We start from the raw sequence: 115343 nt of genomic DNA on the forward strand, positions 1-115343 counted from the left end.
AAAGCTCGCTGAACAGTATGGAGTAGATGGCGTGATGATTGGGCGTGGGATTTTCCATAACCCATTTGCTTTTGAAAAAGAGCCGAAGGAGCATACAAGTGATGAACTGCTTGGTCTTTTAAGGTTACATCTTGATCTCCATGATCAATACTCATCACTAGGTTTGCGTCCATTCAAGGCACTGCACCGTTTCTTTAAGATTTATGTAAAAGGATTCAGAGGAGCGAGTTTCTTGAGAAATCAATTAATGAATACATCATCAACAGATGAAGTGCGTGCCATGCTGGATGAATTTGAAGCGAGAAATCAAGAACAATCATGACCAACAAGAGGAGGGGGCGAACCCTTCTCTTTTTTATTAAATAGGACTATTAAACTAGTTCTCTTAAATGGTAAAATGAGATAGAAATAACAATTGGAGGTATTTCATTTGAAACCATTTTGGGATAAAGACAGTGAAAGCGATGAAACATTTAAGAAAATAAATGAGGAAGGCATTGCAAAAGCGGAAAAGAAGCTAGGCGTCATCTTGCCGGATACATATAAAAAACTGATACTCGAACAAAATGGCGGGTATACCCTGCATAACGCTTTTCCCACGGACCAGCCGAATGGATGGGCAGAGGATCATGTGTCATTTGATCATTTAAGAGGAATTGCCAAGAATGAAGGCATTATGGATAGTGATTATTTAATAGAAGAATGGGAATTGCCTGAGGGACTTGTGCTCATTTGTGGGGATGGTCATACGTGGATTGCATTGGATTACAGAGAAACAAAGGAACATCCGCCGGTTCATTACTTTGATCTAGAATATGAGACGGATTTCAAATTAGCAGATTCGTTTGATGAACTGCTTGCTGGGCATTATACTGCTGAATAGGAAAAGACAGCCGCAAGTAGATATATTTCATTAAATCCGCTGTTATACAGTGTTTTTTGAGAGAGACAAAAGAGTCTCTCTTTTTTTGTGAAGCAATATGGATTCTTTCCACCATTTCACTCCAAAACTGTTATGTTTAAGTCCTATTATTCAATTGGTTCACTTTCCACTCACTATATTTTCTGACGATAATATCTGCCACAATGTAAAATGGCAGAAAGCTGGAGTTGTCCACTTTGTTATATAAGTGAAACGGGGTGCTGCTTACATAGATGTTAAACATGGCATTTTGTGCAAGGAGGTTATTCCTCAATGTGGTCATGCTGATAAATTTGATATGTCTCGTTTTCACCAATTGAATGATTTCATCTAAATTCTTCGATTCACCCGATAAAGAAATGATAAATAAAAGGTCATCCTCACCAAATTCAATGATTCCATCTGTTAAGTCCCGCTTGCTTCGTAATACTTGAGATTTTTTATGCAGTGACCATAGCTGCCGCTGTACATCATTGGCCAAATCGAGCTGTGCAGTTCCTGTACCATAAATATAAATATACGGTGCGCGATCTATCAGTTGATTTAATTGATGAAAGTCCAGCTGCTCCATATATTTTCTTGTCTGCCGGATATCTTGATCAAGCAGCTGCATTAAATCTTGTGTTGTCTCTTCAGTGAAAGCATTTAATTTCACATAAGACTTTAAGTCACTGTAGCCGTCGAACCCTATTTTCTTGGCAAGCCGATGGATGGATGAAATGGAAGTATGAGCATAACGGGCAAGGTCCTGAATTTTCATTGTCTTCATTTCTTCAAGATGATCATGGATCGTTTTAATAATGTGCAGGTCATTCTTATTTAAATCTTCGAAGTATTCATTAACCAGCTTGTCCAGTATCATGCGATGTGCCCTCCAACATGAAAATATTTTCTTCCTATGAAAATATAATCTAATGTTACAACTTGATTTCTAAATACGTCAAACCTATTGGTTTTTGTAAGCGCTACCTTTACAGTGGTGTTATGGATCAAGCAAAGGGGTAATGCTTATGAATGCAATCAAGCGGTTTGGCAGTGCTATGGTAGTTCCTGTACTTTTATTCGCGTTTTTTGGTATTGTTGTCGGCCTCGCGACTTTATGTAAGAATCCAGCGATTATGGGGGAAATGGCTGCAGAAGGTACGATGTGGTATAAGGTTTGGACACTGATTGAAAGCGGAGGATGGACGATTTTCAATCATATGGAATTAGCCTTTGTGATTGGATTGCCCATCTCACTTGCAAAAAAAGCGCAAGCCCGTGCGACGCTCGCAGCTTTGATGATTTATCTCGTATTTAACAATTATATTCATGCTATTTTGACACTTTGGCCGTCTACTTTTGGTGTTGATTTATCGCAAGGTGTTGAGAATGTAGCGGGAGTAAAAGAAATTGCGGGTATACCTACGCTGGATACAAGTATCATTGGTGCGGTGATGATATCTGGAATTGTCATTTGGATCCATAATCGTTTTTATGATCAAAAGCTGCCTGAAATGCTTGGGATTTTCCAGGGGCTTGTATTTGTTGTCATCATCGGATTCTTTGTGATGATTCCTATTGCTTTTATCGTTGCTTTTGTATGGCCCTATGTTCAGCAGGGGATTCAATCTCTCCAAGGGTTCATGGCACAGTCTGGTTATATTGGTGTCTGGCTGTTTCATTTCTTGGAAAGGGTGTTAATTCCAACAGGACTTCACCATTTTATTTATACACCTTTTGAGTTTGGTCCAGCGGCTGTAAATGGAGGGTTAAAACCATATTGGATTGCTCACTTAAATGAATTTGCGTCCTCAACTTCCGATTTGAAGGATCTTTATCCATACGGATTTTTATTACATGGGAACATTAAGATGTTCGGCTGTTTAGGGATAGCTCTAGCCATGTATTTTTCTACACCGAAGGAAAATAGAAAAAAGGTTTTGGCTTTGGTATTACCCGCCACATTGACAGCCATATTTGCGGGAATTACAGAACCGCTTGAATTTACGTTTCTATTTCTCGCGCCTTATTTATTTGTCATACATGCACTTCTTGGAGCGACCATGGTGACAATCATGAATATGTTTGGTGTTGTCGGAATGATGGGTTCCGGGCTGATTGAAATAGCTGCATTGAACTGGATTCCGCTCTCCTCAAATCATGGAGGGATTTATCTGATCCAAGCGATGATTGGACTTCTCTTTACTGCATTGTATTTTGTCATATTTAGATGGATGATTGTGAAATTTGATATTCCATTACCAGGACGAAAAGATGAGGAGGAGACGAGACTATATACAAAACAAGATTATGAGAGTCATAAAAAAGCTCATGACAAAAAGGAATCACCCGTTTATGCATCAGAGTATGAAGAAAAAGCCGTTTATTTCTTAGAAGGCCTTGGCGGTAAAGAAAACATTAAAGATGTGACAAACTGTGCCACACGACTGCGTATTACAGTGATTGACCCTAGCTTGGTGAAAGATAGGGACTACTTTACAGAAAATAAACTGGCACACGGCATGGCTAAGAGTGGTCAAAGCATTCAAATCATTGTTGGCTTAAGTGTACCGCAAGTAAGAGAGTCCTTTGAGACTAAACTTTCATTAGATTGAAAAAGGAGCTGGATATCATGAAAAGATTTAATATTACCATCGCTGGAGGCGGAAGTACATTTACACCGGGAATCATTTTGATGCTGTTAGACTATTTAGAGGAGTTCCCAATTCATACAATTAAACTCTATGATAATGATGAAAATAGACAAAAGACGATTGCAGATGCATGTGAGATTATGTTAAAAGAACGAGCACCAGAAGTGCAATTACTGGCAAGCACGGACCCAGAAGAAGCGTTTACTCAAGTCGATTTTGTGATGGCACATATTCGTGTCGGAAAATATGCAATGCGTGAATTAGATGAGAAAATTCCATTGAAGCATGGAGTCGTCGGACAGGAAACATGCGGTCCAGGCGGGATAGCTTACGGAATGCGTTCTATTCCAGGTGTATTAGAACTTGTCGATTATATGGAAAAATACTCACCTGAAGCTTGGATGTTAAACTATTCGAACCCTGCAGCGATAGTAGCTGAGGCAACACGTAAGCTAAGACCGAATTCTAAGATTTTAAACATATGTGATATGCCAATTGGCATCGAAGAATTAATTGCAAAGAATTTAGGCTTATCTTCACGGAAAGAACTAGAAGTAGATTACTATGGTTTGAATCACTTTGGCTGGTGGACAGATATTCGAGATAAATCAGGAAATAGCTTAATGCCTGAGGTGATTAAGCATGTAAGCCAGCATGGTTATGCAACAGATGGAACATCTGAACTAGAACAGCAGAAGAGCTGGAACAGCACATTAAAAAAGGCCAAAGATATTCAAGCGCTTGATCCAAAAACGGTCCCTAATACGTATTTGAAATACTATCTATTTCCAGATGAAGAAGTAGCACATTCCAATATAGAATTCACACGTGCCAATGAAGTCATGGAGGGACGGGAAGCTTTTGTTTTTAGTGAGTGTCAGGCCATCATTGATAAAGGAACTGCAAAGGAAACAAAGCTGACCATTGATGAGCACGCTTCCTATATCGTTGATTTGGCAAGAGCCATTGCTTTTAATAAAAAAGAACGGATGCTGATGATTGTAGAGAACAATGGCGCCATTAGAAACTTTGACCCAACAGCAATGGTCGAAATTCCTTGTATCGTTGGCAGCAATGGTCCAGAAAAATTAGTAGTTGGAGAAATTCCTAGATTTCAAAAAAGTCTCATGGAGCAGCAAGTTGGCGTAGAAAAATTAGTAGTAGAAGCATTTGAAGAAGGGTCCTATCAAAAATTATGGCAGGCCATCACATTATCGAAAACGGTGCCGAGTGCAAAAGTAGCAAAAGATATTTTAGACGACTTAATTGTGGCAAATCAAGCATTTTGGCCAGAGCTAACATAACAGGAGAATAAGCAATATGGGCGTGACAGCGCTCATATTGCTTATTTATTGTGATGGAGACAAAAAGCCCCCTTACCAAAAGGGGGCCACCATTCCTTACTCCGCACTTTCCTCAACCTCACGGCTATCCTCAGTTTCACCAATATAAATAGGGCCGTTTGCGTGGTCGATTCGGATTGGCCATTCGTATGGAATTTGAAGACGTCTAGCGATGGCTCTCCAGAATTTTGTGGAATCCAATTCGAATTCTTGGAAGTCTTTTAATAAGTCTTTGTAAGACGAGCCGTCAAATTGAATGTACATATCTTGAAGGCGCATGAACGCGACATGTCTCACTTCAAGTGCTGCTGCGGCTTCCATTTCTTCTTCTGTTGCTTCTCCGATGATTGTACCTGCGGGCGGAAGCATGTCGTATACGTTAAATTCCTCTTCTTCTTCGTGTGCTGCATTGTGCTGTTGATCTGACATTATTCTTCACTCCTTCTCGTTTTCAATCAAAACTTTATTCCGTGCTTACTTCTATTATCGGAAGGAAATGTGAAATGTGGAATGAAAAGAGGAGCAGATCCACAGTACTTGCTTTTTTCTCTTGAATCATCTATGATCAATTACAGATATAAAAGGTCTATAATAGATAGAAAGGAGCTTCCTTATGAAATATTCTAAAGCGACCAACTATGCGCTGCATACGATGGTGTTTTTAACTCTTGCGCCAAAGGGTAAAGCGATTGGCGTTGAGCCACTTGCTAAGATGCAAGATCTTTCACCAACCTATTTATCCAAAATTTTAACAAAGCTTGTGAAGGCGGGATTGATTGAATCAACACCTGGTGCAAAGGGAGGATACACCCTTATCAAACGAAAGGAAGACATTTCGTTTTTAGATGTCATTCAGGCTGTAGAAGGACAAACGAATTTATTTCGCTGCTCTTTAGAGCATGACTCCTTCATGCCTCATGATGGCTGTTTGATTGAACAAGTCATGCAGGATGTGGAAACGAAAATGCAGGAGACATTAAGTCAAAAACGGTTAATTGATATTGCGAACCAAATTGAGCAGACAGAAAAAAATCCATTTTTCAAGATGTGATTTTTTTGAACTAATTATAGATATTAAGAGTCTTTAAAGTCTTGAATATAAAGGAGAGATTGATATGTTATTAGATTGCGCCATTATCGGAGGCGGGCCAGCCGGATTAAATGCAGCACTTGTTGTGGGTAGGGGCAGAAAGCAGGTCATTGTATTTGATGACGAGCTGCCAAGAAATCGAGTGACTCAGGAATCACATGGATTTATTACAAACGATGGAATGACACCGTTTGAAATCAGACAAGCCGGAGAGGCAGATCTTCAAAAATACCCTAATATCCAAATCAAACGAAGTAGAATTAATGATATACAAAAGCGAGAGGAATTCTTTACGTTACTGACACACAAAGGGGATACATTCGAAGCGAAAAAAATCATCTTGGCAACTGGACTTCAGGATATATTGCCAGAGATTGAAGGAATTCATGATGTGTATGGAAAAACGTTGTTTAGCTGCCCTTTCTGTGATGGATGGGAATTAAAGGACAAAGCACTTGCCCTCATTGCAGAGAATCAGCGAGCCTTGCATATGGCTAAGCTTCTATCCAATTGGACAAAGGATTTGATCGTGTTTACGAATGGGCACGTGTTGGCTGAAGAGGACAAGTCACTTCTGACGGCGCATTCTATTCAAGTCATTGATGTGCCTATTGTATCGATTGATCATGACAATGGTGAGCTGCGCTCTCTCCAGCTTGCAAATGGGGAGACAGTGAAAAGGGAAGGCGGTTTTGTCGCAAGTGAATTCAAGCAGTCAGCGCCATTTGCCGAAAAGCTGGGCTGTCAAATGACGAAGAATGCGGGGATTGAAACAGATATTCTTGGACGTACAACCGTCAGTGGTGTCTTTGCATGTGGTGATAATCTAGGCGGTCCTGCTCAGTTAGTTCTCGCAGCAGCAGCTGGAAGCCAGGCAGGAATGGGTGTCATTCATGAACTTGTGCAAGAAGAGTTTCAAGAAAAAACATCTCTATGAAAAGAGATGTTCAGCGATGAGCGGTTTTCTGTTTTGCTAAGACGTGAGCTGTCCATTCAAAAAGTGCGTAGATGACAAAGAAGATCAGGATCCAGCTGCTGGCATCGACCCATACATTGGTGATATGAATGATGTTCGCCTGATCAAGTCCAGTCTGTATCCACATCGTGATCAATGCGGTGAGGAACACCTGTAAAAACCATTTTTTCAATTGGTCACACCTCCATCTCTTTCTATCATATAAGAAATGACAGTTAATTTCCAATTGTTTTCCTGTATGTTTCAACGGTAAAATAAGAAATAAAATCAATGGAAGGAATTGAGATGAGCGATCAAACGAATAGATTTTTAAAAAGTCATTTTCCTGACCTTCTCCTCACGCCGCCTCTTTTTTATGAGTGGCCTATTGGGCTTCGGTTTGAATTGGCAGATTGGTCATTAGGAAAAGAATCGATTGTATTAGAAAAAGCGGGAGATCGTGCTTTAGAGATTGTGAAATATGCTTTTGATCCAGAAGACGAGATGCTGCTTGTGACGGATGTGTATAAAGATCATGAACATGAATTAACGAAGCGAAAGCTCCTTGTCTATCAAAAATATGTGCATCGGCAAGTAAGGAACAGATTGCGCCACGAGCTTTTGACTTATGTACGTCCAGAAATAGAAGATTCACTGACATTAGAGAGATTTACACTCAAATGCCAGCTGCAAGACATTCGATTGCGTCCGCTTCTCCATGCGATCTGCCAGGAGGACTTTTATGCGCCGAATCAAATCTTGAAGGGGAAGCTTAGATATGAAATTTACCTAATGAATGTCTCGAAAAAAATGATTTTTCACTTATACGATGATCGAGGCTGTGATCTCATTGCAGCAGATGCTGAGCGTCTACGCCCAGTCTATGAAGGCTTACAGCACTGGCTATTAGATTATGATCGCCCACAGATGGATCGGCTGTTTGCAGCGAAATAAGAAAAACCGCACTTTCGACAAGTGCGGTCAGCGTGTAGACAAACCCTCGCATTCGGTGTCAGTTCTGCGTGCCGGTGCTCACGAATGTCAAATTCGCTCCGCTCCGGTACTCGTCCTTCCTAGACTGCAAAGGTTTTCTATCACGCTGAAAAGAAGACAAAGGGCTAAAATCAAGATCTTTTTATGCTTCTACTTTATTAAAAAACTGTGGCAAATATTCTTTGTGTGCTTCTAGCATTTCATCTAGGATGCTTTTTGCAACAGCATCTGATGGGACAAGCGGGTTGATGGTCATTGCGACAAGGGCAGTGTTGTAATCGCCTGTCACAGCTGCTTCAGCAGCTACACGTTCAAAGGATTTAATTTGAGAAATAAGTCCTTTGACAGCGACCGGCATTTCACCAACAGCGATTGGTTTAGGACCGTCTTTTGTGATAACGCAGTTGAGTTCAACGGCAGAATCATTTGGAATGTCACTGATGGCGCCATTGTTAATCGTGTTGACAGGCTGAATGTCATGCTTATCGTTATAAATGGATGCAATTAAGTTACAAGCTGCATCACTGTAGTAGGCACCGCCTCGTTTTTCAAGCTGTGGCGGCTTGATGTCTAGATCAGGGTCTTTGTAAAGCTCGAACAGATCATTTTCTAATGCGCGAACGACTTCTGCACGAGTTCCTTCGTTTGCTGCTGCTTTCTTTTCCTCAGCCAGCATATCACTTGTTTTGTAGTAGTAACGGTGATACGGACAAGGAATGACGCCAAGCCCTTTTAAGAAATCAGCATCCCACGGAATCGCTTGAATGTTGTTCATCGACATGCTGGAGTTTGGATCCGCCATGTCTTCGATCACTTGATCCATGATGCTTTTGCCGTCTAAGAATACATTGAGTCCAAAGACCATATGGTTTAATCCAGCAAAGCTGACTTCGACTCTGCTTGCGTCGACATCAAGCCCTTTGGCGATTCCCATGCGAATGCCGATTGGCACGTTGCATAAGCCAACGACTTTTCGATGGTTTGAATAACGAAGTACGGCTTCAGTGACCATACCAGCTGGATTTGTGAAATTCACAAGCCATGCATTCGGGCAAAGCTCTTCAATATCTTTGACAATATCAAGAATGACAGGAATGGTGCGAAGTCCTTTGAATAGACCCCCTGGACCATTTGTTTCTTGACCAATGACATCATATTTTAAAGGAATGCGTTCATCCTTCATACGTGCTTCAAGAAGTCCGACACGGAATTGTGTTGTAACAAAATCAGCATCTACAAGCGCTTTTCTGCGATCTAATGTTAAATGAACCTCGATTGGAAGTCCTGCTTTTTTGACCATGCGTTTTGCAAGATTTCCGACGATCTCAAGCTTTTCTTTTCCCGCTTCAATATCAACGAGCCAAAGCTCGCTAATCGGAAATTCATCGTATCGTTTAATGAATCCTTCGACAAGCTCTGGTGTATAGCTTGATCCTCCGCCAATTGTGACAACCTTTAATCCTTTTGCCATGCTCTGCACCTCCGAATAATGTAACGCGCAATGTTATAATAGAGAAAAGTCTTTTTTATTTTGTACATCTATAGCTTATCGTGAGAGCATCTCATGCGTAAATGACTTCAGTGTCTTTAGGCAAGGGTGCCCTATTTAGAGATTTGTTACATAAAAGAAACACGATGTGACATGTTGTTGGAGAAAGGGGAAGTCAGATGTTTTCAAGTGAGGTCATTTCCAGCTTTAATGAACTAGAAAGCGCTTTATACCGATATATCATGGAAAACAGTGAAAAGGTCGTGTACATGAGAATTCGAGACCTTGCAGATGCTGCACATATTTCCACCTCGTCTGTCCTTCGTTTTTGCCGAAAAGTAAATTGTGAAGGCTTTTCAGAGTTTAAAGTGAAGCTCAAAATGTATTTAGAATCAGAGCAGACACCTTCTTTAAAAAGCACACAGCACTTTCTATATGAATTTATTGAACGAACATTAAAGGGAGACTTTGAGGGGAAAATTAAGGAGGCAGCGAAACTCATTGCTGAGGCAAAAAATGTGCTGTTTATCGGGACTGGCAGTTCTGGCATTTTGGCGCAGTATGGGGCGAGGTACTTTTCAAGTCTTGAGAAATTTTCCTTTTACATCAATGATCCATTTTTCCCTATGAATATGCAGTATTTAGACAATAGTGTCACAATTGTGCTGTCTGTATCAGGGGAGAACAGTATTACGATCGATCATATTTCAAAGTTAAAAAGGGAAGGCAGCACAATCATTAGTATTACGAATAACCAGCACTGCACGATTTCGCGCATTTCAGATTTAAATATTGCCTACTACGTCACAGATGAGCGGGTACACAGAGCCAATATCACCACACAGACGCCAGTTGTGTATATTTTAGAAGCAATGGCCCGTGACATGTTCGCGATGTTAAAAGAAAAGTAAAAGAGCCGCTGCATGAATCAGCTGCTCTCTTTTTTCTGCTTCATAAAAGAAAGGATGGCAATACCAGAACAGACGAGCACAAACAGACCGCCTAGCAAATACACAGACCTCGCCCCATATGCATCCGCAATCAATCCAACAAAGAAAATAGATAAACCGACAGATACAGAAGAAAGGACGTAATGAGCCGAGTACACCTTTGATAAATCTTGGACAGGTGTTTCCGTTTGAAGAATGGTTTGCTGCGAAACATCACGAATTTGATAAGCAGGCCCCATCAAAATACAAAGCAGTAATGCAAGCCATGGCAGGCTGTTCAGTGAATAGACAATAGTCAGCACTGCATAAATGAATGACCCAGCTGCCATAAAGAGAAGAAGCTGTTTTTGAATAAATTGACTCATCCATGCAGCTAAGAGCCCGCCTAGAATGGTGCCGATATAATAAGCGGCATTGATAAAGCCCCACCATTCCTCACCTTGCTTTAAATCTTGTGTGACAAAGGCAAGCGTAATTGCCCCGATCCATACAGCACCCGCAATATTTTCACAAACATCCATAAAGGTCAGGGTGCGCACCGTTTTATTTCTCCAAATGATCGTCCAGCCATCTTTGAAGCTGTTCGTCTTATTTGCTTTTCGAACCGTCTCTTCTTGCTTGAGAAGAGGAAAGACAGGGATGAAAAATAGATAAGACAACACAATCATGACACAAGTGATCCACATTAAATAAAATGGCCCGATCCATAGGACGAGCATTCCAGTGAACGAATAGCCGGCGATTTGAACCATTTGATGAAATATGGACGCTGTACTGTTTGCTTTCACAAGCTGATTTGCTGGCACAAGCATCGGCATGATCGCCTGCATTAAAGGACTGATGAACCCGCCTGTGAGGGAAATCAAAATGAGTGCACTAAACAGCCAGACCATATGCTGCTGAAAGAAATGAAATTGGGCTGTAAACACGACGAGCATCCCAAGACGTAAAAGCGGGACCCATTTCAATAGGCGGCCAGCTTGAAAGTAATCAGTTAAAACAGGAGAGAAAAGCCCAGCCAATAGCTGGCATATCGTTCTGATCAGTGGAAAGACAGCCGCATAGGCAACAGATTGTGTATCTTGATAAATGACAAACGTGATCGTCATGACAAATAAAATATCACTTAGCATGAGAAGGCTTTTACTGCTTGTATAACACCAAAACTTGTTTCCCATATTAAACCGGCTCCTTTTCAAAAACATGTTTAGTATAGCATGGTGATGAAGGGTTCAGAGGCTTTCCATTGAAAAATACATCTTAAGGATGAGAAGATTGTGATAAGCTAAATGAAGGACATTGTAAGGAAAGGGGTTCAATCACTTGAGAAAATTACCAGCACATGACTTTTTGGACAAACATGGCATCCCATATGAGATCAAAACATTTTCTGCCGAAACAGAAAAAGGAGCAGCAAATGTAGCGGCAGCCCTTGGTTTTCGTGAAAGACAAATGATCAAAACATTGATCTTTGAAACAGGAGAAGGGGAGCAGCTGCTTGTGATGGTTGGCGCTGACCAGCATATTAAGTCAGGGAAACTAAAGAAAGCGGCCGGCTCCCGTAATATTAAAATGGCTTCACCGGAGAAGGTTCTTGAAGTGACGGGCTATCGAATTGGTTCGATTCCGCCGTTTTGCTGGCAGCCAGAAGGATTCCGCACGATCATTGAAGCTTCATTATTAGAGGAAGAGATATTAGGGGTTGGAGCAGGAGAATGGGGAAATGAAATCCTCATCACACCAGAACAATTAGTGAAAGCCTCAAAGGCTGTACCGTTTGACATCGTGCAGCCAGCCGAATAAAAAAAGTGCCTGTTTTTGGAGCAGGCACTTTTTTAATTGGCAGCAGGCGTAGTGAATGGACCGATACCTTTCATTTGCAGGAAGGCATCCACGGTTCTATTTTCTTCAAGATCATTCGCCCGCTTGCACACAACAACTGGTCTGACGATCTCAATGCCTTCAATGTACACCCGCCCAATTTCTTTCCGCTTGAGACTGCCTTGAACCGCATCACGGGGAACAAGTGTGATACCATATCCAGCTTTGATCATTTGTATCGCTTCATGAACACCGCTGAACTGTAAGTCCACGGTCGGTTTTTTGATCCCTTTCGAGGTAAAAAGAGAAAAAAGTTTATCTCTTGTGGAACTGCCTTCTTCTCGCATCAAAAAAGGCTCCTGGCTCAGCCGCTCTAGCGGGACAGTTTTTCCGTTCAACGGATGGTCTGCCGGGACAATAAAATCATAGCTTAAATTCGTTAAATGAGAGGTGAGAATCTCCTCATGGTGCAAATCCTCGATCACAGCGATGGCCACATCTGATTCATATTGAAGCAGGCTTTCTAAAACCTGAGCGGAGTTTCCACTTTTTAATTCAATTTCCGTTTCGGATGAAGATGTTTTAAAAGCAGCGAGCCAATCTGGCAGTAAAAAGTTGAGTGGTACATAGGTAGAAGCGATGCGGAGCCGCCCCTTTTTTCCGTTTTGTAAAAGTGCAATCTGATATTCTACTTCCTTTTCAGCCTCGAATACTTGCCTGGCATAAGGGTATAGAATTTTCCCCATTTCCGTAAGTGTAATCCCTCTGCCATTTCGTTTAAAAAGACGGAACCCGATCTCACTTTCAATGCTTCTAAGCTGAGCCGTCACAGCTGGCTGTGTCAAAGATAGCACGTCTGCTGTTTGTGTAACACTTTTTGTTTCTGCGACTTTTGCAAAAATTCGAAGAGCATGTAAATTCAACTTTGCACCACCTATCAATTATTTTGATGGTTCAATCAAAAACATTCATTAGATTTATTATAAGGCATCCCTTATTGTAAAGATAGCGAAGGGGGAAGGGAAAATGGATCATCGTCAAAAGCAAGTGGTGTCAATATCGCTTATCACAGCATTTGCACTGATTGGGGATTCAATGCTTTATATTGTTCTTCCGATCTATTGGAAAGAGATTGGTTTATCATCTATTTGGGAGGTTGGGCTGCTGCTGTCCATCAACCGATTCATCCGCATCCCGCTAACGCCTGTCGTTTGGTGGCTCTATCGGTTTGTCCCAATGAAAACAGGTGTATTGATCGCTATATTGATTGCATCAGTAACCACGATGCTATATGGTGTGAGCGGTTTTTGGCTGCTGCTGATTTGCCGCTGCGCTTGGGGGCTGGCATGGACGTTATTGCGTATGAGTGGAATGAGGTTAATTGCTGAGATGGACGAAGGCTCACAGGGGCATTATACGGGCATTTACAATGGGCTTTACCGGCTGGGCAGTTTATTTGGCATGTTATTTGGCGGAATATTTGCCAGCCTGATCGGCTTCCAGTCCATGACACTTGTTTTTGGTTTACTCACATTACTAGGGGTTATTTTTTATGTTTCTTTGGATGAGATTGAAAAGGGAGAAGAGGGGCAGGTGTATCAAGTCATCAAACAGAGGTGGCTTGCACGAGATGTTGTAAAAGTATTAATGACAGGTATGCTGATCGCACTTGTGATACAAGGGTTATTCGCATCAACACTCAGTCATGTCATTGAAGCAAGGATCGGTGATGGTGAATTTGCTCTGTTCGGCTTTGTCATCGGAGCTTCGGCTTTAAGTGGAATCATTCAAGCGCTCAGATGGGGGTGGGAACCATTTGTAGCACCGAAAACGGGCAGATGGTTTGATGGCCTTGTGATGAAGGAACGAACGCTTTGCTGGATGTTTCTTTCATTTGGAGGTCTCAGTCTTCTGGCGGTCATGCTGAAGGTAAGCGGCTGGTTTCTTGTGATGCTGCTTTTGATCCAGCTGCTGTCAACAGTCTTAACGACATTAACAGATACGCTTGCCTTTCAAAAAGCCTCTACTCAAACCGATAAAAACCGCTTCCTCGCAAGCTATTCCTTTGTTCAAGATATGGGAGCGGCTTTAGGACCCTTGTTCGGATATACGATGATTCAGTTTTTTGGATCAAGCAGCGTCTTTTGGCTGATGCTCATCATAAGCTTATTGCTTGTCAGCATGTGGGCAAGAGGCAGGGAGCTGCATGTTTCTTCTGATCCAGCGTAATAAATTCAGGCGTTATACAAAAAAACTGCCTCTTGCGCTGAATGCAAGAGGCAGTCATGGTTTCTTATTCTACATCTGAATCATAGGCTTTTTGCGTCAGCTGGCTGACCACCTCTTTTAACCCATTTGGTTTATGAAACTCAACAGGTGTGCTTCCTTTTTCGAAGACGATTTGATCTGCTTCAACGAGCACGACATATCGATTGTTGAGCTTTGCAATATGGATCGAGTGGCCAAAGTCTGCAAGAAGACCTTTGATTTCCGTCTCGCCTAGACGCATTTTCATTGTGATATCAGGAGTTTGTTCAACAATATGAGAGGCTGCTTGTGTGACCTGCTCTGTATCGAGTGTTTCTCTAATTTCTCGTTTTTCACTCGCTTCCCATATTTCAAGATCCTCTTCAAACTGCTTTAATTCTTCACTTTCATCCTGTAATGTTTCAAAAACCTGTTCCTGTACCATATTCATGACCTGTGATTTCATGATTTCAGGCATGGATTCACCGTATTCGACGAACTTCAAAAAGTCCTCAAAATAACGAGCGTGTGACGATTGGTGAATTTTCACTTCCGCTTCTTCAGTCATGCCCTCTTCTGGCATAAACGGGTATTGAATTGATTTCATGTTTTTTGTCGTAATGGCCATTTCGACTTTTCTGATCAAGGTAGATGTATCAGCGATAGAAGCCACTTTCTGCTCGAAATCGCATTTCATAATAAAGACAAAGGAATCGTCGAAATACTTTTTAGGAACGGCAGAAGCCACTAAAAAAACGCCGCCTCTGACAGCACTTGTATCTAAATATGTGCGAACAAACTGTTCACTGCATTCATTAAACAATTCTTTTGTATCTGCAAATCTCGTTTGATGAAATAGGTTGTAGTTTGGGTTTGAATCGAGCTCATGACCGGGTTCTACAATAAATCGGCCAATTTTGGTCGGTACTTGTTCAGATTTAGGGTGTCTGTCCACTTTTCGTTTGACGATTTTTTTCAGTTCGCCGTCTAAAAAGTCCTTCAGCTCACTTTGTTCAAATTCCTCTTGATCTAGTGTTTGATAATGTTTAAATCGTTTATTTGCTTGTTCATCTTTGCCTTCAATTTCTACGACAAAGAATGATAGAAAACGTATCGTAAAATCCATTGATTGGTCACCACTTTTTCTTCTTCGGATATGTTGAGTATAGAAAAAGGAGTGAAAATCGTCAACGAATGGAGAAATATCGTGTCATTATTTCCCGAGAAATGTTTATTGAAAAACACTTGATAATAATTATCATTCTTGATAGAATGATAAAAGAAAAGAAGGAACCTGCCAGTTCCTTCATCTCAGAGAAAAATAGATTATTTTGTTTCAAATGTTTCGCAATCAGTTTCAGTATTGCGAGTCACTTCAGTCATCGTGTTTTTACCAATTTTAATGGTAGAAGCGGTACAGCTGTTTTCAGCCCAGAAACGGCAAGAGTTCACTTCACAAAGAACATTTTGTGCCATGGGAATTCACCTCCGTGATTCATATTGAGAATGAAGCAAGCTGCCACTTGTATTCATTCAATCTAGTAGTCTCTTTATATAAAGAGACTGTTTGTGCTGGTTATGCACATGTTTATCATACCATCTACCCTGAAAATATACAATTTAAACTTTGAAAGAGCGAGAATATGAATCTCGCTCTTTTTTTATTTGTAAAAATAGTTAAATGCTAGGTGGCACACTCTCTCATTTCGACATATGAATAGAGTAGATTCAAAACCTGATGTCGGACAAAGTATGAGGGTACATGTACTGATTTTCCGCATAAAGATAGGGTTTTAATCAAAAATCTTCATAGAGAGATGAGGGGAGAAGATGAAAGCAGTCATTCTCTGCGGAGGAAAGGGAACGAGAATGAGTGAGGTCACACAAGCGCTTCCTAAACCACTTGCTATGATCGGAGATCGGCCTATTCTATGGCATATTATGAAAATCTATCAGTATTACGGTGTAGACGAATTTATCCTATTGCTTGGTTATAAAGGAGAGAAGATCAAAGAGTACTTTCTAAACTACGACTGGCAGCACCACAGCATGCAGCTCGATATGGCGACAGGAGAAATGAAGCTATTAGGGAAATCGGAGAACTGGAAAATCACCTTTTTAGATACAGGTGAAGATACGATGACAGGCGGACGTTTAAAGCAGGCACAGGATTACATCGGTGATGAGACCTTTATGATGACGTATGGTGATGGACTGGCCAATATCAATATGTTTCATTTGCTGAAACGTCATCAGGATCTTGGTGCAGCTGCTACTGTCACAGGCATTGAAAAGAAGTCCCAGTACGGGACACTGAAGGTGTATAACGGGATGGCACAATCCTTCTCTGAGAAGACAGACAGTATCGGGATGATCAATGGAGGATTTTTTGTGTTGTCTCCAAAGGTATTTGATTATTTGACAGACGATGACCAATGCGTGTTTGAAGCGGAGCCTCTTCAAAACCTAGCGGATGATGGAGAGCTTGCCGTTTATGAGCATCACGGATTTTGGACAGCAATTGATACGTATAAAAACCTGAAGGAAATCAACGACATGTGGACAGATGGAAAACAACCATGGAAGGTTTGGTGACAGCATGAGCGGATTTTGGAATGGAAAGAACGTATTTGTAACTGGATGTACAGGGCTGTTAGGGAGCTATCTCGTCAAGGAATTGATTGATCAAGGGGCAAACGTGACTGGACTTGTGCGTGATCAGGTGCCTCGATCGAATTTATATCAAGGCAGTCAATTTGAAAAAATGAATGTGGTGCAAGGCGCATTAGAGGATATGCAAACGATTGAACGTGCGTTAGGAGAATATGAAATTGACACCGTCTTCCATTTGGCTGCCCAAGCCATTGTGGGGGTCGCAAATAGACATCCTGTTTCTACATTTGAAGCGAATATTTTAGGGACATGGAATGTACTGGAGGCTTGCAGAAGACAGCCGCTGATCAAACGAGTGATCGTGGCATCAAGTGACAAAGCATACGGTGATCAAGAGCAGCTTCCATATGATGAAGACATGCCATTAAACGGGAAACATCCGTATGATGTCTCGAAGAGCTGTGCAGATCTTATTTCTCATACGTACTACAACACATATGGTCTTCCGGTTTGTATTACACGCTGCGGTAATTTATACGGAGGCGGAGATTTGAATTTCAACAGAATCATTCCGCAAACCATTCAGCTTGTGTTAGAAGGAAAGGCGCCGGAAATTAGAAGTGACGGGACATTTATTCGTGATTACTTCTACATTGAAGATGCAGTGAAGGCATATTTGCTGCTAGCTGAGAAGATGGAGGAAAAAGGGCTGGCGGGAGAAGCCTTTAACTTTAGTAACGAAATTCAGCTGACAGTGCTTGACCTTGTGGATAAGATTTTAAAGGCAATGGGAAGTGAGCTGAAGCCTCGTATTTTGAACCAAGGAACACATGAGATTAAGCATCAATATTTGTCGGCAGAGAAAGCGAGAAAGCTGCTTGATTGGAAGCCTGACTACTCCATTGATGAAGGTTTAGAGAAGACGATTGAATGGTACCGCGAATTCTTTCAAAAATAGAGGTGTAAAAAGATGAACAGCATATATTGTACGGTTCTTTCAAGTGGAAGACTTTATCAAGCCATTGCGTTTTTCTTATCGTTGAAGCAAGTAGAAGATGATGCTGTCATCAAGACGTTATGTATGGATGATGCTGCATTTGATTTGCTTCATCAAATGAATTTCCCGCATGTGGATCTTGTTCATGTACGGGAGCTCGAGACACCAGAACTGCTAGAGAAAAAAGAGGAACGGGATGCATCGGAATATTGCTGGACCTTAAAGCCGATTTGGATTGAGTGGTTATTTGAAGAGGAGCAGGCAGAGAGCGTGACTTATCTTGATGCGGATTTATTCTTTTATGAGAGCCCTCAGGTTATTTTTCAACATCAGCCGAATGCCTCTGTTTTAATTTCAAGAGGGGATATTGTCATTCCAAGCTTTGATGCTGAGGAAGTGAAGATGCTACAGAAGCTTTTAGGCCGCTATAATTCAGGCTTTCTGCATTTTAAAGGAGATGAAGCCGGACGAAAATGCCTCAGCTGGTGGAAAGAAGAATGCTTAAAAGAATGTAAAAATGCACCGGGAGAAGGCAAGTTTGGCGATCAAGGATATCTGGATCATATGCCGAGGCTGTTTGACAATGTAGAAGATATTGAGACAAAAGGCGTGAATATTGGTCATTGGAACTATGGGCAGCATTCTTATCGGGAGGAGAATGGACGTATTCTCTTGGAGGATGGGCACCCGCTCATTTGCTATCATTTCAGCGGCTTTCGGATTGTGAGCAAGGATGAGATGCAGCAAATTCATGAAAAAGGACGAAATGACCTGCCGTTTTTCCAAGAAGCCTATCGGCAAGTGCTTCGTCATGTGATTGAATCTGTGGAGCAGGTCGATCCGCTGTTTAACGGCTATGCCAAACGGGAGGAGGATGACGCATGAACGAAAAGCCAATGGTAAGCGTCATTATTCCAAGCTATAATGCCAAAGAGCGTTTAGAAGGAAGCCTTTTTTCCTTAACGCTTCAGGAAACAGATATTCCATTTGAGGTCATTGTTGCCGATAATGGCTCAACAGATGGCACGATGGAAATGCTCGAGAACATTGAGGTGAACTTCCCGTTTAAAAAGGTGCGTATTCCTGTCAATCAAGGGATTGCAAAAGGGCGTAATCATGCCATTCGCGAGGCGGAGGGAGATCTGCTCATTTTTCATGACAGTGATATGCTGGCAGAACCGAGATTTATTGAAAAGCATGCAGAGGCTCATGCTGGCAGAGAGGATCTCGTTATTTGCGGTGTGTGCTGGAAGCGGATTTATCGCTATTTTTACACAGCTTTTGATAAGGATCATATGAAGCGGTTGAAAAAGCAAGGGCTGTATAAACGGAAAATGGAGGACAAAACGCCTCTTTTATCATTGGAAGAAGTCGAAAATGGTGCATTTCTTGAGAAAAGTTTCGATTTGCAGTCTGAGTTTATAGATATCCTGAAAGACATTTTAAATACGTACCACTATGATTTAGGTTCTTATGAGCTGCCATGGCGATTTTTTATTACAAATAACTCCTCTGTCAAACGGAAGCATGTCATGGCACTAGGGATGTTTGATGAAAATATCGTTCGTTACGGATTTGAGGATTATGATTTAGGGATTCGTCTGCATCAGCTTGGTCTCTCCTTTGAATTGCGAGAGGATATCATGAGCGTGCATCAAGAGCATCCAAGTAATTTAACGTCGTTTGATGACATCAAATACAACATTTTGTATATGTGTGAGAAGTACAACAATATTGACTCTATTGATGTCCATTTGGCTTTCTCCGGTCCGTTTTCTCATACTGTGACAAATGATATTGTGAAAGAAGTTCGGCAGCTGCGTGAGAATTCAGCATTTGATGACCTGTTATCTTATTTTTTAGAACTGATTCACTTGATCACAGAGCGGAATGTAGGCATCAAACGCGATAAAAAAGATATGCTGACAGCCAAGCATGTTCCTTTGAAAAAGCTGGCAGAAGCCGCGCAGCTTGCACGGCAGGAATATGGCTGCACGGTACTTGTAGAAGCCATTCAAGGGCTGACGAAAGAGCTGTTGCGCGTTGATTTGTTCCAAGTGGATGTGTTGTAAATGGCGTCTTATCACTTTACAACCATTGTGTCGAATACCCATGTCTTTAAGCTTTTGGCGCTGATTCATTCGCTTGAACAAAACGCTCATGCCTTCAAGCTGTCCGTTTTATGTGCAGACCCTTTGGCTTATAAGGTGTTAAGGGAGTTCCCTCACCCGCATGTTCAATATGAACAGCTTGAGTACATTGAAGATGACACGCTGCGAAAGGCAAAAGAAGATCGAACGTTCCATGAGTATTGCTGGACGTTAAAGCCTGCTTTTCTGCTCAAAATTCTTGAGTCCTCAGATGCGGATTATCTTGCCCATCTGGATACAGATTTGTATTTTTATCATGATCCAGAGGCGATTTTTGCAGAGAATCCAAGCGCTCATTTATTTTTAACGGATCATATGAATTCCGAGCGGTTCTATCGTTATTACGAGTTGTCTGGCCGTTTTAATACTGGGTTTGTAGGCTGTCGTAACACAGATGTTGCCAAACAGGCAGTCACGCAATGGAAAGAAAACTGTCTTGCACATTGTACAGTAGAAATGGATACAGAAAAAAAGACGTATGGAGATCAGCGATATGTGGAAAGATGGGTTGATGATTTTGAAGGGGTTCATATCGTTACATCTAAAGGAGCCAATGCGGCGATTTGGAACATTGAAAACTACAAGCTTTCAGTTGTAAAAGGGGATATGTATCTCGACGAATGTCCACTTTTGTTCTATCATTTTTCTGCCTTTACGATCATTGATGAGAAGACCTTTAATCTGAATTGGTATTACTATATGACAGAACAAAAGCTTGTGGATCACCTGTATATTCCTTATGCTGACTTGATTCATCGAAAAATCAAACAGGTGCAAAAGGTATTTCCAGAATTTAAGCAAGGGTTTATTGCAAAGAAGCATGTTCCTGACACGCATTTTTATGAGAGATGAAAAACCGCTCATTATTGAGCGGTTTTCTTTTTATGATTCATTCCATTTGGAGATGGTTTGGTCGCTGGGAAGTAAGAAGGCTAGGATGCCTAATATCGGTAAAAAGGCAACACCGAGCATGGTAGGCGTTAAGCCAAAGGCATCAATGAATGAGCCGAGGGCAACCGATCCGATTGCACCCATACCAAACGCAAGTCCAACAGTTAAACCAGACATTGTGCCAATTTTCCCGGGAAATAGTTCTTGGGCATAAACAACGGTGACAGAGAAGCTTGATGTCAAAATGAGCCCAATCAGTCCGAGTAAAACATAAGCAAAAACGGGTCCGGCAAATGGCAGCAGCAGGGCAAGCGGGAAGGATGCCAATAAGGAAACTAAAATCACGTTTTTTTTGCCAAAGCGGTCTGCAAGTGGCCCACCTAAAAATGTCCCAATTGCACCTAGAATGAGAAATAAGAAAATATAAGTCTGTGATTCTTTAATCGTCAAACCGTATTGTTCAATCGCATAAAACGCATAGAAATTCGAAATGGCATTTCCATACCAAGAGCGGGCAAAGATGAGAAAGACGATAATGCCAAGTGCAATGAGTGCTGATTTACGATGAATATCAGATCTAGCAGCTTTTGCAGGTGTTTTTTTCGCTTGGGCCCGAATGGTTTGAAGTCTTCCGGCATACCATCTTGAAATATAAAGAAGGAAACCGACCGCTATCATTCCAACAATCGTAAACCAAGCCACGCCTGTCTGTCCGAGCGGTACGAGCATTAATGCAGCGATAAGCGGAGCAAAGGCTTGACCTGTATTACCGCCTACTTGATAGATGGACTGTGCAAGTCCTCGTCTTGGACCAGCTGCCATGTTGGCAACACGGGAGCCCTCTGGATGGAAGATAGCAGAGCCAAGTCCGATAAAGACAACGCAAAGCAAAATGGTAGCAAAAGATGGAGCAAACGCGAGTCCGAATATACCGACAGCACTTGAAAATAAAGCAATCGGAAGTGCATAAGGCATCGGCCGTTTATCTGTGTACCAACCAATAGCAGGCTGCATCACGGAGGAGACCATATTTAATGTAAAGGCAATCAGCCCTAATTGTGTAAAGGTCAGCCCCATTGAGCGTTCCAAAATAGGGAACATCGCAGGAATAACGGCTTGAAGTGTGTCGTTCAGCATATGACAAATACCAATAATCAATAGGATGGGATAAACCGTTGAGCCGGTAACAGAATGTTGAGGTTTATCTTTTGTACGAGCAGCAATGGCCAATGAGACTTCCTCCCTTCATTTATCTGTTTTCTGATTTTTGCATTCTTCTCATTTTATTCATAAGGTGAACTATAAAACAATAGCAAATTGTCATGATTTAGAAAAAAAGAGACACAAGCGCTTGATTGAGCTTGTGTCTCTAAAGAGTTATTTGTAAAAAGAAGCAATCACAGGCTTCATTTTTTGAACGACGAGTCCACTGCCGCCGCGGTTTTTCACACCTTCGATCATGCCGACGAGGACGTAATCTTCTTTTTTAGGATTAAACGCAAGTAAAAATCCATTTTCAGTGCCGTCTGTTGCACCTTGTTTGCTCTTTAATTCTGCCGTTCCTGTTTTAGCGGCAATATCTGCACCTTCGATTTGTAAGGAGTGGGCTGTTCCGTTTGGACTGGTCACGACCTTAGTCAATGCGTCTTTCACTGTGTTTGCCGAGCCTTCTTTGATGATTTGTTTTGGTGATGCTGTTTTTTCATCTTGAATCACTCGAGGGTAGACAAGCTTGCCTCCTGTGGCAAATGGAGAATAGGCATGTACTTGTTCAATTGGTGACATGAGTAATTCGCCTTGTCCATACGCCGAGTCAGCGAGTAAGATATCCGATTGAATGCCATCGTTTGATACTTGTGCAGGCTTCATTGTAAATGGCATGTGTAAGTCTTCGCCAAATCCAAATGTTTTCACTTTTTTCTCGTAGGTGTCTTTGCCGATTTCGAGTGCTTCCTGTCCAAAATAAATATTGTCTGAGTACACAAGGGCATCGACCATATTTACTTTTTCTTTATCGTGAACCCGTGTGATGCGATAATTTCCCCAAGATTGATCCTTTTGCCATTTCAGTCCGTGAATGGTACGCACTTTGTCAGGCTTTGTGACACCTGTTTCCAGCCCAATGGCGGCTGTAATGGTTTTGAATGTGGACCCTGGCGCATACCGGCTCGCATATCGAGCTTGGAATGGAAGGTCTGGATTTTCACTGTATGCCTGATATTGCTTAGGTGTAATCCCGTTTGTCATGAGATTGACATCGTAGGAAGGGGTGCTGACAAGCGCTAATAGATCGCCTGATGATGGATTCATGATCGTGACGGCCCCTTTTTCGCCTTTCAACTGATCATAGGCTTTTTTCTGTAAAGAAGCATCAATCGTCAGCTTCACTGTTTTTCCATCTTTTCGATCTGATTTTTGCAATGTTTCTTCAATGCCTGTTTCATCATGGACGATGAGAATGCTTCCGCCATCTTGTCCGCGTAAGTTTTTGTCAAATGTAAATTCAAGGCCGGTTTTGCCGATGATTTGATCTGCCTTTAATGCTGGATTTCTTTTGATATCATCCGCATTTGCTTTTCCGACATACCCGGTGAGATGAGCGGCGGCTTTGTTATATGGATAGTAGCGCATTTCCTTCGTTTGATAGGTAACGCCATTTACGTCCTTTGGAATCGGCTTTTGTTTTAACATCGATTTGAGCGGGACAAACGTGTCGTCTGTGACCCATGCTTGTTTCAATTGATTGTTGATTAGTTCTTCCTCTATATCAAAAGCTTTGCTGATCTTTTTGATATTGCGTTCTTTTTCTTCTCCTGTTCCGAGCTTTCCTGGGATGACGCCAAGTGCGTTTCCACCAGTTGTTTCTGCCAGTGTACGTCCTTTTCGGTCGACAATGTTTCCGCGGACAGCAGGGTCAGCTTTGACCTTGATGGTATCTCCTTTCTCCATTTGCGGGAAGATGAGATTTGGCTTCCAGTCCACTTTCCACTTGTCGTCCTCTTCGGAAAGAACGCCCTTGTAAGACAGCTTATGCAGCTTGCCAAGAGACGTTTTCATCGTGACATCATAGGAAAATTGATACCCATTTCCTTTGTCCTGTTTTTCAACGTTGAGCTTTGAAATGTTCAGGTCATAAGCACCAATACCGTTGAAAATATTGTCGTATTTTTCGGCTAGTTGTTTTTTTGAAAAGTCATTGGCTTTCAAAGATGCACTTGTCACCTCATCTGCCAGCTTCGTAAAGTCTTTCTTCTTCATATGTTCCGTAAAGTTTTGAGCGGCTTTTAAAGCTTCTTTTTCCTTAGAGAAAAGAGTATCTTTTAAGAAAAAGAAAGCAGCAGCGACTACGATGATGCTAAGAAGAGGGATGATGACTTTTTTCTGTTTCCAAAATGATTTTTTTTGATCCGTATACAATGAAAACACCTCAATTTTTGATTAGATCCTCTATATTTTACAGTGATTGGTCGTGATTTGTATAGTTTCTCCTATGAAAATAGACCAAGGGGTCATGTCAAGCTTTAGGTAATGGTGTTAAAAAACAGCTATTTCTAATGAATTATATCTTCATTTTTTCTTATGATTTAAAGGATTTCTTAAAAGATCATCGAATGTGGAAAATTAGAAAAAATATGACAAGCGCTTTCATTAGGGGGAATTGTTATCGTTTATAAAAAGGTGAATTTGATTGGACTTGTTCTTGGACCGACACTCTTTTTGCTCATTTTTTTTCTCATACCTGAAGATGAATTGACCTATGCTGCGAGGGTAGTCTTGGGCATTACGGCTTGGACGGCCACATGGTGGGTGACTGAAGCACTTCCCATTCCTGCTACATCTTTATTGCCCATCATCCTGCTGCCGACACTTGGCGGGCTTTCTATGGAACAGGCATCAAGGTCTTATGGAGATCCGATCGTCTTTATGTACATGGGAGGATTTATGATCGCAATTGCCATTGAAAAATGGAAATTACATAGAAGAATGGCCTTACACATTTTAATGGTGATTGGCACAAAAAGTGACCGCATTGTACTAGGTGTCATGATCGCGACTGCTTTTTTATCTATGTGGATTTCGAATGCAGCGACTGCCCTCATGATGCTGCCAGTGGCACTTGCAGTGATTAAAGAGGTTAAGACAAATGAAATCTTATCTGGTCCATCTCTTGATCGATTCAGTAAAAGCATCTTATTGTCGGTTGCGTATTCAGCGTCAATAGGAGGATTGGCGACACTTGTCGGTTCTGTGCCAAATGCGGTGTTTGCTGCGATGTCAAAAAAACTGCTAGATCGGGAGATTATGTTTTTTGAATGGTTTATGTTTGGTTTTCCTGTTGCGCTGATTCTGCTCATTCTCTTATTTTTGTATTTGACGAGGGTACAGTTCAAGGTAGAACACACAGGTGAAATGAGTGCATCGTTCATACAAAAGGGATTAGAGGATTTAGGAAAAATGAAACAAGAGGAAAAATGGGTATTTGTTGTTTTTCTCATGACGGCGTTCTTATGGATTTTTAAGCTCTTTTTGTTTGGAGGGATGACCGTATCTGATACGTCTATCGCCATTTTCGGTGCCATGCTGTTATTTCTCATTCCAGCAACAAATGGAGAGAGAATATTAGAATGGCAGGATATGAAACAACTGCCTTGGGGACTTTTGCTTTTGTTTGGAGGAGGGCTTTCGCTCGCTACGGGCTTTGCAGAAACCAATCTAACAGGATGGATCGGAGAAAATCTACAGCATTTAAACGGGCTTTCGTATATCATGCTGTTGATTATTTTAACGGGAGCGATTCTGTTTATGACTGAAATTATGTCAAATACGGCTGTTGCCAATATGATTATTCCGATAACGGTAGGGCTTGGGCTTGCGATTGGAATCGAGCCGTATGGGTTAATGGCCGCTGCTGCTTTGGCTTCCTCTTGCGCGTTTATGCTGCCGATATCCACACCGCCAAACGCCGCTGTCTTTAGTGCGGATGTGCTGAAAATATCAGATATGGTCAGGGCAGGCTTTTGGTTAAATATCATCAGTATTGTGGTGATTGTTCTTGCGGTCTATTTCTGGCTGCCGATTGTGCTGAAAAGCTGAGTGCATTAAGAAGAAGAAGGCTTTGATCGAATTGAGACGACCGGTGTTTTTGTTTCTTTTGGCTTCGGTGTTTGTGTGGATTTTTTGATGCGCGTTTCCTTTGGCGTGTAATAGGTTGCCCCAATATTGAGCCTGCCTTGAAGCTGGTCAATAGAAAGCTCCCCAAATTCTAAGTGGTAATCAATTTTGTCCACGTGCAGGGATTCGATATGGATGTGTGTATCCTCTGAGACAGGAGCAGCTGGTGCAGACATTTTTTGCTCAAGAGCGGCGAGTCTTTTTTCTAGCTCAACGACAGATGGGGATGGACTGGATTCAGTTTTTTTAAAGAGTGATTGAATGAAATGTTTCAAGTAGACCACAACCTTTTCTTCCGCCTTGCTCTAGTCTATGGAAAAGCTATCGCATATATACTTATAGAGATGACAAGAAAGGGGAGAAGTATATGCTGCCTACTCAGATTCACATTGCCCATATGAAAACGAATTCGATTGGCACAGGATCATCCATGACGTTTGGCTCGACGTTTGTTGGCAAACATTGCAGTACGATCAAACGAAACAATGGATTTGGGGAACAGAATGCTGATGGCGTGATCACGATCCTGCCAATTGAAACAATTGATGATCGTGATCAAATAGACGCAGTGAGTATCAATATTCGTCATCTATGATGATAGCAGTCGCTTTTCCTTCATCCTTTTGCAGGCGGATATAAAGTACACCGTCTTTAAAGGCAGCATTCATTTGACCAAGAATCATTTCTGGAAGGCGGATTTTCTTTTCAAACGGACCATACTTCCCTTGCTTTTGGCGAAAGTCCTGCTCGTTAAAAAAGGAAAAACGCTGTCCTTTCACAACCAAATATTCACCATATGATAACACCTGAACATCTTCCTTTCGGTAGCCAGGCAAGTAAATTAAGTATTGAATTTCTGCATGGGTTTCCACCATGTCGATTGGTGGAAACGACGCATCTGATCCCCGCTGATCCTGCTGTGTGAATGTAAATGGAGATGGACCGTTTGCCATAAAGGGGGATCTTTGCTCATCGTCGAAGATCATTTTCCAAAAATCATCTCCATGCATTTGCTGGGCAATATCCATCCACTGTTTCATTTTTTCGAAGTCCATGTGAAGACCTCCCGTTAACATACTTGATGGGTGCTTGCATATACCTATAAAAAGGAGGTTTATCTGTGGTTCAACCAACTCCGTATATCAATATTAATATTTTCATGTTAAAAATTAATTCCTTTGAAAATGCGTCGGCGGTGAATGTCGGACAAAATTTGTTAGCAGAGTGGCAAAACTCAGATAAAAAAAATCAGGGTTACGGACAGAATTTTGGAGATGCCAGCGGTTTTGTCGGTACAAAAAGCCATGTAGATGATCGAGATCAAGTGGACTCACCTGCCTCTTTTTCACCAGCAGCTAAACCCATTCAAAGGAAGTGACGTGTGATGTTATTCTCACCTTCAGTCGTCAATGTCGGTGCTTTTAAAATCAATGCAATGGATCGGGGTGCATCACTGACGCTAGGACCTTATCAGCAGATTGATTATTTTCTCTCGATGAAATTGAATCAAGGTTTTGGTGAGGACAATGGAGATTGTTCACCGCTTGTCATTCCGATTTCAAGCGTGTTAGATCCAGATATGGTGGACTCAAATTCAGTCAAAAACAGCGTGGTTTAAGAAAAAAAGAGACCGGGAATCCCCGAGTCTCTTTTCTAATTTGTTTCATTCAGATGGCTTTTTCGTCTTGCATAGGTGAAATAGACAACAACACCGATGGCGATCCAGATGAGGAAGGCTCTCCATGTCTCCCATTTCAGTGTGGCAGCCAATGTCATACAAATGATCGCACTGATAATCGGAAGCACAGGCACGAACGGTACTTTAAATGCTGCTTTAAGATTCGGATGTTTTTTCCGTAAAATGATGACCGCAATGGAAATCACCGTGAAGGCTGCCAGTGTACCGATGCTGACTAAATTCGCAAGCGTCGATAAATTCACAAAACCTACGATACATGCTGCGACTGCACCTGTCAGCCAAGTGTTGGCAACGGGCGTTTGCGATTTTGGATGAACCTTTGAGAAAATATTTGGCATAAGCCCATCGCGGCTCATCGCAAAAGTTAAGCGAACCTGTGCATAAACCAAGGCAATGAGAACCGTGGTAATCCCAATAATAGCACCGGCTGATATGATACCCGCCACACTATTCAGGCCAACTACTTGAAGAGCAAATGCGACAGGATCACTGACATTCAGCTTCGTATAGTGAACCATGCCTGTTAAGACAAAGGAAACCCCGATGTATAAAATGGTACAAACACCGAGCGCTCCGATAATCCCAACCGGCATCGCCTTTTGCGGATTTTTGACCTCTTCAGATGCATTGGCGATCGCATCAAATCCGAGGTAAGCAAAAAAGACGGTTGCCGCGCCTGCGATTACGCCGTTAAAGCCCATTGGCATAAACGGTGTCCAGTTTTCAGGTTTGACGTAAGCAAAGCCTGAAATGATAAAGAGTAGGACGATGGCAATTTTGATCAGCACAATGATGTTATTCAGCTTTGTACTTTCTTTGACGCCTCTTGAGACGATAAAGGTGATAAGCAAAATAATGAGTGCGCCTGGAAGGTTAAAGACGGCCCCGTCAGCGGCTCCAGGTGCAGCTGATAAAGCCTTCGGTATGTGAAGACCGAATCCGCTGAGCAGTGATTGGAAATAGGACGACCATCCACTTGCCACAGCAGAGAGCGCAATGACATATTCAAGCATGAGATCCCAGCCCATTAAGAAGGCGAGAAATTCTCCAAGTGTTGCGTAGGAATACGTATAGACGCTTCCTGACACAGGAATGGATGAGGAGAATTCAGCGTAGCAAAAAGCAGCAAGGGCGCATGCGATCGCAGCCAAAATAAAAGATATAATAATCGCAGGTCCTGCATCATTTGCAGCAGCAACCCCCGTAATGACAAAGATCCCAGTCCCGACCACACAGCCAATGCCAAGCAAGATTAAATCAAACGTATTCAAAGAACGGCTGAGCCGCTTCGTTTGACTTTCAAGCATGAGCTGGTCGAGAGATTTTTTTCGAAATAAAGAACTCATGTTGACCTCCTAATGGATAAATCTTTTCGTAAGACGAATGTTAGTATATGCGCAAATGACAATTTAGTCAATTGGTTGAAAAACGCTTTAAATCACTAAAGTGTTAAACGTCACAACCGAAGAAGTGTATAAAAAGAGACATCCGCCGGGAGATCGAAGGCGGATGTGGTGTCAGACAATCTAAGTCTGTTCAGCAAATATTTTTTCATTGTACAGCACACTTGGATGAGTTGGATGATGGGCCGAGGAGGCGCGGTGATGTATTTTGGCTTGTTCCAGGTTGCCGAGCTGATAATAACAGTAGCAAAGCTGAAGGTGAGGATACCACGTTTTATATTGTGTAAGTGTGAAGGCTGTTTCATTTTCAGGAGCCTTCAGCGCCTGCTCATACCAAAAGATGGCTGCCTGATGTTTATTTTGTATTTTTAAATGATCCCCGATCCGGCAGCAAAATTCTGGCCGGGGCTGATCATATAAGAAGGAACGTAATAATGAGGATAAGGCTGCTTCCTCATAGCCTACCGCATAATAGCAGTCCGCTAAATATTGGCATGTGCGAATTTCATCCTCAATCCAGCACTGTTTTGTGTTTAAAAATTCATGATAAAAACGAATCGCTTTGACATGCTGCCCGTTATCTCTTAATTCATTGGCAAAATAAAAGAGATCACGGGGCGTCATATCCTCTCCTTTTGCCAGCATGTCTTCATAAATTCGCAAGTTGCGCCCAGGCTCACCAGCAGTTGTTTTCTTGCGTTTTTGATGTGTGACGGCGATATCTGCAGGAAAGATGTTTCCATACACTTGAAGAAACTCATGAACGGCCCCGTACCACTGAAAGTTCAAGGAACGCTTCACAAGGCGATTTCTTCTATATTTGAAATTGACTCGACCGTTTTCATCGAATCCCACATGATAAAACATCGAAACGGCATCCACCGAGGGATCAAGTGTCTGTTTGAGCTGAAGCAGTTTTTGGCGATCTTCTTCAAGGAGAACATCGTCAGCATCGAGCCATAAAATATACTCTTTCGCTGCATGTGAGAAAGCAAAGTTGCGTGCTTTTGCAAAATGCTGGACCCATTCAAAATCCAGCACTTTTGCTGAAAAGGAATGAGCGATTTCCTTCGTTTGATCTGTTGATCCTGTATCAACGATGATCATCTCATCGACAATGTCTTGAACAGACGAAAGGCAGTCCGCCAGCACCTCCTCTTCATTTTTCACAATCATACATAAGCTAATGGTTATCATCTTTAGATCACCTCTTCATAGTGTATCGAGCATCAAAAGGAAACATTCTTTTCTGCAGCGGTTTTTTTAAAACTAGTTTTCTGCTACTGGCTGATTTAAAATAAAGAAAGAATCTATGTAAGGGCTGATAAAATGAGTTTATTGAATGTTGAAGGATTATATAAAACCTATGGCGAGAAAACGCTGTTTGATCATATTTCTTTTCATATAGAACCAAAGGAACGCATCGGATTGATTGGACCAAATGGAACAGGGAAGTCAACGCTGCTAAAGGTCATTGCAGGACTTGAATCGTTTGAGGAAGGTGACATCACGAAGGCAGGGACACTTGACATCGAATTTCTCGAACAAGATCCTGAAATGAGCGGGAATGAAACGATTCTTGACTATATTTTTTCGGGAACGGCACCAATGATTCAAACGATGAAGGCGTATGAAAAGGCACTCGCCGATTTAGAGCATGATCCGCAAAATGAGGCAAAACAAGAGGCACTGATGCGCATGCAAAATCGAATGGATCAAGAAGATGCTTGGGATGCGAACCTTTCAGCCAAAACGATTTTGACAAAGCTTGGCGTGAAAGATGTAAGCCGCTCTGTACATGCATTATCAGGCGGACAGAAAAAACGTGTCGCCATTGCTAAAAATTTAATTCAGCCTGCTGGTTTGTTGATTTTAGATGAGCCAACCAACCATCTTGATAATGCAACGATTGAATGGCTTGAAGGATACTTAAGCCAATATAGCGGTGCTGTCATCCTCGTGACGCACGATCGTTATTTCTTAAATCGGGTAGCCAATCGGATTTATGAGTTAAATCAAGGACAGCTTTATACGTATAAAGGAAATTATGAAGTCTTTTTAGAAAAAAGAGCGGAGCGGGAAGCAGAAGCTCAGGTGAAAGAAACGAAGCGTCAAAACTTGCTTAGACGAGAGCTTGCATGGCTAAGACGAGGAGCGAAAGCAAGAACGACAAAGCAGAAAGCACGTATTGGCAGAGTCGAAGAGCTGAAGGATCAAAAAGGACCTGATGCGAAGGGAGAGCTTGATTTTGCCATCGGCTCGCACCGCTTGGGGAAACAAGTGATAGAGGCAGAAGACTTATCAATTTCATTTGCTGGCCAGACTCTTGTGGAGCGGTTTACAGATTTAGTCGTGCCGGGCGATCGTATCGGATTTATCGGACCGAATGGAGTCGGCAAAACCACTTTACTGAACTGTCTAGCAGGTAAGATTGAACCGACTTCAGGACAATTGACCATTGGACAAACCGTTCGTATTGGTTACTACACGCAGGATCACAAGGAAATGAATGATGAGCTGACCATCATTGAGTACATCAAGGAAACAGCTGAGATCGTCAAGACGTCTGATGGCGCCATTGTAACAGCAGAGCAGATGCTGGAGCGCTTCCTTTTCCCAAGATCGATGCAGCGGACGTATATTCGTAAACTGTCAGGGGGAGAACGCCGCAGATTGTATTTATTGAAGGTCTTAATGGAAGAGCCGAATGTTCTCTTTTTAGATGAGCCGACGAACGACCTTGATACAGAAACCCTCAGTATTTTAGAGGATTATTTAGAGCAGTTCCCTGGCGTCGTCATCACCGTGTCCCATGATCGTTATTTCTTAGACCGAGTGGTTCACCGCCTGCTTGTCTTTGAAGGAAATGGGCGAATCTCACACTTCCAAGGTGCATACAGCGATTATATGGAACAGGAAAAAGAGCAGAAACGGACAGAGACAAAGCCTGCTGAAAAACAAGTAGAAGCTGCGCCTAAAAAGAGAAAAAAACTTTCTTATAAAGACCAGCTTGAATGGGATGGGATTGAAGACCGGATACAAGCATTAGAGGAAAAACATCAGCAGCTTGAAGCCAGCATTGCAGAGGCAGGCAGTGATTTTGGGAAAATTCAAGAGCTGATGGACGAACAAAAAGCCGTTGCGGAAGAATTAGAACAAGCAATGGACCGCTGGACAGAACTATCTCTTATGATTGAGGAAATGAATGAATAAAGATGTGGAAATAAAAAACCTGTAGAGCGATCTACAGGTTTTTTTGATAGGAGCATTTGGCATACGCATCATGCTGGTGGATGGATTCCTCATTACGACACTCGACTTGAAAGCCTCTGATCCATGGCTGCTCATATAATTCAATGGCAATTAACCTTGTGATATCTTCTACAAAGCGCGGATTTTCATAAGCCTCTTCTGTCACTTTCTTTTCATCAGGTCTTTTGAGCACGGGATAAAGCGGTGCGCTCGCATTGGACTCAATGATATGTAAAAGAGCGGTCTTGATGTCGTCAGGGAGCGCTACTTGTTCAAACAACTCTACTTGAATGGAAACAGACCCACGCTGATTATGGGCACCATATTCACTGATTTCTTTGGAACAGGGACATAATGTCGTGACCTGTGCATCGCACCCAACGTGACAGGTCCATCCGTCCTTTTCATGAAAATGGACGTCATATTTGACAGTTGCATGCATCAAGCCTGACCGCCCGGTGACTGGACTCTGTTTTTCCATGTACCATGGAAATGAAACTTGAATGGAAGCAGAGGATTGATTCATTTTCCGGGCGAGCGCTGCCGTCAATTCTTTTAGGGTATTCACATCAAGCGGCTTGCTGCTCTCATAAAACGAGTGCAGCTGTTCAGTGAGACGGCTCATATGAATGCCTTTTTGATGGGCTGGCAGGGATGTACTCAGTGAGAATTCAGCAGTGGTTGTTTGGCGCTGTGGTGCTGTTTTAGATACGATATGTATGGGATAGGACATGCGGCAGACCCCGACTTGTTCAAGATGAAAATAAAAGTCCTGCTCTGTTTTTTGAATGTCTGTCATGTCCTCTTTTTGCCAAGGCTTTGTGCCAAGACTTGGCGGTACAGATCCGAATAGCTGGTGCCGTTCTACTTTAGGTGGAAATGAGCGCATATGGTACCTCCTATAAATCGTAATTATTACTATTTATTTTGCGATAACATATGGAATAAATCAAGTGTTAAAACTTTGACGTTTACGTTAAGGTTATAAAGGTGTATAATAAAACATGAATTGATGAGCAGGAGGCACTGGCGATGGAATGGATGAAAATTGATCAAGTGGCGAAAAGAAGCGGACTGACAAAACGGACGATTCGTTTCTATGAAGAGATTGGTTTATTATCAGCACCAAAGCGGACTGAGGGCGGTGTCAGACTTTACTCAGAGGACGATATGGAAGAGCTAGAGAAAGTGATGCAGGCAAAAGAGGTACTCGGCTTTTCTTTACAGGAGCTTCAATCGTTTATGGAAATCGGAAAGCAGCTAGAGCTGAATAAAGAAGGCTACTTGCTGTCGCTTGATCCGAAGGAGCGATTAGAGAAGCTTTTAGATATTGATGCGCAGCTCAACATACAGCATCAATTGATAACAAAAAAGCTTGAAACGATTCAATCCTTTAAAAAGGATCTTGAAGCGATGAAAGAAAGAGCGGCTCATGCAATTGAGCAATTACAAAAATAAACACCTCTGCGTGTTTATTTTATTTTGTCAACATTTGAAGGAAAGGTTCTGATGGAATGAAGGAAGAAGAAGTGTTGAAACAGCGTACAAGTTTGCTTAGGCAGCCAAAAGCCGTTTGGGCTGTTGCCTTTGCGTGTGTGATTTCGTTTATGGGAATAGGACTCGTCGACCCGATCCTGCCAGCCATTGCATCGCAATTACACGCATCTCCAAGCCAGGTCTCTCTTTTATTTACAAGCTACTTACTTGTGACCGGCTTTGTGATGTTCTTTACCGGCTTTATTTCTAGTCGGATTGGTGCGAAATGGACGTTATTAGTTGGACTCATTTTTATTATTGTTTTTTCTGCTTTAGGTGGTACTTCTTCAACGATTAATGAATTAATTGGCTTTAGAGGCGGATGGGGCATTGGGAATGCTTTATTTATTTCAACTGCACTCTCTGTCATTGTTGGTGTATCTGTTGGAGGAAGTGCGAAGGCTATTATTTTATACGAGGCAGCACTAGGTCTTGGGATATCGGTTGGACCGCTGCTTGGCGGTGAGCTTGGCACAATTTCTTGGCGCGGGCCTTTCTTTGGTGTTGCCGTGTTAATGCTTATTGCTCTTTTAGCGATTACCTTTATGCTTCCACCTATGCAAAAGCCGCAGAAAAAAGTGAAATTATTTGAGGCTGTCGGGGCGTTAAAATATAAAGGGCTTTTAACGATGGCATCTGCCGCTTTCTTATACAATTTCGGTTTCTTTGTGCTTTTAGCGTATTCGCCATTTGTGCTCCATCTTGATGAGCATGGACTTGGATATGTCTTTTTTGGATGGGGGCTATTCTTGGCTGTGACCTCTGTCTTTTCAGCGCCAGTCATTCATCGCAAACTTGGGACATTGACCTCGCTTGTCGTTCTGTTTGCTTCGTTTGCTGTGATTTTATTCGGTATTGGGGTATGGACGTCTCATGCTGTGGTCGTGATCTGCGGAATTGTCATTGCTGGGGGAATTCTCGGTATGATCAATACAGTGCTCACGACAGCTGTGATGGGATCAGCACCGGTTGAACGTTCAATTGCTTCATCCTCTTACAGTGCTGTACGGTTTATTGGGGGTGCGATTGCTCCTTGGATTGCCGGAGTTCTCGCTGAATCCTATACAGCAAGTACACCTTATTATGTCGGGGCTGCTGTGGTTCTCTTAGGCATGATCATCCTGCTCCTTGGACGTAAGCATTTGGTGAATATCCAAGCAGGTCATTAATGAGAAAAAGCCTTATATCTTTAGAAGATATAAGGCTTTTTTGTCGTTATAATACTTTTGTCGTCCAAGATTCGCAATTCCAAGTTTCGGTTGCCACATCTTGATAAAATTCAGGTTCGTGAGAAATCAATAAGACGCTGCCTTTATATTCTTTTAACGCGCGTTTTAGTTCTTCTTTTGCATCGACATCCAAGTGGTTTGTCGGCTCATCGAGAACAAGTAAGTTGGTTTCTTCGTTGATCAGCTTGCAAAGACGCACTTTTGCTTTCTCTCCACCGCTTAAAACAGACACGCGGCTTTCAATATGTTTTGTCGTTAATCCGCATTTAGCAAGAGCGGCTCTGACTTCATATTGTGTGTAAGAAGGGAAGGTGCTCCATACTTCTTCAATACAAGTATTGCTGTTCTGCTCTTTTACTTCTTGCTCAAAGTAGCCAATATGCAAGAATTCTCCACGTTCCACCTCACCAGAAATAGGTGTGATTTCCCCAAGAAGACTTCGGAGCAGCGTCGTTTTACCGATACCGTTAGCACCGTACAACGCAATTTTTTGCCCGCGTTCCATTTTCAAATTCAATGGGCGGGAGAGCGGTTCATCATAACCGATGACCAAATCTTTCGTTTCAAAAATCAGTTTCCCAGAAGTACGTGCCGGTTTAAAATGGAATTCAGGTTTTGGCTTTTCTGCTGCGAGTTCAATCATATCCATCTTATCCAGTTTCTTTTGGCGGGACATCGCCATATTTCTTGTGCTGACACGTGCTTTGTTTCTTGCGACAAAATCCTTTAGTTCAGCCACTTCCTGCTGCTGTCTTTTATAGGCTGCTTCGAGCTGCTGCTTTTTGACTTCGTACACTTGTTTAAATTGGTCGTAGTCGCCAACATAGCGCGTGAGCTCCTGATTTTCAACATGATAAATCAAGTTGATGACACTGTTTAAAAACGGAATATCATGTGAAATGAGGATGAACGCATTTTCATATTCCTGTAAATAACGCTTCAGCCACTCAATATGCTGCTCATCCAAATAGTTGGTCGGCTCATCGAGAAGGAGAATTTCTGGCTTCTCTAACAGCAATTTCGCTAGCAGCACCTTCGTACGCTGACCGCCGCTGAGCTCCGTCACATCACGGTCCAGCCCGAGATCCGTTAAGCCAAGACCTCTTGCAATCTCCTCGACCTTAGAATCAATGATATAGAAATCATTGTTTGTCAGTGCATCCTGAATGACGCCCACTTCCTCTAACAGCTTTTCCAGCTCATCAGGATCGGCTTCACCCATTTTGCCATAAATGTCATTCATCGCGGCTTCCATTGAAAATAAATAATGGAATGCATCCTGAAGGACTTCACGGATCGTTCTTCCCTTTTCTAGCACGGTATGCTGATCAAGGTAGCCGACACGGACATTTTTTGCCCATTCGACTTTTCCTGCATCTGGCTCCAGCTTGCCAGTAATAATATTCATAAACGTTGACTTTCCTTCACCGTTGGCGCCGATTAAGCCGACATGCTCGCCTTTTAATAAACGGAAGGACACTTCGTGGAAAATGGCTCTGTCGCCAAAGCCATGACTTAAATCTTTAACAGATAATATCATTTTTTACACCTCAAATAGATTCAAAACGGCTAGTGCCTCTCATGATTATATCGAACTGTTCGGCTCGATAAAAGCATCAAAAGAAAAATTGCGTTTCAAAGCTGATTTTGAGATACTAAAGGATAGATTGAATGAGGATAAAGGAGATCGACATGACGGAAAATTGGGCATTTTTGAAAGAAGCAAAGCCATTTATTCAAGAGAACTTTCAAGCGGCTGGCTTCGAAAAACCAACAGCTATACAAGAAAAAACAGCAGAGTGGATTACGGAGAAGCGTGATGTGATCGCAGAATCGCCAACTGGAACGGGGAAGACACTTGCGTATGTTCTGCCGCTTTTAAATAAAATTGATGTCAATATCAAGCATCCGCAAGTCTTAATCTTGGCACCTTCAAGAGAGCTTGTGATGCAAATCTTTGATGTCGTGCAAGAGTTCAAACAAGGATCAGACATCAAAGCTGTTTCCTTGATTGGTGGAGCGAACATCAAGAAGCAGCAAGAAAAGCTAAAGAAACACCCGAACGTCGTTGTGGCGACACCTGGCCGAGTACAAGAATTAATCAAAATCAAGAAACTAAAAATGCATGAAGTCAAAACGATCGTATTAGACGAAGCAGATCAGCTTCTTGTGCCAGAGCATATGAAAACGATCCAAGCGATCATTAAGTCCACATTAAAAGAAAGACAAATCCTTTGTTTTTCTGCCACGTTGAAAGAAGAAACCGTTCAGCTGATCAAAGAAATGACATCTGAACCAGAAGTATTGAAAATTGCTAGAAGTGAGGAAGAAGCGCAGAAAGTGGGTCACTATTATCTGTTATGTGATCAGCGTGACAAAGTGAAACTACTGCAAAAGCTATCACGGCTTGAGGACATGCAGGCACTCGTTTTTGTGCGTGACATTACGAACTTAAGCATTTATGCAGAGAAATTAGCGTATCACCATGTCGACCTTGGTGTCCTTCATAGTGAAGCAAAAAAAGCTGAGCGTGCTGTGATTTTAAAATCATTTGAACAGCGTGAATTCCCGCTCCTCCTTGCAACAGATATTGCAGCAAGAGGAATCGATATTGATGATCTGCCATATGTCATTCATGCAGATATGCCAAATGAAGAGGGCTACATCCACCGTTCAGGCAGAACCGGACGTGCTGGAAAAGAAGGCGCAGTCATCAGTCTTGTCACACCTCAAGAGCAATCAATGCTGAAAAAAATGGCGAAAAAGCTGAATCTTTCGCTTGAAGAAATTGTGTATAAGCAAGGCCAGCTGCAGCTTGCGACCAAGCAGGCATAAGAAAAGGACCCTTCAACATGGAGGGTCCTTTTCTGTTATGAAATTTTGACAAGCTGTTTTCCGACATTTTCTCCTTTGAATAGTCCAAGGAATGCATCAGGAATGTTATCAAAGCCTTCAATGATTGTTTCTTTATATGTGAGTTTGTCTTCTTTTACCCATTGTGCGAGATCCTTCGCGGCTTCTCCAAAACGATCTGAATAGTTGGCAACGATGAAGCCTTGCATCAATGCGCTTGTTTTGATGAGTTTTGTTTGCACACGAGGACCGATATCTTCGCTTGCACTAATATTATAAGAAGAAATGGCACCGCATACTGGAATGCGTGCAAAACGGTTCAAATGATTCATCACCGCATCTGAAATTTCGCCGCCTACGTTGTCAAAGTACACATCAACGCCGTTAGGACAGGCTTTTGCAATCGCATCATCTAAATCATTCGTTGTTTTATAATTAATCGTTTCATCAAAGCCTAATTCTTTTAAATAAGCGAGTTTATCATCAGATCCGGCAATTCCCACGACGTGTGCGCCTTTGATCTTAGCGATTTGTCCCACAACGGAACCAACGGCACCTGCGGCTCCAGAAATGACAACCGTCTCGCCTTCTTTTGGCTGACCAATGGCAAGCAGGCCAAAGTAAGCGGTTTGCCCTGGCATCCCCAAGATGCCTAAATAATAGGACAATGGCGCAATGGACGGATCAATTTTAGTCAGAGATTCAGCTTTGGCAGTGGAATATTCTTGCCAGCCAAGGAATCCAAGGACAAAATCACCCTTTTCAAATTGAGGCGATTTCGACTCAACGACTTCTCCGACGACACCGCCCTGAATCACTTCATTTAGCTTGAACGGAGGTGTATAGGATTTTGTATCCTGCATTCGTCCTCTCATATAAGGATCTACAGAAACATATTTCGTTTGAACCAAGACCTCTCCATCTTGCGGTACAGGTATATCTACTGTTTCAAAATGAAAAACATCTTTTGTAGGTAATCCTTTTGGACGTTTAGCTAATTGAATTTGCTTTTGTTGACTCATGTCAAATCCTCCCTTTCACTTACAGCCTAGATTTACATTAACATGATGCTTCTTTTCGTTCAAAACATACGGTCTTTTCAAAACACACACAAAAAAGCAGCCGCCATCTCATCGAAGGGGACTACTTTTTCTGAAAAGATACAGAGAGGAGCGGCGGGAGACAGCCAAACAGCTGATACACATCCGCATCACGTTCTTTTAACAAATATTCGTTTGCATTTTGCATGGAGGCTTTCATCATATCGCGCGTCACAAAAGGAAAAAGGATATTCAAATATGAGGACAACAGGTCTTGTGGATCTTGATCAATTGACTCGATATCTCCAATGTTAATAATGATGGAAAAGAGATAATCAATGGAGATGCGAAAGTGCTGTTCGGCAAACAATGTAAGCGGCTTTGTATTTGCTTCTTCAGGATTCCACTTTTGAAAAAGCTGTTTCACCAAATCACTGACAACCCAAGCATTAAACTGCTGCTCCGCTGAAAAGTAATACATCAGCTCTCCCTCATTTCTAGCCTCCAGTATAAGAATTGTACAACAAATCAACAGGAATGAACACGATATTTCAGAAAATTTAGTCATTTTAACAGGCTTTTTGTCAAAAATAAGTCGATAGGCATGGTATGTTCATTAAGCAAATTGGATGTGCTCTTGTAAGGTTTAATGTCAAAAGTGACGGGTAAAAGATTCGTAAGACGTTAAAGGAGGAATATAAAATGAAACCTGTTGTAAGAGAGTATTCAAATGATGAAACACTTCAAAGAGATGTAGAGCAATTAAAATCGATCGGAGTTGCAAGAGAGGACATTTATGTTCTATCCCATGACGATGATCGAACAGAGCGTATTGCAAATAATGCAGATGCCAATACGATAGGCTCAAGAGAAGTTGGACTTAAACATGCGGTCGGGAACATCTTTAGTAAAAAGGGAGATGAGCTCCGCAATAAAATTCATGAAATTGGTTTCACCAAAGAAGAAGCTGAGACATTTGAAGAACATTTAGATGAAGGGAAAGTGCTTCTCTTTGTCACAGATCATGAAAAAGTGAAAAACTGGGCGTAAACGCCAACTGAAAAAGCCTCTTACTTTTGTAAGGGGCTTTTTTTCATGCCTCCATGTCTGAAGGAGAGACACATATCTTTTTTACGATAAAAAACAAATACGGAAGTATGGAATAAATAGTAAACTCTCTAATTGAAAATGCCGCTATACCAAAGAAAAACAAGGGGAATCAGAAAAAATAGTCGAAATATCACAAAAAACCATTCGGGAAATAATTATTGTATCTTTCTATTTTGATTTAAAATTAAATAAAAAACTTGTGTAATTTAGTAGATAAATTTCTTAGTTCTATTGGTTTAAATTGTATTTTTGTGTAGAAATAATTGTTTTAAGGTCAAAAAACCACGAAAAATACCTGTATTTTCAATTAGAAAATTCATTTTAATGTTTAGGAAATAATTTGTTGACAAAATAAACTAAAAACAATATATTTGGCTTATTCCAGTCATTATGGAATTAGTTGTTAAATTTCTGGCGGGTTTATTCGGAGCATAACTTAGTGAAAGGGGGTGGCAGAAACCAAGGCCTAAGCGCCTTTAAGTTACAAAAGTGTCTACTAAAACAAAGAATCATGTAATTGAAAAAAATGATAGTCATTCTAAACAGTAGATTGGTTTTTCTACTATGAACACTTTGCAAGAGATAGTCAAAAGGCGTTAAGTCCTTATACAAAAGAGAAAGCGGTTTCAATGGAGAATGTGAGTTGATCGAACGGTGAAGGAGGTGAACTCATATGAAAAAAAGAGAGAACAAGCTGAGGCGAGGCGGCCTTCAAACGGCTGCATATGAGGAGGATGAATGCTGAAAAAGAAGAGTGAACATGTGGGATGCTTCTCTCCTTTTTCAGACAAACAGATTTTCCTAAAAAATCCATCTTTCATTTTAACATAAGGTTTTTGGCTTGAAAACCACCTTTGCCCGAAAAGGCGATTGTGAATTGAAGGAGGTTTCATGATGAAAAAGGCTTTGTACCATGAAGACAGTGGTTTGTATTTAGAAAAGATGCGCATCGCATTCCAAGAGCATTATGAGCAAAGAACAGATATGTGGTCCACTGATCCATCCTTAACAGACGCAGCAGTGATGTCATTAAAGGCATGGCGTTCAAGGGAAAAGAATGCACTTGCTTCTGTACTGGATATCGGGTGCGGCAACGGCCGTGCACTTGAACATTTAAGCGGGCTTTCCGCATATGTCGGTATCGACCTGTATGAGCATGAGGAGTGGGAAGGGTTACAGAAAAGAGAAACAGTTCCTGTCCACTTTGTTCATCAAGATTTTATGTCATGGTCCATGGATCAGGGACGCGGGATGCAGTTTGATTTGATTTTAGATCATGGCTGCTTTCATCATCAACATCCTGATGATCATGAACGTTATTTAAAACAGGTCTCTTCTTTACTTCATGAAGGCGGTGTCTTTTCACTTGTTGTCTGGGGAGAAGAGTGGAAAACAGGATTAATCGGAGAAGATGGCCGTTTTCATTTTTCGTTTTCAGATTCTCAGCTTGGCGAAAAAATTTGTACATCAGGTCTTGAGCTTGTATCCATATCACCATTACAAGCGAAGGCCGGAATAAGCCAGCATCATGTCATTGCCGTCAAAATCTAGTACAAAGGTGAGTGATTCAAAGCTAGCAGAGGTGTTCATGTTAAGAAAGAGCGCCTGCCAATCAAGGGTGTTTGCTGCTCTGACAAAAAAAGCATATGAACCAAGATTTCTGCTCCTTTGTACTGGAAATGGACAAGGTCTAAAGCGATGAGAGACACTGCACATTCATTTCCTTCTGCGGGAGCACACAGGCAGAGGGAGTGCGTACACATATTCATCACTCCATCACTGCGCTATGGGTGCAGTGATGAATAGGGGGGAGACAAATGAACAAGTTTGTAGATGAATTACAATCAATGATTCATCATTTTACCTTTCAAGAAAAACACTATTTGCTCGTGGGGCCTGTGAATTTGCCAATTTCCATTCAACATGAAGAAGTGCCATTTAAGTGGTATGCCTTCGCACCTGTTGAACGGGATACAAAACCAACGATCGAATCGATTGTCCAAATGAGTACCGCGCAGCAAACCTTTTCCTCTTGTCTCTTATTTGGCGACTTTGAAAATGAACGGCCGCCGCTTGTGCGAATCCATAGTGTCTGCCAAACAGGTGATGTGTTTGGGTCACTGAAATGTGACTGTGGTCCACAGCTTGCATTATCACTGAAGAAAATCACCGATTACGGAAAAGGCATGCTTGTGTATATGGCCAATCAAGAAGGGCGGTCTATTGGGCTGATGGCAAAAGCATTGACGTATAAATTACAGGAAATGCAGCTGGATACTTTTGAAGCCAACCGCCTGATCGGCTGCGGGGATGATGATCGGCATTACGAGGAAGCAGCAGCAGTTTTGCACTATTTAAACAAAGGGAAACCATTGCATTTACTAACGAACAATCCAGATAAAGTCGATTCTATTGCAGCTTACGGTCTTCCTGTTTTGCGGTTTGATCATACGGTCGAAGCCTCTCTCTACAATGAAGCCTATTTAAAGGCAAAAGCAGCCTCAGGGCATATGGTCGATGAGAAGAAATTAATTAATCAATAGACGAGTTTATTGAAAGAAGGCGGGAGAAAAGCGTGAAACCTGATATCAATTGGATTCAAATTCCAAGCGGCTATGCAACGATTGGAAGTAATGAAGAAGATATGAAAAAGGCATCAGAATACTGGAAGGACAAGCTGCTCAATCCAACCTACGGCCGTGAGAAAAAATTTCAAAAATGGCTGTACAAAGAATTTCCATCCTATCAGTCGTATATCAACGAATTTTTTATCTCAGATACGGTCGTCAGCAATGAACTGTATCAAAGCTATTGTGATGAAACAGGCCAGACATACCCGGAGAGTTTAACGAATGAAGAGCTTGGCGGGGGAAAAGATCATCCAGCTTGGGGCATGGACATTGAGGAAGCCTTCTCGTTCTGTCAGTGGCTGAGCGGGAAACTGGGGATGGATGTGTCGATTCCTACGGAAGAAGAATGGGAGTATGCTGCCCGGGGAAACACGAGAAATCAATATCCATGGGGAGATGAGTTTGATCCTTCTTACTGCAATACGCACGAATCAAATATTGAAAAAACGACGCCTGTCCGTCATTACGAAAAGGGCAGATCCTTATTTGGTCTTTATGATATGGGGGGCAACGTCGAGGAATGGGTCAACACCAAATATCATGTATATGAAGGCGGCATCGAGGTCGTCGATGATTTAACGGAAACACTCGGAAGTGACTACTACATTTTAAAAGGCGGCTCCTTCGCAAGAGGTGGAGATTTATGCAGAGTCGCAAGAAGACACGGGAAGCACCCAGATCCCGTTTTTCGATTTACTGGTTTTCGTTTAGTGACTCGTCAAAAACAACATATAAAGGTGGGAGTGTAAAACCATGCATAGAGGACCAATTACATCTGTTTTATCAACTCAGCACGACCAAATTGTTTACACTGGCGGCTATGACCGTTGTATTTATCAGTGGAACCGGGAGACAGGAGAAGGAAAGTTTATTGGCAGTCACGAGCATATCATTAACTCAATATCTCTTTCTGAAAACGGAAAGTATTTAGCGAGTGCATCGTCAGACTATACCATTCAATTATATGATACAGGCACAAATACACGAATCCGCACGTTGTTTGGTCATGCGGATGATGTAGAAGCCGTCGCTTTTGCGAAGCAGGATACTTTGCTTGTATCCGTGTCCAGAGATAGAAGATGCTTAGTGTGGGATATCGAAACGGGTGCTATTTTAAGAGAATTCCATGGTCATAGCAAAGATGTATTAGCTGTATGGATACATGGTGATAAAGCTTACACAACAGGTGATGATGGATACGTCCTTGTATGGCTGTATGAGACCGGAGAAATTGTAGGGGAAATCGGCCCGTTTGATTATGAGCTGGATACAATCAGCGGCAGCAATCAAAAAGAAGTATTCGCACTTGGCAGAGATGATGGCACCGTTATTATTTACGATGCAGCGACTTTACAGGAGAAGAAAATCATCAAAGCCCATTTACAGGGCGTCAAGCGCGTGAATTTTTCTCCAAGCGGCAATTACTTGCTGACAGCAGGCTACGACCATTTAATTAAGCTGTGGAATTATGAAACAGGTGATTTAGTCGATACGCTGCTGCCTCATAAATATCAGTGGGAGCGCTCGCTTGTCTGGACAGAGGATGAGAAGTCAATACTAGGAGCCAGCTTTGGAAAAACATATTGTGAATGGTCGATTGAAAAGGGCAAAGTCATATCAGATGAGATCGAAATGGCGACACCATCTATCAATGACATTGCGCTGACTGATGCAGGTGATATTATTACCGCATCAGATGATGGAAAATTCAGAAAAAATGGAATAGAAATTGCTAAATCAACGGGCGTTTTAACGAATGGAGTAGCTGTTGCACGGGATGGAAGCTATTATGCGTGGGGAGACCATGCAAGTCAGGTGCATATTGTTCATGAATCATTACAGCAAATGGTTTCGTTTGATCTCAACACAGGTCCGGTCAACAGCGTGTATTTCCACGAGGAGGATCGTCAATTTTATATTGGAACTTACGGCGGTTATGTCCATGTCATTTCAACAGAACACTTAAAGGAAATCGGCCGTTCCAAAGCACACGATTGTGCGGTCAAAGCATTAAAGGTAGAAGGGGATCATATCATCACAGCAGCGGTTGAAGGAACCATCTGTCTTTTAGATAAAAAGAGTTTATCCTTAAAAGCGGAATACATCGGTGCGACAGAGCTGTTAAATGATGTCTTTATTGATAGTAAACGAGACCGTATCGCCATTGTCAGTCGTGACAAGAATGTGAGATTGTTTGATTTGCATACTGGAAGAATTTTAGACCAGCATAACGAACACCAGTATTCGATTAAATCGGTCACAGTCACAGACTCTGGCTATATTGTAAGCGGCGATTATTGGGGCTATATCGTAGTGTGGAATCCAGAGCTGGATGTCAACACCGGCCCAATTAGAATTGCCCAAAATGGGATTAGTGCCATCAGACAATTAGGCAATGATGTATACGCAAGCTCATACGACGGTGGGATTTATCACGTTCGAGAAGATGGGACGCATACCGAAGTATTACGCTTATTTGAACAATTTCCGAAAGAAGTAATCTCTCATTAAGAAAAAGAATGTAAGCGGGGGATTCTCATGATAAGTGTTTGCAAGGAACATATGAAAAAAGGTCTGTCTGTACTCAATTGTCCGCATGTGCTCCTCATTAATAAATATGAATGTCGCAAATGCTGTTTTTGTAAACAACGAGCATCTTATAAACTTTTTTATTCCTTGCCTTACTATGATCGATCTGAAAAGAAACGGATGGAAAAAATATAGCACATGAGAATAGAACTCCTTCATTCCCTGAAGGAGTTCTTTCCCTTGAAAGAGAGGAAAGGAGACTTACATGAAAGACGATGTTTTTTATATGAAGCTAGCGATTGCCAACGCAAAGGCCATGAAAGGACAAACCTCACCAAATCCGCTTGTCGGGGCAGTGGTAGTCAAAAAAGGTGAGATTGTTGGAATTGGGGCTCACATGAAGGCTGGCGAACCGCATGCTGAAATTCATGCGCTGCAAATGGCAGGAGATAAGGCGAAGGGAGCTCATATGTATGTGACGCTCGAACCTTGTTCGCATCATGGAAAAACAGGGCCTTGCTCAGCAGCGATAATAAAGAGCGGGGTGAAACGTGTGGTCATTGCCACTGGGGATCCAAATCCGCGTGTAGCAGGTAAAGGGGTCACGATGTTGAAACAAGCAGGGATAGAAGTAGAAGAAGGGATATGTAAACGGGAAGCGGACAGCTTAAATCTTCCTTTTTTTCATTCCATACAATCAGATCTTCCATATGTCATATTAAAAACAGCCATTTCGTTAGACGGGAAAATTGCAACAGCTCACCAAGAAAGCAAATGGATTACGGGAACAGAAGCGAGGAATGAAGTGCAGCAATTACGTCAAGAAGCAGATGCTGTGATAACAGGCGTCGAAACCATTATTCAAGATGATGCAGGTCTTATTGTAAAAGATTCATTCGTGACACAGCCCATTCGTGTCATTTTAGATTCCACCTTAAGGATTCCGCTTCATGCGAAATGTTTAAACGATCATATGGCAGAAACCATTATTTGTACCTCAAACAAGTACGATCAAAAAAAATACCATCAACTGGTGCAAAAAGGACATCAGGTCTTTATCACAAGCGGAGAAAATCGGACAGACATCCATGATGTGTTACGCATGCTGAAGAAGCGTTCTGTCATGTCGGTACTTGTGGAGGCGGGAGGAAGTGTGAGTGCATCCTTTTTAGAAGCATCACTTGTGAACGAAGTCATTATTTATATGGCACCATTATTAATTGGAGGGAAAGATGCACCTACTTTCTTTGAAGGAGAAGGTACGAAAACATTAAAAGAAGCCATCCGTCCAAAAGATATGGATTATAGTATGGTAGGAAAAGATTTAAAAATGACGATGAGACTTTAATGAAAGAAAGACCTTGTATATGAAGTGCAAGGTCTTTTGATTAATAAAAAAATAAAAGTGTACATACACCTTTCTAAATCATGATGAATACGATGGATGGGGGTGATTCTATGAGAAGATGTAGACAATGCGGAAAGACATATCCAACTCATTCGACAGACCACTACCAAAAAGGAAGCTGGTATGATGCGTATAAGGATGATGGCTGGGAATGTGATAGTTGTAAGAAAGGAAGATCAGGGAAGCCAGGAAAACCAGTGAAAAATCCTTGCTGCGGAAAAGATCCTTGTGTTTGTGTGATTCAAGGTCCGCCAGGCGGGAGAGGAAGAAGAGGCCCAGCAGGTCCGGCGGGTGCAGCAGGTCCAGCGGGCCCAGCAGGTCCAGCAGGTCCAATCGGTCCAACAGGTGTAGGTTTAACAGGCATTCTGGCATTTGATCCAGCAGTAGCACCAGCCTACCCAGTAGGGCAAGTGGTGACATACGATGGCAGTACGTATGTGGTCAATTCAGCACCGCCATTAGGGACGCCTGATACATCACCGGACTATACGCTTTTAGCTGCTGCAGGAGCAACAGGTACAGGACCAACAGGTGTTACGGGAGATCCCGGTCCGACTGGGGCAACCGGCGCTACCGGTGTAGGTCTAACTGGAGTTGTTCCGTTTGATGCGGCAGCGGCACCAGGGTATCCAGTAGGTCAAGTGGTGACATATGAAGGCGAGACGTATCTTGTAAACACAGCATCGCCAACAGGTACACCCGATACTTCCCCAGATTATACGCTTTTAGCTGCTGCAGGAGCGACAGGAGTTACGGGCGCCACCGGCACAGGAGCAACCGGTGCAACAGGTGAAACGGGAGCGACCGGCGTCACAGGAGCAACGGGGGAAATTGGTCCAACCGGCGCCACTGGAACAGGAGCAACCGGAGCCACAGGTGAAACGGGAGCGACTGGCGTCACAGGAGCAACGGGGGAAATTGGTCCAACCGGCGCCACCGGCACAGGAGCAACCGGAGCCACAGGTGAAACGGGAGCGACTGGCGTCACAGGAGCAACGGGGGAAATTGGTCCAACCGGCGCCACTGGTACAGGAGCAACCGGTGCAACAGGTGAAACAGGAGCAACCGGCGTCACAGGACCAACAGGTTTAACTGGGGTAACTGGTGAAACAGGGGCAACAGGAGTGACCGGAGCGACTGGAGTCGGTTTATCCGGAGTCGCAGCGTTTGATCCAGCAGTAGCGCCAACTTATCCAGTAGGTCAAGTGGTGACATATGAAGGAGGAACCTACCTTGTTAACACGGCGCCACCAACAGGCACACCAGATACGTCACCAGATTATACGTTATTGGCCGCTGCAGGAGCGACTGGCGTTACAGGAGCAACCGGTACAGGAGTCACGGGTTCCACCGGCGCAACAGGAGTGACAGGACCAACGGGAGAGGTTGGTCCAACCGGAGTCACTGGCGTCACAGGAGCAACAGGAGAAATTGGTCCAACCGGTGCCACTGGTGTTACGGGAGCGACGGGGGAAATTGGTCCAACGGGAGCTACTGGTACGGGAGCCACCGGTGAAACAGGTGCAACAGGGGTCACAGGAGCGACAGGAGAAACTGGTGCCACCGGCGTCACAGGACCAACAGGTGCAACAGGGGTAACTGGTGAAACCGGGGCAACAGGAGTGACTGGAGCGACTGGAGTCGGTTTATCCGGAGTCGCAGCGTTTGATCCAGCAGTAGCGCCAACCTATCCAGTAGGTCAAGTGGTGACATATGAAGGCGGAACATATCTGGTCAATACAGCACCGCCAACAGGCACACCGGATACTTCTCCAGACTATACGTTATTAGCAGCCGCAGGTGTTACCGGAGCCACCGGCGTCACAGGAGCAACTGGGGTAACCGGTGATACTGGAGTCACAGGAGTAACCGGAGCGACAGGAGCAACTGGTGTAACGGGTGATACAGGAGCAACGGGAGTCACGGGTACAGGAGTGACCGGAGCCACAGGAGATACAGGAGCGACCGGCGTCACAGGTGTTACTGGAGCAACGGGAGCAACGGGAGCAACGGGAGCAACGGGAGCAACTGGAGCCACCGGAGTAACGGGTGTAGGATTAACTGGCATCCTGGCGTTTGACCCAGCTACAGCCCCAACCTATCCAGTAGGTCAAGTGGTGACATATGAAGGTGGAACCTATGTTGTGAATACAACACCACCAACAGGTACACCAGATACGTCCCCAGACTATACGTTATTGGCCGCCGCAGGTATTACCGGAGCAACAGGAGTAACCGGGGCAACTGGGGTAACAGGTGATACAGGAGCAACGGGAGCAACAGGAGTAACCGGAGCAACTGGGGTAACGGGTGATACAGGAGCAACGGGAGTCACGGGTACAGGAGCGACCGGAGCCACCGGCGTCACAGGAGTAACAGGAGCGACCGGAGCCACTGGCGCCACGGGTTTAACAGGTGCAACTGGGGTAACCGGAGCAACAGGAGCAACGGGAGCAACGGGAGTAACCGGAGCCACTGGTGTTACGGGTGATACAGGAGCAACGGGAGTCACGGGTACAGGAGCGACCGGAGCCACCGGCGTCACAGGAGTAACAGGAGCGACCGGAGCCACTGGCGCCACGGGTTTAACAGGTGCAACTGGGGTAACCGGAGCAACAGGAGCAACGGGAGTAACCGGAGCCACTGGTGTTACGGGTGATACAGGAGCAACGGGAGTCACGGGTACAGGAGCGACCGGAGCCACCGGCGTCACAGGAGTAACAGGAGCAACCGGAGCCACTGGCGCCACGGGTTTAACAGGTGCAACTGGGGTAACCGGAGCAACAGGAGCAACGGGAGTAACCGGAGCCACTGGTGCCACAGGTTTAACAGGTGCAACAGGAGTAACCGGAGCCACCGGCGTCACAGGTACCGGAGCGACCGGAGCAACAGGTCCAACAGGTGTGACAGGATCGAGTGCGATCATTCCATTTGCTTCAGGTACACCTGCTGTCCTGACAACAATTGCAGGCGGACTTGTTGGAACATCCAGTTTGATCGGATTTGGTAACTCAGCGACAGGTGTCAGTATTGTAGGCGGAGTTATTGATTTAACAGGCGCTGCGGGTACATTAATCAACATGGCGTTCTCAGTTCCGAGAGCTGGAACAATCACGTCATTTGCCGGCTATTTCAGCACAACAGCAGCTCTTTCTTTAGTTGGCACGAGTGTTACCGTAACGGCTAGTCTGTTCGCTTCACCGACACCAAATAACAGCTTTACACAAGTAGCGAGTGTCACATTAGCCCCAGCTTTAACTGGAGTTTTAACACTGGGTGCTATTTCAAACGGTATTGCGACTGGTCTAAATGTACCAGTCACACCTGAAACAAGATTGCTTGTTGTATTCTCTGCATCCGCTACAGGACTATCCTTAGTAAATACCGTAGCAGGCTATGCGAGTGCTGGTTTATCGATCACGTAATAGGTATACAGGGATGACTCGATTCTGAGTCGTCCTTTTTTGTTTGAAAGAATTTTCTCTTAACTTAGTAAGAAAAAATGATATCATTTTCTTAGAGTCTATTCGGGTGAATCTACTGAATTAGGGGTTGTGGCGGTGAGGATGGGCAAAAGGAAAGTTACTTTACAAACGAAAATTTTGGGGTTAATTATCGGGCTTTTGCTTGTTGTCATTGCATTATTAACCATTTGTTTTGGTTTTCTGCAGACATCGGAAAGGCAGGGACAAGCTGAACAGCTGGCGGTGCAGACCGCTAGAACGATATCATATATGCCGCCCATTAAAGCATCGGTGGCGGTGTCAGCTTCCCAAAATGAAGAACAGGCAGTGCTTGAGCAAATGAAGGAGCAAGTAAGAGCACATGCCATCTTCATTACCAACCGAAAAGGAAAGGTTCTTATTCATACGAATCATGAGGACGTAGGAAAAACCATCAGTGTATCGGAAGGAAGAAGTACCCTCTTATTTGGAGGAACTTCTATATCCACTGATGATTCTAATGGTGAAACCGTTGTCAGAGGCAGTGCACCCATTATGAAAGAAACAGAAGGGCATGAAGAAATTATTGGGACAGTCACCGTCGAATTTTTAAAAAAGGAAATCGATCAAGCAACAGCTCATCAGCTATTGAAGCTTAGCTATATTGCCCTTTTAGTGCTCTTGCCTGGCATATTCGGTGCGATTTTTTTAACGAAGAGTATTCGAAAAGATACATTAGGGCTTGAGCCGCATGAAATTGCTTCGCTGTATCGAGAAAGAGAAGCGATGCTGCTCGCTATAAAAGAAGGGATCATTGCGTTTGACCAGAAAGGCGCGATTACGATGATGAATACATCAGCTGAACATATGCTGCGCGTCTCATCAGAACTGCCCCTTCATATTGATCAAGTCTTGCCAAATGCCAAACTTCTTTTCTATTTAAAGGCAGAGACGATTGAACCTAACATCGAAACCGTCGTCAATGATAAAACCTATGTTTTAAATGTGAAAAAGGTAATGCAGGACAATCGAGTATTCGGAGGGATTGTGAGCTTTAGGGAGAAAACCGAACTGACGAAGCTGCTGGATACATTAACAGAGGTCAGCCAGTATTCAGAAGACCTGAGAGCACAAACGCACGAATTCTCAAATAAGCTGTATGCCATCTTAGGCCTGCTTGAGCTGAATCAAGTCGATGAAGCCATCGACTTGATTAAAGAAGAATATCATCTGCAAAACCGACAGCACGATTTACTCATGAAGCAGATTCGGTCTCCTAAAATACAAGCGATCTTACTTGGCAAGCTAGGGAAAGCATCTGAGAAGAAAGTCCATTTCCACATTGATGAAAATAGCTCACTAGAGCCGCTCCCAGCTCATTTAAGTCTATCTCACTTTATCACCATCATTGGCAATCTCGTAGATAATGCTTTTGAAGCTGTATTAAATAAGGAGAAGCGCGAGGTAGACCTATTCATCACAGATATTGGGTTTGATATTATCATAGAAGTGTCAGATTCAGGTGATGGAGTGAATGAAGAGGAACTGTCACAGATTTTCACAAGAGGCCATTCGTCAAAGGGAGAAGGACGAGGCTACGGGCTTGCGAATGTGAAAGAAGTATTGGACGAGCTTGGGGGCTGGATTGAAGTTGCGAACCAAAAAGAAGGCGGTGCCATCTTTACTGTATACATACCGAAAGGCACAAAGGGGGAATAGATGGTGATTAAGGTACTCATTGCGGAGGATGATTTTCGAATCGCTGCCATTCATGAATCTTATATACAAAAGATAGAAGGATTTAAAGTCGCCGGAAAGGCAAAGAGTGCAAAGGATATGTGGGAGGCGCTCCAAAGGGAACAAGTTGATCTCATCTTGCTTGATGTCTATATGCCTGATGAACTTGGCACAAACCTGCTGCCGCTTTTAAGAGAACGCTGTCCTGAAGTAGATGTGATCATTATCACGGCTGCAACGGAAACGACGCTTTTAAGAGATGCACTTCATTACGGAGTGGTTCATTATTTAATCAAACCGGTGACCGCACAAAAGTTTGCACAAGTCTTAACCGAATATAAAGAAAAGAAAGACATCATCAATTCAAAGGATGAAGTCAATCAAACGATGATCGATCTGTTTTTTGGGCAAATGCAGGAAGAGCCAAAACAAAGGGATGACAGAGATCTTCCCACGGGCATCAATTCACTGACCTTGGATAAAGTGAAAACATTGATGGCATCTGAAAATAGCGGAATTACAGCAGAAGAACTCGGGGAAAAGATGGGCGCATCACGTACAACTGCGAGACGCTACGTAGAGTATCTCGTGACAACAGGGGAATGCCGGGCAGAGCTTGCATACGGAATCATTGGTAGACCTGAACGGAAATATTATCCTGCCAAACAAGCGGAGTCATAAAAGATGAAAAAAGCAATATTTTTTGTTATCGTGCTCTGCCTTTGTATCACGCTCACCTTTAATGAAAAAAAGGCCGGAGATTCTTTCCTTCAGCAAAGCTCCTTATATATTGTGGTGTCGGGTGTACCAGAGGGGGGATTTGACCAAACGGCTCAGGTGATGAAATCAGTGCTTGAACAAGAGAAGCTGGTGAAACGGCCTGTGAACATTCTTTATCAAAGAGGCGGAACGGTGGATAAAGGATGGACCTACATGATGGAGCGAGAAGCCAACTATATCAGTTTAAATTCAAGCTTATTGTTAAGCCGTAACTTGCTTGGCAGCAGTAACGTGACGATGAATGATGTGACACCGCTGGCAATCCTTGCAGAAGAGTGGCAGGTCGTCGCAGTCCCAGTAGATTCTCCTTTTGCAAATGGGAAGGAGCTGTTACACGCACTCAAGAAAAAACCAGATTCCTTAAAAATTGGGTTTGCCCCTGACTTTGGAAATGATGATCAAATCTCATTCGCCCGGGCAGCAGAAATGGCAGGGATTGATCCATATCGCATTCAATTTCTGAAATTTGACAGTGCAGATGATTTATTTCAGGCGCTCATCGACCATGAGGTAGATGCAGCAACGACTACTATTACAGAGGTTCGTCATGATTATGACAAAAAGAGGCTGAAGCTCGTAGCCACGACAACCAGCGAGCGCTTAGATGGATTTGAAGATGTGCCGACATGGAAAGAGCAGGGCATTCCGCTCATCTTTTCCCATTGGCGCGGTGTGATGGGCCCTAAACAAATGAGTCAGCATGACATTCGTGAATGGGATCAGCTTCTTCAAAAAATGACGAAAACGAGGTTATGGAAAAAACGATTAAAGCAAAAGGGCTGGACAAGTCGTTATATGAACAGCAAAGAGGCAAAGATCTTTATGGAAGATCAATTAAGGCAATACGAGCAATTGATACAAGGAGAACAAGCGGTCGAGTGAGACCGCTTCCAGCATGTAGACAAACCCTTGCATTCGCCCGCATTCCTGTGTGCCGGTGCTCACGAATCTCACATTCGCTCCAGTACTCGTCTTTCCTAGACTTCTATCAAGAAGACAAAGGGCTAAAATAAACCCTTTGTTTTTTTCATGGAATGAAAAAGGCCAATGTTTGAACAAAATGAACAAAAAGCATTTATCGACCGAAAAAGAATTAAAATTCATAATATTTACTTCAATTCTCACCTCAGATATGATGACAAAAAGGGTTGGAAATGGGATACCAACACATTAATGAAAGCGTATACAACATAAGGGGTGAACAATATGTTAGCAATCTTAGGATTTCTTATGATGATAGTATTTATGGTTTTGATTATGACGAAACGTATGTCTGTTTTAACGGCATTGGTGTTAACACCGATTGCATTTGCTCTTATCGCAGGTTTTCATTTTACTGAAATTTCAGACATGATTGTCAAAGGTGTGCAGCAAGTAGCACCGACAGCGGTCATGATCATGTTTGCGATTTTGTACTTTGGCATTATGATTGATGCGGGTTTATTTGACCCAATGGTGGCGAAAATTTTAAAAATCGTTAAAGGCGATCCATTAAAAATCGTAGTCGGAACAGCTGTCCTGACGATGCTTGTTGCACTTGATGGTGACGGAACAACGACATATATGATTACAACAACAGCGATGCTTCCACTATTTACACTGCTTGGCATCCGACCAATTATTTTAGCCGGAATTGCCGGAGTTGGCATGGGAATTATGAATACAATTCCGTGGGGAGGAGCCACACCTAGAGCGGCGAGTGCACTTGGGGTCGATCCTTCACTTTTATTTGGCCCGATGATTCCAGTCATTGGTGCAGGGGTTCTCAGTATGATTATTGTTGCTTATTTTCTTGGAAAAGCCGAAAGAAAACGTCTTGGTGTCATTGAACTTGACCAGCCGATTCATGCAAATGAAATGGCAGCTGCACTGCAAGATGACATCAAACGACCGAAGCTTTGGTGGTTTAACCTGGCGCTAACTTTGTTATTGGTGCTGCTGCTTGTATCAGGTAAAGTCAGTTTAACTGTTCTATTTGTTCTTGCTTTCTGTGTGGCAATTATTGTGAACTATCCGAACTTGGACCAGCAGCGTGAGCGAATTGCGGCTCACTCCACAAACGTTTTAGCCATTGCCTCGATGATTTTTGCGGCAGGTGTTTTTACAGGTATTCTAACTGGAACGAAAATGGTTGATGAAATGGCGATTTCGATTGTATCTGCAATTCCAGAGCAGCTTGGCGGCTTTATTCCAGTCATTGTCGCATTAACAAGCGGGATCTTTACTTTCTTTATGCCGAATGATGCATACTTTTATGGCGTACTGCCGATCCTATCAGAAACAGCGGCAGCTTACGGTGTCGATAAAATTGAGATTGCCAGAGCCTCTATTATTGGTCAGCCGATTCATATGTTAAGTCCACTTGTTCCATCGACTCATTTACTTGTTGGACTTGTTGGCGTATCACTGGATCAGCATCAGAAATTTGGGATGAAATGGGCTGTGCTGGCAGTTGTCGCTATGACTGTCATGGCAGTTCTCATTGGGGCTATTTCCATCTGGTAAATAAAAAGTGTCTGCTGTGAGCAGGCACTTTTTTTAGGTCATATTGCTGGGGAGGCTCCATTCATTTGCCCTAGACAAAGAGATGCCTGTTCCTCCAAAAGATTTATTTTTGAAAAATACTGACACTTTTGCTGTTTTTTTCTTTATAATGCAAATCAACGAAGGGAGAGGATAGCATGTCCAAACGAAAAGGCACGATTCTTTTTGCTGCTGTATGCCTCATGGCAGGCAGTTTGTCGATGGTGAGCCCAGCTTCAGCTCATGCAGAAACCCCTTATTACGGAAAGAATTATGAACAGCCGGCTTCAGTGAAAAAGCTATACCCTGAGCCTGACGAGACGTTTGATACCCCTGCCTTTCAGAAAAAAGAAGAAACATTTACAACACAAGAAGAGCTTCAAACTTTCTTACGAGACATTGTCCACAAAAGTCCTTACGCCACGCAGAAACAGATTGGAACATCCATTGAAGGCAGGTCCATCCAGGCCCTGTACTTTACAAAGGATCGCTCGATTACTCCACTTTCAAAAAAGCCAACAATCTGGCTCCAAGCACAAATACACGGAAATGAACCAGCCTCCGGTGAATCTGCTCTCGTCATTGCAAAACGATTAGCAGGTAAAGAAGGAGACCGTATACTTAATCATGTCAATATCATCATTGTCCCAAGAATCAATCCTGATGGTTCTTATGCGTTTGACCGCAGACTGGCAAACAGATTAGATGGTAATCGTGATCATATGACATTAGAATCTCCAGAACTGACAGCCCTGCATCAAGAATTTAATCGGTATGCGCCAGAAGTGGTCATTGATGCCCATGAATACGATGTGGGCCAAAAGCAGTTTGAAGATATCGGTTCATCAGGCGCTCTCAAATATCATGATTTGCTTATTCTATCAGGGAAGAATCTAAACATTCCTGAAAACATCCGGCTGACATCAAATGAGTTATATGTTAACGGAGTTCGTGAAACGCTGACGAATAAAGGGTTTTCTAACGATTTGTATTATACAAACACAAGAGGAAAGGATGGCAAGATCGACATTTATGAAGGTGGAACGGATGCGCGAATTGGCCGAAATGCCTTTGCACTTTCGCCAGCCCTGTCATTTCTTGTAGAAAGCAGAGGGATTGGGATTGGGAGAGAGGATTTTGCCCGCCGCGTCGCTGCGCAAGTAGCCACCCATGAAAAAATCATTGAGACCACGGTGAAACATGCCAAGCAGGTGAAGCAGCAAATGGTGACGGAGCGGTTGAAGCTTGTGAAAAAAGGGCTTCATCCAAAAGATGACGATCAAGTCGTCATTCAAGATGCTTTCAAATCACCTGTTGATGACACGCTGGAAATGGTTGATATTGAGAAAGGACAGACCACCAATGTTCCTGTACGTTTTCATAGTGCGAGCGATGCTGTTCCTGTCTTAACAAGAGAACGGCCGACAGCTTACCTCATTCTTCCGGGGCATGAAGGAGTAGAAAGGAAACTCAGAACATTAGGGTTAAAAAGTGTCACATTGCCGGTTGGCATGAAGTTGCCGGTACAAGCCTACAAGGTGACAAAACGAGAGGAAAAGAGCAAATCAGATATTCAGCTTGAAACAAAACTCGTTGACAAGAAACGTCAGCTGCCAAAAGGAACAAAGGTATATGTCACGGCACAGCCGCAAACCAATTTGCTGTCACTTGCCCTTGAACCAGAATCAAAGGACAGCTATATGTCATCAGGGTTTATCGCTTCAAAAACAGGTGATGAACTACCAGTCTATCGTTTCGTGCTTCCTCAAAATACGTTAGGCATTCAATAAAAAGGGGCTAAGATTTTATCAAATGTAAAAGCGGCACTAGGCGTGCCGCTTTTTTATTTTCGTCCAGCTCTTATTTCATCTGTCATGCCTTCATATGGTGCTTCTGCGATAATGGTTTCGTCATTCACACCTGCATGATGGATATACGTAATGTCCGCAAATTCTGGGACAACATATTTCGGATAGGTTTCGTATTTTTCACGAGATTCTTTCATGAGATCGATGTAGTCATTTTGATAGCAGACGGTGATGTCTGGACGTTCATGCACCCATTTTGGGAAGAAGATGACGCCATGCATGCGTTTTTCTTCAGGCATAAAGTTTAGAGAGACGTCTGTCCCAGTTGGTTCTGTCCAAGAGACTTTGTATACGCCTTTTGTCAGCTTTACAATATTTACTTCCTGATCACGGACCCAACGTCCTCCAACCATTCCGCTATGAATGCGGTAATCAATGGTGTGATCGTTTTTAATGTAAATCTCATATTCCCAGCCATTTTCATACGTATAAATCATATGAAGTCCAACGAATTGATCCATGTTTATTCCTTCTTTCATTAGAATGATGTTTTTTCAAACATGTTGTGATTTACATGTTTATTTTAAAGTCTATGGTATACTATTGTCAAAGAATAAGCGTTGGAGGCACATCATGAGAGTACTAAAATATGCCATTCTTGGCTTGCTGGATCAGCATGAGCTGACAGGATACGATATTACGAAACATTTTAAGGACTCCCTTGGACAGTTTTGGAGTGCAAAGCACAGTCAGATTTACCCTGAGCTGAAGCGTCTCACAGAGGAAGGGTTTATTGAATTTGATATTCACATACAAGGAAAAAAGCTGGAGAAGAAGGTCTATCAAATCACAGCGGCAGGAAAAGAAGAATTGCGTCAGTGGTTAAGAACAAAAGATCCGATTCCAGAAACAACAAAGGATGAATTCATGCTCAAAACATTTTTTATCTCCTCCATGGACAAAAAAGAAGCGGCTGACCTCTTTGCATATCAACTTTTAGAGCGCACCAAGAAAGTAGATGTGCTGGAACAAAAGCTGCACGCTTTGACAGAGGAAGATCCTTCTGCTGAATCACTGCATTCAGCGCAATTTGGGCATTACTTAGTGCTGACAAGAGCAATCGAAAGAGAAAAAGGCTATGTCCGCTGGCTCCAAAAGACCCTTATACGTATTGATTCATCTATGGTCTAAGGACAATGGTCGGATGATTTGATAAAAAATGGTTTGAAACGAGTGAATTTATCAATAGAAACCGCTACAATGGATATATTCGTATTAAAGTGAGGCGAGTATGTTTGAGTAATCAAGAAGCGTTGTGGAATGAAGCAGAAGCTTTTATTTCTGTATGCTATGAAGAATTAAACAAATCAAATGAAGAGAAAGCAGCACGTCTGCATGAAATAAAAAAAGAAATTGAGTCTGAAGGTAGTTATACGCATACACTAGAGGAATTAGCTCACGGGGCGAAAATGGCATGGCGCAACAGTAACCGCTGCATTGGCCGTTTGTTTTGGTCGACCCTGCAAGTGCATGACTGCCGGCATGTAAAGACTGAGGATGAGGTGAAAGAGGCGCTCTTTCATCATATTGAGTATGCGACAAATGGCGGGAAAATCAAACCGTCTATTACGATCTTTCCCCCAGAGAGTCACAAGCAGAAGGAAGTCGTCATTTATAATCATCAGCTCGTTCGTTATGCAGGCTATGAGACGGAATATGGCATCATCGGCGACGAGGCATCTCTTGAATTAACAAAATTATGTGAAGCCCATGGCTGGAAAGGAGAGGGCACACATTTTGATATTCTACCTCTCATGTTTCAGCTAAAAGGTCATCCGCCTGTTCTGTATGAGCTTCCGAAAGAAATCGTCCAAGAGGTAGAGATCACCCATCCTGAATATGATGGATTCCGTGATTTGGGACTAAAATGGTATGCGGTTCCGATTATTGCTGATATGAAATTAGAGATTGGCGGTATTCATTACAACGCTGCACCGTTCAACGGCTGGTATATGGGCACAGAAATTGGCGCACGCAACCTAGCGGATGAAAACCGCTATAATATGCTAAAAAAAGTTGCTTCTCTTTTAGGACTGGACACGACCAAGAATTCGTCCCTTTGGAAGGATAAAGCCATTGTCGAATTGAATGTGGCGGTTCTCCATTCTTATCGCGAAGCAGGGGTGACGATTGTTGATCACCATACAGCAGCACATCAATTCAAGCAGTTTGAAAAGCAGGAAGAGAAGGCTGACCGCAAGCTGACTGGGGACTGGACATGGCTGATTCCCCCTGTATCACCAGCAGCTACCCATATATTCCACAAGCATTACGACAATACCATTGTGAAACCAAACTATTTTTATCAAGACAAGCCCTATCACGGGACAGAAAAAGCCTAGCGATAGTTATATGTATGTTCTCTAATATGATGTTGAACATTTAAATTGATTAAAAAACAAGGGATAGATATCTATCCCTTGTTTTTTATTTATGATGACCACAAAAGATCTCTTCCTTACTACAACAAGGGGCGAAAATTTGCGCTCTCGCATTCCACTTCTGTATGACTTTCTCACCCTGGGGTTGTTTATCCTTTTGCATTCCCTGCCAAGTTTGATCCCATGAGGACCATTCCTTGATATTAACAATTGTTATAACATTCAACTCCTATTTTTATTTTTTGTTTTAATTGCTTTTACTCGGTTCATCCAATTGCTCAGAATTTCTGAGTCGCAGACTTATAAATACTAAGATCAATGCAATGACCGTTAGGAAAACCCCCAGCAATCGGAATCCTGTAAAGTTGAACGCACCTCCCATAATGATACCTGTCAACAGTGAAGATAAAATTGTTCCCAAGTATCTCGATGTATGAAATAGGCCAGATGCTACACCGGCAATTTCTTTTGGAGAGCTTTTAAACAAAGCTGCCTGCATACCAACAGCGTTTAGCCCGTTGCTAAAACCGAATGCGGCTAACGCCAGACACACACTGATGACTGGTGAACTTTGCGTCCATGTCACGATCCACACTGCCCCTACCACCATCAGTAATGAGGATACAATCAATACAGGTCTGGGTCCTGATTTATCGACCCATTTCCCTGCTATTGGCGAAGCTACAATCGAGCTCAAGCCCAAGGTTAACATAAGAATCCCTGTCTGGAATTCACTGACAAGACGTACCATTTGCAGGTATGATGGAATCCCAAAAAAGAGTGAATAATAAAGTAAGTTAACTAGCAAGTATTGTATATTGACCCAAGTCATCTCTGGATATTTGGCGAAGGTGCGTAAAGGAATAAATGGCGACACTGTTTTTAGCTCATGTCGTACGAATATTCCCACCGCAACGAGACCGATTAGCACAATAACGATATTCCACATAGAGAAATGCCCAGATGATTTCGCTGCCAGCAAGCCAACTAGAAGGGCAATCAGACCCACCGCAAAGAGCAGAATTCCTGGCACATCAATCACACCCAGTAATTTTCGAAACGACATGTCACGTGAAACCGTTGCGGCTGGTCCATCGTTAGGAATCATTTTCCAAGCTAATATAAAGCTCGCCACTACAAACGGGGTATTGACGATGAAGATCGCTGGCCAGTCCCACCATTGAATAAGTACTCCTCCGGCAAAGGGTCCTATAGCTGCTGCACCGGATAGGAAAATTGATAAACCTGCTAAAGCATCTGATTGCTTTTCAGTAATATGAATGCGTATTATAGCTGTTCCAACTGCAATCAGCATACTAGTTCCGATTGATTGTAAGATTCTGAACACAATTAGCCATCCGAAATTTGGAGAAAATGGAGCCAGAATAGAAGAAACTAAGGATACAACAAGACCAGCCAGAAATATCTTCCTCCGACCGAATAAATCACTAGCCTTCCCCATGACAGGTTGGGCGATAGCACTAGCGATATAAAATGAAAACACAATCCAGGAAACAGCAGTAAAATCAATGCTATACACATGTTGCAACCTAGCAATAGCAACAGAAATCATTGATGAATTTAAAGGGTTTAATAATATTCCTAGTCCAACGGATATCATTAACCATCTGCTACGAGAATTCATTTTTTCTCCCCCTTTATAGTTGTTACATTGATATCTTACTTGGAATTTTACATTCATTCCAACGCATTTAAAGTTATGATATCATTGACCAAAAGGAATGATTGGAGAGAAAATGAAATGGAACTCCTTCAACTACAATATTTTCTAGAGGTAGCTCGATTAGAGCATGTAACCGAAGCTGCACGAAGCCTCCACGTTACGCAATCGTCGCTAAGCAAAACGATTCAGCGTCTGGAAGAAGATTTAGGGGTACCTTTATTTGATCGCACAGGCAGGAAACTGCGATTAAATGAATTTGGCAACAAATTCATTCGTCGCGCGGAAAGGGCTTTGTTTGAGTTGGAACAGGGAAAACAAGAGATTAGCGATTTGTCTAGAGCAGAATCTGGCACACTAAAGCTTGCGGTAACCACAGCAAGCACTTTGCCTCAGATTATGCGAGAGTTTCGTAAAAAACGCCCTAATATCCAATTTCATGTGCAAATGCTGACCACACTGGAAATGGTCACGCTTTTACATCGAGGCGAAGTCGATTTTTGCTTGTCGTCCTCTCCTTTTCAAGGGGAAGACATCGAATGTCAAGTTGTCTTTGTTGATCCCATTCTTGTAGCAGTTCCTAATGGGCATCGACTGGCAGACCGAAGTAGCGTATGTTTAACAGAACTTAAGGATGAATGCTTTGTCGGTGTGAAAAGAGGATACGGCACTCGTGATTTAGTAGACTCTGTATGCAAATCGGCTGGAATTGACCTTAAATATGTGTATGAGGGCGATGAACCTACACGTTTGATCAGTCTTGTAGAAGCTGAAATTGGACTTGCCTTCATACCAAGCACAGCAAAAATATCATGGGGAAAGATTAAATATTTGCAAGTTGAGAATCATGAACTTGTACGTGATATCGCTTTATTATGGCATACAAGCCGATACATGACGCAAGCTTCATTGGAATTCCGCAAGGTAGTTCTAGACTATTTTGAGGCAATATCGAACCAGTCCAATTAATCTTATTCATGACTTGTACCGATTCGATGTTATACGAGGTCTAAGTCCCAACCAGCCTCAAACATATCTCTACAAGTAGGTGGTAAACTGTTTACTTGACGGAAATCAATGTCCTACGCCCCCGTACGTTCTACCCTGGCTACTGATAGATTAAATCTAAATAAAAAAAGTTCAACCAGAAAGTTCTGGCTGAACTATATAATACGAACGCTCCGTCTAACTATCATGAATAGGAATAATGTTTACAAATAGCTAGTTTTTTATGACCGTATTCGAAAAACCTTATAATGAGCCAGCTCGGTGAGCGGTTCCATGTGCATGCCGATGACTTTTGAAAAAGGACTTCCTTTCCGGACAGTTTCTAAGAAATCAATCACTTTCTGCTGCTCACCTTCTACCTTTAACTCGACATGACCTTCGTCAGTGTTGCGTACCCAGCCTTTCATTCCACGATTGACGGCTTCTCCCTGAACAAAATAACGAAAGCCGACTCCTTGCACACGTCCTTTTACAATGGCGTGATAATGAACCATGGTCATCTCTCCTTTTTTCACATCGTACCATAGCCTGCAACTGATCTTCACGCCTCGACTTTGATTTGTTTGTCAAACGATGTAAAATAAAAGCCAGTAGACAACCAAAGGAGATGGCCATCGTGGGACAGAAGAGATATGCCATAGAAGGAATCCAAGTGGGACAACCTATCATCACCTATGCGAACGGAAAAGAAATCAAAACAGCCATCAACAAAAAGCGCATTCATGAGCCTGTGTATTTAAGTCAGATCAATTTTGAGGGAGATGGCCAAGGTGATTTGATTCATCATGGGGGCTATGATAAAGCCGTCTGCGTCTTTCCGTATGATCATTATGCTCACTTTGAACAATTTTTAGGGGTTCCATTACAGGAAGCTGCCTTTGGCGAGAATGTAACAGTACGCAAGCTAGTCGAGACGAATGTGCATATTGGCGATGTGTTTCAGCTTGGAGATGCATTTGTTGAGGTGAGCCAGCCAAGACAGCCTTGTGTGAAATTATCTGTTAAGCATGGCAACATGAAGATTGTAAAGGAAGTGCAGAAAACAGGGTATACAGGCTTTTATTTACGTGTACTGAAAGAAGGCATGGTACCGCCTGATGCATCGCTTGTACTCGTAGAAAAAGCGTCCCATCACATTACGGTCCATGAGGTCAATGAGGTCAAATATCGTCAAACAAGTCCGGAGAGACTGAAAGCCGTTCTTGAAGTAGAAGCTTTAGCAGATGTGGTGAGGAAGTCTTTAGAAAAACGAATTCAGCACATTTAAAAAAAGCCGTACATCAGCTTAAGATGTACGGCTTTTCAGCGTTTATGAGCTGCGTTTCTTTTGCTCAAGAAGATTTGCAAGGAAATATGTTTTTAAGCTTTGAAGCTTTCTTCCTTCATGCTTAGTCACACCAAGCTTCTTTAATTCTTCGACATACCAGCCTTTGCTACCATAATGCATGATAGAAAACTCCTTTCAATTGAAACTGCCTGCATTGTAACATCTCAAAAAAGGACGTGAAAAGTGTGCAGGTGTCAAGAAATGAAAACTGATTCTATCTGCCTATGATCCATGTATATGCTGGAAATATTGATTTATGAATTTGGCGGGTTGAGGGTAACGAGGATCATGCCGACCGTCATAATCATGATGATAACACCAAGATAGGTCATCATGGATTGTTTTTTCTTAATCCCTACAACCGTTAAGATAATACTTTCGATGAAAAAGATAACACCTATGATGATGAACCACATATCAAATAAGACCCCTTTCACATATCTTTGCCTATTTTACCACAGGCATTTTTGTTTAGTCGTGACAGATTGGTGAAACGGGTATGAAAAAATCCCCTCCATTCAAAGGAGAGGATCGATTGTTTAAAGCTTTGTTAAAATAATCGGTTCGTCTTTAGTGATCACAATGGTATGTTCAATCTGTGCGACTAGACTTTTATCTGGTGTTTTAAATGTCCAGCCATCATCAGCTTGATAAATTGATTCAGCATTTGTTGAAATGAAAGGTTCAAAGGCAATGACTGTGCCATTTTTAAACAAAGCATTATCGAATGGATCATAGTAGTTCAAAATATGATTAGGTGCTTCATGCAGATTTTTCCCAATGCCGTGTCCTGTTAGGTTTTTAATAACGGTAAATCCTTGTTCTTTCGCCGTATTGTAGACCGCACGGCCAATTTGGTTTTGTCTTTTACCGGCTTTTGCATGCTTTAATCCTTCTAGGAACGCATCCTCCGCACACTTACATAATGCTTCAAGACGAGCATCACCTGTACCTAAAACAAATGAAATGCCTGTATCGGAATAATAGCCGTCAAGCTCTGCTGAGATATCAATGTTTACGAGGTCGCCCTCTTGTAAAATGGTTTTTTCACTAGGGATACCGTGTGCAACTTCATCGTTTACACTGATACAAGTAGTACCAGGGAAGTCATATTCCTTTTCAGGTGCTGAATTGGCACCGTGCTCTTCTAATATTTTTTTCCCAATCAAATCTAATTCTTTTGTAGACATGCCTGGTTTCGCTTGGCTTTTCATTTCTTCTCTTGCCAAAGCGACAATTCGGCCGACTTTTTTTAAGGCTTCTAACTCATGATCATGTTTGACAATCACTGTTCATTCCCGCTTTCTATATCTTCATTCTATTCAATAGCTTACCACATTTTACGCAAAAAGAGTAAAGAGCGGAATTCAAATCGATGTGGACAAATTGGTATAGATAACTAGACGTGCATATGATATATTTTTTATGAACATCATGAACGATTTAGTCATGATGATGACAAAGGGGGGAGAAGTCAGATGGTGTTTCAGTTTTTTCAAAAGCTAGGAAAATCATTTATGCTTCCAATCGCTGTACTTCCAGCAGCAGGGATTATTTTGGCCATTGGGCGTGAGGATGTATTCAATATCCCGTTTATTTATGAGGCAGGGAATGCAATTTTTGCGAACTTGGCTTTAATTTTTGCAATGGGTGTAGCGATTGGTATTTCAAAGGATGGGAACGGGGCAGCGGCATTATCAGGTGCAATCTCTTATTTTATTTTGTCAGCCGGTACCACGTCGATCAACTCAACCAACAATATGGGGGTATTGGGCGGTATTTTATGCGGGCTTTTGGCAGGTTATGTTTACAATAAATTTAAGGATACGAAGCTGCCGGAATACTTAGGTTTCTTTAGCGGAAGGCGGCTTGTGCCTATTATGACCGCACTTTTCACCATTCTATTAGCAGCCGTTTTTGGATATGTATGGCCGCCGATTCAAAGTGTGATCAATGATTTAGGGGAATGGATTTTAAGTCTTGGAGCAACAGGGGCAGGGCTGTTTGGTTTCTTTAACCGGCTGCTCATTCCATTAGGACTGCACCATGTTTTGAATAACTTATTTTGGTTTCAATTCGGGGAATTCAGCGGGGCAACAGGGGATTTAGCGCGATTCTTTAAAGGAGATCCAAGCGCGGGTGTCTTTATGACAGGATTCTTCCCAGTGATGATGTTTGGTCTGCCAGCGGCATGTCTAGCCATGGTTGTGACTGCAAAACCTGAGAAGCGAAAAGCAACAGCTGGTCTGATGATTGGGATGGCACTTACATCATTTATTACAGGGATCACTGAACCAATTGAATTTTCTTTTATGTTTTTATCTCCACTTTTATATGGCGTGCATGCTATTTTAACAGGGCTTTCGCTTTTTATTGTGAACACCCTCGGGATTCATAGCGGCTTTGCCTTTTCAGCAGGTGCGATTGATTACGTCTTAAGCTTTGGCATTGCGCAAAAACCGATCATGCTTCTTGTAGTAGGAATCATTTATGGCGTTGTGTACTTTGTCGTTTTCTATTTCCTCATCAAACTATTAAAGCTGAAAACACCAGGCAGGGAAGATGATGACCTGGAAGATATCGCAGCGGATGATTCGGTGACGGCAAGAGGAGCTAGTATGCTCGTAGAGGGACTTGGCGGTAAAGACAATATCACCACGATTGATCATTGTGCCACACGTCTTCGCTTAACAGTAGAGGATACTGATTTATTAAATGAAGGTACATTGAAAAAAGCAGGTGCCAAAGGGGTACTGACTTCTGGAAAAACATCCGTACAAATTATCATTGGAACGAATGTAGAATTTGTCGCAGATGATCTCCGCAAGGAAGTCGATCGAGATTAAAAAAAGCGTTCAGCCAGGTCAAATGGGCTGAACGTTTTTTTGTTTACGCTGTTCGATCACTAGCACAATACTGATCACAACGAGTAAGAACCATGAACTAATTTTCCCTAGATGAACAATGGACCAAGCATGCTGTTGATTTGGATATTGCCACGCGCCTAAAAAGGTGGTGACATTTTCGGCAATCCAAATGAAAAAGCCAATCAGGAAAAATGAAACAACAAGCGGCATTCGAAAGGAAGATGGACCAACCTGAAACGAAACCGACGTTTTCCAAAACACAACAACAAGCAGACATGTCAGCCACCATCTGACATCATAAAGCCAGTGATGGGTAAAGAAATTGAGATAAATGCACAAACTGATACCAATTGAAAGAAATGGATGAGGCCAGTCGGTCACTTTTATATGAAGCCATGAAAATGCCTGATAAATATAACTAGCCACACTTGCATACATAAAGCCGCTATAAAGTGGAACCCCGAATATTTTTGTATAAGCTGCTTCTGGGTAGGACCAAGAGCCCATATGTACTTTATACACTTCCAAACAGATTCCTATGAGATGAAATAGACAAATGACCTTTAGCTCCGTCCAAGTCTCCAGCCGCAGCGCAAGCATTAGGATTTGAGCTGCGAGGCAAAGCAGTAGAATGAAATCATACCGGTGAAGAAAAGGAATAGACACCGTCTTTGATAGGGCAAGCGCCGCAAAGATCATGACGGGGAATAGACATGAGATGGCCTGTAAATAAGCAAAATGAAATAGTGTTTTCATACAAAATTAAACCCCTTTTTACTGTCTGAAATGACTTAGACGGTTTTCGCAAGGGAAAAGTTTACCTCTATGAAGCAGCAAAAAGAGAAATAACAAGATAAGATGAATTCTGGTGTGACCTGTTCAGTTTTGACTCATTGGAAAGTTTGAAAGGTGTTGCTTTGTAATAAAGTTTAATCATAAATACCTCATAAACCCTTATTTTGCGATAAATTAGAAGAACCCATTTTTGAAAAAAGTATGATCAAAATGGATTCTTCTCTAGCATATTTAAGTTTTGGTTTTATAAAAAAGTTTGATCATTTTTTATCAGGAATTTAATTAAATTTATAGTAATCAACCATTATGGCAACTTTCAAAGCATGATCAATCTCATTTACTCTTAATTGTAAATGGATTGTGCTTCTTCTTCCTAAACTGTGATGTTTCTTTTGCTTCCTGTTTTATGCAGGAACAGTTTTTTTCCTTAAGAAACGTCTTTCTACCAAATATACGACGAACATAGACAACAAGCCGACACCGATCGGTATGCCGAACGCTTCGTACGAAAATGGTGCTCCTTTAAGCTTAAGCTGGCTTGTGGCGCGGTACTCGAGCCGCTTGGCGGCGAATTTCGCCGTCAAGATATCTTCTTGCTTCGCCAAATCTTCAAACGCAGGCTCCATCGCGAACCGCTCTGGCGAATCACTGTGCAGGAAAAGCTGCTCAGCCTTTCCACCGTTCACGTTCCAGTTTCGGATATCGTCTGCAGCGCGCGTCTTCACGTCCGGTCCCACAAAAATCATTTTGTCGAGTTTTGGAGCATCCTCTATTTGATATCGGGCGATCAGATTCAGACCGTGCCGAGTAACAACCGGCTCGCGTTTGTTGGATATCGTCAATGTTGTTGTTGTTCCAGAAGCCCCGTACGTGTCAAAAGCCGAGGATAACATAAGCTCGTCGGCACCGTCATACAGCAGGACTCCGTTCTTTTCCTTGCTCCATTGAAACGCATTGTTCAAAATATAGACGATATCGCTCAATCCGGCCGTGAAAGGCTCCATTTGCGGATGCTGAACAAAATCGTAGGAAGGGTAATTCATTTCCTTCGCCACTTTCTCCGCTACAGGATCTCCCATTTGCTGGGATATAACATACAGTGTGGCATCAATCCCCGAAGTCAGGCCGGCGGAGGAGACTATGTTACCGTCATGCACGTAACGCTGATCCCTTTTCCAAGTAATCTCGGTATATTTCTTTTCCAATCTGCCGATATCTCCCCAATGTGTTGCTGCAGATTTCCTGTTCAGCAGGCCGGTATCCGCCAAATTTTCCGCCCCATTGCAGATGGACAACAATATCGTTTCCTTGCCGGAGTGCTTCCTTATCCAATCGCGGACGGGCTTGTATTGCGCTTCATCCAAAATCGGCATGAAAGGGATCACAATTATATCCGGGCTTTTGCCTGTCAATTTGTCCAACTCGTCGAAAGAGTAATGCGGTACGACATCAAGCCCGCCCGTCAACGATTTTATGTTTTTGTTGGGAGCTGCCGCAAATACATTGTACGAACCCGTCATGGAGAACATTTCGTATGGTACGAGAAAATCAAACACCTCGGTTACTTCATTCGCCAAAATAACGACCACTGTTGGCTTTTTCGAATCATAGGTAGGAGTTTGGATGCTTTGTAGAGAAGCAGGAACTGGCTTATCATAAACCGACATAGCCTCCTGCATCGTGCTCATGAAACCGATCGCTCCGGTTCCTCCAACAACCAGAACGAAAACGCATACATACACGATGAAACGCCATAATTTATTCAATTGTCTTCTCTCCCTTAATGTTCTCTAGTTAATTGTGACGTGTTACTTACTTTGATAATAAAGGGAGGAGGAAATTGATTAAACCCGCTCGAGGCTTATATTTTCTCTGACTAAGGTCTTAGTAAAGGACTTTTTTCTCGAACAGCAGACGAAAGCTTATTTTAAAATATTAACTGACCGGACAGGTTGTTAGAGTATTACTTCTGGTTCTTTAAAGGTACACATCACTACTAACCAATACCTCATCCCTATCGTACTTTGACACAGCAGTTGAGTTGTTTGAAAACCATGAAACGCGTCACACTCCAAAAGTTTATTTCTACAAGCTGCACACACTTTTGAGATTTGCATAAATTAGATATTCATGAACAATTTGTGAATATATATGTGAAAAAGATCACAAATAAGATATAACATAGTATAATAAGATCATAAAGAAAATGTGAAATATTTCACATAATTTAAAAGGAGGCATCATCATGTTTACAAAATTCTTACAAACGAATGTATGGGCAGCCGTTATCCTTTTGGCAGCAAGACTTTATATCGGATGGACTTGGCTGACATCTGGTATTGGAAAACTAACAGGTGGATTTGATGCATCAGGCTATTTGCAATTTGCGATATCTGAACCTGTCGTCAAAGATGGTCATCTTGTGTATCCATTCTATGTATGGTTTTTAGAAAATGTCGCTTTGCCGAATGCCGGATTATTTAGTGCCATGGTCATGTGGGGTGAAATCTTAGTAGGCCTAGGATTAATTGTCGGATTATTCACAACAACGGCAGCCTTTTTTGGAAGCGTGATGAATGTCTCTTTCTTACTAGCTGGAACCGTCTCTGTGAACCCGCTGCTTCTTCTGATCGCAGTCTTCATCATGGCAGCGAAAGGAAATGCCGGAAAACTTGGTCTTGATTATGTAGCAGGTCCAGTCCTCAAACGAAAACTGAAAAGAAAGCCGCAATTAGAAGTGGCATCATAATAAAGAAAAGCATCCAGAGCATGTGCTCAGGATGCTTTTTTATTTAAGAATTGGCTTTTATCAAGTTGATATGCAGCACGGTGAGTTCATGCTGGCTAATATCAGGATCATGTCCAACGATAAATTCGAGCTCATAATCACCGGTTCGATACACATATTTTTTCTCTTTTGTTTGCGGGATGGTGCTCACTGAATCCGCTGATCCGAGCTGTTTCTTTAGTAGAGCAGGGGTCATTCCACCAATATTCGTTTCTTTTTCTACATTCGTTCCGAAATAACGGATTTCATCAATCTTGCCTTTTGCATCATAGTGAAAAGCAAATCCAGGATTCCCCATTTCAGCGTGATAGAGATCAAAGCTGCTTTGACCTGTTTCTGGGTATGGATTTCCGAGCTTATGATGAACGTCTTTTTTTGTTTGAACGCCTATTTTGAGCCCTTTTGCATAGTAAGGCATTTGTCCTTTATGTGCCAGCTCATAAATGCTGGTAAGCGCGGCTTTTGGACCTTGAGGAACGGATTGTTCTGCTGCTGGTTTGGCCATGGCGTGTGCTGAGACAGCAGGGCTGAAACCGAATAAAGCGGACGAAGCAAGCGAGGCAGTCACAACAAAAGCTGCTGTTTTCTTCATGATAAATCCCTCCTTCTTCTCCTATACCCGGAGTAATCATGATCAAACGTAAAAAGAACCAGCTGATCAAGGATCGGCTGGTTCTTAGCATGAGAAAGTTATTTTGAAGAAGAGCTGGATTCATCTTTGGCGGAAGAGGAATCCTTTTCATCCTGTACTTTCTTTGTATAGTCATAGTCGTTGCGGTCAATCGGTGTAAAGCCTTTAGGTTTGTAGAAACGGAGTAAATCTTCGGTGACAATCTTATCAGATGTCTCCAGCATCTTTTTCACCGTTTCATTTTCTTGTGATGCCTTGTCAGTTGGCTCGATTTTCTCGCCTGTTTTGTTGCTGTAATAGTTATTGCCTACTTTCGTGTAGTCCTTAGACACGAAATCACCGTTTCTAAATGGCACAAGCTCTTTAAAGTTCTTCGATAAGATATCAGAACCAGACATTAAATAGTTCTTCGTATCATCGCCGAGCAGGTGCAGAAGGGTTGGTGCGACATCGACTTCACCAGAGTATTTATGAATCTGTCCGCCTTTTACGCCAGGTACATGGATAAAGAGCGGCACACGCATGAGCTGTGCATTTTCATAATCTCCAATTTTTTGCCCTGTCACTTTTTCCATCGCTTCATTATGGTTTTCAGAAATGCCATAATGATCTCCGTACATAATGACGACTGTGTTGTCATAGAGACCTGACTTTTTCAAATCGTTGAAGAACTGTTCAATCGCTTCATCTAAATAATGAGCCGATTGGAAGTAGTTATCGACGACAGAGTCACCGAAGTCACCAGGTTCGAAATCAGTGTCACCTTCGTCCATTCCAAATGGGAAATGGTTCGATAAGGTAATGAATTTCGAATAAAACGGCTGCTTCATGTTTTTAAGCATTGGCATCGATTCTTTGAAGAACGGTTTGTCTTTCAGTCCGTAGTTCTTCGTATCCTGCTCGTTCATATCGTAGTATTCAGAATCGTAAAATCTGTCATACCCAAAGGATTTAAACATTTCATTACGGTTCCAGAAGGTTTTCGTATTACCATGGAATTCTGCTGACGTATATTGATCCTTCTTTAAAATACCAGGAAGTGCTTGATATGTGTTTTGCGCTTTGTTAATAAAAACAGAGCCCTGTGATAATGGGAATAATCCAGTATCCATCATAAATTCAGCATCAGACGTTTTTCCCTGTCCTGTTTGATGGAAGAAGTTATCAAAGTAAAACGTTTTGTTGTCGTGTGCCAATGAGTTAAGGAACGGCGTTACTTCTTTTCCATTCACTTTATAATCAATGACAAAGTTTTGCAGAGATTCAAGAGAAATTGTAATCACGTTCATGCCTTTCGCTTTCCCGTAATAAGCCGGGTTAGGATCAGCGCTGTTCGCTTTTAAATAATTCTCTACATCTGTCACGTCATTTGAATTTGCGAGAGCACGCTGGCTGTTTGATTTCACATTTTGAATGGCATCAAACACAGTAAAGTTATAAGCACCTAAATATTTAACTAAATAATTGCGGTCGAACGATCTTGATAAAAGCTCTGGACGATCGATCTCTGCAGCAACTAAGTTTAAAACAAAGATCACAACAGAGGACACAAGGACGAGTCTAAACGATTTTGACTTTTGTACAGGTACAGTCGTGGCTGTACTTGTTTGCTGCTGCCTTTTCATGCGGACTGCAAGTACGATCAAAATGATTGTATCAATAAAGTAAAACACATCAGTCCAACGCATGAGTGAAAATGCACTATCACCTAATTGTCCGCCATTCGTTCCTGCCTGCATCACTGTAGGCAGCGTGATAAAGTCATTGAAGAATCGATAGTACACGATGTTTGCGTATAGTAAAAAAGACATGAAAAAGTGAATCACAATGATAGCGGCAGGCTGCCATTTTTTCTTGAACAATAAAGCAAAGCCAAGAAAGAACAAGCTGGAGCTAATAGGATTCACGAAAAGCAAAATATGCTGAAGCACATTTGATATACCAAGTTTAAATTCGATTAAATACGCTGAATACGTTTTGAGCCATAGTAAGATGGCTGCAATCAGAAAGAAGCCGAGACCTCTTTTTTGAATAAATGTTTTCATATAAACACTCCTTTTCTCCGATACACGGAAGAGGCGGAACGAAAGAAAACGAACCATTAGAATATACCACGAAATGCACAAATAGAAAAGTCATAACCGGTGAGGCGCCTTTGCAAGCCTGTCCGAGCAATAAAAGGAGAGAAAATGAAAATATTCGCCCATCGAAAAACTTTTTATGAAAATCGACCTATTGTTGACAGAAAATTCAGCAATTTTCCAGTTGCTATATCAATAAAACAGGTAAAAAGGCATAAGTCTAAAGAATTAATTTAATTTCTACAATGGTCATTTAGAGAGTTTTTCCATTGTTTATTAATGTTTATGCAGGTTAAGCAAAAAAAATGAACAATGGAATGGAACAAGATGATGGATAAAAATTCCTCTCATACGATATATCAATATATTTTTGTATTTCATCAACATAATGCTTTTAATGTGTTTTTTAAGGGTTTTATTTATTTTAATAAGTAAACAAATTATCTAGATATACTTAAGTGAACATATCGAGACTATAAACTTCTGAATTGGGGTCGATATAGACAGTGACAGGAAATCTTCCATTGAAAGGATTGATAGTATATGACTGTACGAGCAGAGAACCTCGTTCAGAACTGGTTTCCGAGTGAGGACGGAAATGCAGGAGAGCGTAAAGAACTCGTCAAATTGATGGAGCAGATCATTTCAGGGGTCGATGACCTGAAGGATCCCAACCGTGCACACCTTAAAGGTGAAAAGAATCGTGGGGAGGACTTTTACAAAAAGCTCACTGAAACAAGTCAAATTCCGATGAACGGCCAGCAAGCGGAACTTGTGAATGAAGAATTACTGAAGCTTTTACATAACCATCCATACCACACCAAGTATTTCTTCACGAACATTTTGCCAATGGCAAGTACACCAGGAATTTTAGGCATGCTGACAGCTATGCTGGTAAACGGAAACAACCTATGGGATGTTTACGGGCCAGCAGGTGCGGAAGCTGAGGTCAGAGTGGTCTCAATGATGTCTAAGCTCATCGGATATGATCCAAACGTGAGCGGGGGATACACAACATGGGGAGGTCAAGGAGCGATTTTTTCAGGACTTCGTTTAGCGATTGCCAAAGCAGCGCCGGAGTCACTGCGAAAAGGAGTTCCGCAAAATCTTTATGCGTTTTGTTCTGATGCCGCACATTACAGCTTATTTAAGTCAATGGAAGCAACAGGACTTGGCACAAACAACTTAATCAGAATTAAGACGAATAAAGATCATTCAATGGATATGGAAGATTTGCGTTGTCAAATGGAACGTGTTGCACAGGATGGCGGGATTCCCGTTTATATTGTGGCAACAACCGGAACAACAGATGCCATTGCAATTGATGATGTAAAAGGGGTACGTGAAACAGCAGAAGCGATTGCTGAAAAGTATGATCTGAAGGTGCCGCATATTCATGCAGATTCGGCGCTGGGTGGATTCTTTGCTTTCTTTAATGAGTATGATGTATCAGAAAACCCGCTGCAATTCTCAGACGGTGTTCTTCGTATGCTAAAAGAAATCAAAGCGAAATTCCAGCATCTTTCTCTTGCAGACTCGATGTGCTTTGATTTTCAAAAGCTCGGCCAAACACCATACACATCCAGTTTATTCTTAGTGAAAAACGCTGCTGACTTAAAGCGTTTGGATCTGGAAGAACAAGAGACGCCATATGTTGGCCATAGAGGCTACGGGGAATACCATACGGGTTATACACTTGAGTGCTCAAGAATGGGAAGCTCAATCAGCATGCTGAGTGTGCTGTTAACGTTTGGGATTGAAGGCTACCAGCGCTTGCTCGGTCAATTCTTAGAAGTAAACCTTGCCTTCAGAGAAGCACTTAGTAGGGAAATTCCGCAAGCAGAAGTCGTGAATGATGACAACGTCGGAATGGCTACATTATTTAGAATTTACCTAGACGGCTCACCGCGTTTTCAAGAAGAGATTTCTGGCGAAGCGACTTCAATGGAAATTGAGCGAAACAATGAATTGAACAAAATGCTGTTTGAAAAACTTGGAGAGAAAAGAGACGAGATGTTCTTTGGCGATACAACGAAGTTTTTACTTGTTAACTCAAAAGAAGGTCAAGAATTCTATCTAAGTGTTAGTAAGTTTTTTGTCATCTCACCTTATACGTTACCAGAGCATATCCCTCATATCGTATCTTATTTAAAAGATGTGATTGCATCTGTTTGTGGACAATTTGAAAATGTACATGCTTAAATCAAATCTGAGAGTGGAGATGTAGGAAAAAATGGCGAAACAAAGGAAATTTGGAGGATACACGATATCCTCTAAAATCATGTCAGTCGTTACCGTAACATTACTCGCAACCGTTGCATTATTCGTTCTAACATTTTATCTAGTCAGCCAGGATTTATCATCCCAGTTATTAAAGCAATTTGATTATCGATTAACAACAGATATTGATACCGCCAAAAAAGAAATCGATAACATCGATGGAAACGTGCTCAGCATTAGCGGGAAGGATGATCCCATTTATGTCGATATCAAAAAGAAATTCACAGAGCTTCAAAAAGATCATACGCTTGAGAACTTATACGTGTTATCTAATAAAGGCGGTAAAGAAAGAATTATCGTATTAACTGGGGAAGACAATGATTTTGACCAGGATTATGCATTCTCAGATGAGATGAAGCAAGCTCTCTCTGAAGATAAAATGGTCAAAAGTGATATTTACCATGATTCATATGGAACACATAAATCAGTCTTTTTGCCAATCAAAGATTCAGGCGGTGAGCTGACAGGGATTTTAGGGATTGATTTAGATGCATCAATTGTTCCAGCCACAACGAAGAAGCTGACAATCTACATTACGGTTGCATCGGCTATTGTGCTCATCGGTGGATTGCTCTTCTCCTTTATCATGGGAAGAAGAATTGCGAAACCAGCACGTTCATTGATGGATTCAGCGAACCGAATTGCTGACGGTGATTTAACTGGAATGGTAGAAGTTGAGAGTAAAGACGAGATCGGCCAGCTTGCTGCATCCTTCCAAAAGATGCAGGGGCGGATCAAAGAGCTCATTTCGAAGATCTCGCACTCATCTAGTGAAGTATCAAAAATGTCTTCACAGCTTCGCACGGTGACGAACGAATCAAGTCAAAGTGCGCAGCAAGTGTCAGAAGCCATGACGAATATGAGTGAAGGAATCAATGATTCTGTCGCAAATATTACGGATTGTACGAGATCTGTTGCAGAGATCGATACTCAAATCGAAGGTGTCACAAAAGAAGTCGATGAAATGAAATCTGTTTCATCTGACGTACAGGAGCAGTCAGAATCTGGTCAAAAACTTGTGAACCATGTGCTTGATCATCTGAACTTGTTACATGACAAGATGACCAACTCGAAGCAGGCAGCAGAAGAATTACAATCCCATTCAACGGAGATTGAAAGTGTGATCTCGATTATTACGGACATTTCAGCACAAACGAATCTTCTTGCACTGAATGCTTCCATTGAAGCGGCACGTGTTGGGGAAGAAGGAAAAGGGTTTGCTGTTGTGGCAGATGAGGTACGTAAATTAGCAGAGCAATCAGCAGATGCAGCTAAAACTGTTTCAGACCTCGTTATCGGTACACAGGAAAACAGCCAGCGTGTTCTTGAAAGCGTAGAGGAAAGCAGTAAAGCAGTGGAAGAAGGACGTGAGCAAATGGAAGGCACGTCACAAAACTTCGCTGTGATTTACGACGGCGTGTCTCAGTTTGCAAGAAGAACGAACAACTTGCTTGAATCCATCAACCAGGTAGAACGTGCATATCAAACGATTTCTACATCGATTGAACAAATTTCGGTGGTATCGGAAGAACAAGCAGCCAGCTCACAAGAAGTGGCGGCAGCAACAGAACAGCAAAGTGCTGGTATGCAGCAAATTTCAAGTGCGATTGAACAGCTCTCTGACATGTCAGACGACTTAGCACAAATGGTCTCAACTTTCAAAATCGACAAGAAATAACGAGAAAGGGCTAAAATATTTTAGCCCTTTTTCTCTTTTCAGTGAAGTAGGGATGAGCACCGAATGCGGTTTGTCTAGACGCTGAAGTTGGCTCTTGTGAGAGAGGCAGCTTTTTTGCTATGCTTAATCACATACTTGCGGTGAAAGGAGAAACGCTATGGATTTTGCGCAGAGATTATCAGAAGAACGGATCAAAAAAGCGATGGATAATGGGGCTTTTGAAGGATTATCTGGCTTTGGGAAGCCTCTGCCAAAAGATGACGCTGCTCATGTACCAGAAGAACTTAGAATGGGCTACCGCATTATGAAAAATGCCGGATTTGCTGGGGAAGAAACAGCGCTGAAAAAAGAACTTATGACTGTCAAAGAATTACTTCAATCGAGTATAGATGGAGAGGTAAGAAAGAAACTGTCTCTCATATGTGAAGAAAAACAAAAACGTCTGGATGAACTTACATCTAAGCGTCAAACTTTTGCCCGACCAGCCTCCTCCTTTTACAAAAATAAGGTCTACGAGAAATTAACGGAGCATAAAAAAAGATAATGACACGCTGCCTCTCCCTGAGCACATTGAGGGAGCTTTTTTTATGTAAGCGCTACATTTTATTGTTGACTACATGTATATACAAATATAAAATATGAAGTAAACATGTATATACAAGTTTTTTGGTTCTTTTTTCTTATATAAAAAAACGATCTCGGAGGGGATAGTATGGCTGATTATCAGGCAGCAGCAGATCAGATTGTGAAAGCCATCGGCGGCAAAGAAAATATCGATCAAGCGACACATTGTGTAACAAGGCTGCGCTTTGTGCTGAAAGATGAAGGCAAGGTGGATGAGAAAGCACTTGAACAAATTGATGAAGTGAAGGGATCTTTCTCAGCGAACGGTCAATACCAAGTTGTTATCGGCCAAGGGGTCGTCAATCGAGTATATGCCGAAATGGTCAAAAGGACGGGAATTGGGGAAGCCACAAAAGAGGACGTCAAGCGTGCCTCTGATCAAAAATTGAATCCATTGCAGCGTGCTGTGAAAACGCTTGCGGATATCTTTATACCGATTCTTCCTGCTATCGTCACAGCCGGTTTATTAATGGGGATTAATAATATTTTAACAGCTCCTGATATTTTCTTCGATCAAAAATCGATTGTGGATGTGTACCCGGCATGGGCTGATTTAGCGAATATGATCAACTTAATTGCTGGCACTGCCTTCACGTTCCTGCCAGCATTAATTGGCTGGTCAGCTGTGAAGCGGTTTGGGGGGAATCCACTTTTAGGGATGGTCCTCGGTCTGATGCTCGTACATCCAGACTTGTTAAACGCATGGGGCTATGGAGCGGCAGAGAAGACCGGTGACATTCCTGTTTGGAACTTGTTTGGACTTGAAGTGCAGAAGGTAGGCTATCAAGGACAGGTTCTTCCGATACTCGTTGCCTCCTATTTACTTGCAAAGCTCGAATTATTTATCACAAAACGGACACCTGAAAGTATTCAGCTGTTAGTGGTTGCACCGATTACGTTATTAGTCATTGGATTTTTATCATTCATCGTCATTGGACCTGTTACATTTGCAATCGGTAATGTTTTAACATCTGGACTTGTAGCGGTATTCCAGCAATTCGCAGCACTTGGCGGTCTATTATACGGCGGACTGTATGCAGCATTAGTCATTACAGGAATGCATCATACGTTCCTCGCTGTTGATATTCAATTGATTAACTCAAAGCTGCACGGCACGTTCCTATGGCCAATGCTTGCCTTATCCAACATTGCACAAGGATCAGCTGCCCTTGCGATGATGTTTGTCTTAAAAGATGAAAAGCAAAAAGGACTTTCGCTGACATCAAGTATTTCTGCTTATTTAGGAATTACTGAACCGGCCATGTTTGGGGTCAACCTGCGTTATCGATTCCCATTTATTTTTGCACTAATCAGCTCAGGACTAGCCGGTATGTTTATCGCCTCTCAAGGGGTGCTGGCAAGCTCAGTTGGTGTTGGCGGCATTCCAGGAATCTTCTCCATTATCCCGAAATATTGGGGTGCATTTGCAATCGGAATGGTGATTGTACTCATCCTCCCATTCATCGGTACTCTTTTATATGCAAAACTAAAAAAGAAGAAGGATTTTTCAGACGAACTTAACTAGTGGTGGTGAAGGAAATTGAATCAGCAAACAAATGAACCGTGGTGGAAAAAAGCGGTGGTCTATCAAATTTATCCGAAAAGCTTTTTAGATACAACAGGCTCTGGGACAGGTGATATCAATGGCGTGACGAAAAAGCTTGATTATATCAAAGAGCTTGGGGCGGATTGTATTTGGCTCACGCCAATGTATGAGTCCCCGCAGTATGACAATGGCTATGATATTAGTGATTATACAAAAATCCATGAGATGTACGGCACAATGACAGATTTTGAATGCATGCTGAAGGAAGCGCATGAAAGAGGCATACGAGTCATCATGGATCTAGCCGTGAACCATACATCCATTTTTCATGAGTGGTTTCAAGCCTCGCGTGAGTCAAAGGATAATCCTTACCGAGATTATTATATTTGGAAGGAGCCAAAAGCGGATGGATCTCCCCCGAATGATTGGCAGTCGAAATTTGGCGGTCCAGCCTGGGAACTGGACGAAGTAACAGGAGATTATTATCTTCATTTATATGATGTCACTCAGGCGGATCTCAATTGGGAGAAGGATGAGGTGCGCAGAAAAGTATATGACATCATGCACTTTTGGTTTGAAAAAGGAATTGATGGGTTCAGGCTGGATGTCATCAACAACATCTCAAAGGATCAGCGTTTCTTAGATGATGCCGGACAATCTGTGCAAGGCGACGGCCGCATGTACTATACAGACGGGCCAAGAATTCATGAATTTTTGCATGAAATGAACCAGGAGGTTTTTTCGAAATACGATAGCATGACAGTGGGAGAAATGTCTTCGACGAATATCGCAGACTGTATTCGGTATACAAGACCTGATCGGCAGGAGCTGGATATGACGTTTAACTTCCATCATTTAAAGGTGGATTATCCAAACGGTGAAAAGTGGGCGATCGCACCATTTGATTTTCAAGAATTGAAGTCGATTCTGTCTGAATGGCAGACGAAAATGCATGAGGGCGGCGGCTGGAATGCGCTGTTTTGGTGCAATCATGATCAGCCGCGTATCGTCTCAAGGTATGGTGATGATGACACGTATCATCAGCAATCAGCGAAGATGCTGGCGACCACGATTCATCTCATGCAGGGGACTCCTTATATTTATCAAGGTGAGGAAATAGGCATGAAGAATCCTCGCTTTGAGGACATTTCGTCTTACCGTGATATCGAATCACTCAATATGTACGAAGTCATGCTTGAAAAGGGGAAATCAAAGGAAGAAGCACTCGCCATTTTACAGGTCAAGTCAAGAGATAATGCGAGAACACCAATGCAGTGGACCTCAGAGAAGAATGCAGGTTTTTCAACAGGAACGCCTTGGATTGAGCCAGCCAATAACGATATTTCGGTCGAGGCTTCATTAAAAGATCGGACGTCCATTTTCTATCATTACCAAGCCCTTTGCAGACTGCGTAAAGAACTTGACGTGATCACATATGGCAGCTTCTCCTTACTCCTAGCAGAAGATCCAAAGATTTTTGCTTATGTTAGAGAAAGCAAGGATGAGAAGCTCCTCGTGATCAACCACTTTTATGCAGGGGAGACGGACTTTACGCTTCCTGATGAGCTTGTGCAGGCTGCTGATGAGATGGAGAGTCAAGTGCTGTTATCCAATTATGAGGATGTGCCGGCACATATCAAGGGATTTACGTTGCGCCCATATGAGTCAATCGTTTATCATTTAACCAAACGCTAGAAAATGGGGCGGAGGGAAAATGAAAGAGAATAAGTTTCGAGTGATTTATGATCAGCTCGCAAGACGAATTGAACAAGGTGAATGGCAGGATAAAGGCATCCTCCCATCAGAGCATGAGCTTTCGATTATGTACGACACGTCCCGGGAGACGGTGAGAAAGGCATTAAATATTCTTGTGCAAAATGGCTATATCCAAAAAATCCGCGGGAAAGGCTCTGTATTGCTGAATCGGGAGAAAATGCAGTTCCCTGTATCAGGTCTTGTCAGCTTTAAAGAGCTTTCCAAAACGCTTGGCCGAAAGACAGTTACAACGGTTCATGAATTCGGTTTAATCAAACCGGATCAGTATATTCAGTCTCAGCTGAAAATTGATGGACAGACGGACGTCTGGAAAGTCATTCGCTCTCGCAATATTAGCGGGGAAGAAGTGATTTTAGACAAGGACTACTTTTTGCAAAAGCATGTTGAAGTATTGTCTAAAGACATATGCGAAGGATCAATCTACGAGTATATTGAAGGAGTACTCGGTGTATCAATCAGCTATGCTCAAAAGGAGTTTGTGGTAGAGCCATGTACAGAAGAGGACGCCAAGTACCTTGATTTGAAAGGATTTGACCATGTCGTCGTGGTAAAGAATTATGTGTTCTTAGAGGATACGAGTCTATTTCAATACACAGAAAGCCGTCACCGATTAGACCGCTTTAGATTCGTCGATTTTGCTAGAAGAGAAAAAATGGACAGAGCATAGGCTCTGTCCTTTTCAGGTTTTGGAGAAACGGGGATATACACAACGAAAAAATTTTGATTTATAGGAGGAAAAATGATTAGACTGAATCGACCACTAAAATTACGGGATTTAGAAATTTTTAGCGTGATGAAAGATCATCGAATATTATGTTACGTCATCATTGAAGATACTCGAAAACCGTTTATGGAAGAAGATAGAAAACTAGATCCATTATGTTATATGGATGAAGAAGATATACAAGCGATTTTGAATGTGTTTCATATTTCAATTATTAATGATGAAAAGTTAAGTGAAGAGGATTTAACTCTTGTCCAATCGTATTTTGCTGAATTTGTAAATAATACGAATTTAACGAATTTTATTACGAGAGATTATGTTCAAGAGGATTTATATGCCATCGATGATGAAGATGACATCACGTTCTTCAATAGAATGCTGCGTCATATAGGATCAGATGATGTGAAACAATTTGATAAACGCAATTGGATCTATTTATCCCAAGATTGAGATGAAAAAAGGACAGAGCATAGGCTCTGTCCTTCAGCGTGTAGACAAACCCTCGCATTCGGTGTCAGGTCTGCGCTCCGGTGCTCACGAATGTCAAATTCGCTCCGCTCCAGTGCTCGTCCTTCCTAGACTGCAAAGGTTTTCTATCACGCTGAAAAGAAGACAAAGGGCTAAAATCAAGAGCATTTTAGCCCTTTGTCAACAATATGAGGACAGAGCATAGGCTCTGTCCTTTTCTTTTAGGATGATACATTTTTTCTTGTACGCTTACGCTGGTAGTAATAGAGGATACCGCCTGAGGCAAGCATGAGTACGCCAATCAATACAGCTGTATACATCATTGTTGCTGTATTCGGCAGTGTGCCGCCTGGGAGTCCGGTTCCATCTTGGTTTGGATCTGTACCTGTACCTTCGCCTGGCGCTGAAGTTCCGCCATTTCCGCCAGTTTGATCTGGCGTTGTTCCAGCTGCTCCGCTTTGGTTGAGTACGGTGTATTCGCTGAAGTGCTCAGTTTGACCTGAAACGACCCCATTTTGGAATGATCCATTACTTGTTTTGGCATAACGATTTTTCTTGCGGTCTACATAATATACACCAGGTTTCTTTGCCTTTTGAGGCTCATCTAATGTAAAGGATAGTGTAACAGGATCTTTAAAGGTAGAAACCTTTTTCTGATCTTGTTTGATTTGGAAATCATACGTATTCGTTAATGCATTTTTCACCTTATCCGTCTTTGTCATCGATATTTCTGCGTTTTTCTCGGACAAGTTAGACAGCGGTAATGCGAGTCCCACTTTGTCATGATAGATAGTGACGTTCGGATCTTGCTCTCTTTTCTTCAGCTCGGCTACCTGTGCTTTTGATAGAGACAATTGAACGTTTTTCGCTTCGCTCGCTTTGTCTAAATAGAGCAATGCTTTGTTTGTATGCTGCACATACGTTTGGAATTTCTCATCATCTTGAATGTCATAAGCGCCTTTTCCTTTCGCACGTGGAAGGAACACTTCTTTCACTCGATGATCGATGACAGGAGAAATATGCCCGCCATCTGCCTGTTCAATTTGCTCTTTGAAGATTTCATAGTCAACATAGCCTAAGTCTTCGCCGTGAGAGGCTTCTGTAAAGACGCTGTAGCCATCGCCGCCTGTCCCGACAAATGCGTTTGTTGCCACGCGGTATGTTTTCTTATCATCAATGTCTGTTAGTTTGCCGTTTTTGTCTTTCAGTTTGACATCAATGAGTCTGCTGCCAGCTGGTTTACTCAGTGTAAACGTATATTCAATGCCGGCTACATGAGGGAATGCGCCGCCGCCTTCCTCAATGCCTGAAAGCCCTTGTTCGAGCGCTTTCTTAATTTGGCTGCCTTTTAAATCCGCAACATAGAGTGTGTTTCCGAATGGCATGACCGTTAAAATATCACCTAAAGTGATATCTCCTTTTTCAATGCTGCCTCGAATACCGCCGCCGTTTGTGATAGCAAGATCAGCACCAGCAGATTCTTGTGCTTTCTTCAGCATGCCGTCAGCAATAAAGTTCCCAAGGTTCGTTTCCTTCGCACGGACGTGCTCTCGTTGTCCATCTAAGAGGACATCAGTAGAGCCGACTTTTTCCGTTTTTAAATCTTGAATATCTGCCTTGTACTGATCGAGGATCGCTTTTGCATCGGCATCTTCTTTGACAGAGTCATCGATGGTGATGAGGTCAAAAGAAGATGCCTTTGGCTGTACGACTCCTTTTTGATTAAAGACCACGTCTACTTTCCCTAAGAATTGTCCGTAGTCTTTTACTTGTGCGACAATCGTTGGTTCTTTCTTATTGACGACCTTTAATTTTTCAACAAGGGTGTGCGTGTGACCGCCAATGATTAAATCAATCCCGTCTACTTTTTGAGCAAGCTCAAGATCACGGTTATAGCCAATGTGTGTTAAAGCAATGATTTTATTGATTTTTTCTTCTGTTTGAATGGTGTTGACTGTTTCCTTTGCTTTCTTGTATGCATCCTTGAATTGAATGTTAGGGCCGCTGCTGGATGTAATGGCCGTGTCTTCAGTGGTTAAGCCGAATACCGCCACCTTTTCACCGTTTACATCAAGCAGGATGTATGGGTAAATCCCAGCTTCTTTTTTCTCACCAGCTTTAAATGTGGCTGGCTTTTTCACTAAGCCGCTCAATTGTTTTTCCTTAGAGACATCAACGTTTGATGACACAATCGGGAATGCAGGCTTTTCAAATTGGTGACGGTTTTTCGCATCTACATCTGATGCATCACCTGTCAGGAATTGACGAAGAACAGAAGGACCTTTGTCAAATTCATGATTACCAAACGTCATGGCATCATATTTCATTAAGTTCATCAGTTTGAGATCGGCAAGTCCTTGCCATTTTGTGAAATATAGGTCACCAGAGAAGACATCTCCAGCATCTAATAAAATGTTGTTCTTGCTTTCGGCTCGAACTTCTTTAATCTTTGTGGCACGCCTTGCCGCATCATCAAGGTGGGCGTGTGTATCGTTTGTATGCATCACCGTTAAATTCCAGTTGTCTGATGCAGGCGGTTCTGTTGTGCCATCCTCTTTAAAGGCTAGCTTGTACACACCAAGACCATCTGTGCTGGCGTTACGAACAAAGTCTACGCTGCTAGATTTTTCAGCAAAAGGCTTAGCTAAAAGAGAAGATTCGAATGTGACTGTTGCGCCTTTGATTGGTGCAATGGACCAGTTTTGGTCCGCACTTGGGTTGATGGTTTTTTGTTCGATAATATAATCCATCAGCACTTGGCGGTTCTCATCGGCTGAGGCAAGCACCACTTTATCTTGCGTCAGATGCGGGAAGCCACCGCCGCCAGAAGCTCGATAGTTGTTTGTCACGACTAAAAATTCTTGATTGTCAGAAACTGGTTTTCCGTTGTAGGACAGGTTTTTGATGCGGTTTGCATTCGCATTGACAAGAGTGCCTGTTGTGCTGTACTTAGCAGGTTGCGTCACATCAACTTGATAGGTGACACCATCGATCACATCAAAGTTATACGAGCGGTATTCTTCGTTTAAAATAGGCTGTTCATTTGAATCGTTTGGTTTGATCTGATTAAACTGTCCGGCAGACATCTCGAGCCAGTCTTTCACTTCACTGCCTTTCAGTTTGACAATTTGCACGGTGTTATCGTAAAGGTAGAGATCGCCGATATTTTTAATCGCTAAATCACCTTTTGCGATATTTGTATAATAATTTACACCGTTTCGGCCGCCGGCTTTAAACGGGGCGCCTGCAGATAAAATCGGTAAGTTTTTGTATGACGTATCCTTCATTTTTTCTTGTGCATACCATTTTTGTGCATCCGTCACAATTTGAATAGAAGGGTCATCCATCACTTGAGCAAAAAAGCTGTTAATGTCTGCTTCTGTTTTACCGACAGGTTTTCTTACATAATCAAGTGTGTTTTGATGCGTCGTTTGAATAGCATCTTTTACAGTGCTGTTTTGAGAGGTGACTCCTGCAACAGATTCAATCTTTCCTGTTCCATCTGTGACTTTCCAGTTGCTGCCGTCAGGCTCTAATGTTAAATCAATGACGCCGAGGTAGCTTCCCCAGTTTTTAGACATGACGACTGGAATGCCGTTGATGGTTCCTTTTGAGACATCGAATTTGTCAACGCCGCTATATTCAGCGCTTGGGAATGTGCCGTGCTGGTGGCCAGACACGATCGCATCGATGCCTTTCGTTTTCGTGGCAAGGTCAAAGATCATATTTTCTGATCCTTTAGGCGAAGCGGTTTTTTCAATTCCTGTATGGGCAAGAGCGACGATGATATCTGCTCCTTTTTCCTTCATTTCAGGAATGGTTTCATTGGCAGATTCGACGATATCCTGCACTTGAACTTGTCCATCTAAATGCTTCTTATCCCACGTCATAATTTGTGGTGGAACGAATCCTATGTAACCGACTTTCACAGTTTGTGAGGCTCCGTTTGCGTCTTTAAATGTTTTTTCTTGAATCACATAAGGCGTAAAACGGTGTTCTCCATTTAACTTTTTGACGTTCGCATTGACAATTGGGAAGTTAGCCCCGGCAATAGTACCGTCAAGAAATGATAATCCGTAGTTAAATTCATGATTGCCAAGTGTTCCTGCATCGTACTTTAGTTTGTTGAGTGTATGAATAATGGGGTGAACCTTTGTTTGATTGATGATGCTGTCTTTCTCATTTTTGTAAACGTATTCTCCAAGAGGGGTTCCTTGAATCAGGTCTCCGTTATCAACAAGGAGTGTATTTGGATTTTGTGAACGGTGCTTTTCAATTAGCTCGGCTGTTTTTGCCAAACCAAATTCATTTGTTTCTTTGTCGCTGTAATAATCATAGTTCATCATGTTCGCATGAACATCCGTTGTGGCTAAGATGCTGACTTTTACGGCATCGCCGTTTTCTATTGCTGCATGAGTAGGTACTGCTGGGAGAATGAGACTAATCATCATAATGGAAGTGAGCAGAATAGACAGGTTTTTCCTTCGTTTAGACCTATGTGTTTGCTTCTTCACCTGATCTCCGCCTTTCTAATTTTTTTGACCACAATACCTATTGTAGAAATGTTTCGTTAACTTTTGTAGTTATTTTTTGCAGATTATTGTAAAGATAACATAAATCATACGAATTACCTTGTTGAGGAAATATAAATAAGTCTAAATGCTTATTTTTATCATAAGGGGTTTTCTGATCGGGATAGGATGTTTGATTTCAATGTACCCGGGTATAGTGTGTAGTGTAAACGATAATCAAGCAGGAGGGTTTCTACATGGGTAAGAAAATTGCAGTTGTATTAACAGATTACTTTGAGGATGTTGAATTCACCGAGCCTGCAAAAGCCTTTAAAGATGCAGGCCATGAGATCACAGTAATTGAAAACGAAAAAGGTAAAACAGTGAAAGGGAAGCAAGGAGAAGCAGAAGTGAGAGTGGATGCGTCCATTGATAACGTGAAGCCTGAAGACTTCGATGCACTACTGATTCCTGGCGGTTTCTCACCAGACATTCTGCGTGCAGATGATCGCTATGTCCAATTCACAAGAGCATTTATGGACGAGAAAAAACCAGTATTTGCGATCTGTCACGGACCGCAATTGCTCATTACAGCGAAGACGCTGGAAGGCAGAGGCGCGACTGGCTATACATCCATTCAAGTAGATATGGAAAACGCAGGCGCCAAATTCAAAGATGAAGAAGTTGTTGTTTGTCAGGATCAGCTTGTGACAAGCCGTACACCTGATGACATTCCAGCATTTAACCGTGAATCATTAAAACTGCTCGCAAAATAAGCAGTTTTTGACAGGATAAATAAAGCCAGCACCTTGCGGGGTGCTGGCTTTTTCTGTGCATGGATGGAAGAAAGCGGCGTAAACCGCAATCTGGTTTCCTTTGCACGATTATTTTCTTAAGTTTTTTAGTTCGCTTGCGATGGCTTGCATTTCACTTGGGCTGAATGAAGATTTTTTCATCACCATTTGGTGTAGAAATTCAATATCTTCGTACTTGTCTGGACTGAAGTCCTCGGCTTTGATGACTCCAATGTTCAGCATATTTAACTTTTGCGAAATGTCTTCAATCAGCTGATTGACTTCAGCCGCTTTTTGCTCTGACAAGGGCGGCACGTCCTTTCCTGCATATGTGTTGAATAACATGTCTATTTTAACAGAAATGCAAAAGAATAAAAGGGCTATTAAGACGACACGGAGATGTTTTTCTCCTTTTTCTCCTGCTTGATCTTATCAATGATTCGTTTAGATTCAAACACGACAACTCCTGATAAACCGATAAGGCCGATTAAGTTCGGAACAGCCATCAGTCCGTTTAGCATATCCGCCACGCCCCAGACGAAATCATTCTTAAACACGGCACCGAAAAAGACAGCAATAACAAACACAACACGATAATACATCACATACGAATCTTTTGCCAAATATGTAAAGCATTTTTCACCGTAATAGGACCAGCCAATAATGGTGGAATAAGCGAATAAAAGTAAGCCGATTGCAACAATGATTGAGCCGATTGGTCCAAGGAAATGAGCAAAGGATAACGAGGTGAGTGCATCACTTTTTTCTGTGACGTACATATCGGCCATGACAATTGTGATCCCGGTTATGGAACAAACAATCATCGTATCAATAAATACTTGCGTCATTGACACAAGCGCTTGACGAGCAGGCATATCTGTTTTGGCAGCAGCAGCAGCGATTGGTGCAGAACCAAGACCTGCTTCATTGGAAAATACCCCTCTCGCCACACCCCAGCGGATTACGGTACCGATCGCGCCACCTGCAACGGCTTGACCTGTAAATGCATCCGTAAAAATGAGCCCGACTGCACTTGGGACAAGATCCGCATTCATGACAAGAATGATCAGCCCGCAAATGACGTAGAATAAAGCCATGACTGGTACAAAAATAGCCGTCACCCGGCCAATGCTTTTAATCCCGCCTAAAATCACGAGCGCAGTAAAGGCCGTAATAATAATGCCTGTGATCCATGTTGGAATCTGAAAGGTTGAATTCATGACACCAGAAATCGAATTTGACTGCACGAGATTCCCAATTCCAAAGGCAGCCGCAGCACCAAAAATAGCAAACAGCACCCCTAGCCATTTTTGCTTCAAGCCATGCTCCAAATAGTACATTGGCCCGCCGGACATTTCACCTTTTTCATTTTTGACACGGTATTTCACTGCGAGAACAGCTTCAGCATATTTTGTCGCCATTCCAAAGAACGCTGCAAACCACATCCAAAACACAGCGCCTGGTCCGCCGGCAATGACAGCAGAGGCGACCCCTACAATATTTCCCGTTCCAACCGTTGCAGCAAGAGCTGTCATTAATGCTTGGAAGTGAGAAATATCACCTTCTGATGTCTTGTCTTGCTTTGAAAATGCAAGCTTCAGCGAATAGGGGAGCAGCCTAATTTGAATAAAGAGTACGCGAAAGGTAAGGTAAATCCCAGTCCCCACGATCAAAAACAAAAGCGGCGGTCCCCATAATACATCATTAATATTGCTGACAATCTGTTCTACCCATCCCATATGTATCCCCCTTTATTTGTGCAATTCTCCTAAAGTGTCCCCTTTTTTTGTATAATGTGTCAATGCCGATGGGAGTTTTTCTTGCAAAGTTTTCAAAAGAAAAAGGGCTTGATATGATAGAGAAAAGGTTTTCGAAAGCAGTTTCTAGGGAAAAGATAGGAGGAGAATGAAGGATGATTCATGTATTATTCGTATGTCTTGGCAATATTTGTAGGTCACCGATGGCAGAGGCCATGTTTAGAAAACGAGTAGAAGATGAAGGACTAAGCGAGCACTTTGTCATTGATTCAGCAGGCATTGGCGGCTGGCATCAAGGCAGTCCTCCGCATGAAGGAACACGAAAGCTGCTTGATGAAAAAGGGATCAGCTATGAAGGGATGTCCGCAAGACAAATCATAGATGAGGACATCACAGCATACGACTATATCATTGCGATGGATGCTGAAAATGTAGGGGCACTTCGCAGTATAGCCGGTTATGGGAAACATCACTTTATTGGCCGTCTTCTTGACTTTGTTGAAGACGATGATCGAGATGATGTGCCAGACCCTTATTACACTGGAAACTTTGAGGAAGTACATGATTTAATTGAAACAGGAATTGATCGTTTTTTGACGTATGTAAAGAAAGAGAAACACCTTTAACTGAAAGGAGATCAGACGAGATGGAAGAGAAAAATCAAATCATGCTTCGAGGAGCTGTGATAGGAGCAGCTTGCGGCGCACTGCTGACATTATTTCATCGGCCAACGAGAATTGCGCTTAAAGACAAATGGGATGACTGTCAGGAAAAGCTGGCGGAATACCGTCAGGAGCCAGCTAGAATTTCTGCTTGCGTGAAAGAAAAAATGGAAGAAACGAAGCAGCTGATGCGAACAGTCTCAGATGATTTGTCATTTTTAAATGAACAAGTCAATCAGTTAAAGGAAACAACCCCAAAAGTATTAGAGATTATTGAAGAAACAAAGGATCACTTTCGATCGAAATAGAAAGATTGATCATTGGAGATGAGGCGTATGGGTTTTATTAAAGCGTTAATTGAACGCTTTTTGCTGCATGAAGGACCAGCAAAATCTGCTGAGCTTGCTTACTTCTTTTTGCTTTCATTATTTCCGTTTCTCATCTTCGTGCTGACACTCGTTGGATATTTGCCGCTGACGTCGAAGGATGTCCTGAGCGTCATCTCTGGTTATGCGCCAGAAGGAGCGCTTTCGATGATTGAATCCATCGCCGAAGAGACACTGAACAGCCGCAACGGCGGATTGTTGTCATTCGGGATTATTGCCGCCCTTTGGTCTGCATCTAACGGGATTAATGCCGTCGTCAGAGCATTTAACCATGCTTACGAAGTTGAGGAAAATCGTTCCTTCATTCTCGTACGTTTAACATCAATCATCTTAACCATAGCGATGGTTCTTACGATTATTTTTGCTTTAATGCTACCTGTCTTTGGAAAAGAACTTGGCTTATTTGTCGCTAAATTAGTTGGGCAGTCAGATGCCTTTCTCACCATTTGGACGGCCATGAGGTGGATCATTAGCCCGCTGATATTATTGATTGTGTTTACAGCCTTGTACTATTTCGCCCCAAACATCAGACTGAAATTGAAATTTGTCCTGCCAGGCGCCATTTTTGCATCGATTGGATGGATTTTGGTGAGCATGCTGTTCTCATTTTACGTAGGCGAGTTTGCTAATTACAGCGCGATGTACGGAAGTATTGGGGGAATCATTATTTTAATGATCTGGTTCTATTTAACCGGCATCATGATTATCCTTGGCGGCGAGCTCAATGCGCTTTTACATAAGCGTAAAATCGTACCAGGCAAGGTGTGAAGAAATCTGGGCATCCTAAAGAAGAACGAACATGTTCAATCTTGATGGATGGGGGAATCACATATGTCCAAACAATCGAAAAAAGGCGGAAGCAACACGAAACAAAACAAAGGCCATCAGCCAAAGCACAAAACAAGCGGCAGTGCGAACGGGCAAAATGGTTATCATTAAATGAAAAAACTCCTCTGCGATGCAGGGGAGTTTTTTAATTAGAAATGGATTCATTGGGACTTTCCAGCACTGCCGTCGTTCTCCCAAACCGAACGCAGCAAAACACAAATAATATCACGATACTGACAAGGTAAAGTAAATTCATTCCTTCAAACGTTTGCACAAAGAATCCTCCGAGTACCGGCCCGAGAATACTGCCGGCACTAAACGCCATCCCGCACATCAAGTTCCCGGCGGGAAGCAGATGCTTTGGCAATAAGTCGGTCATATAACTGATGCCAAGTGAGAAGGTAGAGCCTACAGCCATTCCAGCGATAAAGAAACAGATGGCGACAGCCAAAACGGATTGAATGAAGATCCCTGCTAAAAGGAAAAAGAATGATCCAGCGAGTGTCACACATAAAATGATGCGGCGTCTGCCAAACCGGTCACTGAGCATCCCAAGAGGAAGCTGAAAGACAATGCTCCCAATGGCAAACGCAGGTAAAATAAACGCAACTGCCTCTACTGTCACACCGCTTCTTAGCGCATATACAGGGAAGTTACTATTAAGCGTCGTTTCTAAAAATCCATAGCAAAATGGCATCATAAAGGCGACCCAGCCAAATTGAAAGGCCTTTTTGAAGCGCTTCAAACTGTTTGTCTGCTCTGACGTTTGCACTTCGCCCGTATCTGGATATGTATTTTTTAAAACAAACACAAGCAGCCAAATACATAAACTAACGGCACCAGAAACAATAAAAGGCAAAGCTGGATTGATCTCAATGAGCGGCGTTAAAAAAGGGCCGGCGGCAAAACCGAGTCCAAACGATAATCCATACAGTGAAATGTTTCTTCCGCGATTTCTCGAAGATGAAGCATAGGTCACCCACGTCTGTGTAGAGAAATGCAGCATATGGTCACCAATCCCGATCATAAGCCGGAGGAAAAACCAGACGACATAAGATTCAAAAAACACAAAGCTAAACAAGCTTAAAAAAACAGCGGCGCCTCCAATGACGATTAACGGCTTAAATCCAAACCGGCGAAGCGGTGCTTCCATAAAAGGAGACGCAAGCAGCACACCGAGATATAAGCCTGTGGCATGCAGGCCGTTTAACGTAGGAGATGTACCGGCATGTTCGAAAATAATGGAAATGACAGGAAGTAATGCACCCTGTGAAAAACCAGACACGGATACAAGTAAAATTAAAATCATAAAGTGAATTCTCGACATAAGATGCTCCTTACAAGTTCATGCTTTCATCGTACAATGGAACCATAGGGGTTTCAATAGAAAGGTGGAAAAGGAATGAAGCTGACATACGAAAAGGATCATTGGATCGCACATAATGAGGACAGGCAGCTGCCTATTTCAGGAACAGAAGAAATGGGGTACCGTCCATCTCAATTGTTCACCTCAGCCATTGCAGGCTGCTTTGGAGAAATGCTCATTCATGTGTGCCGTAAAAAGCGAATATCCTATAAAGGGCTGACGATCACACCTGAAACGACAAGGGCAGGAGCTGTAAACAAGATTTCCTGCATTCATTTACATATCTTATTTGAAGACATTAATACATCTGATGAACAAATCGATAAAGTGATCACCCTTGCATTGAAGCATTGCTCTATGGTGCAGTCCGTGAAAGGAAGTATTGATATCACCTTCTCACACGCGCGAATCTAAAATGTATATGATGCCGGCACTCACGAAAGAATAACAGTCAGACATATGTAAAGGAGAATGGCTGTATGAATCGTTTATTTCTTGTGATTGTCGCAATCGGTGTTCCGCTATCGGTGCTTGGCAGTTTTCTTCATTTCCCGCAGGTCGTCATGTTTGCCGTTTATTGTATCGCCATTATTGGTCTTGCTAGTTTTATGGGAAGAGCCACAGAAAGTCTTGCCATCATTGCGGGGCCCAGAATTGGTGGACTTTTAAACGCTACATTTGGAAATGCGGTGGAGTTAATCATTTCGTTTTTTGCTTTAAAGCAAGGACTGACGGCCATCGTACTTGCATCATTAACAGGATCGGTCATCGGAAATTTACTGCTTGTGGCTGGCTTGTCTTTTTTCGTTGGCGGATTAAAATATAAGCGCCAAGTATTCAATGTCCATGATGCAAGGCACAATTCAGGCTTGCTCATGTTTGCTATTATTGTAGCGTTTGTCATTCCAGAAGTATTTTCGATGGAGATGGCAGAGAATAAACAGTTTGTTTTAAGCATTGGGATCAGTATTGTGATGATTTTGCTTTATGTCGCGGCGCTCTATTTCAAACTGGTCAGCCACCGCGGGGTGTATGTTGCCAAGCAGGAGAGCATGGAAGGCGAAGCAGAGACGGAAGAAGAAACACCTGAATGGTCTGGAAAGTTTGCCACTGTCATTTTGCTGCTTTCGACAATCGCAGTTGCGTACATTTCAGAGCGCCTTGTTCATACATTTGATACGGTAGGAGAACAATTTGGCTGGAGTGAGCTGTTTATCGGTGTCATTATTGTGGCCATCGTCGGCAACGCAGCAGAACATGCCTCAGCTGTCATCATGGCGTATAAAAACAAAATGGATGTAGCAGTAGAAATCGCCTTTGGCTCCACACTTCAGGTTGCCATGATGGTTGCGCCGATTCTTGTCATCAGCTCGCTATTTTTTGATAAGCAGATGCCGCTCATTTTCTCCTTGCCAGAGCTCATTGCGATGGCATCCTCTGTGCTGCTCACGGTCATTTTATCAAATGATGGTGATACAAACTGGTTTGAAGGCGCCACATTACTCGCTGCCTATTTTATTATGGCGATTGGATTTTTCCTTTTATAATCTTTTGTGGATAAGGGACGTCTTTCGGGAAAATACTATGGAAAAATGAATGAGAAAGAGTGATGATATGAAAAAGATGCCCCGCATCATGTTTGTTGTTCTCTTATCCTTAAGTTTTCTATACAGCTTTCCAGCGGAGGCGGCAAAGCCATTTAAAGTGCCATCCTCTGTCGCAAGTATTTCAAAGGAGAATACTTATCCGAACGCGTCACAGGATCAGCCGCTGCTCCAGCCGAGCGAGCTGACGGCTGAATTGTTCAAAACAACAAGTGTCCCGATTGAGAATACTCATTTGATTAAAATGCTGAATGAATCCAGCATTTCAGGGACGCCATTAGCAGTTGGATACCGCGCGACCATTTTCCTTGGGAGATGGGCACTGAGCTACGATTCAAACGAAACAGTCGCCAATTGGGAATACAAAAAGGTGAATACGAACCATATTGATAACAGAGGCGGCAATAAAACAGCCATTGGAAAATACGTTCAAAAGCAGCAAGTGAAAGTAAGCGGCGGACTCACAGCAAAAGTGCCAAGCCCAGAAGATGTGAAAACATTGATGATGCAAAAAGCAATTCAAAAAACAAAGCTGCCCCTCGCGTTTGACACCGTAATTGGTGCAGGAACTAAACGAGATCAGTCTTACCATGTCTCTCCAAAAAAAGCAGCATCGCTTCATGCCTATGCACCAGCGATTAACGAAAAAGGTAAGATTACTTACGGAGAAGTGTACCTTGTGCTAAAAGGAAATAAACGCAAACTCGTCGTAAAAAACGTGACCTCACAAGGAATCGGCGCTTGGATACCTGTTCAGGATCACCTGACGTTTGGGTTTCAAGGGATGAATTAAAACAGTCATCTCCTCTTATCAACAGAGGAGATGACTGTTTTTTGCTAATAGGGTTTCTCTTTTTTTCTTTTTAGTTCATTTTTGTAAAAGTCAAAGGCGTTATATAAATACCAAATGATAAAAAGAAAGAAGATAACTTTAGTCAATATCGGTAAGTCGTTGAAAATAAGACATAGGCCAAGATAAGGGATGATCATAAATCCATAATAAGAAAACCACCATGTTTTAAAAATGAAACTCATCTCCTTGAAAATTGTAGACATTAACACATTATACATATATTACATTTTATTGAGAAAATAAAAAAGCCATAGTAGAAGTTGAATGAACTCAACGACTACTATGGCTTAATTTTTTTATTCCCCTAAATCCACATTATGATAAACCTGCTGCACGTCTTCAAGCTCTTCTAATACATCGATCAGCTTTTCAAATTGTGCTTTAGATTCATCATCTAACGTCACTTCGTTTTGCGGTAGCATTGTGATTTCAGCGACAGTGAATTCTTCAACACCGGCTTGTTTGAATGCTTCTTGTACTTGATGGAATTGATCTGGTTCAGCGTACACAATCACCGTTTCATCTTCTTCCATGATGTCACGTACATCAACATCTGCTTCCATTAAAAGCTCAAGTGTTTCTTCTTCGCTTTTCCCTTCGACACCGATGACAGCTGTTTCGTCAAACATGTAAGCAACAGAGCCGCTTACGCCCATGTTTCCGCCGTTTTTCCCAAATGCTGCTCGAACATCTGAAGCTGTACGGTTCACGTTATTGGTGAGGGCATCAACGATGACCATTGATCCGTTTGGACCAAATCCTTCGTAGCGCAGCTCATCGAAGTTCTCTTCCGCACCGCCTTTGGCTTTTTCAATGGCACGGTCCACAATATGTTTTGGGACACTATATGTTTTTGCACGTTCTAGGACAAAACGAAGTGCTTGGTTTGATTCTGGGTTTGGCTCACCTTGTTTGGCAGCCACATAGATTTCACGCCCGAATTTTGCGTAAATACGACTTGTACTGGCATCCTTTGATGCTTTCTTTTCTTTAATGTTGTTCCACTTACGACCCATCTTATTCACTCTCTTTCAATTAGAAAATACACAGTATGAGGGTCCCCATGCTGCATGAAATCATTCTGCTATCTATTATACATGAATCAGTCAAGAGGATAGAAGTAAGAGGGCTGAAATGAAGAGAATTGTTAGCTGATGTGCCCCAGCTGTTCAAGCATTTCATGTTTTTCGTGAGCCCGAGTCAGCTCGTCGCACCGAATGATCCTGCCATCTGATAAGGTGAAAAGAGCTGTGACATCTATTAAACCTCCGTCTCCGTTTGCGAGGTCAACATGTACCGTGTAACGAAAACACGCTTGCTGCGTTTCTTCATCAAATAACACATCATGAAAGGCGGGGATCGCAAGCTGTGTTGTCATTTCTTTTAATGTGGATAGATGTTTTTTAAACTCATTAAGCGTGGACACCTTCCCATCGGTCACTTGCTGATAGTCAGGAGAAAAATAAGCCTCCACCTTTTTTGTATCGAACTTGGTTAACACCTCTTGATACATCTCCTTGATGAAAGAAATTGCTTCTGTTTTTGTCATTCCATACATCCTCTCTATTATTAACTGATTAACTAAATAACATTATAATTAACCGGTTAACAAAATACAAATAAAAAAATAACCCCATATAGAATGAGGTTATTTTGCAGGCTGGGGATAAGCGAGATCTTCAAGCAATTTGACATCATGCTGATGAAGTTGCTTAATCATTTCTTTTCGCACAGCGAGAGCGGCTTCGAAGTATTTTTCGTCTTCGACCATTCCCTTAACTGTGATTTCAATCCCGCGATTCAGCTTATTCAAGCCCATAATTCCATGAACTTGAAAGGGTTCAATGGCATTTTGGAATTCATCTTTTTTAAGTAAATCATGATGCATTTGATTTAAATTGTCACATGCTGATTCAAGTGCTTGGAAGGCGATATCTGGGTTTTGATTCGCGCTAATTAACACAGATTCCGTAATCCGCATATATTGCATGTTATAGTTTTGGATTTGCCTGATATCCCCGTTAGAAATGGTTAACAGCTTGCCGCTCCATTCTCTAATTTGCAGAGAGCGGAGACCAATCTCTTCAATGGTTCCATTAAAGAGGTTATTCACCGTCACATAATCCCCTTTATGAATCTGGCGTTCATAGATGAGAAAAATGCCTGCTAAAATATCACGAATGAGCGTCTGGGCGCCAAAACCGATGACGATCCCAGCGACACCAGCACCCGCAAGAATTTTCCCAAAGTCATGAAAGAAAAGAGAAATGACATAGAGCACAAAGCAAATCGAAGCGGTGTATTTCGTGACCGATTTGACCAAGCTCTCGATCGTTTTCTTCTTTTTATTCTCTATAAACTCAGTTCGTTTAAAGAAAATTTGAAGGGCTTTGTTGATCATAAAGACAGCAAGCCAAAGAACGAGCCCAACAAGGAGAATTTCAATGTATTTGTTTTTGACCACTGTCAGAAATGTATCGTCCATCTATCGATTACCCCCTGGCTGTTCGAGAAGTAAAATCAACATCTTGATAATAGCTGTTTTTCACTAGAACATTCGGACCGAGGCACTGCACGCTTGGGCAATGACAATTCAGCTCTTTTGCTAATTTCGTGTCCATCCAGCGTGTATAGGCTGATTGCAATGTATCAGTTGCAATGTTTCCAAGCGGCGGTGTATCGCCAAAGTCTGTCACAATAATATTCCCATCAAAAATATTCACATTCAACCGCGAACGGCCGTCAGGGTCATTTCGTACTGTGACATTTTTCTCCTGGCGCAATCGATTAAGGAGACGCTGGTCTTCTTCATCTGTGCTGCATGAATAAAATGGCAGGGTGCCAAACAGCATCCATGTGTTTTGATCACGAATATCAAGCAGCTGATGAATCGCATCCCGCATTTGCGGAAGCGTCAATGATTCAAGGGCGCTGGCGAAATCACTTGGGTACATCGGGTGAACTTCGTGGCGCTGGCATTTCATCTCCTCGACGATCTGCCGGTGGATGTGCTCAATATATGGAAGCGTGCGCTTATTCAGCATAGTTTCAGCGGATACAGTTACGCCCGCTTTGACAAGTGCCTGACTATTTTCAATCATGCGGTTAAATAATTTCTCGCGCTGCTCAAAGGTTGGTTTACGATCCATCATAGCAAAACCGACTGTTGCAAACTCTTCAACAGTGCCCCAGTTATGTGAAATGTGAAGGACGTCTAAGTATGGAATAATTTCTTCATAGCGCGCCAAATCAAGGGTTAAATTTGAATTGATTTGTGTACGCACGCCGCGTTCATGGGCATACTTTAATAAAGGGACGACATATTCCCGTACAGATTTAAGAGAAAGCATAGGCTCTCCGCCTGTAATACTGAGTGAGCGCAGGAGCGGAACTTCATCTAAACGTCGGAGTAACAAATCGATCGGCAGCGCATTCGGGTCTTTAGGCTGTAAGGTATAGCCGACCGCACAATGCTCACATCTCATGTTACAGAGCGTTGTTGTCGTAAATTCAATATTTGTCAGCTTCATTTCTCCGTAATCCTGCACATCGAGATAGGCTTCCCAAGGGTCGTATGCAGGTGTGATCGGACGAAGTGCTGTTTTTTGGTTCATGGTATCTATCTCCTTTTCATTCGGGCAAACGTAGACCCGCCAACAGTTAATTTTAAGCCTCATCACGGTTATACGCAAGAGGGACACAATTGATTTACAAGGGAAAAAAAGATAAGCTATAAACAAACGCTAAAGGGAGTGTATCGATGGGCAAGGCAGCAGACAGCAAAGAGCAGCAGGTTGATTATTTAAAGAACCGATTAGATATGTTTATGAATGTGATTGATTCATTAGATCCCGAATCAACAGACGTTGAGGATATAGACAGACTGATCCAGATGATTGACGACCTGGAAGCGAAATATGAACGGTTTAAAAATGATTGGAAGGAAGAATAGCTCGCGCAATGCGGGCTTTTTTCTTTAAATTGGCAGGTGAATCGGTGTATGAGTCTCGGTCTTATTCTGCACAATAGAAGAAAAACCGGGAAGTGACGTAAATGAAAAAATTCATGCTGATCTGTTTATGTGCGCTTTTTGTTTCCATGCCTCTTTCAGAAGCAGGAGCCGTGTCTAATAAGCCCATCCACTGGGGATTTGCGAAAAGCAAAGAGCACAGGCCGCCGGATGCGGGCAAAGAATTGACGGCACTCTTAAAAAAGTATGATGCCTTCTATTTAGGTAACACGAAAAAGAAAGAGATTTATTTTACCTTCGACAACGGCTATGAAAATGGGTACACACCCAAGATTTTAGACGTGCTGAAAAAACATCAAGTACCAGGCACCTTTTTTGTGACAGGTCATTTTGTAAAGGACCAGCCCGGGCTTGTCAAACGTATGGCACAAGAAGGTCATATCATTGGCAACCATTCCTATCATCATCCAGATTTAACAACAAAAAGTACGAAAGAAATCAAAGAAGAACTGGACCGTGTCAATGAAGCTGTGTACAAAATCACAGGAAAACAAGATAACCTCTATCTTCGTCCGCCGCGCGGTGTGTTCAGTGAAAGGGTACTAAAAGAAACGAAACAGCTCGGCTACCAAACTGTTTTCTGGTCAGTAGCGTTTGTAGACTGGCATATCCATCATCAAAAAGGAAAACAGTATGCTTATGATCAAATGATGAAGCAGGCGCACCCAGGTGCCATTTACTTACTTCATACCGTCTCAAGAGACAATGCCGAAGCGCTGGATGATGCCATCACCGCTCTGAAAAAACAAGGATATTCCTTTAAAAGCCTAGACGATCTCATGCTTGAAAAAGTATGGCATCTGCCTCAGCTATAGAAAGAAGCCTGCAGAAGACCTGCAGGCTTTTTGATTATCCCTCTCTGATTTTACGCTGAAACAAAAGAGGGTGATGACGTGAAAAAGAGTCAATCAGGCCCTCGCCGAAAATTGTGATGCTTTGCTCCCAAGGATGTCCTAGCAGGCCCCAATTCATTTCTTTTGATAAAAAGAAATAGTAATCCCCATTAGGGAGAACAGGAACTTTCCATTCTCCAAATTCATCTTTTTCAAACGAGCCATATGGTGTGATCCAGTAGCATTCGTGCTGCCAATCAAGTGCCAGCATATATTCGTCTGTTCCGGTGATATTCTCCTGAAAAGAGAGCAGTGCCTTTTTTTCAAGATCTTCATCTGCATGTAGAAGAGAAGAGTCCTCAAAATACGCAGAGATGTCATATGTGATGTAAGGAGAGGGTGCTTGAAAAGCGGGAAAGCGAGAGATGCTTGGTTTAAATTTGAACTCTCGCGCAAAAGTCTTCCAGGCGAATTTTAATTCTTTGTCTTTCAGTGGAATCCAGTTTTCCATATGATTTTCCTCCCAAGCACTTCTCTCAAAACATTATTTAAAAATCCTAAACCACCCTTTATGTTTAAACCATAAAAGCATTCCCGAGACGAGCAGCCCCATGAAAATCAGCACGCCAAAATAGCCGTATTTCCAATGTAATTCAGGCATGTTGTCAAAGTTCATTCCGTACACCCCAACAATAAAGGTCAGTGGAATAAAAATGGTCGACACAATGGTCAATGTCATCATAATCGCATTCATCCGGTTGGAATTCAGCGTCTGATAGCTGTCTCGTAAATCCGCTGTCATGTCCCGGTTCGACTCAACGATCTCTGTTAGTTTCAAAAGATGATCGTAAATATCATTAAAATACGCTTGGCGGTTTGTATCGCTTTTCATCGTATTTGTGTTCACAATACGATATAAAAGGTCCCTCATCGGGATAATCGTTCTTCGCAGTTTGAGCAAATCGGATCGGATTCCGAATACTTCGTTCATCAACGTGCCATACGTTTTATGACCTTCTTCATCCTCAATTTCATTCAGCCTGTCCTCTATTTGATAAATAATAGGGAAATAATCATCAACAAGCTGATCAATCAGCATGTAGGCAATATGCTCAGGTCCGCTGTTTCTTTCTTTATCAGACCCCTTGAGCTTTCGAATGACACGCTCAATGTATGGCGCTTCCTTTAAATGAAAGGTCACGATATAGTTTTCACCAACAAACAGATCAACTTCCTCAGAACGCAGCGTTTTTTGATTAAGGGCATGCAGCACGAAAAATAAATACCCCTCATAAAAATCAAGCTTCGGCCGCTGCAAATAATGGAAGCAATCCTCAATCGCAAGCGGATGGAACTGAAAATATTCCTTCAAAAGCGCTGCTTCCTTTTCCGTTGGTGCATGAAAATCAATCCAATACCAGGCGATTTCGGGGCTTGAAAGCTGCTGCATTGTTGCATGTTCAATCAAGTCGCCGTTTTTTGTCACTGCAAGTTTTCTCAGCATGTGCACCCCTCCAGACTTGCATTATATCATGAAGCAGCGCCGGTGAACTTATACGTTTTCTACATAAAAAAGCCGATCTCAGAAAGAGATCGGTTAAATGTGCGTGTATGATTGATGGATAAAACTGAGAATTAAGGACGATGGAACGTAACGAATTTATCTTGACGGTCAAACCAGCCTCTAAACGCCCAGTTATCCCAGCCGCCATCGCCGTTGTTTTTAAATGTACCACTTTCGAATACCCAAATTCCGTAAACAACATTACCAAGATTAGCAGTAGCGAAAGTTTTGACGCCGTTAAAACGGTCTTCGTAGTTCTGGCTTAGGTTAAAGACCATGACATTATATCTGCCGCCAGCAGCGTAGAATGTGCTTTCCATGACGCTTTTCACGAATCCAGAACGGTTTGCATTTGCGTTTACTGCGTTTACAATGGCATTGGCAATCCCAAGAACATCAAAGTTTACGTTAACATTAGGGCTAGCTGTAGTGCCAGCTTTACCTTCAGCAGCAGCTTTGTTTAAGACAGTTTGCTGAAGTGTAGTAGAAACAGGTGCTGAAGTTTTTGGCTCAGCAGCGTCAGCGAATAATGGCAGTGTCGAAGAAACAGCAGTGGCAAGTGCAACAGAAAGAATGGTTTTTTTCATTGGTCGGATCTCCTTTGTTTTTTAATTTTGGGTCTTCTTTTTTGTAAAATGTGAAACTAGGTGAAGCCGGTTATCAATGAGGTAAATATGTTCTTGCAAGATAAAACAAATGATTGCCTAATCCGCTAATTCCTTTGTTCACCTCCTTGATATGTCATAATTATACAAATATATTCAGGGAGGAAGATATCACCCAGAGGTTCTATTTCTAATTTAAGGAAAATGATCCTAAAATGTTGAAGATTGCTGTCGAATGTTAGCTGAATTCGACTAAAAACTTTCTTCTATCCAAAAGGAGAATGACCACAAATAAGGAAGATATAACTGATAAATTCTTGTACTCTTTATGTTAAAAAGTATTCAATAAAGAGAATCATTCATGCAAAATGAAACAATTACATCTGCGTATGTTGGCAGAAAGGAAGAGGACATGTATGTGGGAAAAACAGCTGGTGATAGAGCCGCCGTATCATTTCGATCAAGTGCTTAGACGCTTATCAAGTGATCCATTAAAAGCAGTCGATTTGAGTCAAAGAGAAATCAAAGTGCCGATCAGATTGGAGCAAAAACCGTATGTGGTCATCGTTCAAGCTACTGGAACAATAGATGCGCCTATGTTCCGGGTGCGATCAAACGGCCCAGAGGAACCCCTTCTTTCTGAGGTGAAACGGATATTTGGCATGGAGCATCAATTACACATGATTCAAGACCACTTTTCTCAAACCAATCTAGCGCCCATTTTTAAGGAGCATATCGGAACGCCGCTCATGCTGGATTTTCATTTATATCATTGTTTCATGAAATGCATCATTCATCAGCAGCTGAATCTTTCGTTTGCTTACGAGCTCACGAAACGATTTGTCCATACGTACGGTGAGCAAATAGAAGGTGTTTGGTTTGATCCTTTACCAGAAACCATCGCTTCTCTTGAAACAGATGATTTGAGAAAGCTTCAATTTAGTCAACGAAAAGCAGAATATGTCATCGATGTATCGAAACGAATTGTGAGCGGCTCACTTTGTTTAGAGGAATTACACGATTTATCTGATCTGGAGGTAGAAGAGCGTCTGCTTCCGATTAGAGGGATTGGACCTTGGACGGTTCAAAATGTGCTCATGAATGGGCTTGGAAGACCAAATCTCTTTCCAATGGCAGATATCGGCATTCAAAATGCAATCAAACGGCACTTCGACCTGCCTGAAAAGCCGACAAAAGAAGAGATGGTAGCGCTAAGCAAGGAATGGACCCCATATTTAAGCTACGCTTCTTTATATTTATGGAGAAGCATTGAGACAGATAAATAAATGAAAGGCATTTTCTCTCTTTGTCCAAGACGTGATATACTAAGGAGATGGAATAAAATGAAGACAACCTATCAATGGTTTAAATAGAACGGAGAGAATAAAGTGAAAGAAAAACAGCAAGGTGCCCTTTTGCAAAAGGGACAGCAGTTCCCGCTTACCATTAAACGCCTTGGCATTAATGGAGAAGGGGTCGGTTATTTTAAAAAACAAGTGGTCTTTGTCCCAGGCGCGCTTCCAGGTGAGGAAGTGGTGGTTGAAGCAACGAATGTCCAAGCAAAATATGCAGAAGGTACGGTCAGGAAAGTGCGAAAGCGCTCTGAGCATCGAGTCAAACCGCCATGCCCAGTATACGAAGAGTGCGGCGGCTGTCAGCTTCAGCATTTGGCGTATGAGCAGCAGCTAAATGAAAAGCGTGATATTGTCATTCAATCAATGGAGCGCCATACAAAGCTATCGGTTGAAAAGCTTGATATCAGGCCAACGATCGGCATGGAAGACCCGTGGCATTACCGAAACAAAAGTCAGTTCCAAGTAGGACGTTCTCACAGCGGAGACATCATTGCAGGACTTTACGGACTGAATTCTCATAAGCTTGTACCGATCAAGGAATGTATCGTGCAGCATCCAAAAACGAACAAAACAACGGGTGTTGTTCGCAAAATTTTAGAGAAGTTCGGCGTATCTGTTTACAATGAACGGACAAGAAAAGGCGACGTGCGTTCGATTGTCGTGCGTGTCGGCTTTGAAACAGGGGAAGTACAGGTCGTTCTTGTCACATCAAAACCTGAATTTCCAAAGAAAAAAGAAATTGCCGAAGCCATTCAAAAACGTCTGCCTGAAGTGACGTCCATTATGCATAATATCAATGGCGAAAAAACATCAGTCATCTTCGGCCATAAAACATCTCACCTAGCTGGCAATATGGTCATCCAAGAATTTTTAGGAGACGTCTCTTTCGAACTAAGTGCACGTGCTTTCTTCCAATTGAATCCGAAGCAGACGCTAAAGCTTTATGATGAAGCGAAAAAAGCGGCCAAACTGACTGGCAAAGAAAAGGTTGTCGATGCGTATTGCGGCGTTGGAACCATTGGGATGTGGCTCTCAGATGGCGCAAAAGAAGTAAGAGGAATGGATGTTATCAAAGAATCAATTGATGATGCTAAGAAAAATGCCAAAAAACACGGCATGAAAAACGCGACCTATGTGACAGGAACAGCTGAACATTGGCTGCCAAAATGGGTCAAAGAAGGCTTCCGTCCTGACGTCATCGTCGTCGACCCGCCAAGAACAGGCTGCGAGCGCACCTTCTTAGACACCGTCAAACAAGTCAAACCAAAACGCTTTGTCTACGTCTCTTGCAACCCATCCACACTAGCAAAAGACCTTGAATACATGTCAAAAGACTACAAAATCGAATACATGCAGCCAGTTGATATGTTCCCGCATACCGCGCATGTGGAGACAGTTGTATCAATGGTAAGAGTGTAAAAAGTGAAGTGAATAAACAGTCCGTGATTTGAATACTGGTGGCTAACTGGTAGGATGATCACGGATTTTTTTATCAACTGAGTAAATCAAGTTCATAAAATAGAGGAGGATAACGATGAGTCAATTTGAAATACTGACAAAATACATACCGATGCTTCACGAGGACCATATCGGAGAATGGGTGATCGATCAAAAAAATGATGGAACAGCTGAACGCCCAATCCAGATGCCCTTTGTGAATTATTCCGAAACGGTCCAACGCTTTATTGAAGATGTCTATACCTTTGCAGAACAGCATCAAGAAATGGAACTTACCCGCTATAGTGAAATCCTCTCAGAAAATGGAATTGATTGGGGAACGAACGATATGGAGCATGTGGACATCTCAAATTTAAATGCGCAGTGTGTACTTGCTCTCATCATGGGGGCTTTGAGAGCTGAGCGATTTAGTGAGGGAGCCATATTCAATTTCTTTAAAAGTGGAAACATGTTGAAGTGTCTTGAAAGATTAGATTGTTTGGACTAAGAGCGGTTTATTTCAATTATTGGAGTGATCATATGAAAAATAAAACAGATGCAGCCGATACTTTTCCTCCTATGAAAATAGAAGAAATTGATCAAATTTTATTATATGATCTTGATGCAATAAAAATTGAAAAAGAAGATGAGCGTATAAAATTCATTTTACAAGATCCCTATTGTCCTGATAAAAGTCATATTCACAGTGTGTATGTCATTTATAAGAAGTCTATACTCAATTTACTTGAAGGTAGGATTCGTTCTATTCATAGTCATGAATTCATGAGTGCTAAGAAAAAAGATCGAACGATTTCTAAAGAAGATATAGAATATGTATTAGAGATGGCTACAGTTGTGGTTCTTGCAAGTGAAAATAATGGAGTAGTGACGAATTATTTTTATAGTGGAGACGGAGAAAGGTTAGATCGTATTTTTAATATATGCTTAGGTTATTCAACAGACTTACAAAAAGAGAATAAAGTAAGTTTGGAACGATTTATGAATGATATGAAGATTGTTGAGCAGATGGGATTGTTAGAAAAAATTTTAGGATAATGGGCAAAGCCTAGATTTTAGAGAAATCTAGGCTTTTTGCGCTTTTGAAAAATTTATTCAACTTCATCAAATGATTATGCAAATGAAAATCTTCTATTGACTTTCCCCTTAACTGAAAGGTTTATACTTTGATCAGATCAACAAAACGGAGGAGATCAGGATGTTCAAGATTGGCGATTTTTCTATGTTAAGTAAAGTCCCTGTCAAAACCTTAAGGTATTATGACCAAATCGATTTATTAAAACCTAAACAGATCGATCAAGATTCGGGATACCGGTATTATTCAGCTGAGCAGCTGCTTGAGGTTAATCGAATTTTTCTGTACAAGGAATTAGGCTTTACGTTAAAGCAAATGAGTCAGCTTCTTCGTGAAGATATTTCTGTTGAGCAGATTCAGGGCATGTTTCTCTTGAAAGAGAGTGAGATTCAGCAATTGATCGAGAGAGAACAGCAGAAATTATCCCGTATTAAGGAGCGGATGCACCTCATCAAACGAGAGGGGTGTGTGGAAAAAGAACAAGAGGTCATCATCAAATCGGTTGAAAGCAAACACATCATGTCTTTTCAATCCAACGGAACTGTTGACGAAATCCCATCATTCTTTGAAACGTTTCATCATTTGCTACAAAAACATCCGCAAGAATTGAACTCGGAGCCACAAATCGTGCTGTGGAGGGAATCACTTGCTAAAGAAAGTGAGTTCGAATTTGAGGTTGGGTATTCCGCTAAAGCGTTGGGCTCTCTTCCTCAGGGAATTACGATGCGCACGTTACCAGCTGAAGAAACCATGGCGACACTATTATTTCATTCAGATTCTCCATTTGCACAAACTGCTTGTGTTGACCTGGCGACATGGATCGAAAATAACGGATACCGTGTGAAAGAAGATCAGCCGGGCAGAGAGATTTATTACCCATTGTCTGAAAATGAAGAAGGAAGACTCATTGAAATTCAAATTCCTATAAAAAATGAAGTCAAATCGTAAACATTGCCCAAAGGAGAAACGTCACGATGAAAAATAAAGCCGTTGTTTATTTACTTGCTTTAGCAGCCTTCTTAATCGGAACAATCGAATATATCATTACAGGGATTATTCAAATGGTCGCAGATGATTTACAGGTCACGACATCAGCTGCTGGTTTATTGGTCACATCCTTAGCGCTCTCAGCAGCAATCGGCGCACCGATTGTCATTGCACTAACCATCAATATCGACCGCAGAAAAATATTATCATGGATGCTGATCATTTTTACTTTAAGTAATATCCTCACAAGTGTCAGCCATTCGTTTGAAATGGTGCTGATGACAAGGATTTTACAAGGAATTAGTGGAGGGACGGCCATTGTGGTGGCAATGGCTGTGGCTACTCGTCTTGTCGAGCGAGAAAAAAGAGGAACAGCCATTGGCATCATTTTAATGGGATTAAGCAGTTCCTTGGTTTTAGGTGTGCCAATCGGGACATTTCTAAGCAGCATGATTGGATGGAAAGCATTATTTGCAGCCATTGGATTGATCACGCTCATTCCGCTGATTGTTGTATATAGGCGCATCCCTTCTATGAAAGAACAAGAACCGGTGACGCTAGGTATGCAGTTATCAATTTTAAAAGATAAGAGAATTTTGCTGGCAGTGGCAGTGACGCTATTCTATGTTGGGGGATATTCCACTTTATTTACCTATTTAACGCCCTTCCTGCAAGAATCAGCAAACCTTAGCATCACAGAAATCAGCGTCATTTTATTGCTAGCGGGAATATGCAGCTTTTTGGGCTCCAGTCTTGGAGGGATAGCAGCAGATAAAAAAGGCCCAATATTCACGATTTTCTCCGGAATTGTTCTACAAATCATCATGCTTATGCTGCTAGCATTTGTGACAGGGAATCTCGTGGTCATGGTGGCGGTGATCATGATATGGATGATTGCTACATGGAGCACATCGCCAGCTCAGCAGCTATATCTTGTCACACTTGTACCAAAATCTCCTGATATCGCATTAAGTGTCAATACATCATTTATTCAATTTGGATTTGCTTTAGGCTCGGGGTTAGGAGGGCTTGTATTGAGCAGGACATCTATATTGAACCTCAGCTGGATCAGCGCTGGAACGGTTCTTCTCGCTTTACTCATGACCATTCTGATGGTGGCGTTTGATCGAATCTCTCAGCAGAAGAGTTTGAAGGTGATGGAGCAAGTAAGGTAACATGAACGATTTCACTAGTGAACATACAAATTTAGTTTTGTATTGTGGGAACTACTTATTTAGGGTAGTTCCTTTGCCCATTTCGTGGGCTTTTTTTATAAAAATTCTTATCTCTTCATTTCTGCTTTATTACTTCTGTAAATACCTGATCATCGCATTGTCATACTTTTGAATGAAATTGACTCAATAGAATTGACGCAAGAACCATGAATAGGTGAAGATGAAATAAAATGTAAGATAAAGGGAGACGGATGATGATACATATCATATTTGGGGCGGCAGCTACCGGTAGTTTAAAACAAGCAATACGTGAAATGAAGCAAAATCAAATAGATGATGTCATCTCTTTTGATGATATTTATTCAATTGGGCCACTTCTACATTTACACGAACATGAAGGACAAGCGAACCGTATAGAGTGGCTGCGTAACGTGATGTCAAATGAATTTGGCTATTTTGATGACATGGTCAACGATCAGCATAGAATGCTTCAGCAAATAAAAGAAATAAAAGCTGGCAGTCGTATACTCATCTGGACAGGCAGTAATGCACATGAGCAAATTGGCTTGCGATATGCCGTCTATTTATTAAAAGAGAAAAGGGTTGAATTGTCTGTAATCAATATAACGACAGCATTTGATCAGCTGTTCAATACGAATACAAGAAGAATGATCCTTCGACATTCCGGAGAAATCGCATCTGAAAAATTTAAAATTTTGTATGAGAGTAAAGAGCATATTCACCCAGTGACAAAAGAAGAGAGAGAAAGATTACAAAACGAATGGCTTTCACTTGCTAAAGAAAATCATACGCTGCGGATATGGCAAAAAGGACAAGTGATCAGTGTGTCAGAAGATGAATTTGATGCTTATTTAGTGAAAATGGCTAAGCGGCTTCATCAGTCCGCGCCAGAAGAGGAGTATATCGTCACTCCACGCTTAATAGGAGAAGTCATTGGTCATTTAGATCAGTATATCGGTGATGATTTTATTGAATATCGATTGAAGACATTAATTGATCAAGGGATGTTTGACATGAAAGGAAAACGAACTTCCATGCGTTATTACTCGATTAAACTGACAGAGTTCGGTCAGAACTTCAAAAAATGGGTGTGCTGTCGAGAGTTTAAGGATCATCCTTTTGTGAAAATTGAAGGAGATTACGGTGGTGAACCTTTTCATTGCGGGCATTGTCAATGTCATTTAGAAAGAGATGATGTACCAATGAGTGATACCCTTTTCTCAAAGTTATGGAATTGGAATATACAGTATGGCCGCTGGTTTGACGAAGAAACCGATGATTTGCTGCCAAATGGTGTAGACATGGAAAGAAAGTTCAATCAAGAAGGAGAGCGAATCACTGAAGAAGTGAAACGAGTCTTATCTCCTGCGTTTCAAATTGAATACAGCCCAAGTGAATACACACAATATTACATTTAAAGAATGAATTTTGTTATCACTGCACAAAATAATCCTTTACATCATCCATTATCATCATGTAAGATATGGAGAAATTAAAAGCGAAGAAAAGGACATGAGCCATTTTTACTGGTTATCAGAGAGGGAAGTCACGCTGAAATCTTCCTAACACAGAAAAGTTGTCTTACCACCTTTGAGCTGTATTGGGGAAATTACAGTATCCAATATCGTTTACGCCACGTTACGGCACCAGAGCCATAAAGCGAATACGCATTATGGGAATTTGGGTGGAACCACGGATCACACATTCGTCCCTCTATGAGAGATGGGTGTGTTTTTTTGTACACTCATATAGGATCATTGCTTTGAAAAGGACATGAGCAGCTTTTATCGGTTACCAGAGAGGGAAGTCACGCTGAAATCTTCCTAACGCAGAAAAGCTGTCTTACCACCTTTGAGCTGTATTGGGGAAAATTGCAGTATCCAATACCGTCAATGCCGCGTTACGGCACCAGAGCCATAAAGCGAATACGCGTTATGGGAATTTGGGTGGAACCACGGATTACACATTCGTCCCTCTATGAGGGATGGGTGTGTTTTTTTTATTTCAAAAAATAGGAAAGGTGTGTCAGTTATGAGAGAAAACATGGTGAAGATTCAATTTCCAGATGGAAAGATAAAGGAGTTTCCCGCAGGTACGACTGTTGCAGATGTTGCCTCCCATATTAGTCCGAGCTTAAGAAAAAAAGCAGTGGCGGGAAAGGTCAATGATCAAATGGTTGATTTAAGTGAAAAGCTAAACAGCGATGCTGGGCTGTCTATTGTCACACTTGATTCAAAAGAAGGGATTGAAGTGCTGCGCCATACATCTGCACACGTATTAGCCCAGGCTGTGAAAAGGTTATATGACAATGTCACACTAGGAATCGGACCTGTCATTGAAAATGGATTTTACTATGATATGAAGCTCGATCAAACATTAAGCGTAGAGGATTTAGCAGAAATTGAAAAAGAGATGAAAAATATCATAAATGAGAATCATCCTATCCAAAGAAAAGAGGTCTCTTACAAAGAAGCAGAAGCGCTGTTTGCACATGATCCATATAAGCTGGATATTTTAAAAGATCTGCCCTCTCAAGAAGCCATCACAGTTTATCAGCATGGAGAATTTGTAGATTTATGCCGCGGGCCGCATGTACCTTCTACAGGGTACTTAAAGGCATTTAAACTAACACGTGTTGCAGGGGCTTATTGGCGGGGAGATAGCAATCAGGATGTCTTGCAGCGAGTGTATGGTGTAGCGTTTCAGCATCCAAATCATCTAGCTGATTATCTTCATTTCATGGAAGAAGCAAATAAACGTGATCACCGGAAATTAGGGAAACAGTTATCCCTCTTTATGTTTTCAGAAGAAGCGCCAGGCATGCCGTTTTATTTACCAAAAGGTCAGATTGTCAGAAATGAATTAATGGCCTTTTCAAGAGAAGTGCGAGGAAAAGCGCAATACGAAGAAGTGAGTACACCGTTTATGATGAACCAAGAGCTTTGGGAAAAGTCAGGGCATTGGGATCATTATCATGAAAATATGTATTTCTCAGAAGTAGACCATACAAGTTTTGCTTTAAAACCGATGAACTGTCCAGGGCATATGCTCATGTTCAAAAACAGCTTATATTCATACAGAGACCTCCCGATCAGAATGGCTGAGTTTGGTCAGGTGCATCGTCATGAATTTAGCGGAGCGTTAAATGGATTGTTCAGGGTCAGGACATTTTGCCAAGATGATGCTCACATTTTTTTAAGAGAAGATCAAATCGAAGCTGAAATCAAACGGATTTTCCAATTAGTTGATCATGTGTATCGGATATTTGGGTTTGAGTATTCCGTCGAGCTATCCACTCGTCCAGAAAAAGCCTTAGGGGATGATGCCATTTGGGAAATATCCGAAACAGCACTAAAAAATGTGCTTGATCGTCTAATGGTCGACTACCAGCTAAATGAAGGAGATGGGGCATTTTATGGCCCGAAGATCGATTTTCATATTAAAGATGCCCTGCAGCGGAGCCATCAGTGCGCCACAATTCAGCTGGATTTTCAAATGCCTGAGAAATTTGATTTAACATATATCAATGAAAAAAATGAAAAGGTACGGCCAGTTGTGATTCACAGCGCCATTTTTGGTTCTCTAGATCGTTTCCTTGGCATTCTAATTGAGCATTTTGCGGGTGTCTTTCCATTATGGCTAGCACCAGTACAAGTACAAATCATCCCAGTCTCAACTATTCACCTTGATCACTGCTTAAAGGTGCAGCAGCAATTAAGAAGTATCGGAATAAGAGCAATAATCGATGAGCGTGATGAAAAACTTGGCTATAAAATGAGAGAAGCACAAATGCAAAAAATCCCTTATATCGCTGTCATTGGCGATACAGAAATGCAAGACAACACACTAAATATGAGACAGCACGGAGAAAAGACTTCAAAGCAAATGTCTGTTGAGGATTTTAAACGTTTGGCAGCTGAGCAAATAAAAGACAGAACAGCTGCTCAAGAAATGATGTGATGATTTCATTACGAAGAATGAGACGTCCATTGAATGATGGGCGTCTTTCCCTTTCCATTTCTGCAATGGAAAGGGAAAATATTGAAACATTTTTTCGGTAAAATCGTAATAAAGATAGAGCGTTCAAAAGAAACATTTAAAACGGAGAGGAGTATTACATGGAACAAGCTGCACTGAAAAAGATGAGGACAAAACAAGTAGTTATCTCTAATTTACTATTCGGCGTGATGATCTTGATTTTTTTTATTTTGATTCAAAAAGTTGAGATTCAATTTACATATTTCTTTCTTTGTTTAGGAATCTTCATGCTCCTTCAAGGCATTTACGGCTTGATCAAAAAAGGATCAACAAAATCTTTCATTCCCATTTTTGAGCAGGTAGCCATTTATGAAAAAGAGAAATTGGGGAAAGAGTGGGAGAAGGAACAGAGAATGGAGAACATTTGGAAATTGATATTGAGCGGGCTTATGTTCTTCCAATCATTTAGTTTACAAGCAATACCAGATTCATTCTTTGAAATAGAACTTAAGTTTCTCATTTTCTTATTTGTTATGGCTCTAGCCATTATCAATATAAGCATGCTCTTTCGCTTTAGAAAAATCGATCGGTCGACTGAAGCGCACGGATTAAAAGGCTTTACAAAGGAATCAAATATGCTGGCAATGGCATTAGGATTATTATCAGCGATCGTCATATTCGGCTTTATCGTCATCTTTCTTCTTCCATAAAACTGAATTTTGAGGTGAAACAAATGAATGCAAACATACAACAACTGATCGATCAGACAAAGGCGAAATTTGGCTTAGAACTTTACTATCTAAAAAGACACAGTTTTCATCGCTACGTCAATATGTTCAATGAAACGGTGTACACATTGAATATGGAATGGTTTCCCTCCCATGAAGCTGAACCCGAGGACGATGATCTAAACCCGGACGGCACAGCCGTGATTGACGTGAATTTGAATACAGGGCAGGTTGAAACAGTTATTTTTGTCATGGACAAAACCTATGCGAAGAATGGTGTCACATTTAAGATGCCTTATCCAGCTCATGCCATTCAATGGATTGAACAAGAAACAGGGTTGATTGATGGTGAGCATTTTCACATGCGTCAAAAGGAGAAAGGGGAACTTTTTTTCGAAGAAGCAATAGATGGTGTGAAAGTGACGCCTTCAGGTAGAATCGAGGTGAAATGGGATGAACATGGGCAGCTCATTCACTTTATACATCGAGGGCCATTTATGGCAAAAAAACGACTAAGAGCTGAAGAATATGTGCTTTCTATTGATAGGATCGAGGATTTAGCTCAGCAGCAAGTGCAGCGGTTTGATTGGCCCTCCTTCGAGCAGAATCGAATCCGCCCTATATTTGCGTTAGAAGAAATTTATGTCAAGAACGATGGAACAGGAACGATACCATTTGAAATTGGGCGTGAAGAAACACATTGTATACACATGAATCAGGTCATGGAGTGGAATGAACCGTTAAACAAAGCCTTTGAAAAAAAGGAAATCAATATAAACGAGGACATTACTGCTGAACAAGCCTTCTCACTGGAGCCTTCACCAGATACATTCCCGATCTCAAAAGAAGAGCAAGCTGAGTGTATCAAAGCGGTTCGCACCTTTTTGGCGCAAAAATATTCAAAGGATACAGGGAAGTGGGTGCTTAAAACACTCCACCGTGATCATGGCTATATCGAAGCGATATTAAAAACGAATGAGCAAGAAGGCTGTGGATTTATGGATAAGATCAAGGTCTTCATTGATGCCAGCACTTTTGAAGCCATTAATTACATAGATAAAAAAGAGATGTTTCAAGTATGCGGGATACTCAATCCATCTCAATCAGCTAGTGAAATCACCATATCTCAGAAAGAAGCCTTTGAAACATTGAGAGAACGCCTCGAACTTACACCCATCTATGTCTATGACGATGTGCAAAAACAATATGTTTTATGCGGCAAGCTTGACTGTCATGATGGCGTTGATGCAGTGAGCGGCGAAGTATTCTCTTTGACAGACCTTTCATAACTTCTAAAAGAACAGTGAGCAGCTGTTCTTTTTTGGCCTATTTTCCTCTTTTTAGAATAAAAATGGAATTTTGTAGAAGGAAGTTGTCGTTTCATCACGAAAGAAACAGATAAGAATATGATCATAGGTCCATCGGTGGGAATTCGTATTTCATATAGTAAACGTCATACATATGGAAAACTCATGACAGTAAAGTTGATCTACAAATCTTTTAGAAGAAAAAATGACATTGTGTCTCTAGTAGTATGCGAAAATAGGCGGACTGAGATCATAGGGTGAGTTGAACATGTTTGTTTTAGGTAAGCTTAAAGCTATAAATAGAAGAAAGTGAGGATATCTAACTTGAGTACATTGGAAGTGTTTCGTCAGTTTTTGGTTGACCATTATCCTGCGTTACAAGATGAGCTTTGGTTGCAAGATGTTGATACCCTTCGAATCTCTCCTATTCTTCATCCTTTTCTGAAAAGCAAGCTGCCAGAAGGAATCGAAAAATTCACTTGTGTCCTATTCACGCAGCAGACAGATCAAACCGCTGCACCGCTCAAAGTCTACCTTCTATTAGATGAATATGAGCAATCGCTTTATGCTATTGATTTGATGAATGAACAAATAGCGCTTCATTAATACAGAAGCAAAAAGCTGCTTGAGAGAGCTCCTCAGCAGCTTTTTTTTTTGGTGAATCTTAGTTTGTCATATCAACCAATCTTGAGTGCAAGTTGTCCACTTCTTTCTTTGTTGGAAAAGAGCTGATCAGCAGCGTAGACCGTCCTAATTGATTAGGAAGTTCAGTATCGGTCACAATCATATCAATCCCAAGTCGATCCATTGTCTGTTCATTTAATGTATTTTCTGGACTTGTGAAAATATGAATGAGAGGAGGCAATCTTAATTTAATTAAATCCGCAATAAACAAACTATGATTATAACCTAATGTTGAAATGACAAAAATGTTCAACACGTTTCTCCGATCCATTTCCAAATGAACAAGCCCCCTCCAGTTAGAAGTAATGATACGAATCAATTCTCGTTCATTTTTCACAAAAGAAGCAAGTATATCGTCTGTTTTTAACTCTTGGATGATATGAGTAATCCTCGAATAGAAGTAAGGAAGCTGTTTTTTTACCTCTGATAAATACCTCGATTTCTTTTTGAAAAGGAATCCATCTCTTACGGTAATTTCCCTAGAATACACATAATATTGGAGAAGAATCAGTGTCATCGCCTTGCGATTAGCCACCTCTTGATGAAATATCAACTCCAGTTGATTGATAAAGGAATGAATGGCTTCGAAGAGGTGTGGTGTATGCGATTGAAAGAACGTCAATTTTTCTTCGACAGTTTCAATTGATTTATAATGGCCAATAGCTGGTTCAATCAATAGTAAAAAGACAAATTCGTGACGATCCAACGTAACACCAAAAGTGTCCTTTGTCATTTGGCAAACGTGTTCTTCCAAGTTTTTGATTTGATTATAGATACCTTTAGCTGTAGATGTTTGTTTTTCCTTATCCATTGAGTACCTA

At 42.0% G+C, this 115343-nt stretch carries 107 protein-coding genes, 1 pseudogene and 2 other annotated features (2 of these 110 only partly in view); of the genes and pseudogenes, 68 read left to right on the forward strand and 40 right to left on the reverse strand.

Annotated elements, in window-relative coordinates:
* Positions 1 to 322, forward strand: the final stretch of a protein-coding gene (locus NSQ72_RS03390; RefSeq protein ID WP_017366774.1) for a tRNA dihydrouridine synthase. It extends 653 nt beyond the left edge of the window; the window shows 322 of its 975 coding nt (coding positions 654-975); the start codon falls outside the window, past its left edge; its stop codon occupies positions 320 to 322.
* A 108-nt stretch (positions 323 to 430) separates the two neighbouring features.
* Positions 431 to 880 (forward strand): annotated as a pseudogene (locus tag NSQ72_RS03395) (SMI1/KNR4 family protein); the annotation flags it as partial.
* Positions 881 to 1019: 139 nt separating this feature from the next.
* Here the strand turns inward: NSQ72_RS03395 and NSQ72_RS03400 are convergent.
* Positions 1020 to 1784, reverse strand: a complete 765-nt coding sequence (locus tag NSQ72_RS03400) for a MurR/RpiR family transcriptional regulator (RefSeq protein WP_059376692.1) — start codon at positions 1782 to 1784, stop codon at positions 1020 to 1022.
* Between the two features lie 148 nt (positions 1785 to 1932).
* On the opposite strand from NSQ72_RS03400, the gene NSQ72_RS03405 reads away from it, so the two are divergent.
* Together NSQ72_RS03405 and NSQ72_RS03410 are read left to right on the forward strand one after the other, a co-directional pair.
* Entirely contained in the window at positions 1933 to 3519 is a 1587-nt protein-coding gene (locus tag NSQ72_RS03405; RefSeq protein ID WP_048239978.1) for an alpha-glucoside-specific PTS transporter subunit IIBC, read from the forward strand.
* Between the two features lie 17 nt (positions 3520 to 3536).
* On the forward strand, positions 3537 to 4862 hold the full coding sequence (locus NSQ72_RS03410) for a 6-phospho-alpha-glucosidase (RefSeq protein ID WP_341083279.1): 1326 nt from the start codon (positions 3537 to 3539) through the stop codon (positions 4860 to 4862).
* A 96-nt stretch (positions 4863 to 4958) separates the two neighbouring features.
* Here the strand turns inward: NSQ72_RS03410 and NSQ72_RS03415 are convergent, their stop codons facing one another.
* On the reverse strand, positions 4959 to 5330 hold the full coding sequence (locus NSQ72_RS03415) for a hypothetical protein (protein WP_039177014.1): 372 nt from the start codon (positions 5328 to 5330) through the stop codon (positions 4959 to 4961).
* 184 nt (positions 5331 to 5514) lie between these two features.
* On the opposite strand from NSQ72_RS03415, the gene NSQ72_RS03420 reads away from it, so the two are divergent.
* Positions 5515 to 5952, forward strand: a complete 438-nt coding sequence (locus NSQ72_RS03420; protein WP_107164025.1) for an Rrf2 family transcriptional regulator — start codon at positions 5515 to 5517, stop codon at positions 5950 to 5952.
* Between the two features lie 64 nt (positions 5953 to 6016).
* Positions 6017 to 6928 (forward strand): NAD(P)/FAD-dependent oxidoreductase, encoded by a 912-nt coding sequence (locus NSQ72_RS03425; protein WP_341083282.1) that lies wholly within the window; start codon positions 6017 to 6019, stop codon positions 6926 to 6928.
* A gap of 10 nt (positions 6929 to 6938) precedes the next feature.
* Here NSQ72_RS03425 and NSQ72_RS03430 read toward each other — a convergent pair whose 3' ends face one another.
* On the reverse strand, positions 6939 to 7139 hold the full coding sequence (locus NSQ72_RS03430) for a hypothetical protein (protein WP_064497696.1): 201 nt from the start codon (positions 7137 to 7139) through the stop codon (positions 6939 to 6941).
* 113 nt (positions 7140 to 7252) lie between these two features.
* On the opposite strand from NSQ72_RS03430, the gene NSQ72_RS03435 reads away from it, so the two are divergent.
* Positions 7253 to 7900, forward strand: coding sequence for a DUF3885 domain-containing protein (locus NSQ72_RS03435; RefSeq protein WP_341083285.1), 648 nt, complete (start codon positions 7253 to 7255; stop codon positions 7898 to 7900).
* Positions 7901 to 8081: 181 nt separating this feature from the next.
* Here NSQ72_RS03435 and NSQ72_RS03440 read toward each other — a convergent pair whose 3' ends face one another.
* Positions 8082 to 9410: a 6-phospho-beta-glucosidase gene (locus tag NSQ72_RS03440; RefSeq protein ID WP_039177025.1), complete on the reverse strand. Its 1329-nt coding sequence runs from the start codon at positions 9408 to 9410 to the stop codon at positions 8082 to 8084.
* 197 nt (positions 9411 to 9607) lie between these two features.
* Here NSQ72_RS03440 and NSQ72_RS03445 point away from each other — a divergent pair, with 197 nt between their 5' ends.
* Entirely contained in the window at positions 9608 to 10339 is a 732-nt protein-coding gene (locus NSQ72_RS03445) for a MurR/RpiR family transcriptional regulator (RefSeq protein WP_039177027.1), read from the forward strand.
* A 17-nt stretch (positions 10340 to 10356) separates the two neighbouring features.
* Here NSQ72_RS03445 and NSQ72_RS03450 read toward each other — a convergent pair whose 3' ends face one another.
* Complete coding sequence (locus NSQ72_RS03450; protein ID WP_341083286.1) at positions 10357 to 11556, reverse strand: MFS transporter; 1200 nt, start codon at positions 11554 to 11556, stop codon at positions 10357 to 10359.
* Between the two features lie 145 nt (positions 11557 to 11701).
* Between NSQ72_RS03450 and NSQ72_RS03455 the strand changes: the two genes are divergently transcribed.
* On the forward strand, positions 11702 to 12181 hold the full coding sequence (locus NSQ72_RS03455; protein WP_039177033.1) for an aminoacyl-tRNA deacylase: 480 nt from the start codon (positions 11702 to 11704) through the stop codon (positions 12179 to 12181).
* Between the two features lie 32 nt (positions 12182 to 12213).
* Here NSQ72_RS03455 and NSQ72_RS03460 read toward each other — a convergent pair whose 3' ends face one another.
* The gene (locus NSQ72_RS03460; protein ID WP_041087143.1) at positions 12214 to 13122 is read right to left on the reverse strand and encodes a LysR family transcriptional regulator; all 909 of its coding nucleotides are present in this window, start codon (positions 13120 to 13122) and stop codon (positions 12214 to 12216) included.
* 103 nt (positions 13123 to 13225) lie between these two features.
* Between NSQ72_RS03460 and NSQ72_RS03465 the strand changes: the two genes are divergently transcribed.
* Positions 13226 to 14428 carry an MFS transporter gene (locus NSQ72_RS03465; RefSeq protein WP_341083287.1) on the forward strand — a complete coding sequence of 401 codons (1203 nt, stop codon included), beginning with the start codon at positions 13226 to 13228 and terminating at the stop codon, positions 14426 to 14428.
* A gap of 64 nt (positions 14429 to 14492) precedes the next feature.
* On the opposite strand, the gene NSQ72_RS03470 is transcribed toward NSQ72_RS03465, so the two are convergent.
* Together NSQ72_RS03470 and NSQ72_RS03475 are read right to left on the reverse strand one after the other, a co-directional pair.
* Positions 14493 to 15572 carry a DUF3900 domain-containing protein gene (locus NSQ72_RS03470; RefSeq protein WP_039177040.1) on the reverse strand — a complete coding sequence of 360 codons (1080 nt, stop codon included), beginning with the start codon at positions 15570 to 15572 and terminating at the stop codon, positions 14493 to 14495.
* A 200-nt stretch (positions 15573 to 15772) separates the two neighbouring features.
* Positions 15773 to 15922 (reverse strand): DUF1540 domain-containing protein, encoded by a 150-nt coding sequence (locus tag NSQ72_RS03475; RefSeq protein WP_072367870.1) that lies wholly within the window; start codon positions 15920 to 15922, stop codon positions 15773 to 15775.
* A gap of 354 nt (positions 15923 to 16276) precedes the next feature.
* Between NSQ72_RS03475 and rfbF the strand changes: the two genes are divergently transcribed.
* The 5 genes from rfbF to NSQ72_RS03500 are packed head-to-tail and all read left to right on the forward strand — an operon-like array spanning position 16277 to position 21058.
* Positions 16277 to 17041 carry a glucose-1-phosphate cytidylyltransferase gene (rfbF, locus tag NSQ72_RS03480; RefSeq protein WP_039177042.1) on the forward strand — a complete coding sequence of 255 codons (765 nt, stop codon included), beginning with the start codon at positions 16277 to 16279 and terminating at the stop codon, positions 17039 to 17041.
* 4 nt (positions 17042 to 17045) lie between these two features.
* Complete coding sequence (locus NSQ72_RS03485) at positions 17046 to 18017, forward strand: GDP-mannose 4,6-dehydratase (protein ID WP_039177044.1); 972 nt, start codon at positions 17046 to 17048, stop codon at positions 18015 to 18017.
* Between the two features lie 12 nt (positions 18018 to 18029).
* The gene (locus NSQ72_RS03490; protein ID WP_039177047.1) at positions 18030 to 18941 is read left to right on the forward strand and encodes a putative nucleotide-diphospho-sugar transferase; all 912 of its coding nucleotides are present in this window, start codon (positions 18030 to 18032) and stop codon (positions 18939 to 18941) included.
* Positions 18938 to 20128, forward strand: a complete 1191-nt coding sequence (locus tag NSQ72_RS03495) for a glycosyltransferase family 2 protein (protein ID WP_341083289.1) — start codon at positions 18938 to 18940, stop codon at positions 20126 to 20128. Before NSQ72_RS03490 ends, NSQ72_RS03495 begins: the two co-directional genes overlap by 4 nt.
* A complete protein-coding gene (locus tag NSQ72_RS03500) occupies positions 20129 to 21058 on the forward strand; it encodes a putative nucleotide-diphospho-sugar transferase (RefSeq protein WP_341083292.1) in 930 nt (309 codons plus the stop codon).
* A gap of 30 nt (positions 21059 to 21088) precedes the next feature.
* Here NSQ72_RS03500 and NSQ72_RS03505 read toward each other — a convergent pair whose 3' ends face one another.
* Together NSQ72_RS03505 and pbp4 are read right to left on the reverse strand one after the other, a co-directional pair.
* Positions 21089 to 22327, reverse strand: coding sequence for an MFS transporter (locus NSQ72_RS03505; RefSeq protein WP_039177054.1), 1239 nt, complete (start codon positions 22325 to 22327; stop codon positions 21089 to 21091).
* A 147-nt stretch (positions 22328 to 22474) separates the two neighbouring features.
* The gene (pbp4, locus tag NSQ72_RS03510; RefSeq protein ID WP_341083294.1) at positions 22475 to 24514 is read right to left on the reverse strand and encodes a penicillin-binding protein PBP4(5); all 2040 of its coding nucleotides are present in this window, start codon (positions 24512 to 24514) and stop codon (positions 22475 to 22477) included.
* A 261-nt stretch (positions 24515 to 24775) separates the two neighbouring features.
* Here pbp4 and NSQ72_RS03515 point away from each other — a divergent pair, with 261 nt between their 5' ends.
* A complete protein-coding gene (locus NSQ72_RS03515) occupies positions 24776 to 26191 on the forward strand; it encodes an SLC13 family permease (RefSeq protein WP_341083295.1) in 1416 nt (471 codons plus the stop codon).
* A 5-nt stretch (positions 26192 to 26196) separates the two neighbouring features.
* Here NSQ72_RS03515 and NSQ72_RS03520 read toward each other — a convergent pair whose 3' ends face one another.
* Positions 26197 to 26553 carry a hypothetical protein gene (locus NSQ72_RS03520; protein WP_099663017.1) on the reverse strand — a complete coding sequence of 119 codons (357 nt, stop codon included), beginning with the start codon at positions 26551 to 26553 and terminating at the stop codon, positions 26197 to 26199.
* An 83-nt stretch (positions 26554 to 26636) separates the two neighbouring features.
* Between NSQ72_RS03520 and NSQ72_RS03525 the strand changes: the two genes are divergently transcribed.
* Positions 26637 to 26864: a hypothetical protein gene (locus tag NSQ72_RS03525; RefSeq protein WP_144464329.1), complete on the forward strand. Its 228-nt coding sequence runs from the start codon at positions 26637 to 26639 to the stop codon at positions 26862 to 26864.
* On the opposite strand, the gene NSQ72_RS03530 is transcribed toward NSQ72_RS03525, so the two are convergent.
* On the reverse strand, positions 26845 to 27324 hold the full coding sequence (locus NSQ72_RS03530; RefSeq protein WP_024424582.1) for an Hsp20/alpha crystallin family protein: 480 nt from the start codon (positions 27322 to 27324) through the stop codon (positions 26845 to 26847). The genes NSQ72_RS03525 and NSQ72_RS03530 overlap by 20 nt on opposite strands.
* 65 nt (positions 27325 to 27389) lie before the next feature.
* Here NSQ72_RS03530 and NSQ72_RS03535 point away from each other — a divergent pair, with 65 nt between their 5' ends.
* Together NSQ72_RS03535 and NSQ72_RS03540 are read left to right on the forward strand one after the other, a co-directional pair.
* A complete protein-coding gene (locus tag NSQ72_RS03535) occupies positions 27390 to 27647 on the forward strand; it encodes a hypothetical protein (RefSeq protein WP_003213975.1) in 258 nt (85 codons plus the stop codon).
* A 6-nt stretch (positions 27648 to 27653) separates the two neighbouring features.
* Complete coding sequence (locus NSQ72_RS03540; RefSeq protein WP_024424583.1) at positions 27654 to 27887, forward strand: hypothetical protein; 234 nt, start codon at positions 27654 to 27656, stop codon at positions 27885 to 27887.
* Between the two features lie 35 nt (positions 27888 to 27922).
* On the opposite strand, the gene NSQ72_RS03545 is transcribed toward NSQ72_RS03540, so the two are convergent.
* Positions 27923 to 29314, reverse strand: a complete 1392-nt coding sequence (locus NSQ72_RS03545) for an amino acid permease (protein ID WP_039177068.1) — start codon at positions 29312 to 29314, stop codon at positions 27923 to 27925.
* A gap of 180 nt (positions 29315 to 29494) precedes the next feature.
* Positions 29495 to 30568 (reverse strand): tetratricopeptide repeat-containing glycosyltransferase family 2 protein, encoded by a 1074-nt coding sequence (locus NSQ72_RS03550; protein ID WP_341083297.1) that lies wholly within the window; start codon positions 30566 to 30568, stop codon positions 29495 to 29497.
* A 132-nt stretch (positions 30569 to 30700) separates the two neighbouring features.
* On the opposite strand from NSQ72_RS03550, the gene NSQ72_RS03555 reads away from it, so the two are divergent.
* On the forward strand, positions 30701 to 32584 hold the full coding sequence (locus NSQ72_RS03555; protein ID WP_058837811.1) for an ABC-F family ATP-binding cassette domain-containing protein: 1884 nt from the start codon (positions 30701 to 30703) through the stop codon (positions 32582 to 32584).
* A gap of 31 nt (positions 32585 to 32615) precedes the next feature.
* Here the strand turns inward: NSQ72_RS03555 and folE2 are convergent, their stop codons facing one another.
* The gene (gene folE2, locus NSQ72_RS03560; protein ID WP_341083298.1) at positions 32616 to 33512 is read right to left on the reverse strand and encodes a GTP cyclohydrolase FolE2; all 897 of its coding nucleotides are present in this window, start codon (positions 33510 to 33512) and stop codon (positions 32616 to 32618) included.
* Positions 33513 to 33655: 143 nt separating this feature from the next.
* Here folE2 and NSQ72_RS03565 point away from each other — a divergent pair, with 143 nt between their 5' ends.
* Both NSQ72_RS03565 and NSQ72_RS03570 read left to right on the forward strand, forming a co-directional pair.
* Positions 33656 to 34081, forward strand: a complete 426-nt coding sequence (locus tag NSQ72_RS03565) for a MerR family transcriptional regulator (protein ID WP_041087175.1) — start codon at positions 33656 to 33658, stop codon at positions 34079 to 34081.
* A gap of 56 nt (positions 34082 to 34137) precedes the next feature.
* Entirely contained in the window at positions 34138 to 35328 is a 1191-nt protein-coding gene (locus NSQ72_RS03570) for an MFS transporter (protein ID WP_039177075.1), read from the forward strand.
* A gap of 46 nt (positions 35329 to 35374) precedes the next feature.
* Here NSQ72_RS03570 and NSQ72_RS03575 read toward each other — a convergent pair whose 3' ends face one another.
* Entirely contained in the window at positions 35375 to 36928 is a 1554-nt protein-coding gene (locus tag NSQ72_RS03575) for an ABC-F family ATP-binding cassette domain-containing protein (protein ID WP_024426645.1), read from the reverse strand.
* A 152-nt stretch (positions 36929 to 37080) separates the two neighbouring features.
* Between NSQ72_RS03575 and NSQ72_RS03580 the strand changes: the two genes are divergently transcribed.
* Positions 37081 to 38223 carry a DEAD/DEAH box helicase gene (locus NSQ72_RS03580; protein WP_341083300.1) on the forward strand — a complete coding sequence of 381 codons (1143 nt, stop codon included), beginning with the start codon at positions 37081 to 37083 and terminating at the stop codon, positions 38221 to 38223.
* 35 nt (positions 38224 to 38258) lie between these two features.
* Here NSQ72_RS03580 and NSQ72_RS03585 read toward each other — a convergent pair whose 3' ends face one another.
* Both NSQ72_RS03585 and NSQ72_RS03590 read right to left on the reverse strand, forming a co-directional pair.
* Positions 38259 to 39263, reverse strand: coding sequence for an NADP-dependent oxidoreductase (locus NSQ72_RS03585; RefSeq protein WP_058837807.1), 1005 nt, complete (start codon positions 39261 to 39263; stop codon positions 38259 to 38261).
* A 121-nt stretch (positions 39264 to 39384) separates the two neighbouring features.
* Positions 39385 to 39762, reverse strand: coding sequence for a YfmB family protein (locus NSQ72_RS03590; RefSeq protein ID WP_041087183.1), 378 nt, complete (start codon positions 39760 to 39762; stop codon positions 39385 to 39387).
* 221 nt (positions 39763 to 39983) lie between these two features.
* Here NSQ72_RS03590 and NSQ72_RS03595 point away from each other — a divergent pair, with 221 nt between their 5' ends.
* The 12 genes from NSQ72_RS03595 (at position 39984) to NSQ72_RS03650 (ending at position 57231) form a co-directional block, all read left to right on the forward strand.
* Positions 39984 to 40331, forward strand: a complete 348-nt coding sequence (locus NSQ72_RS03595) for a general stress protein (protein WP_039177084.1) — start codon at positions 39984 to 39986, stop codon at positions 40329 to 40331.
* A gap of 954 nt (positions 40332 to 41285) precedes the next feature.
* Positions 41286 to 41942: a class I SAM-dependent methyltransferase gene (locus NSQ72_RS03600; RefSeq protein ID WP_341083301.1), complete on the forward strand. Its 657-nt coding sequence runs from the start codon at positions 41286 to 41288 to the stop codon at positions 41940 to 41942.
* Between the two features lie 266 nt (positions 41943 to 42208).
* On the forward strand, positions 42209 to 42934 hold the full coding sequence (locus tag NSQ72_RS03605) for a GTP cyclohydrolase II (RefSeq protein WP_034282729.1): 726 nt from the start codon (positions 42209 to 42211) through the stop codon (positions 42932 to 42934).
* A 32-nt stretch (positions 42935 to 42966) separates the two neighbouring features.
* Positions 42967 to 43770 (forward strand): formylglycine-generating enzyme family protein, encoded by an 804-nt coding sequence (locus NSQ72_RS03610; protein WP_059376784.1) that lies wholly within the window; start codon positions 42967 to 42969, stop codon positions 43768 to 43770.
* Positions 43771 to 43774: 4 nt separating this feature from the next.
* Positions 43775 to 45532, forward strand: a complete 1758-nt coding sequence (locus tag NSQ72_RS03615; protein ID WP_341083303.1) for a WD40 repeat domain-containing protein — start codon at positions 43775 to 43777, stop codon at positions 45530 to 45532.
* A gap of 283 nt (positions 45533 to 45815) precedes the next feature.
* Positions 45816 to 46898: a bifunctional diaminohydroxyphosphoribosylaminopyrimidine deaminase/5-amino-6-(5-phosphoribosylamino)uracil reductase RibD gene (ribD, locus tag NSQ72_RS03620; protein ID WP_126681363.1), complete on the forward strand. Its 1083-nt coding sequence runs from the start codon at positions 45816 to 45818 to the stop codon at positions 46896 to 46898.
* Between the two features lie 110 nt (positions 46899 to 47008).
* Complete coding sequence (locus NSQ72_RS03625; RefSeq protein WP_341083306.1) at positions 47009 to 50383, forward strand: exosporium glycoprotein BclB-related protein; 3375 nt, start codon at positions 47009 to 47011, stop codon at positions 50381 to 50383.
* Between the two features lie 141 nt (positions 50384 to 50524).
* Positions 50525 to 52120 carry a sensor histidine kinase gene (locus tag NSQ72_RS03630; RefSeq protein WP_099663021.1) on the forward strand — a complete coding sequence of 532 codons (1596 nt, stop codon included), beginning with the start codon at positions 50525 to 50527 and terminating at the stop codon, positions 52118 to 52120.
* Between the two features lie 3 nt (positions 52121 to 52123).
* A complete protein-coding gene (locus tag NSQ72_RS03635; protein ID WP_025092679.1) occupies positions 52124 to 52819 on the forward strand; it encodes a response regulator in 696 nt (231 codons plus the stop codon).
* Positions 52820 to 52822: 3 nt separating this feature from the next.
* Positions 52823 to 53800, forward strand: coding sequence for a tripartite tricarboxylate transporter substrate-binding protein (locus NSQ72_RS03640; RefSeq protein ID WP_144491768.1), 978 nt, complete (start codon positions 52823 to 52825; stop codon positions 53798 to 53800).
* 324 nt (positions 53801 to 54124) lie between these two features.
* Positions 54125 to 55423, forward strand: a complete 1299-nt coding sequence (locus tag NSQ72_RS03645) for a citrate:proton symporter (protein WP_034283666.1) — start codon at positions 54125 to 54127, stop codon at positions 55421 to 55423.
* Between the two features lie 176 nt (positions 55424 to 55599).
* On the forward strand, positions 55600 to 57231 hold the full coding sequence (locus NSQ72_RS03650; RefSeq protein WP_144491767.1) for a M14 family metallopeptidase: 1632 nt from the start codon (positions 55600 to 55602) through the stop codon (positions 57229 to 57231).
* Positions 57232 to 57284: 53 nt separating this feature from the next.
* Here the strand turns inward: NSQ72_RS03650 and NSQ72_RS03655 are convergent, their stop codons facing one another.
* Complete coding sequence (locus NSQ72_RS03655) at positions 57285 to 57770, reverse strand: phenolic acid decarboxylase (RefSeq protein WP_008341777.1); 486 nt, start codon at positions 57768 to 57770, stop codon at positions 57285 to 57287.
* Between the two features lie 112 nt (positions 57771 to 57882).
* Here NSQ72_RS03655 and NSQ72_RS03660 point away from each other — a divergent pair, with 112 nt between their 5' ends.
* Positions 57883 to 58440, forward strand: a complete 558-nt coding sequence (locus NSQ72_RS03660; RefSeq protein WP_058837494.1) for a PadR family transcriptional regulator — start codon at positions 57883 to 57885, stop codon at positions 58438 to 58440.
* A 104-nt stretch (positions 58441 to 58544) separates the two neighbouring features.
* Positions 58545 to 59651 carry a nitric oxide synthase oxygenase gene (locus NSQ72_RS03665; RefSeq protein WP_058837493.1) on the forward strand — a complete coding sequence of 369 codons (1107 nt, stop codon included), beginning with the start codon at positions 58545 to 58547 and terminating at the stop codon, positions 59649 to 59651.
* Positions 59652 to 59937: 286 nt separating this feature from the next.
* On the opposite strand, the gene NSQ72_RS03670 is transcribed toward NSQ72_RS03665, so the two are convergent.
* The gene (locus NSQ72_RS03670; RefSeq protein WP_341083308.1) at positions 59938 to 61335 is read right to left on the reverse strand and encodes an MFS transporter; all 1398 of its coding nucleotides are present in this window, start codon (positions 61333 to 61335) and stop codon (positions 59938 to 59940) included.
* Between the two features lie 117 nt (positions 61336 to 61452).
* On the opposite strand from NSQ72_RS03670, the gene NSQ72_RS03675 reads away from it, so the two are divergent.
* Positions 61453 to 62340: a LysR family transcriptional regulator gene (locus NSQ72_RS03675; protein ID WP_058837491.1), complete on the forward strand. Its 888-nt coding sequence runs from the start codon at positions 61453 to 61455 to the stop codon at positions 62338 to 62340.
* Positions 62341 to 62600: 260 nt separating this feature from the next.
* On the opposite strand, the gene NSQ72_RS03680 is transcribed toward NSQ72_RS03675, so the two are convergent.
* The gene (locus NSQ72_RS03680; RefSeq protein ID WP_341083311.1) at positions 62601 to 62873 is read right to left on the reverse strand and encodes an acylphosphatase; all 273 of its coding nucleotides are present in this window, start codon (positions 62871 to 62873) and stop codon (positions 62601 to 62603) included.
* A 122-nt stretch (positions 62874 to 62995) separates the two neighbouring features.
* Between NSQ72_RS03680 and NSQ72_RS03685 the strand changes: the two genes are divergently transcribed.
* Positions 62996 to 63646, forward strand: coding sequence for an MOSC domain-containing protein (locus tag NSQ72_RS03685; RefSeq protein ID WP_341083313.1), 651 nt, complete (start codon positions 62996 to 62998; stop codon positions 63644 to 63646).
* Positions 63647 to 63688: 42 nt separating this feature from the next.
* Here NSQ72_RS03685 and NSQ72_RS03690 read toward each other — a convergent pair whose 3' ends face one another.
* The 3 genes from NSQ72_RS03690 to map all read right to left on the reverse strand — a co-directional run bounded on the left by NSQ72_RS03690 (position 63689) and on the right by map (position 64995).
* The gene (locus tag NSQ72_RS03690) at positions 63689 to 63826 is read right to left on the reverse strand and encodes a YflJ family protein (RefSeq protein ID WP_064497716.1); all 138 of its coding nucleotides are present in this window, start codon (positions 63824 to 63826) and stop codon (positions 63689 to 63691) included.
* 134 nt (positions 63827 to 63960) lie between these two features.
* Positions 63961 to 64122: a hypothetical protein gene (locus tag NSQ72_RS03695; RefSeq protein ID WP_087976421.1), complete on the reverse strand. Its 162-nt coding sequence runs from the start codon at positions 64120 to 64122 to the stop codon at positions 63961 to 63963.
* Between the two features lie 123 nt (positions 64123 to 64245).
* Entirely contained in the window at positions 64246 to 64995 is a 750-nt protein-coding gene (map, locus tag NSQ72_RS03700) for a type I methionyl aminopeptidase (RefSeq protein ID WP_024424611.1), read from the reverse strand.
* Between the two features lie 189 nt (positions 64996 to 65184).
* Here map and nagE point away from each other — a divergent pair, with 189 nt between their 5' ends.
* A complete protein-coding gene (nagE, locus tag NSQ72_RS03705; protein ID WP_341083314.1) occupies positions 65185 to 66552 on the forward strand; it encodes an N-acetylglucosamine-specific PTS transporter subunit IIBC in 1368 nt (455 codons plus the stop codon).
* Between the two features lie 18 nt (positions 66553 to 66570).
* Here nagE and NSQ72_RS03710 read toward each other — a convergent pair whose 3' ends face one another.
* Positions 66571 to 67329: a DUF817 domain-containing protein gene (locus NSQ72_RS03710; RefSeq protein ID WP_341083316.1), complete on the reverse strand. Its 759-nt coding sequence runs from the start codon at positions 67327 to 67329 to the stop codon at positions 66571 to 66573.
* A gap of 443 nt (positions 67330 to 67772) precedes the next feature.
* The gene (locus NSQ72_RS03715) at positions 67773 to 69134 is read right to left on the reverse strand and encodes a DJ-1/PfpI family protein (RefSeq protein WP_099663029.1); all 1362 of its coding nucleotides are present in this window, start codon (positions 69132 to 69134) and stop codon (positions 67773 to 67775) included.
* Positions 69135 to 69613: 479 nt separating this feature from the next.
* Here NSQ72_RS03715 and NSQ72_RS03720 point away from each other — a divergent pair, with 479 nt between their 5' ends.
* Positions 69614 to 70117 (forward strand): DoxX family protein, encoded by a 504-nt coding sequence (locus NSQ72_RS03720; RefSeq protein WP_024426621.1) that lies wholly within the window; start codon positions 69614 to 69616, stop codon positions 70115 to 70117.
* A 43-nt stretch (positions 70118 to 70160) separates the two neighbouring features.
* On the opposite strand, the gene NSQ72_RS03725 is transcribed toward NSQ72_RS03720, so the two are convergent.
* A complete protein-coding gene (locus NSQ72_RS03725) occupies positions 70161 to 70748 on the reverse strand; it encodes a YjgB family protein (protein WP_058837485.1) in 588 nt (195 codons plus the stop codon).
* Positions 70749 to 70846: 98 nt separating this feature from the next.
* Entirely contained in the window at positions 70847 to 72832 is a 1986-nt protein-coding gene (locus NSQ72_RS03730) for an LTA synthase family protein (protein WP_126681355.1), read from the reverse strand.
* A gap of 579 nt (positions 72833 to 73411) precedes the next feature.
* Here NSQ72_RS03730 and NSQ72_RS03735 point away from each other — a divergent pair.
* The 7 genes from NSQ72_RS03735 (at position 73412) to NSQ72_RS03765 (ending at position 81946) form a co-directional block, all read left to right on the forward strand.
* A complete protein-coding gene (locus NSQ72_RS03735) occupies positions 73412 to 75070 on the forward strand; it encodes a pyridoxal phosphate-dependent decarboxylase family protein (RefSeq protein ID WP_039177127.1) in 1659 nt (552 codons plus the stop codon).
* 31 nt (positions 75071 to 75101) lie between these two features.
* On the forward strand, positions 75102 to 76826 hold the full coding sequence (locus tag NSQ72_RS03740) for a methyl-accepting chemotaxis protein (protein ID WP_341083318.1): 1725 nt from the start codon (positions 75102 to 75104) through the stop codon (positions 76824 to 76826).
* A gap of 157 nt (positions 76827 to 76983) precedes the next feature.
* A complete protein-coding gene (locus NSQ72_RS03745) occupies positions 76984 to 77370 on the forward strand; it encodes a DnaJ family domain-containing protein (RefSeq protein WP_058837482.1) in 387 nt (128 codons plus the stop codon).
* 168 nt (positions 77371 to 77538) lie between these two features.
* On the forward strand, positions 77539 to 78975 hold the full coding sequence (gene treP / locus NSQ72_RS03750) for a PTS system trehalose-specific EIIBC component (RefSeq protein ID WP_041087235.1): 1437 nt from the start codon (positions 77539 to 77541) through the stop codon (positions 78973 to 78975).
* 15 nt (positions 78976 to 78990) lie between these two features.
* Complete coding sequence (treC, locus tag NSQ72_RS03755; RefSeq protein ID WP_341083319.1) at positions 78991 to 80691, forward strand: alpha,alpha-phosphotrehalase; 1701 nt, start codon at positions 78991 to 78993, stop codon at positions 80689 to 80691.
* Positions 80692 to 80710: 19 nt separating this feature from the next.
* Positions 80711 to 81439: a trehalose operon repressor gene (treR, locus tag NSQ72_RS03760; protein ID WP_064497722.1), complete on the forward strand. Its 729-nt coding sequence runs from the start codon at positions 80711 to 80713 to the stop codon at positions 81437 to 81439.
* A gap of 72 nt (positions 81440 to 81511) precedes the next feature.
* Positions 81512 to 81946, forward strand: coding sequence for a hypothetical protein (locus NSQ72_RS03765; RefSeq protein ID WP_064497723.1), 435 nt, complete (start codon positions 81512 to 81514; stop codon positions 81944 to 81946).
* Positions 81947 to 82185: 239 nt separating this feature from the next.
* Here the strand turns inward: NSQ72_RS03765 and NSQ72_RS03770 are convergent, their stop codons facing one another.
* Positions 82186 to 86478: a multifunctional 2',3'-cyclic-nucleotide 2'-phosphodiesterase/3'-nucleotidase/5'-nucleotidase gene (locus NSQ72_RS03770; RefSeq protein WP_341083321.1), complete on the reverse strand. Its 4293-nt coding sequence runs from the start codon at positions 86476 to 86478 to the stop codon at positions 82186 to 82188.
* Positions 86479 to 86732: 254 nt separating this feature from the next.
* Here NSQ72_RS03770 and NSQ72_RS03775 point away from each other — a divergent pair, with 254 nt between their 5' ends.
* Complete coding sequence (locus tag NSQ72_RS03775; RefSeq protein WP_024425275.1) at positions 86733 to 87251, forward strand: type 1 glutamine amidotransferase domain-containing protein; 519 nt, start codon at positions 86733 to 86735, stop codon at positions 87249 to 87251.
* 108 nt (positions 87252 to 87359) lie between these two features.
* Here NSQ72_RS03775 and NSQ72_RS03780 read toward each other — a convergent pair whose 3' ends face one another.
* Entirely contained in the window at positions 87360 to 87575 is a 216-nt protein-coding gene (locus tag NSQ72_RS03780) for a DUF1128 domain-containing protein (RefSeq protein ID WP_003214000.1), read from the reverse strand.
* A 77-nt stretch (positions 87576 to 87652) separates the two neighbouring features.
* Positions 87653 to 89008, reverse strand: coding sequence for an alanine/glycine:cation symporter family protein (locus NSQ72_RS03785; RefSeq protein ID WP_039177145.1), 1356 nt, complete (start codon positions 89006 to 89008; stop codon positions 87653 to 87655).
* 173 nt (positions 89009 to 89181) lie between these two features.
* Between NSQ72_RS03785 and NSQ72_RS03790 the strand changes: the two genes are divergently transcribed.
* From NSQ72_RS03790 to NSQ72_RS03800, 3 genes are read left to right on the forward strand one after another with little or no spacing between them, the layout of a single operon-like run.
* The gene (locus NSQ72_RS03790; RefSeq protein ID WP_024425850.1) at positions 89182 to 89652 is read left to right on the forward strand and encodes a low molecular weight protein-tyrosine-phosphatase; all 471 of its coding nucleotides are present in this window, start codon (positions 89182 to 89184) and stop codon (positions 89650 to 89652) included.
* Positions 89653 to 89672: 20 nt separating this feature from the next.
* Positions 89673 to 89996 carry a YtxH domain-containing protein gene (locus NSQ72_RS03795; protein ID WP_039177147.1) on the forward strand — a complete coding sequence of 108 codons (324 nt, stop codon included), beginning with the start codon at positions 89673 to 89675 and terminating at the stop codon, positions 89994 to 89996.
* A gap of 27 nt (positions 89997 to 90023) precedes the next feature.
* Positions 90024 to 90842, forward strand: coding sequence for a YihY/virulence factor BrkB family protein (locus NSQ72_RS03800; RefSeq protein WP_039177150.1), 819 nt, complete (start codon positions 90024 to 90026; stop codon positions 90840 to 90842).
* Between the two features lie 205 nt (positions 90843 to 91047).
* Here NSQ72_RS03800 and NSQ72_RS03805 read toward each other — a convergent pair whose 3' ends face one another.
* Entirely contained in the window at positions 91048 to 92229 is a 1182-nt protein-coding gene (locus NSQ72_RS03805; RefSeq protein WP_341083323.1) for an MFS transporter, read from the reverse strand.
* Between the two features lie 75 nt (positions 92230 to 92304).
* On the opposite strand from NSQ72_RS03805, the gene NSQ72_RS03810 reads away from it, so the two are divergent.
* The 3 genes from NSQ72_RS03810 (at position 92305) to NSQ72_RS03820 (ending at position 94665) form a co-directional block, all read left to right on the forward strand.
* On the forward strand, positions 92305 to 92682 hold the full coding sequence (locus NSQ72_RS03810; RefSeq protein ID WP_144626185.1) for an OsmC family protein: 378 nt from the start codon (positions 92305 to 92307) through the stop codon (positions 92680 to 92682).
* A 65-nt stretch (positions 92683 to 92747) separates the two neighbouring features.
* Positions 92748 to 93815, forward strand: coding sequence for a calcium/proton exchanger (gene cax / locus NSQ72_RS03815; RefSeq protein WP_039177158.1), 1068 nt, complete (start codon positions 92748 to 92750; stop codon positions 93813 to 93815).
* A gap of 67 nt (positions 93816 to 93882) precedes the next feature.
* Entirely contained in the window at positions 93883 to 94665 is a 783-nt protein-coding gene (locus NSQ72_RS03820; protein WP_445285736.1) for a YfkD family protein, read from the forward strand.
* A 356-nt stretch (positions 94666 to 95021) separates the two neighbouring features.
* Here NSQ72_RS03820 and NSQ72_RS03825 read toward each other — a convergent pair whose 3' ends face one another.
* The 4 genes from NSQ72_RS03825 to yfkAB all read right to left on the reverse strand — a co-directional run bounded on the left by NSQ72_RS03825 (position 95022) and on the right by yfkAB (position 98339).
* Entirely contained in the window at positions 95022 to 95741 is a 720-nt protein-coding gene (locus tag NSQ72_RS03825) for a YebC/PmpR family DNA-binding transcriptional regulator (RefSeq protein ID WP_024425262.1), read from the reverse strand.
* A gap of 131 nt (positions 95742 to 95872) precedes the next feature.
* A complete protein-coding gene (locus NSQ72_RS03830; RefSeq protein ID WP_106025881.1) occupies positions 95873 to 96274 on the reverse strand; it encodes a nuclear transport factor 2 family protein in 402 nt (133 codons plus the stop codon).
* A gap of 99 nt (positions 96275 to 96373) precedes the next feature.
* Positions 96374 to 97210, reverse strand: coding sequence for a mechanosensitive ion channel family protein (locus NSQ72_RS03835; protein WP_341083325.1), 837 nt, complete (start codon positions 97208 to 97210; stop codon positions 96374 to 96376).
* A gap of 7 nt (positions 97211 to 97217) precedes the next feature.
* Positions 97218 to 98339 (reverse strand): radical SAM/CxCxxxxC motif protein YfkAB, encoded by a 1122-nt coding sequence (yfkAB, locus tag NSQ72_RS03840; protein ID WP_041106321.1) that lies wholly within the window; start codon positions 98337 to 98339, stop codon positions 97218 to 97220.
* Between the two features lie 146 nt (positions 98340 to 98485).
* Between yfkAB and NSQ72_RS03845 the strand changes: the two genes are divergently transcribed.
* Positions 98486 to 98677 (forward strand): SE1561 family protein, encoded by a 192-nt coding sequence (locus tag NSQ72_RS03845; protein ID WP_012009274.1) that lies wholly within the window; start codon positions 98486 to 98488, stop codon positions 98675 to 98677.
* Between the two features lie 101 nt (positions 98678 to 98778).
* Positions 98779 to 99570, forward strand: coding sequence for a delta-lactam-biosynthetic de-N-acetylase (gene pdaA / locus NSQ72_RS03850; protein ID WP_064497731.1), 792 nt, complete (start codon positions 98779 to 98781; stop codon positions 99568 to 99570).
* 34 nt (positions 99571 to 99604) lie between these two features.
* On the opposite strand, the gene NSQ72_RS03855 is transcribed toward pdaA, so the two are convergent.
* The 3 genes from NSQ72_RS03855 to NSQ72_RS03865 all read right to left on the reverse strand — a co-directional run bounded on the left by NSQ72_RS03855 (position 99605) and on the right by NSQ72_RS03865 (position 101739).
* Entirely contained in the window at positions 99605 to 100099 is a 495-nt protein-coding gene (locus tag NSQ72_RS03855; protein WP_144495510.1) for a DUF2716 domain-containing protein, read from the reverse strand.
* A gap of 33 nt (positions 100100 to 100132) precedes the next feature.
* Positions 100133 to 101092, reverse strand: a complete 960-nt coding sequence (corA, locus tag NSQ72_RS03860; protein WP_039177170.1) for a magnesium/cobalt transporter CorA — start codon at positions 101090 to 101092, stop codon at positions 100133 to 100135.
* A 131-nt stretch (positions 101093 to 101223) separates the two neighbouring features.
* Positions 101224 to 101739: a hypothetical protein gene (locus NSQ72_RS03865; RefSeq protein ID WP_039177173.1), complete on the reverse strand. Its 516-nt coding sequence runs from the start codon at positions 101737 to 101739 to the stop codon at positions 101224 to 101226.
* Between the two features lie 434 nt (positions 101740 to 102173).
* On the opposite strand from NSQ72_RS03865, the gene NSQ72_RS03870 reads away from it, so the two are divergent.
* From NSQ72_RS03870 to NSQ72_RS03920, 11 genes are all read left to right on the forward strand, one after another.
* Positions 102174 to 103043, forward strand: coding sequence for a DNA-3-methyladenine glycosylase family protein (locus NSQ72_RS03870; RefSeq protein ID WP_039177175.1), 870 nt, complete (start codon positions 102174 to 102176; stop codon positions 103041 to 103043).
* Between the two features lie 102 nt (positions 103044 to 103145).
* Positions 103146 to 104531, forward strand: a complete 1386-nt coding sequence (gene rlmD / locus NSQ72_RS03875) for a 23S rRNA (uracil(1939)-C(5))-methyltransferase RlmD (protein WP_039177177.1) — start codon at positions 103146 to 103148, stop codon at positions 104529 to 104531.
* Between the two features lie 115 nt (positions 104532 to 104646).
* Complete coding sequence (locus tag NSQ72_RS03880; RefSeq protein WP_341083327.1) at positions 104647 to 105057, forward strand: DUF6508 domain-containing protein; 411 nt, start codon at positions 104647 to 104649, stop codon at positions 105055 to 105057.
* 32 nt (positions 105058 to 105089) lie between these two features.
* On the forward strand, positions 105090 to 105605 hold the full coding sequence (locus NSQ72_RS03885; protein ID WP_059377686.1) for a hypothetical protein: 516 nt from the start codon (positions 105090 to 105092) through the stop codon (positions 105603 to 105605).
* A gap of 160 nt (positions 105606 to 105765) precedes the next feature.
* Complete coding sequence (locus NSQ72_RS03890; RefSeq protein ID WP_341083329.1) at positions 105766 to 106590, forward strand: MerR family transcriptional regulator; 825 nt, start codon at positions 105766 to 105768, stop codon at positions 106588 to 106590.
* A gap of 26 nt (positions 106591 to 106616) precedes the next feature.
* Positions 106617 to 107804, forward strand: a complete 1188-nt coding sequence (locus tag NSQ72_RS03895) for an MFS transporter (protein WP_341083330.1) — start codon at positions 106617 to 106619, stop codon at positions 107802 to 107804.
* Positions 107805 to 108058: 254 nt separating this feature from the next.
* On the forward strand, positions 108059 to 109243 hold the full coding sequence (locus tag NSQ72_RS03900) for a DUF1835 domain-containing protein (RefSeq protein WP_341083332.1): 1185 nt from the start codon (positions 108059 to 108061) through the stop codon (positions 109241 to 109243).
* 74 nt (positions 109244 to 109317) lie between these two features.
* Positions 109318 to 109541, forward strand: a binding site (T-box leader).
* A gap of 37 nt (positions 109542 to 109578) precedes the next feature.
* Positions 109579 to 109803: a binding site (T-box leader), on the forward strand.
* 53 nt (positions 109804 to 109856) lie between these two features.
* The gene (gene thrS / locus NSQ72_RS03905) at positions 109857 to 111785 is read left to right on the forward strand and encodes a threonine--tRNA ligase (protein ID WP_341083333.1); all 1929 of its coding nucleotides are present in this window, start codon (positions 109857 to 109859) and stop codon (positions 111783 to 111785) included.
* 158 nt (positions 111786 to 111943) lie between these two features.
* Complete coding sequence (locus NSQ72_RS03910; RefSeq protein ID WP_341083334.1) at positions 111944 to 112513, forward strand: hypothetical protein; 570 nt, start codon at positions 111944 to 111946, stop codon at positions 112511 to 112513.
* A 23-nt stretch (positions 112514 to 112536) separates the two neighbouring features.
* On the forward strand, positions 112537 to 113820 hold the full coding sequence (locus NSQ72_RS03915; protein ID WP_341083335.1) for a hypothetical protein: 1284 nt from the start codon (positions 112537 to 112539) through the stop codon (positions 113818 to 113820).
* Positions 113821 to 114162: 342 nt separating this feature from the next.
* On the forward strand, positions 114163 to 114444 hold the full coding sequence (locus tag NSQ72_RS03920; RefSeq protein ID WP_039177194.1) for a hypothetical protein: 282 nt from the start codon (positions 114163 to 114165) through the stop codon (positions 114442 to 114444).
* A 58-nt stretch (positions 114445 to 114502) separates the two neighbouring features.
* On the opposite strand, the gene NSQ72_RS03925 is transcribed toward NSQ72_RS03920, so the two are convergent.
* Positions 114503 to 115343, reverse strand: partial view of a helix-turn-helix domain-containing protein gene (locus NSQ72_RS03925; protein ID WP_039177198.1) — the 3' portion only. The gene runs 668 nt beyond the window's last position; the window shows 841 of its 1509 coding nt (coding positions 669-1509); its start codon lies off the right edge, out of view; the stop codon is at positions 114503 to 114505.

This window comes from Bacillus sp. FSL R5-0659 (assembly GCF_038008785.1).
Classification (GTDB): Bacteria; Bacillota; Bacilli; order Bacillales; family Bacillaceae; genus Bacillus; species Bacillus safensis.

Excerpts from the sequence above, each read along its gene's own strand:
- NSQ72_RS03400 (WP_059376692.1), bottom strand. The coding sequence starts at position 1,784 with ATGATACTGGACAAGCTGGTTAATGAATACTTCGAAGATTTAAATAAG.
- NSQ72_RS03405 (WP_048239978.1), top strand. The coding sequence starts at position 1,933 with ATGAATGCAATCAAGCGGTTTGGCAGTGCTATGGTAGTTCCTGTACTT.
- NSQ72_RS03410 (WP_341083279.1), top strand. The coding sequence starts at position 3,537 with ATGAAAAGATTTAATATTACCATCGCTGGAGGCGGAAGTACATTTACA.
- NSQ72_RS03415 (WP_039177014.1), bottom strand. The coding sequence starts at position 5,330 with ATGTCAGATCAACAGCACAATGCAGCACACGAAGAAGAAGAGGAATTT.
- NSQ72_RS03420 (WP_107164025.1), top strand. The coding sequence starts at position 5,515 with ATGAAATATTCTAAAGCGACCAACTATGCGCTGCATACGATGGTGTTT.
- NSQ72_RS03425 (WP_341083282.1), top strand. The coding sequence starts at position 6,017 with ATGTTATTAGATTGCGCCATTATCGGAGGCGGGCCAGCCGGATTAAAT.
- NSQ72_RS03435 (WP_341083285.1), top strand. The coding sequence starts at position 7,253 with ATGAGCGATCAAACGAATAGATTTTTAAAAAGTCATTTTCCTGACCTT.
- NSQ72_RS03440 (WP_039177025.1), bottom strand. The coding sequence starts at position 9,410 with ATGGCAAAAGGATTAAAGGTTGTCACAATTGGCGGAGGATCAAGCTAT.
- NSQ72_RS03445 (WP_039177027.1), top strand. The coding sequence starts at position 9,608 with ATGTTTTCAAGTGAGGTCATTTCCAGCTTTAATGAACTAGAAAGCGCT.
- NSQ72_RS03450 (WP_341083286.1), bottom strand. The coding sequence starts at position 11,556 with ATGGGAAACAAGTTTTGGTGTTATACAAGCAGTAAAAGCCTTCTCATG.
- NSQ72_RS03465 (WP_341083287.1), top strand. The coding sequence starts at position 13,226 with ATGGATCATCGTCAAAAGCAAGTGGTGTCAATATCGCTTATCACAGCA.
- NSQ72_RS03470 (WP_039177040.1), bottom strand. The coding sequence starts at position 15,572 with ATGGATTTTACGATACGTTTTCTATCATTCTTTGTCGTAGAAATTGAA.
- NSQ72_RS03475 (WP_072367870.1), bottom strand. The coding sequence starts at position 15,922 with ATGGCACAAAATGTTCTTTGTGAAGTGAACTCTTGCCGTTTCTGGGCT.
- rfbF (WP_039177042.1), top strand. The coding sequence starts at position 16,277 with ATGAAAGCAGTCATTCTCTGCGGAGGAAAGGGAACGAGAATGAGTGAG.
- NSQ72_RS03485 (WP_039177044.1), top strand. The coding sequence starts at position 17,046 with ATGAGCGGATTTTGGAATGGAAAGAACGTATTTGTAACTGGATGTACA.
- NSQ72_RS03490 (WP_039177047.1), top strand. The coding sequence starts at position 18,030 with ATGAACAGCATATATTGTACGGTTCTTTCAAGTGGAAGACTTTATCAA.
- NSQ72_RS03495 (WP_341083289.1), top strand. The coding sequence starts at position 18,938 with ATGAACGAAAAGCCAATGGTAAGCGTCATTATTCCAAGCTATAATGCC.
- NSQ72_RS03500 (WP_341083292.1), top strand. The coding sequence starts at position 20,129 with ATGGCGTCTTATCACTTTACAACCATTGTGTCGAATACCCATGTCTTT.
- NSQ72_RS03525 (WP_144464329.1), top strand. The coding sequence starts at position 26,637 with ATGCTGCCTACTCAGATTCACATTGCCCATATGAAAACGAATTCGATT.
- NSQ72_RS03530 (WP_024424582.1), bottom strand. The coding sequence starts at position 27,324 with ATGGACTTCGAAAAAATGAAACAGTGGATGGATATTGCCCAGCAAATG.
- NSQ72_RS03540 (WP_024424583.1), top strand. The coding sequence starts at position 27,654 with ATGTTATTCTCACCTTCAGTCGTCAATGTCGGTGCTTTTAAAATCAAT.
- NSQ72_RS03545 (WP_039177068.1), bottom strand. The coding sequence starts at position 29,314 with ATGAGTTCTTTATTTCGAAAAAAATCTCTCGACCAGCTCATGCTTGAA.
- NSQ72_RS03550 (WP_341083297.1), bottom strand. The coding sequence starts at position 30,568 with ATGATAACCATTAGCTTATGTATGATTGTGAAAAATGAAGAGGAGGTG.
- NSQ72_RS03555 (WP_058837811.1), top strand. The coding sequence starts at position 30,701 with ATGAGTTTATTGAATGTTGAAGGATTATATAAAACCTATGGCGAGAAA.
- folE2 (WP_341083298.1), bottom strand. The coding sequence starts at position 33,512 with ATGCGCTCATTTCCACCTAAAGTAGAACGGCACCAGCTATTCGGATCT.
- NSQ72_RS03565 (WP_041087175.1), top strand. The coding sequence starts at position 33,656 with ATGGAATGGATGAAAATTGATCAAGTGGCGAAAAGAAGCGGACTGACA.
- NSQ72_RS03570 (WP_039177075.1), top strand. The coding sequence starts at position 34,138 with ATGAAGGAAGAAGAAGTGTTGAAACAGCGTACAAGTTTGCTTAGGCAG.
- NSQ72_RS03575 (WP_024426645.1), bottom strand. The coding sequence starts at position 36,928 with ATGATATTATCTGTTAAAGATTTAAGTCATGGCTTTGGCGACAGAGCC.
- NSQ72_RS03580 (WP_341083300.1), top strand. The coding sequence starts at position 37,081 with ATGACGGAAAATTGGGCATTTTTGAAAGAAGCAAAGCCATTTATTCAA.
- NSQ72_RS03585 (WP_058837807.1), bottom strand. The coding sequence starts at position 39,263 with ATGAGTCAACAAAAGCAAATTCAATTAGCTAAACGTCCAAAAGGATTA.
- NSQ72_RS03590 (WP_041087183.1), bottom strand. The coding sequence starts at position 39,762 with ATGTATTACTTTTCAGCGGAGCAGCAGTTTAATGCTTGGGTTGTCAGT.
- NSQ72_RS03595 (WP_039177084.1), top strand. The coding sequence starts at position 39,984 with ATGAAACCTGTTGTAAGAGAGTATTCAAATGATGAAACACTTCAAAGA.
- NSQ72_RS03600 (WP_341083301.1), top strand. The coding sequence starts at position 41,286 with ATGAAAAAGGCTTTGTACCATGAAGACAGTGGTTTGTATTTAGAAAAG.
- NSQ72_RS03605 (WP_034282729.1), top strand. The coding sequence starts at position 42,209 with ATGAACAAGTTTGTAGATGAATTACAATCAATGATTCATCATTTTACC.
- NSQ72_RS03615 (WP_341083303.1), top strand. The coding sequence starts at position 43,775 with ATGCATAGAGGACCAATTACATCTGTTTTATCAACTCAGCACGACCAA.
- ribD (WP_126681363.1), top strand. The coding sequence starts at position 45,816 with ATGAAAGACGATGTTTTTTATATGAAGCTAGCGATTGCCAACGCAAAG.
- NSQ72_RS03625 (WP_341083306.1), top strand. The coding sequence starts at position 47,009 with ATGAGAAGATGTAGACAATGCGGAAAGACATATCCAACTCATTCGACA.
- NSQ72_RS03630 (WP_099663021.1), top strand. The coding sequence starts at position 50,525 with ATGGGCAAAAGGAAAGTTACTTTACAAACGAAAATTTTGGGGTTAATT.
- NSQ72_RS03640 (WP_144491768.1), top strand. The coding sequence starts at position 52,823 with ATGAAAAAAGCAATATTTTTTGTTATCGTGCTCTGCCTTTGTATCACG.
- NSQ72_RS03645 (WP_034283666.1), top strand. The coding sequence starts at position 54,125 with ATGTTAGCAATCTTAGGATTTCTTATGATGATAGTATTTATGGTTTTG.
- NSQ72_RS03650 (WP_144491767.1), top strand. The coding sequence starts at position 55,600 with ATGTCCAAACGAAAAGGCACGATTCTTTTTGCTGCTGTATGCCTCATG.
- NSQ72_RS03655 (WP_008341777.1), bottom strand. The coding sequence starts at position 57,770 with ATGGATCAATTCGTTGGACTTCATATGATTTATACGTATGAAAATGGC.
- NSQ72_RS03660 (WP_058837494.1), top strand. The coding sequence starts at position 57,883 with ATGAGAGTACTAAAATATGCCATTCTTGGCTTGCTGGATCAGCATGAG.
- NSQ72_RS03670 (WP_341083308.1), bottom strand. The coding sequence starts at position 61,335 with ATGAATTCTCGTAGCAGATGGTTAATGATATCCGTTGGACTAGGAATA.
- NSQ72_RS03675 (WP_058837491.1), top strand. The coding sequence starts at position 61,453 with ATGGAACTCCTTCAACTACAATATTTTCTAGAGGTAGCTCGATTAGAG.
- NSQ72_RS03680 (WP_341083311.1), bottom strand. The coding sequence starts at position 62,873 with ATGGTTCATTATCACGCCATTGTAAAAGGACGTGTGCAAGGAGTCGGC.
- NSQ72_RS03690 (WP_064497716.1), bottom strand. The coding sequence starts at position 63,826 with ATGCATTATGGTAGCAAAGGCTGGTATGTCGAAGAATTAAAGAAGCTT.
- NSQ72_RS03695 (WP_087976421.1), bottom strand. The coding sequence starts at position 64,122 with ATGTGGTTCATCATCATAGGTGTTATCTTTTTCATCGAAAGTATTATC.
- nagE (WP_341083314.1), top strand. The coding sequence starts at position 65,185 with ATGGTGTTTCAGTTTTTTCAAAAGCTAGGAAAATCATTTATGCTTCCA.
- NSQ72_RS03710 (WP_341083316.1), bottom strand. The coding sequence starts at position 67,329 with ATGAAAACACTATTTCATTTTGCTTATTTACAGGCCATCTCATGTCTA.
- NSQ72_RS03720 (WP_024426621.1), top strand. The coding sequence starts at position 69,614 with ATGTTTACAAAATTCTTACAAACGAATGTATGGGCAGCCGTTATCCTT.
- NSQ72_RS03725 (WP_058837485.1), bottom strand. The coding sequence starts at position 70,748 with ATGAAGAAAACAGCAGCTTTTGTTGTGACTGCCTCGCTTGCTTCGTCC.
- NSQ72_RS03730 (WP_126681355.1), bottom strand. The coding sequence starts at position 72,832 with ATGAAAACATTTATTCAAAAAAGAGGTCTCGGCTTCTTTCTGATTGCA.
- NSQ72_RS03735 (WP_039177127.1), top strand. The coding sequence starts at position 73,412 with ATGACTGTACGAGCAGAGAACCTCGTTCAGAACTGGTTTCCGAGTGAG.
- NSQ72_RS03740 (WP_341083318.1), top strand. The coding sequence starts at position 75,102 with ATGGCGAAACAAAGGAAATTTGGAGGATACACGATATCCTCTAAAATC.
- NSQ72_RS03745 (WP_058837482.1), top strand. The coding sequence starts at position 76,984 with ATGGATTTTGCGCAGAGATTATCAGAAGAACGGATCAAAAAAGCGATG.
- treP (WP_041087235.1), top strand. The coding sequence starts at position 77,539 with ATGGCTGATTATCAGGCAGCAGCAGATCAGATTGTGAAAGCCATCGGC.
- treR (WP_064497722.1), top strand. The coding sequence starts at position 80,711 with ATGAAAGAGAATAAGTTTCGAGTGATTTATGATCAGCTCGCAAGACGA.
- NSQ72_RS03765 (WP_064497723.1), top strand. The coding sequence starts at position 81,512 with ATGATTAGACTGAATCGACCACTAAAATTACGGGATTTAGAAATTTTT.
- NSQ72_RS03775 (WP_024425275.1), top strand. The coding sequence starts at position 86,733 with ATGGGTAAGAAAATTGCAGTTGTATTAACAGATTACTTTGAGGATGTT.
- NSQ72_RS03785 (WP_039177145.1), bottom strand. The coding sequence starts at position 89,008 with ATGGGATGGGTAGAACAGATTGTCAGCAATATTAATGATGTATTATGG.
- NSQ72_RS03790 (WP_024425850.1), top strand. The coding sequence starts at position 89,182 with ATGATTCATGTATTATTCGTATGTCTTGGCAATATTTGTAGGTCACCG.
- NSQ72_RS03795 (WP_039177147.1), top strand. The coding sequence starts at position 89,673 with ATGGAAGAGAAAAATCAAATCATGCTTCGAGGAGCTGTGATAGGAGCA.
- NSQ72_RS03800 (WP_039177150.1), top strand. The coding sequence starts at position 90,024 with ATGGGTTTTATTAAAGCGTTAATTGAACGCTTTTTGCTGCATGAAGGA.
- NSQ72_RS03805 (WP_341083323.1), bottom strand. The coding sequence starts at position 92,229 with ATGTCGAGAATTCACTTTATGATTTTAATTTTACTTGTATCCGTGTCT.
- NSQ72_RS03810 (WP_144626185.1), top strand. The coding sequence starts at position 92,305 with ATGAAGCTGACATACGAAAAGGATCATTGGATCGCACATAATGAGGAC.
- cax (WP_039177158.1), top strand. The coding sequence starts at position 92,748 with ATGAATCGTTTATTTCTTGTGATTGTCGCAATCGGTGTTCCGCTATCG.
- NSQ72_RS03820 (WP_445285736.1), top strand. The coding sequence starts at position 93,883 with ATGAAAAAGATGCCCCGCATCATGTTTGTTGTTCTCTTATCCTTAAGT.
- NSQ72_RS03825 (WP_024425262.1), bottom strand. The coding sequence starts at position 95,741 with ATGGGTCGTAAGTGGAACAACATTAAAGAAAAGAAAGCATCAAAGGAT.
- NSQ72_RS03830 (WP_106025881.1), bottom strand. The coding sequence starts at position 96,274 with ATGACAAAAACAGAAGCAATTTCTTTCATCAAGGAGATGTATCAAGAG.
- NSQ72_RS03835 (WP_341083325.1), bottom strand. The coding sequence starts at position 97,210 with ATGGACGATACATTTCTGACAGTGGTCAAAAACAAATACATTGAAATT.
- yfkAB (WP_041106321.1), bottom strand. The coding sequence starts at position 98,339 with ATGAACCAAAAAACAGCACTTCGTCCGATCACACCTGCATACGACCCT.
- NSQ72_RS03845 (WP_012009274.1), top strand. The coding sequence starts at position 98,486 with ATGGGCAAGGCAGCAGACAGCAAAGAGCAGCAGGTTGATTATTTAAAG.
- pdaA (WP_064497731.1), top strand. The coding sequence starts at position 98,779 with ATGAAAAAATTCATGCTGATCTGTTTATGTGCGCTTTTTGTTTCCATG.
- NSQ72_RS03855 (WP_144495510.1), bottom strand. The coding sequence starts at position 100,099 with ATGGAAAACTGGATTCCACTGAAAGACAAAGAATTAAAATTCGCCTGG.
- corA (WP_039177170.1), bottom strand. The coding sequence starts at position 101,092 with ATGCTGAGAAAACTTGCAGTGACAAAAAACGGCGACTTGATTGAACAT.
- NSQ72_RS03865 (WP_039177173.1), bottom strand. The coding sequence starts at position 101,739 with ATGAAAAAAACCATTCTTTCTGTTGCACTTGCCACTGCTGTTTCTTCG.
- NSQ72_RS03870 (WP_039177175.1), top strand. The coding sequence starts at position 102,174 with ATGTGGGAAAAACAGCTGGTGATAGAGCCGCCGTATCATTTCGATCAA.
- NSQ72_RS03880 (WP_341083327.1), top strand. The coding sequence starts at position 104,647 with ATGAGTCAATTTGAAATACTGACAAAATACATACCGATGCTTCACGAG.
- NSQ72_RS03885 (WP_059377686.1), top strand. The coding sequence starts at position 105,090 with ATGAAAAATAAAACAGATGCAGCCGATACTTTTCCTCCTATGAAAATA.
- NSQ72_RS03890 (WP_341083329.1), top strand. The coding sequence starts at position 105,766 with ATGTTCAAGATTGGCGATTTTTCTATGTTAAGTAAAGTCCCTGTCAAA.
- NSQ72_RS03895 (WP_341083330.1), top strand. The coding sequence starts at position 106,617 with ATGAAAAATAAAGCCGTTGTTTATTTACTTGCTTTAGCAGCCTTCTTA.
- NSQ72_RS03900 (WP_341083332.1), top strand. The coding sequence starts at position 108,059 with ATGATACATATCATATTTGGGGCGGCAGCTACCGGTAGTTTAAAACAA.
- thrS (WP_341083333.1), top strand. The coding sequence starts at position 109,857 with ATGAGAGAAAACATGGTGAAGATTCAATTTCCAGATGGAAAGATAAAG.
- NSQ72_RS03910 (WP_341083334.1), top strand. The coding sequence starts at position 111,944 with ATGGAACAAGCTGCACTGAAAAAGATGAGGACAAAACAAGTAGTTATC.
- NSQ72_RS03915 (WP_341083335.1), top strand. The coding sequence starts at position 112,537 with ATGAATGCAAACATACAACAACTGATCGATCAGACAAAGGCGAAATTT.